This window comes from Bhargavaea sp. GQ12 (assembly GCF_059758705.1).
The window spans coordinates 56716-172058 of record NZ_JCAXEU010000005.1 but is presented as its reverse complement, the minus strand read 5'-3'; the positions used below and the strand labels follow the sequence as shown (position 1 = coordinate 172058).

General features: G+C 55.1%; 114 protein-coding genes and 1 other annotated feature (2 of these 115 only partly in view). Of the genes, 16 read left to right on the top strand and 98 right to left on the bottom strand.

What is annotated here, in order from left to right:
• The 15 genes from ffh to AC6CHQ_RS06765 form a co-directional block, all read right to left on the bottom strand.
• On the bottom strand, positions 1–149 hold the beginning of the coding sequence (gene ffh, locus AC6CHQ_RS06835; protein WP_251239156.1) for a signal recognition particle protein. The gene continues 1210 nt to the left of window position 1, outside the view; 149 of the gene's 1359 nt are visible here — the first part of the coding sequence; it begins with the start codon at positions 147–149; its stop codon lies off the left edge, out of view.
• 17 nt (positions 150–166) lie between these two features.
• Positions 167–502 carry a putative DNA-binding protein gene (locus AC6CHQ_RS06830; protein WP_177168216.1) on the bottom strand — a complete coding sequence of 112 codons (336 nt, stop codon included), beginning with the start codon at positions 500–502 and terminating at the stop codon, positions 167–169.
• Between the two features lie 78 nt (positions 503–580).
• Positions 581–1597 (bottom strand): signal recognition particle-docking protein FtsY, encoded by a 1017-nt coding sequence (gene ftsY / locus AC6CHQ_RS06825; protein ID WP_251239155.1) that lies wholly within the window; start codon positions 1595–1597, stop codon positions 581–583.
• Positions 1594–5199 (bottom strand): chromosome segregation protein SMC, encoded by a 3606-nt coding sequence (smc, locus tag AC6CHQ_RS06820; protein WP_092048992.1) that lies wholly within the window; start codon positions 5197–5199, stop codon positions 1594–1596. Before smc ends, ftsY begins: the two co-directional genes overlap by 4 nt.
• Position 5200: 1 nt before the next feature.
• Positions 5201–5962: a ribonuclease III gene (rnc, locus tag AC6CHQ_RS06815; RefSeq protein WP_092050687.1), complete on the bottom strand. Its 762-nt coding sequence runs from the start codon at positions 5960–5962 to the stop codon at positions 5201–5203.
• Positions 5963–6090: 128 nt separating this feature from the next.
• Complete coding sequence (gene acpP / locus AC6CHQ_RS06810; protein ID WP_008297236.1) at positions 6091–6327, bottom strand: acyl carrier protein; 237 nt, start codon at positions 6325–6327, stop codon at positions 6091–6093.
• A gap of 101 nt (positions 6328–6428) precedes the next feature.
• A complete protein-coding gene (gene fabG, locus AC6CHQ_RS06805) occupies positions 6429–7175 on the bottom strand; it encodes a 3-oxoacyl-[acyl-carrier-protein] reductase (RefSeq protein WP_092048994.1) in 747 nt (248 codons plus the stop codon).
• Positions 7176–8120, bottom strand: coding sequence for an ACP S-malonyltransferase (gene fabD, locus AC6CHQ_RS06800; RefSeq protein WP_251239154.1), 945 nt, complete (start codon positions 8118–8120; stop codon positions 7176–7178).
• Positions 8113–9108, bottom strand: a complete 996-nt coding sequence (plsX, locus tag AC6CHQ_RS06795; protein ID WP_251239153.1) for a phosphate acyltransferase PlsX — start codon at positions 9106–9108, stop codon at positions 8113–8115. The genes fabD and plsX overlap by 8 nt, the downstream gene beginning before the upstream one ends.
• Complete coding sequence (gene fapR, locus AC6CHQ_RS06790) at positions 9105–9683, bottom strand: transcription factor FapR (RefSeq protein WP_092049000.1); 579 nt, start codon at positions 9681–9683, stop codon at positions 9105–9107. Before fapR ends, plsX begins: the two co-directional genes overlap by 4 nt.
• A gap of 126 nt (positions 9684–9809) precedes the next feature.
• Complete coding sequence (recG, locus tag AC6CHQ_RS06785) at positions 9810–11846, bottom strand: ATP-dependent DNA helicase RecG (RefSeq protein WP_285858878.1); 2037 nt, start codon at positions 11844–11846, stop codon at positions 9810–9812.
• Entirely contained in the window at positions 11839–12741 is a 903-nt protein-coding gene (gene sdaAA, locus AC6CHQ_RS06780) for an L-serine ammonia-lyase, iron-sulfur-dependent, subunit alpha (protein WP_092049006.1), read from the bottom strand. The genes recG and sdaAA overlap by 8 nt, the downstream gene beginning before the upstream one ends.
• 16 nt (positions 12742–12757) lie before the next feature.
• Positions 12758–13420 carry an L-serine ammonia-lyase, iron-sulfur-dependent subunit beta gene (sdaAB, locus tag AC6CHQ_RS06775; protein ID WP_498081179.1) on the bottom strand — a complete coding sequence of 221 codons (663 nt, stop codon included), beginning with the start codon at positions 13418–13420 and terminating at the stop codon, positions 12758–12760.
• 136 nt (positions 13421–13556) lie between these two features.
• On the bottom strand, positions 13557–15218 hold the full coding sequence (locus tag AC6CHQ_RS06770; protein WP_498081178.1) for a DAK2 domain-containing protein: 1662 nt from the start codon (positions 15216–15218) through the stop codon (positions 13557–13559).
• A 19-nt stretch (positions 15219–15237) separates the two neighbouring features.
• A complete protein-coding gene (locus tag AC6CHQ_RS06765; protein ID WP_092049011.1) occupies positions 15238–15600 on the bottom strand; it encodes an Asp23/Gls24 family envelope stress response protein in 363 nt (120 codons plus the stop codon).
• A gap of 235 nt (positions 15601–15835) precedes the next feature.
• On the opposite strand from AC6CHQ_RS06765, the gene rpmB reads away from it, so the two are divergent.
• Complete coding sequence (gene rpmB / locus AC6CHQ_RS06760) at positions 15836–16024, top strand: 50S ribosomal protein L28 (protein WP_008297256.1); 189 nt, start codon at positions 15836–15838, stop codon at positions 16022–16024.
• A gap of 41 nt (positions 16025–16065) precedes the next feature.
• Here rpmB and spoVM read toward each other — a convergent pair whose 3' ends face one another.
• The 13 genes from spoVM to gmk form a co-directional block, all read right to left on the bottom strand.
• Positions 16066–16200 carry a stage V sporulation protein SpoVM gene (spoVM, locus tag AC6CHQ_RS06755; protein ID WP_498081177.1) on the bottom strand — a complete coding sequence of 45 codons (135 nt, stop codon included), beginning with the start codon at positions 16198–16200 and terminating at the stop codon, positions 16066–16068.
• 14 nt (positions 16201–16214) lie between these two features.
• Complete coding sequence (locus tag AC6CHQ_RS06750; protein WP_498081176.1) at positions 16215–16865, bottom strand: thiamine diphosphokinase; 651 nt, start codon at positions 16863–16865, stop codon at positions 16215–16217.
• A complete protein-coding gene (gene rpe / locus AC6CHQ_RS06745; protein ID WP_498081175.1) occupies positions 16862–17527 on the bottom strand; it encodes a ribulose-phosphate 3-epimerase in 666 nt (221 codons plus the stop codon). Before rpe ends, AC6CHQ_RS06750 begins: the two co-directional genes overlap by 4 nt.
• Positions 17524–18411 carry a ribosome small subunit-dependent GTPase A gene (gene rsgA / locus AC6CHQ_RS06740; protein ID WP_424236143.1) on the bottom strand — a complete coding sequence of 296 codons (888 nt, stop codon included), beginning with the start codon at positions 18409–18411 and terminating at the stop codon, positions 17524–17526. Before rsgA ends, rpe begins: the two co-directional genes overlap by 4 nt.
• Before the next feature lie 42 nt (positions 18412–18453).
• Positions 18454–20394 (bottom strand): Stk1 family PASTA domain-containing Ser/Thr kinase, encoded by a 1941-nt coding sequence (gene pknB, locus AC6CHQ_RS06735; protein ID WP_424236145.1) that lies wholly within the window; start codon positions 20392–20394, stop codon positions 18454–18456.
• Complete coding sequence (locus AC6CHQ_RS06730; RefSeq protein WP_498081174.1) at positions 20391–21152, bottom strand: Stp1/IreP family PP2C-type Ser/Thr phosphatase; 762 nt, start codon at positions 21150–21152, stop codon at positions 20391–20393. The genes pknB and AC6CHQ_RS06730 overlap by 4 nt, the downstream gene beginning before the upstream one ends.
• 62 nt (positions 21153–21214) lie before the next feature.
• Positions 21215–22564: a 16S rRNA (cytosine(967)-C(5))-methyltransferase RsmB gene (gene rsmB, locus AC6CHQ_RS06725; RefSeq protein WP_498081173.1), complete on the bottom strand. Its 1350-nt coding sequence runs from the start codon at positions 22562–22564 to the stop codon at positions 21215–21217.
• Positions 22561–23502, bottom strand: a complete 942-nt coding sequence (gene fmt, locus AC6CHQ_RS06720; RefSeq protein WP_251239143.1) for a methionyl-tRNA formyltransferase — start codon at positions 23500–23502, stop codon at positions 22561–22563. Before fmt ends, rsmB begins: the two co-directional genes overlap by 4 nt.
• The gene (gene def, locus AC6CHQ_RS06715) at positions 23499–23996 is read right to left on the bottom strand and encodes a peptide deformylase (protein WP_092049027.1); all 498 of its coding nucleotides are present in this window, start codon (positions 23994–23996) and stop codon (positions 23499–23501) included. The genes fmt and def overlap by 4 nt, the downstream gene beginning before the upstream one ends.
• A gap of 28 nt (positions 23997–24024) precedes the next feature.
• Positions 24025–26436 carry a primosomal protein N' gene (gene priA, locus AC6CHQ_RS06710; RefSeq protein ID WP_251239142.1) on the bottom strand — a complete coding sequence of 804 codons (2412 nt, stop codon included), beginning with the start codon at positions 26434–26436 and terminating at the stop codon, positions 24025–24027.
• Positions 26426–27643, bottom strand: a complete 1218-nt coding sequence (gene coaBC, locus AC6CHQ_RS06705) for a bifunctional phosphopantothenoylcysteine decarboxylase/phosphopantothenate--cysteine ligase CoaBC (protein ID WP_251239141.1) — start codon at positions 27641–27643, stop codon at positions 26426–26428. The genes priA and coaBC overlap by 11 nt, the downstream gene beginning before the upstream one ends.
• Positions 27644–27712: 69 nt before the next feature.
• Entirely contained in the window at positions 27713–27937 is a 225-nt protein-coding gene (gene rpoZ / locus AC6CHQ_RS06700) for a DNA-directed RNA polymerase subunit omega (RefSeq protein ID WP_092050692.1), read from the bottom strand.
• Entirely contained in the window at positions 27937–28563 is a 627-nt protein-coding gene (gmk, locus tag AC6CHQ_RS06695) for a guanylate kinase (protein WP_092049033.1), read from the bottom strand. Before gmk ends, rpoZ begins: the two co-directional genes overlap by 1 nt.
• A 145-nt stretch (positions 28564–28708) precedes the next feature.
• Between gmk and AC6CHQ_RS06690 the strand changes: the two genes are divergently transcribed.
• Both AC6CHQ_RS06690 and AC6CHQ_RS06685 read left to right on the top strand, forming a co-directional pair.
• Complete coding sequence (locus tag AC6CHQ_RS06690; RefSeq protein ID WP_251239140.1) at positions 28709–30403, top strand: Rqc2 family fibronectin-binding protein; 1695 nt, start codon at positions 28709–28711, stop codon at positions 30401–30403.
• Between the two features lie 180 nt (positions 30404–30583).
• Positions 30584–32512: a multicopper oxidase domain-containing protein gene (locus AC6CHQ_RS06685; RefSeq protein WP_251239184.1), complete on the top strand. Its 1929-nt coding sequence runs from the start codon at positions 30584–30586 to the stop codon at positions 32510–32512.
• Between the two features lie 69 nt (positions 32513–32581).
• Here the strand turns inward: AC6CHQ_RS06685 and pyrE are convergent, their stop codons facing one another.
• The 43 genes from pyrE to AC6CHQ_RS06470 form a co-directional block, all read right to left on the bottom strand.
• Entirely contained in the window at positions 32582–33211 is a 630-nt protein-coding gene (gene pyrE / locus AC6CHQ_RS06680) for an orotate phosphoribosyltransferase (RefSeq protein ID WP_285858863.1), read from the bottom strand.
• Between the two features lies 1 nt (position 33212).
• Positions 33213–33920: an orotidine-5'-phosphate decarboxylase gene (pyrF, locus tag AC6CHQ_RS06675; RefSeq protein WP_251239139.1), complete on the bottom strand. Its 708-nt coding sequence runs from the start codon at positions 33918–33920 to the stop codon at positions 33213–33215.
• On the bottom strand, positions 33917–34831 hold the full coding sequence (locus tag AC6CHQ_RS06670; protein WP_251239138.1) for a dihydroorotate dehydrogenase: 915 nt from the start codon (positions 34829–34831) through the stop codon (positions 33917–33919). Before AC6CHQ_RS06670 ends, pyrF begins: the two co-directional genes overlap by 4 nt.
• Positions 34828–35595, bottom strand: coding sequence for a dihydroorotate dehydrogenase electron transfer subunit (locus AC6CHQ_RS06665; RefSeq protein WP_251239137.1), 768 nt, complete (start codon positions 35593–35595; stop codon positions 34828–34830). Before AC6CHQ_RS06665 ends, AC6CHQ_RS06670 begins: the two co-directional genes overlap by 4 nt.
• Positions 35592–38807: a carbamoyl-phosphate synthase large subunit gene (carB, locus tag AC6CHQ_RS06660; RefSeq protein WP_498081172.1), complete on the bottom strand. Its 3216-nt coding sequence runs from the start codon at positions 38805–38807 to the stop codon at positions 35592–35594. The genes AC6CHQ_RS06665 and carB overlap by 4 nt, the downstream gene beginning before the upstream one ends.
• Entirely contained in the window at positions 38800–39906 is a 1107-nt protein-coding gene (locus AC6CHQ_RS06655; protein ID WP_092049050.1) for a carbamoyl phosphate synthase small subunit, read from the bottom strand. The genes carB and AC6CHQ_RS06655 overlap by 8 nt, the downstream gene beginning before the upstream one ends.
• A complete protein-coding gene (pyrC, locus tag AC6CHQ_RS06650) occupies positions 39903–41183 on the bottom strand; it encodes a dihydroorotase (protein ID WP_251239135.1) in 1281 nt (426 codons plus the stop codon). The genes AC6CHQ_RS06655 and pyrC overlap by 4 nt, the downstream gene beginning before the upstream one ends.
• 1 nt (position 41184) lies before the next feature.
• On the bottom strand, positions 41185–42060 hold the full coding sequence (locus tag AC6CHQ_RS06645) for an aspartate carbamoyltransferase catalytic subunit (RefSeq protein ID WP_498081171.1): 876 nt from the start codon (positions 42058–42060) through the stop codon (positions 41185–41187).
• Positions 42061–42191: 131 nt separating this feature from the next.
• Positions 42192–43478 carry a uracil-xanthine permease family protein gene (locus AC6CHQ_RS06640; RefSeq protein ID WP_498081170.1) on the bottom strand — a complete coding sequence of 429 codons (1287 nt, stop codon included), beginning with the start codon at positions 43476–43478 and terminating at the stop codon, positions 42192–42194.
• A 33-nt stretch (positions 43479–43511) separates the two neighbouring features.
• Entirely contained in the window at positions 43512–44054 is a 543-nt protein-coding gene (gene pyrR / locus AC6CHQ_RS06635; protein ID WP_251239132.1) for a bifunctional pyr operon transcriptional regulator/uracil phosphoribosyltransferase PyrR, read from the bottom strand.
• Positions 44055–44254: 200 nt separating this feature from the next.
• Entirely contained in the window at positions 44255–45166 is a 912-nt protein-coding gene (locus tag AC6CHQ_RS06630) for an RluA family pseudouridine synthase (protein WP_092049062.1), read from the bottom strand.
• Positions 45163–45651 (bottom strand): signal peptidase II, encoded by a 489-nt coding sequence (lspA, locus tag AC6CHQ_RS06625; protein WP_092049064.1) that lies wholly within the window; start codon positions 45649–45651, stop codon positions 45163–45165. Before lspA ends, AC6CHQ_RS06630 begins: the two co-directional genes overlap by 4 nt.
• Positions 45652–46087: 436 nt before the next feature.
• A complete protein-coding gene (gene ileS / locus AC6CHQ_RS06620) occupies positions 46088–48853 on the bottom strand; it encodes an isoleucine--tRNA ligase (protein ID WP_498081169.1) in 2766 nt (921 codons plus the stop codon).
• 70 nt (positions 48854–48923) lie between these two features.
• Positions 48924–49139, bottom strand: a binding site (T-box leader).
• A 64-nt stretch (positions 49140–49203) separates the two neighbouring features.
• Complete coding sequence (locus AC6CHQ_RS06615) at positions 49204–49719, bottom strand: DivIVA domain-containing protein (protein ID WP_092049068.1); 516 nt, start codon at positions 49717–49719, stop codon at positions 49204–49206.
• Between the two features lie 130 nt (positions 49720–49849).
• Positions 49850–50626, bottom strand: coding sequence for a YlmH family RNA-binding protein (locus AC6CHQ_RS06610; protein ID WP_251239130.1), 777 nt, complete (start codon positions 50624–50626; stop codon positions 49850–49852).
• A gap of 167 nt (positions 50627–50793) precedes the next feature.
• Complete coding sequence (locus AC6CHQ_RS06605) at positions 50794–51057, bottom strand: YggT family protein (RefSeq protein ID WP_092049073.1); 264 nt, start codon at positions 51055–51057, stop codon at positions 50794–50796.
• 19 nt (positions 51058–51076) lie between these two features.
• Complete coding sequence (locus AC6CHQ_RS06600) at positions 51077–51556, bottom strand: cell division protein SepF (protein WP_251239129.1); 480 nt, start codon at positions 51554–51556, stop codon at positions 51077–51079.
• Positions 51553–52245, bottom strand: coding sequence for a YggS family pyridoxal phosphate-dependent enzyme (locus AC6CHQ_RS06595; RefSeq protein ID WP_251239128.1), 693 nt, complete (start codon positions 52243–52245; stop codon positions 51553–51555). The genes AC6CHQ_RS06600 and AC6CHQ_RS06595 overlap by 4 nt, the downstream gene beginning before the upstream one ends.
• Before the next feature lie 76 nt (positions 52246–52321).
• Positions 52322–52561 carry a PRC-barrel domain-containing protein gene (locus AC6CHQ_RS06590; protein ID WP_092049081.1) on the bottom strand — a complete coding sequence of 80 codons (240 nt, stop codon included), beginning with the start codon at positions 52559–52561 and terminating at the stop codon, positions 52322–52324.
• 179 nt (positions 52562–52740) lie between these two features.
• Positions 52741–53538, bottom strand: coding sequence for an RNA polymerase sporulation sigma factor SigG (sigG, locus tag AC6CHQ_RS06585; RefSeq protein ID WP_251239127.1), 798 nt, complete (start codon positions 53536–53538; stop codon positions 52741–52743).
• 98 nt (positions 53539–53636) lie between these two features.
• On the bottom strand, positions 53637–54344 hold the full coding sequence (sigE, locus tag AC6CHQ_RS06580; RefSeq protein WP_251239126.1) for an RNA polymerase sporulation sigma factor SigE: 708 nt from the start codon (positions 54342–54344) through the stop codon (positions 53637–53639).
• A complete protein-coding gene (locus AC6CHQ_RS06575; protein ID WP_251239125.1) occupies positions 54328–55188 on the bottom strand; it encodes a sigma-E processing peptidase SpoIIGA in 861 nt (286 codons plus the stop codon). Before AC6CHQ_RS06575 ends, sigE begins: the two co-directional genes overlap by 17 nt.
• A 199-nt stretch (positions 55189–55387) precedes the next feature.
• Positions 55388–56575: a cell division protein FtsZ gene (gene ftsZ / locus AC6CHQ_RS06570; protein WP_092049088.1), complete on the bottom strand. Its 1188-nt coding sequence runs from the start codon at positions 56573–56575 to the stop codon at positions 55388–55390.
• Between the two features lie 36 nt (positions 56576–56611).
• A complete protein-coding gene (gene ftsA, locus AC6CHQ_RS06565) occupies positions 56612–57889 on the bottom strand; it encodes a cell division protein FtsA (protein WP_251239124.1) in 1278 nt (425 codons plus the stop codon).
• Positions 57890–58071: 182 nt separating this feature from the next.
• Entirely contained in the window at positions 58072–58860 is a 789-nt protein-coding gene (locus AC6CHQ_RS06560; protein ID WP_424237114.1) for a cell division protein FtsQ/DivIB, read from the bottom strand.
• A gap of 24 nt (positions 58861–58884) precedes the next feature.
• Positions 58885–59976 (bottom strand): FtsW/RodA/SpoVE family cell cycle protein, encoded by a 1092-nt coding sequence (locus AC6CHQ_RS06555; RefSeq protein WP_251239123.1) that lies wholly within the window; start codon positions 59974–59976, stop codon positions 58885–58887.
• A 37-nt stretch (positions 59977–60013) separates the two neighbouring features.
• Positions 60014–61357 carry a UDP-N-acetylmuramoyl-L-alanine--D-glutamate ligase gene (murD, locus tag AC6CHQ_RS06550; protein WP_498081168.1) on the bottom strand — a complete coding sequence of 448 codons (1344 nt, stop codon included), beginning with the start codon at positions 61355–61357 and terminating at the stop codon, positions 60014–60016.
• 1 nt (position 61358) lies between these two features.
• On the bottom strand, positions 61359–62330 hold the full coding sequence (mraY, locus tag AC6CHQ_RS06545; RefSeq protein ID WP_251239121.1) for a phospho-N-acetylmuramoyl-pentapeptide-transferase: 972 nt from the start codon (positions 62328–62330) through the stop codon (positions 61359–61361).
• Between the two features lie 53 nt (positions 62331–62383).
• Positions 62384–64318 (bottom strand): penicillin-binding transpeptidase domain-containing protein, encoded by a 1935-nt coding sequence (locus tag AC6CHQ_RS06540; protein WP_490715294.1) that lies wholly within the window; start codon positions 64316–64318, stop codon positions 62384–62386.
• Positions 64319–64380: 62 nt separating this feature from the next.
• Positions 64381–66558, bottom strand: a complete 2178-nt coding sequence (locus AC6CHQ_RS06535; RefSeq protein ID WP_251239120.1) for a penicillin-binding transpeptidase domain-containing protein — start codon at positions 66556–66558, stop codon at positions 64381–64383.
• A gap of 35 nt (positions 66559–66593) precedes the next feature.
• A complete protein-coding gene (ftsL, locus tag AC6CHQ_RS06530) occupies positions 66594–66977 on the bottom strand; it encodes a cell division protein FtsL (protein ID WP_092049103.1) in 384 nt (127 codons plus the stop codon).
• A 59-nt stretch (positions 66978–67036) separates the two neighbouring features.
• Positions 67037–67972, bottom strand: a complete 936-nt coding sequence (gene rsmH, locus AC6CHQ_RS06525; RefSeq protein WP_251239119.1) for a 16S rRNA (cytosine(1402)-N(4))-methyltransferase RsmH — start codon at positions 67970–67972, stop codon at positions 67037–67039.
• 27 nt (positions 67973–67999) lie between these two features.
• Complete coding sequence (gene mraZ, locus AC6CHQ_RS06520; protein ID WP_092049109.1) at positions 68000–68431, bottom strand: division/cell wall cluster transcriptional repressor MraZ; 432 nt, start codon at positions 68429–68431, stop codon at positions 68000–68002.
• 333 nt (positions 68432–68764) lie between these two features.
• Positions 68765–70381 carry a bacillithiol biosynthesis cysteine-adding enzyme BshC gene (bshC, locus tag AC6CHQ_RS06515; RefSeq protein WP_498081167.1) on the bottom strand — a complete coding sequence of 539 codons (1617 nt, stop codon included), beginning with the start codon at positions 70379–70381 and terminating at the stop codon, positions 68765–68767.
• Positions 70382–70455: 74 nt separating this feature from the next.
• Positions 70456–70848: a DUF3397 domain-containing protein gene (locus AC6CHQ_RS06510; RefSeq protein ID WP_251239117.1), complete on the bottom strand. Its 393-nt coding sequence runs from the start codon at positions 70846–70848 to the stop codon at positions 70456–70458.
• The gene (locus AC6CHQ_RS06505; protein ID WP_251239116.1) at positions 70841–71746 is read right to left on the bottom strand and encodes a ketopantoate reductase family protein; all 906 of its coding nucleotides are present in this window, start codon (positions 71744–71746) and stop codon (positions 70841–70843) included. The genes AC6CHQ_RS06510 and AC6CHQ_RS06505 overlap by 8 nt, the downstream gene beginning before the upstream one ends.
• Before the next feature lie 61 nt (positions 71747–71807).
• A complete protein-coding gene (locus tag AC6CHQ_RS06500; protein ID WP_251239115.1) occupies positions 71808–73349 on the bottom strand; it encodes an acyl-CoA carboxylase subunit beta in 1542 nt (513 codons plus the stop codon).
• 36 nt (positions 73350–73385) lie between these two features.
• Positions 73386–73598: a biotin/lipoyl-binding carrier protein gene (locus AC6CHQ_RS06495; RefSeq protein WP_251239114.1), complete on the bottom strand. Its 213-nt coding sequence runs from the start codon at positions 73596–73598 to the stop codon at positions 73386–73388.
• Between the two features lies 1 nt (position 73599).
• Positions 73600–74955: an acetyl-CoA carboxylase biotin carboxylase subunit gene (locus AC6CHQ_RS06490; protein ID WP_251239113.1), complete on the bottom strand. Its 1356-nt coding sequence runs from the start codon at positions 74953–74955 to the stop codon at positions 73600–73602.
• A gap of 129 nt (positions 74956–75084) precedes the next feature.
• A complete protein-coding gene (locus tag AC6CHQ_RS06485; protein WP_092049124.1) occupies positions 75085–75471 on the bottom strand; it encodes a transcriptional regulator in 387 nt (128 codons plus the stop codon).
• 52 nt (positions 75472–75523) lie between these two features.
• The gene (locus AC6CHQ_RS06480; RefSeq protein ID WP_251239112.1) at positions 75524–76285 is read right to left on the bottom strand and encodes an enoyl-CoA hydratase/isomerase family protein; all 762 of its coding nucleotides are present in this window, start codon (positions 76283–76285) and stop codon (positions 75524–75526) included.
• A gap of 172 nt (positions 76286–76457) precedes the next feature.
• Positions 76458–76631: a 50S ribosomal protein L32 gene (gene rpmF, locus AC6CHQ_RS06475; protein WP_092049129.1), complete on the bottom strand. Its 174-nt coding sequence runs from the start codon at positions 76629–76631 to the stop codon at positions 76458–76460.
• A gap of 21 nt (positions 76632–76652) precedes the next feature.
• Positions 76653–77192 (bottom strand): YceD family protein, encoded by a 540-nt coding sequence (locus AC6CHQ_RS06470; protein ID WP_092049132.1) that lies wholly within the window; start codon positions 77190–77192, stop codon positions 76653–76655.
• Positions 77193–77349: 157 nt separating this feature from the next.
• Between AC6CHQ_RS06470 and AC6CHQ_RS06465 the strand changes: the two genes are divergently transcribed.
• Positions 77350–78558, top strand: coding sequence for a nucleotidyltransferase (locus AC6CHQ_RS06465; RefSeq protein WP_251239111.1), 1209 nt, complete (start codon positions 77350–77352; stop codon positions 78556–78558).
• Between the two features lie 3 nt (positions 78559–78561).
• Here AC6CHQ_RS06465 and AC6CHQ_RS06460 read toward each other — a convergent pair whose 3' ends face one another.
• Positions 78562–79614: a SepM family pheromone-processing serine protease gene (locus tag AC6CHQ_RS06460; protein WP_251239110.1), complete on the bottom strand. Its 1053-nt coding sequence runs from the start codon at positions 79612–79614 to the stop codon at positions 78562–78564.
• Between the two features lie 94 nt (positions 79615–79708).
• Here AC6CHQ_RS06460 and AC6CHQ_RS06455 point away from each other — a divergent pair, with 94 nt between their 5' ends.
• The gene (locus AC6CHQ_RS06455; RefSeq protein ID WP_251239109.1) at positions 79709–80596 is read left to right on the top strand and encodes a hypothetical protein; all 888 of its coding nucleotides are present in this window, start codon (positions 79709–79711) and stop codon (positions 80594–80596) included.
• A gap of 73 nt (positions 80597–80669) precedes the next feature.
• Here AC6CHQ_RS06455 and coaD read toward each other — a convergent pair whose 3' ends face one another.
• Positions 80670–81167 (bottom strand): pantetheine-phosphate adenylyltransferase, encoded by a 498-nt coding sequence (gene coaD, locus AC6CHQ_RS06450; protein WP_251239108.1) that lies wholly within the window; start codon positions 81165–81167, stop codon positions 80670–80672.
• Positions 81160–81855 (bottom strand): 16S rRNA (guanine(966)-N(2))-methyltransferase RsmD, encoded by a 696-nt coding sequence (gene rsmD / locus AC6CHQ_RS06445; protein ID WP_285858855.1) that lies wholly within the window; start codon positions 81853–81855, stop codon positions 81160–81162. The genes coaD and rsmD overlap by 8 nt, the downstream gene beginning before the upstream one ends.
• On the opposite strand from rsmD, the gene AC6CHQ_RS06440 reads away from it, so the two are divergent.
• A complete protein-coding gene (locus AC6CHQ_RS06440; protein ID WP_251239106.1) occupies positions 81809–82192 on the top strand; it encodes a DUF7147 family protein in 384 nt (127 codons plus the stop codon). The two genes, rsmD and AC6CHQ_RS06440, sit on opposite strands and share 47 nt — an antisense overlap.
• Position 82193: 1 nt before the next feature.
• Here AC6CHQ_RS06440 and AC6CHQ_RS06435 read toward each other — a convergent pair whose 3' ends face one another.
• Entirely contained in the window at positions 82194–82466 is a 273-nt protein-coding gene (locus tag AC6CHQ_RS06435; RefSeq protein ID WP_251239105.1) for a YlbG family protein, read from the bottom strand.
• 129 nt (positions 82467–82595) lie between these two features.
• On the opposite strand from AC6CHQ_RS06435, the gene AC6CHQ_RS06430 reads away from it, so the two are divergent.
• Entirely contained in the window at positions 82596–83534 is a 939-nt protein-coding gene (locus tag AC6CHQ_RS06430; RefSeq protein ID WP_251239104.1) for a glycerophosphodiester phosphodiesterase family protein, read from the top strand.
• Between the two features lie 257 nt (positions 83535–83791).
• On the opposite strand, the gene AC6CHQ_RS06425 is transcribed toward AC6CHQ_RS06430, so the two are convergent.
• Both AC6CHQ_RS06425 and AC6CHQ_RS06420 read right to left on the bottom strand, forming a co-directional pair.
• Positions 83792–84238 carry a YlbF/YmcA family competence regulator gene (locus AC6CHQ_RS06425; RefSeq protein ID WP_251239180.1) on the bottom strand — a complete coding sequence of 149 codons (447 nt, stop codon included), beginning with the start codon at positions 84236–84238 and terminating at the stop codon, positions 83792–83794.
• A gap of 5 nt (positions 84239–84243) precedes the next feature.
• On the bottom strand, positions 84244–85776 hold the full coding sequence (locus AC6CHQ_RS06420) for a UDP-N-acetylmuramoyl-L-alanyl-D-glutamate--2,6-diaminopimelate ligase (RefSeq protein ID WP_251239103.1): 1533 nt from the start codon (positions 85774–85776) through the stop codon (positions 84244–84246).
• 114 nt (positions 85777–85890) lie between these two features.
• Between AC6CHQ_RS06420 and AC6CHQ_RS06415 the strand changes: the two genes are divergently transcribed.
• Positions 85891–86619, top strand: coding sequence for an amino acid kinase family protein (locus tag AC6CHQ_RS06415; RefSeq protein ID WP_251239102.1), 729 nt, complete (start codon positions 85891–85893; stop codon positions 86617–86619).
• A gap of 6 nt (positions 86620–86625) precedes the next feature.
• Here the strand turns inward: AC6CHQ_RS06415 and AC6CHQ_RS06410 are convergent, their stop codons facing one another.
• Complete coding sequence (locus tag AC6CHQ_RS06410; protein ID WP_251239101.1) at positions 86626–87687, bottom strand: CAP domain-containing protein; 1062 nt, start codon at positions 87685–87687, stop codon at positions 86626–86628.
• A gap of 150 nt (positions 87688–87837) precedes the next feature.
• Between AC6CHQ_RS06410 and AC6CHQ_RS06405 the strand changes: the two genes are divergently transcribed.
• Both AC6CHQ_RS06405 and ytvI read left to right on the top strand, forming a co-directional pair.
• On the top strand, positions 87838–88203 hold the full coding sequence (locus AC6CHQ_RS06405) for a YugN family protein (RefSeq protein WP_251239100.1): 366 nt from the start codon (positions 87838–87840) through the stop codon (positions 88201–88203).
• Between the two features lie 130 nt (positions 88204–88333).
• Positions 88334–89392, top strand: a complete 1059-nt coding sequence (ytvI, locus tag AC6CHQ_RS06400; protein WP_251239099.1) for a sporulation integral membrane protein YtvI — start codon at positions 88334–88336, stop codon at positions 89390–89392.
• A gap of 96 nt (positions 89393–89488) precedes the next feature.
• Here ytvI and AC6CHQ_RS06395 read toward each other — a convergent pair whose 3' ends face one another.
• The 7 genes from AC6CHQ_RS06395 to cyoE form a co-directional block, all read right to left on the bottom strand.
• On the bottom strand, positions 89489–89950 hold the full coding sequence (locus tag AC6CHQ_RS06395) for a DUF420 domain-containing protein (RefSeq protein ID WP_251239098.1): 462 nt from the start codon (positions 89948–89950) through the stop codon (positions 89489–89491).
• A 28-nt stretch (positions 89951–89978) separates the two neighbouring features.
• Entirely contained in the window at positions 89979–90905 is a 927-nt protein-coding gene (gene ctaG / locus AC6CHQ_RS06390) for a cytochrome c oxidase assembly factor CtaG (RefSeq protein WP_251239179.1), read from the bottom strand.
• Positions 90906–91089: 184 nt separating this feature from the next.
• Positions 91090–91422, bottom strand: coding sequence for a cytochrome c oxidase subunit IVB (ctaF, locus tag AC6CHQ_RS06385; protein WP_251239097.1), 333 nt, complete (start codon positions 91420–91422; stop codon positions 91090–91092).
• A gap of 1 nt (position 91423) precedes the next feature.
• On the bottom strand, positions 91424–92050 hold the full coding sequence (locus AC6CHQ_RS06380) for a cytochrome (ubi)quinol oxidase subunit III (RefSeq protein WP_092049161.1): 627 nt from the start codon (positions 92048–92050) through the stop codon (positions 91424–91426).
• Positions 92050–93924, bottom strand: coding sequence for a cytochrome c oxidase subunit I (ctaD, locus tag AC6CHQ_RS06375; protein ID WP_251239096.1), 1875 nt, complete (start codon positions 93922–93924; stop codon positions 92050–92052). The genes AC6CHQ_RS06380 and ctaD overlap by 1 nt, the downstream gene beginning before the upstream one ends.
• 26 nt (positions 93925–93950) lie before the next feature.
• Positions 93951–95018, bottom strand: coding sequence for a cytochrome c oxidase subunit II (coxB, locus tag AC6CHQ_RS06370; RefSeq protein WP_251239095.1), 1068 nt, complete (start codon positions 95016–95018; stop codon positions 93951–93953).
• A gap of 95 nt (positions 95019–95113) precedes the next feature.
• Entirely contained in the window at positions 95114–96028 is a 915-nt protein-coding gene (cyoE, locus tag AC6CHQ_RS06365; RefSeq protein ID WP_251239094.1) for a heme o synthase, read from the bottom strand.
• A 319-nt stretch (positions 96029–96347) separates the two neighbouring features.
• Between cyoE and AC6CHQ_RS06360 the strand changes: the two genes are divergently transcribed.
• Positions 96348–97274 carry a COX15/CtaA family protein gene (locus AC6CHQ_RS06360; RefSeq protein WP_251239093.1) on the top strand — a complete coding sequence of 309 codons (927 nt, stop codon included), beginning with the start codon at positions 96348–96350 and terminating at the stop codon, positions 97272–97274.
• Between the two features lie 105 nt (positions 97275–97379).
• On the opposite strand, the gene pyc is transcribed toward AC6CHQ_RS06360, so the two are convergent.
• The 3 genes from pyc to AC6CHQ_RS06345 form a co-directional block, all read right to left on the bottom strand.
• Complete coding sequence (gene pyc, locus AC6CHQ_RS06355; RefSeq protein WP_251239092.1) at positions 97380–100820, bottom strand: pyruvate carboxylase; 3441 nt, start codon at positions 100818–100820, stop codon at positions 97380–97382.
• Positions 100821–100839: 19 nt separating this feature from the next.
• Positions 100840–102003 (bottom strand): FtsW/RodA/SpoVE family cell cycle protein, encoded by a 1164-nt coding sequence (locus AC6CHQ_RS06350; RefSeq protein ID WP_251239091.1) that lies wholly within the window; start codon positions 102001–102003, stop codon positions 100840–100842.
• A 65-nt stretch (positions 102004–102068) separates the two neighbouring features.
• The gene (locus AC6CHQ_RS06345) at positions 102069–102350 is read right to left on the bottom strand and encodes an Fpa/YlaN family protein (RefSeq protein ID WP_251239090.1); all 282 of its coding nucleotides are present in this window, start codon (positions 102348–102350) and stop codon (positions 102069–102071) included.
• 173 nt (positions 102351–102523) lie between these two features.
• Here AC6CHQ_RS06345 and AC6CHQ_RS06340 point away from each other — a divergent pair, with 173 nt between their 5' ends.
• The gene (locus tag AC6CHQ_RS06340; RefSeq protein ID WP_251239089.1) at positions 102524–103027 is read left to right on the top strand and encodes a peptidyl-prolyl cis-trans isomerase; all 504 of its coding nucleotides are present in this window, start codon (positions 102524–102526) and stop codon (positions 103025–103027) included.
• Positions 103028–103039: 12 nt separating this feature from the next.
• Entirely contained in the window at positions 103040–103243 is a 204-nt protein-coding gene (locus tag AC6CHQ_RS06335; protein ID WP_092049180.1) for a YlaI family protein, read from the top strand.
• 76 nt (positions 103244–103319) lie between these two features.
• Here the strand turns inward: AC6CHQ_RS06335 and AC6CHQ_RS06330 are convergent, their stop codons facing one another.
• Together AC6CHQ_RS06330 and typA are read right to left on the bottom strand one after the other, a co-directional pair.
• Entirely contained in the window at positions 103320–103628 is a 309-nt protein-coding gene (locus tag AC6CHQ_RS06330; protein WP_092049182.1) for a YlaH-like family protein, read from the bottom strand.
• A gap of 51 nt (positions 103629–103679) precedes the next feature.
• The gene (gene typA, locus AC6CHQ_RS06325) at positions 103680–105530 is read right to left on the bottom strand and encodes a translational GTPase TypA (protein ID WP_251239088.1); all 1851 of its coding nucleotides are present in this window, start codon (positions 105528–105530) and stop codon (positions 103680–103682) included.
• 117 nt (positions 105531–105647) lie between these two features.
• On the opposite strand from typA, the gene AC6CHQ_RS06320 reads away from it, so the two are divergent.
• On the top strand, positions 105648–105833 hold the full coding sequence (locus tag AC6CHQ_RS06320) for a YlaF family protein (protein WP_092049187.1): 186 nt from the start codon (positions 105648–105650) through the stop codon (positions 105831–105833).
• A 64-nt stretch (positions 105834–105897) separates the two neighbouring features.
• Here AC6CHQ_RS06320 and AC6CHQ_RS06315 read toward each other — a convergent pair whose 3' ends face one another.
• Positions 105898–106698 carry an inositol monophosphatase family protein gene (locus tag AC6CHQ_RS06315; protein ID WP_251239087.1) on the bottom strand — a complete coding sequence of 267 codons (801 nt, stop codon included), beginning with the start codon at positions 106696–106698 and terminating at the stop codon, positions 105898–105900.
• Between the two features lie 130 nt (positions 106699–106828).
• Positions 106829–107032 (bottom strand): YkzI domain-containing protein, encoded by a 204-nt coding sequence (locus AC6CHQ_RS06310; RefSeq protein WP_092049193.1) that lies wholly within the window; start codon positions 107030–107032, stop codon positions 106829–106831.
• Between the two features lie 172 nt (positions 107033–107204).
• Here AC6CHQ_RS06310 and AC6CHQ_RS06305 point away from each other — a divergent pair, with 172 nt between their 5' ends.
• Positions 107205–107822, top strand: coding sequence for a DUF1054 domain-containing protein (locus AC6CHQ_RS06305; RefSeq protein WP_424236229.1), 618 nt, complete (start codon positions 107205–107207; stop codon positions 107820–107822).
• 37 nt (positions 107823–107859) lie between these two features.
• Here the strand turns inward: AC6CHQ_RS06305 and AC6CHQ_RS06300 are convergent, their stop codons facing one another.
• Positions 107860–108147, bottom strand: a complete 288-nt coding sequence (locus AC6CHQ_RS06300; protein WP_498081166.1) for a UPF0223 family protein — start codon at positions 108145–108147, stop codon at positions 107860–107862.
• 21 nt (positions 108148–108168) lie between these two features.
• Complete coding sequence (locus tag AC6CHQ_RS06295) at positions 108169–109128, bottom strand: NAD(P)H-dependent flavin oxidoreductase (RefSeq protein WP_498081165.1); 960 nt, start codon at positions 109126–109128, stop codon at positions 108169–108171.
• Positions 109129–109277: 149 nt separating this feature from the next.
• On the opposite strand from AC6CHQ_RS06295, the gene AC6CHQ_RS06290 reads away from it, so the two are divergent.
• Positions 109278–110750 (top strand): aminotransferase class I/II-fold pyridoxal phosphate-dependent enzyme, encoded by a 1473-nt coding sequence (locus tag AC6CHQ_RS06290; RefSeq protein ID WP_498081164.1) that lies wholly within the window; start codon positions 109278–109280, stop codon positions 110748–110750.
• A gap of 300 nt (positions 110751–111050) precedes the next feature.
• On the opposite strand, the gene AC6CHQ_RS06285 is transcribed toward AC6CHQ_RS06290, so the two are convergent.
• The 4 genes from AC6CHQ_RS06285 to AC6CHQ_RS06270 all read right to left on the bottom strand — a co-directional run.
• Positions 111051–111947 carry a polysaccharide deacetylase family protein gene (locus tag AC6CHQ_RS06285; RefSeq protein WP_498081163.1) on the bottom strand — a complete coding sequence of 299 codons (897 nt, stop codon included), beginning with the start codon at positions 111945–111947 and terminating at the stop codon, positions 111051–111053.
• 121 nt (positions 111948–112068) lie between these two features.
• Positions 112069–113478 (bottom strand): dihydrolipoyl dehydrogenase, encoded by a 1410-nt coding sequence (lpdA, locus tag AC6CHQ_RS06280; RefSeq protein ID WP_498081162.1) that lies wholly within the window; start codon positions 113476–113478, stop codon positions 112069–112071.
• Positions 113479–113481: 3 nt separating this feature from the next.
• A complete protein-coding gene (locus tag AC6CHQ_RS06275) occupies positions 113482–114834 on the bottom strand; it encodes a dihydrolipoamide acetyltransferase family protein (RefSeq protein ID WP_251239082.1) in 1353 nt (450 codons plus the stop codon).
• Between the two features lie 33 nt (positions 114835–114867).
• Positions 114868–115343 carry the 3' end of an alpha-ketoacid dehydrogenase subunit beta gene (locus AC6CHQ_RS06270; protein WP_251239081.1) on the bottom strand. The gene runs 502 nt beyond the window's last position, so only the last 476 of its 978 coding nucleotides appear in the window; the start codon falls outside the window, past its right edge; the stop codon is at positions 114868–114870.

The following is a 115343-nucleotide window of genomic DNA, read 5'->3' as shown; positions in this document are numbered from 1 at the left end:
TTGACGACCTTGAGGTTGACGTCTGCCTCGATCAGCGCGAAGCGGACTTCACGCATCATTTCTTTGACGTCGGCTTCGGTCACTTTCCCCTTGCCTTTGATTTTCTGAAGCGTTTGCTGAAGGCGCTCGCCCAATCCTTCAAATGCCATCGATTGCCCGCCTCCTATCAGTCGAATTCTTTTAGTTCATGCAGTCGCCGGATCAGATCACCGGCATCCGCCCCGCCGCGCCCGATATCCGCGGCAAGTGCGTCGACGGCTTCCCGCCGTTTCCGGAACTTGCCGAAAAGCTGGAGCTTTTCCTCGTACTCTTCAAGCATAGCCTCTGTGCGGCGGATATTGTCATAGACCGCCTGGCGGGAGATATCGTACTGTTCGGCTATTTCCCCCAGGGACAGGTCATTCAGGTAATACAGGTCCATGTAGCTCCGTTGCTTCTCAGTCAGGAGTGCCTGATAGAAGTCAAACAGGAAGTTCATCCGGGTCGTTTTTTCAAGCAGCACACAAACCCCTCCTTCCCGTCTCCATCAAAAGCATTTTATACAGGGAAGAACACACTGTCAAGTAAATCCCCTTGTCTTTCAATCTTCGCCTTTTTCCTGTCCGAGGATCTCCGCCTCTTGCTCAAGCCCTTCGGCGAAGAGGCCGTATACATACCGTTCCGCATCAAACGGCTGCAGGTCTTCCATGCCTTCCCCCAGGCCGACGAATTTCACAGGAATCCCGAGTTTGTTGCGGATCGCCAGTACGATGCCGCCTTTTGCCGTTCCGTCCAGCTTGGTCAGGACAATGCCCGTCACGTTTGTCGCTTCCTTGAACGTTTCTGCCTGGATGAGGGCGTTCTGGCCTGTGGTCGCGTCAAGAGCCAGGAGTGTTTCATGCGGTGCATCCGGCAGCTCACGGCCGATCACCCGGTGCACCTTTTCCAGCTCATTCATCAGGTTCACTTTGTTCTGGAGACGTCCTGCCGTGTCACAGATCAGGACATCCACTTTGCGGTTTTTCGCCGCCCGGACGGCATCATACATGACCGCGGCCGGGTCTGAGTTCTCCGCCTGGCGGATCACTTCCGCTCCGACCCGGTCCCCCCATACCTGGAGCTGATCGATCGCACCGGCACGGAATGTATCCCCCGCAGCCAGCATGACCGACTTGCCTTCACTGATGAACCGGTGGGCGAGCTTGCCGATGGTCGTCGTCTTTCCGACGCCGTTCACGCCGACGAACAAAATGACCGTCGGACCTTCCTCCTGCATGTTGAGGCTGCCTTCGCCGTCCTCACCCTTGCGGTAAATGTCAACCAGCTTCTCGGAGATGGCGGTCTGGATACCTTCCGTATCCTTGACGTTTCTGCGCTGCACTTCGAAGCGAAGATCATCCATCAGTTCCATAACCGTTTCAAATCCGACATCCGCCTGAAGAAGGAGTTCTTCCAGCTCCTCGAAAAAGTCCTCATCCACTTTCCGGTAACGGGCCACCAGGTCATTCACTTTCGAAGTAAACGATGTTCTCGTCTTTTCCAGCCCGTCTTTGTACTTTTCCGTCGTTTCATCCGGCTTACCGGAAATCTTTTCCTTCAGCTTTTTGAAGAAACTCATGTTCCCGCTCCTTTCGGGCCCGATCCTACTGTCGGTACGGGCTCCTCATATTCCACTTCGCTCTCTGTCAGCCTGACAGAGACCGGCTTCGATATGCCGGATTCCTGCATGGTGATGCCGTAAAGAACATCTGCACCTTCCATCGTTCCTTTTCGGTGGGTGATGACAATGAACTGTGTCTCGTTGCTGAATTTCTTGAGGTAATCACTGTAGCGGAGTACATTGGCCTCGTCCAGCGCAGCCTCGACCTCATCCAATACGCAGAATGGAACAGGACGGACTTTCAGGATGGCGAAAAGCAGAGCGATCGCGGTCAATGCGCGCTCCCCTCCCGAAAGCAGGCTCAGGTTCTGCAGCTTCTTGCCAGGCGGACAAGCGACTATATCAACACCAGTCCGGAGCATGTCTTCCGGATCGGTAAGAACAAGCTCCGTTTTGCCCCCGCCGAATAGTTCTTTAAAAACGACGCCGAACTGTCGGCTTACAGCATGGAATGTGCTGCTGAAACGCTCCGTCACTTCGGTGTCCATCTCATCGATCGCGCTCTCAAGCGTATCCTTTGCCTCAAGCAGGTCATTGCGCTGCTCCGTAAGGAATGCATGCCGCTCCGAGACCGCTTCGAATTCCCCGATTGATGCAGTGTTGACCGGTCCAAGCTCTTCGATCGACTGTTTCAGAAGCCGCACTTTCTTCCGGGCTTCCTCCGGACCGGTCTGGTCAGGGAACGGAATTCCGCCTTCAGGAAGCTCGGCGATCCCGTAATCATCTTCAAGTGCATTCCGGAGTGATTCAAGCTCATAGGTTATCCTGCCTGCCCGAAGTTCGGCCTCCCGCACTGCAGCCGAATGGCCCGACCTTGTTTCGGCCGCGCGCCGGAACCTGGCTTCGGCAGATGCGATGGATTGCTGAAGCGATTCGCGGCGTTCCAGCGCAGACGCGAGCTCATTTTCCAGAGCTTCTTTTCTCGCTTTCCACTCCTGCAGCTCCTTCTCGGCTTCTTCAGGACCTGCACCAGCATCACCGCCCGCCGTCCATTCCATCTCTTCGCGGAGCCGCTCGGCCCTCTGTAGGCGGCCGGCAAGCTCTTCTTCCACGGATTCAGCGGCCGCTTCGGCCTGGGCCAGCTGTTCCGCCAGTACGGCGGCGTTCTGCCGGAGTTCACCAAGCCGGTTGTTCATGCGGTCCCGCTCGGTGCGTCCCTGCTCGTAAAGGCCGGTCAGCTCTTTAATTTCCATCGATGTCCGGCTGAGTTCATTTTTAAGCTCAGCCTGTTGCTCTTCAGCTTCCCTGATCCGCTCGCGGATGCCTGAAGCCAGAACCGAAGTCCCTGATTCCTCATCTCCAAAAATGGCGAGGCGGTCAGCCAATCGGCGTTCTGCCGCTTTCAGCTCGGCGGTTCTGCCCACCAGTGCGACTTCCGTCTCCGACAGCATCTCACGCTGTTCACGAACCTGTTCAAGAGCCGCCGATTCATCGGCCAGGCGCTGCTTCAGGGAAGTTATGGCCTGTTCGGCATTGCCGATTGATTTATCGAGCCTGGCAGCATCTTCCGTCACTTGCTCAAGCTCGGCCTTTCGCATGAAAATCGGATTGCCGCGGTCCGATCCGCCTCCGGTCATCGATCCGCCGGGGTTTACCACGTCTCCATCAAGCGTCACGATCCGGTATCGGTGGCCGGTCATCCGTGCGATTTCATTTGCCCCTTTCAGGGTGCGTGAGATGAGGACATTGCCAAGCAGATTCTGCACGATCGGCATATATTTTTCATCTGCCGTGACAACTGAATCCCCCGTACCTGCAAAGTCCTTGTGTGAAGATGCCTGCGTCAGAGTGGAAGCATCCACCCTGCGGGGCTTCATCACCGCAAGCGGCAGGAATGTAGCGCGGCCCTTGCGGCTTTCCTTCAGGTAGCCGATTGCATGGCGGGCATCAGCCTCCGTGACAGTCACGATATTCTGAGCCGCGGCTCCAAGTGCGGTCTCCGCGGCCTTGGAAAATTCCTTTTTGACATGGACAAGAGAGGCAACCGCCCCTTCGATACCGGATAGGCGTTTTTTTTCGGCAGCGCGCAGCACTTCACGGACACCTGTATGGAAACCGGCGAATTCCGCCTCCATCGCAACCAGGGCCTCCCGCCGCCCCTTTAGTTTCTCGAGGAGGTTGTAGGCCTTGTACAGCTGTTCCTGTTTATCATTGAGTTCGGAAGAGATACGCTCCCTGGCGGATGCCTGCTCCGATTCCTCATTTCTGACGGCAGACAGCCGTTTTTTCAAGTCTTCCAGTTCGGCTTCCGCCTTTTTCAGGTTGGCAGAGGCCGTTTCCCATTCGGCACGGGCCTCTCCTGCCCGTGTCCGGTTGCGTTCGGCAGATTCGGCCTGAAAGGCCAGCTGCTGCTCCAGATGCTTAAGTTCATTCTTTACTGCCGCCTCGCTGTTCAGAAGCTCGATATAAGCCGATTTCAGCTCTTCAATCCGGCTGGCGGTCTCATCAAGCGGACGGTCCATAATGTCCTGGAGACGACGGATTTCTGACCGGGCTTCCTTCAGGGCTGTTTTCCTTCCTGAGGCGTCGTGCACAGCCTGCTTTTTCCTCAATCTGAGCCTGTCCGTCGCCTGTTCCGTTTCGGTCAGGTCTTCCCGCAGCCTTTCCAGCTGGCGCTCAGCGTTGGTTTTCCTCTCCGAAAGCACTTGTCTGCGGCCTTCCCACTTCTCGACATTCACCCCTGCATCCGCAAGGTCTGTGTGCAGGCCGTCCAGCTTCTCCGCAAGCTTTTCCGCTTCCCCGCGAAGCCGGCCGAGTTCGGCTTCATGCCGCCCGGCTTCTTCTGTGGCTGCCTGTTCCAGTCCGGCAGCCTTCTCCAGGCCTTGGCGGACTTCCTCAAGCTGATCTTCATTGTTCCTTATGTCATGCGCAAGCAGGGCCGTGCCGATCTCATTTAGCTCCCCTGACATCGCCAGATAATCTTTTGCTGCCGATGCCTGGATCCTGAGCGGGCCAAGGCGCCCATCAAGCTCATGGAGGATATCCAGTACCCGGTTCAGGTTGTCCGCTGTCTCGAACAGCTTATGCTCTGCTTTCCGGCGGCGCTGCTTGTACTTGAGAACGCCCGCCGCTTCTTCGAAGATCGCCCGGCGGTCTTCCGGCTTGCTGTTCAGGATCTCATCGACCCTCCCCTGTGAAATAACAGAGAACGCTTCCTTGCCGAGGCCGGAATCCATGAACAGATCGACGATGTCCCGGAGACGGCAATCCTGCCGGTTAATCTGGTATTCACTGTCGCCTGAGCGGAATACGCGCCGGGTAATGCTGATTTCGCTGAAATCGAGAGCAACACGCCCATCCGAGTTGTCGAGGACCAGGGTCACCTCTGCAAAGTTCAGTGCCTTTCTGGAGTCACTCCCGGAAAAGATGACGTCCTCCATTTTGCCGCCGCGGAGTGTTTTGGCCGACTGTTCGCCAAGCACCCATCGGATGGCGTCTGTGATATTGCTTTTTCCGCTTCCGTTCGGTCCGACAACTGCGGTCACTCCCGGCACAAAGTCCAATCCGATTCGCTCGCCGAACGACTTGAACCCCATGATTTCGAGCCGCTTCAGATACAAATCATTCCGCCTGCCCTTCGGTTTTCCTCAGCTCGCTGATGGCGTGGCGGGCAGCCAGCTGTTCCGCCTCTTTTTTCGACTTGCCTTCACCGCGCCCCAGTTCCTCGCCGCTGATTGTGACGGCCGAAACGAAGATGCGGTCATGCGCAGGCCCTTTCTCGTCGACAATCTGGTATTGGAGCTGTCCGCTGGATGATTGCTGCACCATTTCCTGGAGCTGGCTTTTATAATCCATCACATGGGAAAAAGCACCGACCTCCACTTTCGGGAAGACGATCCGTTCGAGAAATTCGACGACTTTGTCGAATCCATTATCGAGATAAAGCGCGCCGACAAAGGCTTCGAACACATCGGCCAGAAGCGACGGACGTGTCCTGCCGCCTGTCTGCTCTTCGCCTTTTCCGAGCAGAACATAGCGGCCGAAGCCCAGCTCGTCCGCAAATTGGACGAGAGAAGGTTCGCAGACAATCGCTGCGCGGAGCTTGGTCAGTTCGCCTTCGCTCATGGATGGATAGGTTTCAAATAAAAAACGGGATACGGACAGTTCCAGGACGGCATCCCCCAGGAATTCAAGCCGTTCATTGTCATCATGGATCCTTCTGCGATGCTCGTTCACATAGGAGGAATGTGTAAACGCGCGGTACAGAAGAGTCGGGTCACTGAATGTGAAGCCGATCGTTTCCTCGAAATCGGCAAATCGCTTATGGACAGATTCCGGGTAGGAACCTTTCTTATGGTGTCGCTCTTTTTTGTTCATAGTCATCAGATCTGCCTTTCCGTTATGGATAAGATATATGCTAAGTTTACCCCTTTCTGCAGGGTAACGCAAAATGGCAAAAGAGGCTGGCGGCCGCCCGTCCCCGGACTGCCCGCCTGCCTCTTCAAAACCGATCATGCGGTCTTTTCTTCGATATAAGAGACTGCGTCACCGACAGTCCCGATTTTTTCAGCATCTTCATCGGAGATCTCAAGATCGAATTCATCCTCAAGCTCCATAACGAGTTCAACGACGTCAAGGGAATCCGCACCGAGGTCCTCACGGAAGGATGCTTCAGGTTTCACTTCGCTTTCATCGACGCCGAGGCGGTCGACGATCACCTTTGTCACACGTTCCAGTACAGTTGCCAATATGTTCACCTCCTCTCGCGGGGGAGTCCGTTTACCGGTCCGCGTCGTGCTTTTCCGGCCACTCAATCAGTATGACAGGCGACCGGCCCGGGGACAAGGGGTTACATGACCATACCGCCATCCACATGCAGAGTCTGCCCCGTGATGTAGGCGGAATCCTCCGAAGCAAGGAAGACAACGGCACGCGCCACATGATCAGGGTCTCCAAGTTTGCCGAGTGGAATCTGGCCGAGCATGCCTTCTTTTACTTCGGCAGGCAATTTGTCCGTCATGTCCGTTGTGATAAACCCGGGCGCAACCGCGTTGACCCGGATGCCTCTCGCGGAAAGTTCCTTGGCCGCCGTCTTGGTCAGGCCGATGACGCCCGCTTTTGCGGCAACGTAGTTGGCCTGTCCCGCATTTCCGGCGACTCCGACGACGGATGCCAGATTGACGATCGTGCCGGACCTTTTTTTCATCATCGGCCTCGCGACAGCCTTTGTGCAAAGGAAGACACCTTTCAAGTTGGTCGACAGCACATCGTCCCATTCCTCTTCCTTCATGCGCATCAGGAGATTGTCCCTCGTAATGCCGGCATTGTTGACGAGGATGTCGACAGAACCGAATCGTTCCACCGTGCCGTCGACCAGCTGCTTGACGTCTTCCGCACTGCTTACCGAAGCGCGGATGGCAATTGCCTCCCCGCCTGCCTGCTCGATCATCCGGACCGTCTCAGCGGCCTTGTCTTCGCTGCCCGCGTAGTTCACGGTGACCTTCGCACCCTCTTTAGCAAGAGCGATGGCGATTGCACGGCCGATACCGCGGGAAGCGCCCGTCACAATTGCCGATTTGCCGGTGAGTTTACCCATTTAAGACCATCCTTTCGCCGTCTCGACGGCCTTGTTCAGTGAATCCATGTCTTCAACTCTGAGGACCTTCGCCGAACGGTCGATTTTCCGGATCAGGCCGGAAAGCACACCGCCAGGGCCGCACTCGATAAAGAGGGTAACGCCAAGGCTCAGCATGTTACGGACGGATTCCTCCCAGCGTACGGGTGAATACAATTGCTCAACGAGCATCTTTTTGATGTTCTCCGGATCCCGGACTGGTTCTGCGGTGACATTCGCAATGACCGGGAAGTCCGCATCCGCGAAACCGACTGAATCCAGCTGTGCCTGCAATTTTTGTGCGGCAGGCTTCATGAGTGAAGAGTGGAATGGACCGCTGACATCCAGCGGTATCGCCCGCTTGGCGCCTGCAGCTTTCGCCGACTCGCAAGCCAGTTCGACGCCGCGCTTGCTGCCGGAGATGACAATCTGGCCGGGGCAGTTCAAGTTTGCCGGCTGCACCGGATGCCCTTCTTCTGTCACATCATCCGTCACGCGCTTGAGCTCTTCAGCGCCAAGTCCCAGGATGGCGGCCATAGACCCTTCACCGGCCGGAACGGCTTCGTTCATGTACAAGCCTCTCCGGTGGACCGTCTCCACCGCATCTCCGAATGAAAGGACCCCGGCAGAGACAAGGGCCGTATATTCACCAAGGCTGTGCCCGGCGGAAAAGTCCGGGCGGATGCCCGCTTCTTTGAGAGCAGCATCAATCACTGCACCCGCAGTCAGAAGCGCAGGCTGCGCATGATAGGTGAGTGTCAGCTCTTCCTGAGGGCCTTCCTGCATGAGGCTGCTCAGGCCGATTCCGAGGCGGCTGTCCGCTTCTTTACCGAAGTTCTTGTACCCGGCGTCTTCGCTGATGAATTCCGAGGCCATGCCGACTTTCTGCGAACCTTGGCCGGGAAAGACAAATGCAATCTTACCCATGTTCCCCCATCCTTCCGATCGTCTCCCCGATCCGCTCCGTCACGCCGTGGCCGGCCATGGTCCTGGCCTGGCGGATGGCGTTCATGACGGCATTTGCATTCGAGGAGCCGTGTGCCTTGATCAGCGGCGCTTTCAGGCCGAAAAGGCCTGCGCCGCCGTACTCTGTATAATCCATCTTCTTTTTCAGGTCTCTGAGTCCGTCCTTGACGAGCAGGCCCGCGATCTTCCCTTTCCCGCTGGACATAAAGGCGTCTTTAATCATGGACATAAGCCCCTGGGCGGTCCCTTCGATGGTCTTCAGCACCATATTGCCGGTGAAGCCATCGGTTACGACAACATCAGCAACACCATTCAGCAGGTCCCTCGCTTCAACATTCCCCACAAAGTTGACCGGGGAAGCCGCTATCAGCCCGTAAGCCTCTTTCGTCAATTCGTTTCCTTTGTTTTCCTCGGTCCCGATATTGAGCAGTCCGACCCGGGGATTTTGGATGCCCCTGACCTGTTCCGCATAAATGCTTCCCATGATCGCATACTGTGCCAGATGCTGGGGCTTTGCATCCGCATTCGCCCCCATGTCGAGCATGACAAACCCGTTGCCGTCAAGTGTAGGAAGAGTTGGTGCCAACGCCGGCCGATCGACTCCATCCAGGCGGCCGACAACGAATAGGCCCGCAGCCATGAGTGCACCCGTATTGCCTGCGCTGACGCCGGCATCGGCCTCACCGTCGCGGACGGCCTGCGCCATACGGACCATGGAAGAATCCTTTTTCCGCCGGACGGCGCGGACAGGTTCGTCTTCACCTTCAATTTTTTCTGTGCAATGAATCATCTCAAGCCGTTCATGCGTCCCGATTATCGGCTCCATGCGGCTGGAGTCTCCGTACAGTTTTATCCGGATGTCCGGAAATGCCTCCAGTGCAAGCCGCACGCCTTCGACAACCGCCTGAGGGGCATGGTCGCCCCCCATACCGTCTACTGCTATGATCATGAATGTCCCTCTTTTCCGCTCTCGTGGGTCCGGTACATTTCAAACGTTCCGGTGAAAACAGGCTCGTCACCTACCGTGGAAATGACTTCGACGACCGTTCTGCGGGGCCGGTCACCAGGCCGGACCGCCGCTTTGGCAATAACCCGCTCTCCCGCCCTCACCGGTTTGATGAAGTTCAGAGATGATTGGGCAGTGAGCGCCAGTTCGTCATCGATAACCGCCACAGCCAGGGAATTGGCCTGAGCGAACAGGTGATGGCCCCTCGCGATACCGTTGCGCTGGAACACATGATCTTTGGTGACGTCAAACACTGACACCGCACGCTTGTCCAATTCGATATCGATGATGTCCCCGATCACCTCATCAATCGGCAGCGACTTCACATCATCGAGCGACCGGACCGCCACATCCTTCAGGCGCTCCCTAAGTTCGGGAATTCCCTTTTCCATCCGGTCGAGCCGGATGGTCTGGACACTGACGCCGAAATGTTCGGCAAGATCTCCGTCCGTGAGCAGCGGGTTCTCCTCCAGCAATGATGACAGGCGGGCCTGGCGCTCTCGTTTCTGTAATTTCATGTTTTCACCACCGGATTTAGCACTTGGTACTAATATGAGTATATAAAACAGCTAGGGCAGATTGCAACCATGCTTGTGAAGTTTGCCCCGCCGGCTGACGAAAAAAATCCGGCGGACGGATTCGATTCAGTCGATCCGTTCGTCGGACAGTACACCGGACTGCTCAATCACCGTCCGGAGAGTTTCGTATTCAGGGCCGTTCCAGAACGCCTCCGAAGCAATCAGCCGTTCGGCATCACGGCGTGCAGTTTCCAGCGCACGATAGTCATGAACGGGGTCCGCCACCTTAAAGTCCGGCATGCCGCTCTGTCGCTTCCCGAAGAAATCTCCGGGGCCCCGAAGCTCCAGGTCCTTTTCCGCAAGACGGAAACCGTCGGTCGTTTCTGTCATCGACTGCATCCGCTCTTTGCCGATTTCCGTCTTCGGATCGGCGAGGAGCACACAATAAGATTTGTGGGCACCCCGGCCGACACGCCCTCTTAACTGGTGAAGCTGCGCAAGGCCGAAACGTTCGGCATCGGAGATGACCATGAAGGTAGCGTTCGGGACGTTCACGCCGACTTCGACGACCGTCGTGGAGACGAGCGCATGAAGGCCGCCTTCGGAGAATTCGCGCATGACCGCTTCCTTGTCATCCGGGTGCAGGCGCCCATGCATGAGGCCGACATTGAACCTGCCGCCAAAGTACTGGCGGATCTGTTCGTACATGTCGACCGCATTCTGGACGTCCAGCTTGTCAGACTCTTCAATCAGCGGGCAGATGACGTATGCCTGGCGGCCCTCCTGCAGTTCCCTGCCCATCCGTTTCAGAACAGCGGGGAGCGCCTCGCGTTTTGTCCAGTAGGTTTCGATGGGCTGGCGGCCGGCAGGCATCTCATCGAGGATGGAGACATCCATTTCGCCGAACGCCGTGATCGCAAGCGTCCTTGGAATCGGTGTCGCCGTCATAAACAGGACATCCGGGTCTCCGCCCTTTTCCTTAAGGATGCGGCGCTGCTGCACGCCAAAGCGGTGCTGCTCATCAGTGATGACAAGCCCGAGCTTCTTGAAATTGACGTCAGGCTGGATCAGTGCATGTGTGCCGATGACGAGGTCAATTTCGCCTTCCGCGAGCTTCTCTAGGATGATGCGGCGCGCTTTCGCCTTGGTGGAACCCGAAAGCAGTGCGATCCGGACACCAAAGGGTTCCAGCCAATCGGCCAGAGTCTGCGCATGCTGTTCAGCAAGAATCTCGGTCGGCGCCATGAGCGCCCCCTGGGCACCGGCTGTGATGGCCGCGTATAGCGCGATCGCTGCCACAGCCGTCTTGCCCGATCCTACATCTCCCTGAAGAAGCCGGTTCATCCGCACCGGCTCTTTCAGCTCTGCGCACAATTCATTGACGACCCGCTTTTGTGCGCCAGTGAGCTCGAACGGCAGGGAATCGATAAACACCTTTAACCGGTCGAGGTCATAATGGAGTTCAGTCCCCTTGCCCGCTTCCTTCCTGACTTTCTTGATCGCCTGCATCTTCAGCTGGTAGCCGAGGAATTCTTCGTACACAAACCGCCGGCGTGCGTGCTTCACATGTTCTGCATCGCGCGGGAAATGCATGCCTTCCAGCGCTTCTGCAATACCGGGCAGTTTGTACTGTTCGAGAAGTTCAGCCGGCATCGGATCCGGCAGCTCGCCGCTCACCGCATCGAGGGCGGCCCGGATGTAGCGGCGGATCGTTTTCTGATGCATGCCGCCCTTCAGGCTGTAGACCGGCTCGAAATCCTCGCCGGTCTGCTTGGGCCCCTCCTTGAACGAACTCACGTTAATGGTCTGCCGTCCGCGATCCCATTTGCCGGTCACGGTTACCGTCATGCCGGGTGTAAGGCGATGCTTAAGGTAATGCTGATTGAAGAAAACCGCTTTTACGAGATGATGTCCCGCAAGAAGGCGGATCTGGAGCCTCGATCTGTTTTTTCCGGAAAAGAAAACGGAAGGCTCGCTTTCGACCCTTCCTTCAATCGTCACCCGTTCTTCATGGGGCGTTTCCGCTAAATCCTTGAGACGGTTATCCTCATGGCGGTAAGGGAACATCATGACGAGGTCACCAACCGTCCGGACACCGAGATTCTCAAGGGATTTCGCGGCTTCTTTTCCAATGCCTTTCAAAGAATTGACAGGCTCAGTCAACCACACTTTCTTCAGCCTTCTTTCCGAAGATCTCCGCTTCCAGGCGCTTGCCCGTCGGTGTCGCGGCAAGGCCTCCTTTTGCCGTTTCGCGCAGCGCGGACGGCATCGACTGGCCGATCCGGTGCATGGCCGCGATCACTTCATCGGTAGGAATGACGCTGGTGACGCCGGCGAGAGCCATATCGGCGCCGACAAGCGCTTTTGCGGCGCCCATGGCGTTCCGCTTCACGCAAGGGACCTCCACGAGGCCGGCTACAGGATCGCACACAAGTCCGAGCATATTCTTCATCACGATGGAGAACGCTTCGGCACTTTGCTGAGGCGTGCCGCCCGCCATCTCCACGATCGCAGCGGCGGCCATGGAAGCGGCAGAACCTGTCTCGGCCTGGCAGCCGCCGGCGGCCCCGGAGATTGATGCGTTGTTCGCCACGACGAATCCAAATGCCCCTGATGTGAACAGGAAGTTGATCATCTGCTCGCGGGTAGGGTTCAGCTTGTCCTTAACGGCAAACAGCGTGCCCGGAACGATTCCGGCAGCACCGGCCGTAGGCGTTGCACAGATCATGCCCATTGCGGCGTTGACCTCGTTGGTGGCGACCGCTTTGCTCACCGCGTCCAAAAGCAGGTTGCCCGAAAGCGACTTTCCGCTCTTGATGTAGTTCTGAATAAGCACCGCGTCGCCGCCGGTCAGTCCCGATGTCGAGCGGACGCCTTCCAGCCCTTTTTCAATCGCCTCTTCCATGACCTCCAGGTTGCGCTCCATCTGGGCGACCACTTCTTCACGCGAGCGCTTAGTGATACGCATTTCCTGATCGATCATTATCTCGGAAATCGGCCTGCCGGATTTTTCCGCAAGCCCGACCAGTTCTTTAACCGTAGAAAATAAAATATCCACTGGGGATGCCTCCTTATCAGTCTGCTAGTATCGAAACTTGCGTCACATTGTCAAGATCGGAGATAAGCCGGATCATGGAGTCGGTGATAACCTGGTCGACCTCGATGACCATCAGCGCCATTTCTCCCTTTTCTTTGCGTCCGCATTCCATATGGGCAATGTTGATACCGTCTGCCGCCAGGGAATTAGCCACGTTCGCGATGACACCCGGGCGGTCGTGGTGGACGATCAGCAGTGCCGGATAATGGCCTGTGAGCCTGAGTGTGAATCCGTTCAGCTCCGTCACTTCCATTTTTCCGCCGCCGATCGAGATACCGGTAAGCTCCATTTCGCCGTCGGCATCCCCGATGCGGACACGAGCCGTGTTCGGATGCTCCGGCTCCTCGTCTACCGTGATGAACTCGTATTTCAGCCCGAAGCGCCCGGCTTCCTGGAAAGCCGTGCGGATCCGCTCGTCGTCTGTATCGTAGTCGAGCAGGCCGCCGATGATGGCAACATCTGTGCCATGTCCCATATATGTTTCCGCAAACGATCCGTAAAGCCGGATTTCCGCCCAGGCCGGCTGGCGTCCGAACAGGGACCTTGCCACCCGTCCGATCCTTGCCGCTCCTGCGGTATGCGATGATGAAGGCCCGACCATGACCGGGCCGATAATATCAAAAACCGATCTGAATTTCATAAGCTCAAGTCCTCCTTCGGGACGTTTCCCCTATTTTACATGATTTCGTGACTTTTCTCAAAACACACGTTCGCTTTCCTGCAAACGCTTTCCTTTTCTCTGAAAAAAGCGCACCGGTGATCCCGGTGCGCATGGTTCACTCTGCTGAGATGATGTACGGGTATAGCGGCTGCTTTCCTTCGTGGATTTCCACTTCCACATCCGGATACTGTTCTTCGATATATCCGGCGAGGTCATCTGCACTCTGGCGTGTGGTCCCTTCACCGTAGAGGAGGGTCACAATCTCCGTGTCCTCGTCTACGATATCCGAAATAAGAGACTCGGTTACAGTGCTGAGGGAGGCATCGGAATTGATGATCTTGCCGTCAGCCATGCCCATGAACGATCCTTTTCGGATTTCCACACCGTCAATTGTAGTGTCCCGGACCGCCGTTGTCACTTGACCGGTCCGCACATGCGCGAATGCTTCCGTCATGGATTCCGCATTGTCCGCGACCGGCGCCTCCGGGTTGAAGGCGAGAATGGCCGCAAGTCCCTGCGGAACATTTTTCGTCGGGACCACTGCCGCTTCGATGCCGGCCACTTCCGCGGCCTGCTCTGCAGCCATGATGATGTTTTTGTTGTTCGGGAGAATCAGCGCGCGCTCCGCGCCCACTTCCCTGATTGCCTTGACGATGTCTTCTGTCGACGGATTCATCGTCTGGCCGCCTTCGATGACATAGGAAGCACCGATGCTGCGGAATAGTTCGGCAATCCCCGGCCCCATCGATACAGTGATGATGGCATACGGATGTTTGGCTGGTGCGGCAGATTTTTGCATAGGCTCGTCCTTTTCAAGAATCGCCGTGTGCTGCTCCCGCATGTTTTCGATTTTGATCTTGATCAGGCTGCCGTACTTTTTGCCGTAGGAAAGGACTTCACCGGGGTCTTCGGAATGGATATGTACCTTGGCGATCTCTTCGTCAGAAATCACAAGAAGCGAATCCCCGTAAGCGCTGAGGTCTTCACAGAACCTCGACTCGTCAAACGGATTGCCGGCAGTTTTTTCTTCCTCAAAACGCACCATGAACTCCGTGCAATATCCGAATTCAATCTCGGATGTATCCATGAAGCCCTGGATGCTTTTGTGATGCTCTGCGCTGACAAGGTCATCCATGGATGTCCGGTCGGTGACCGCCGGAAGTTCTTCTCCCTTGAGCACGGCGAGAAATCCTTCGTAGACAAATACAAGCCCCTGGCCGCCGCTGTCAACGACACCGACTTCCTTGAGGACCGGAAGCAGATCCGGTGTTCTCTTCAGGGAGGCTTTTGCCTCGTCGGTCAGCGCCTCCATCACTTTAACGATGTCTGATTCTGTTTCAGCGGACTCGACCGCTGCTTTAGCTGCGTCTTTCGCGACGGTAAGGATAGTGCCTTCCACCGGCTTCATGACGGCCTTATAGGCGGTGTCCACACCCGCCTGGAAAGCGCCTGCGAATTCTTTCGCATCCAGCGTCTCCTTTTCTTCGATCGCCTTGCCGAAACCGCGGAACAGCTGGGACAGGATCACGCCCGAATTCCCCCGTGCTCCCATGAGCAGGCCTTTGGAAAGGGCCTGGGCAGTTTTGCCGATATGGGCGTTGGCCGCCTGTTCCGCCTCTTTTGAACCCGATGTCATGGACAGATTCATATTCGTCCCCGTATCGCCGTCCGGCACGGGGAAGACGTTGAGCGAATCGACGAAATCCGCATTATTGGAAAGGTGATGGGAGCCCATCATCACCATTTCCGCAAATCGATGTCCATCTAATTCTTTCATAAACGTTCGCTTCCTCCTTTTACAGGTTCGTCACGCGGACTCCCTGGACAAAAATATTGACGGAGCTGACCGTCATTCCCAATTGTTTGCTTAATGTATATTTCACCTTGGATTGGACCTGGTATGCGACCTCCGAAATCTTCACACCATAGCCGACGATGACATACATGTCGATATGGAGATCTTCTCCGATAGACCGGACGATCACACCTCTTGTGAAGTTTTCTTTGCGGAGGATGTCGGTCAGGCCGTCCCGGATCTGGTGTCGGGATGCCATCCCGACAATTCCGTAGCACTCAACTGCTGCGCCCCCGGCCACCTGAGCGATCACATCATTCGAAATATCAATAGTGCCGAATTCATTTTTCAGTCCGATCGACATGGTAACGCCTCCCGTGAAGTCCATTTTGGCTACCGTCATTGTACACTACTGCCCGTGATTAGAAAAGATGCACCGGCTCCACTGAATAGCCCTGAGAAAGGCTGTAAAGTGTTTTTTCTTGATGGATGCTTTAAACCTGTTGCATCAGAGGCTGATCTGTGCTAAATTATTTTAGTATGTGAGATGACGAACAGACGGAATTCCGTCTCATCTTCACCGAAGAGGAGGGAAAAACATGCCTAAGAAATGTGTTATTACAGGCCGCAAAGCAAGCGCCGGCAACAACCGTTCCCACGCGATGAACGCGAACCGCCGCACTTGGGGTGCCAACCTTCAAAAAGTGCGCATCATGGTGGATGGCAAGCCGAAGCGCGTATGGGTTTCCGCACGCGCCCTGAAGTCCGGTAAAGTCCAGCGCGTCTGACCTGTTAAATATCGCAAAAAGAAATGCCGGGCTGACATAAGTCAGCCCGGCATTTTGCTTTTCCTCCGTTTTTTCTTCTTCGCAACCGGCTTCCGTTCCTCCCGCTGGAAAAGCTGAAGGCACTTGCGCGCAAAGCTGCTCACCATTTTTGGCAGCTGGAAGGTGTACACTCTCATTTTGTCCGCTCCTTTCAGGCATCGGTGCTTCTTACAACCAAACATATGCCTGTCTCGAACGAGATAGTACCTTCCCCGCTGCCGGGTTCGTTGCTGGTGAACATCGTCGTGCCCGGGAGGATCTTCGCCTGTTCCACTTCGTACTTGAACCCCTTCAGAGTCATCCCCGTTACCGGGCCTCCAAAAGAAAAGAATGAAATGTACCGATAAGCACTGCTTTTCTCCAGCACATGGGTACCAGGCAGCAGAAAGCGCAGTTCATTTTCAGGGTCCAGTATCCTGAAGCCGATTTCCGGATACTTTTTCTGCATGCGGTAAACCGCATGCAGCGCTGATTGGGAGTGGTCCAGCCGTCCGCCTGTCACGCCGGTGAGCGTGATCACTTCCGGATTCATCCGGACAGCGCCGGCAAGGGCCAATTCCGTATCCGTCTCGTCCTTTTCTTCCTCAACACGGATCACCCGGCGGGAAGATGCCGAAATCTCCCCGAACTCCTCTTTTGTGACGGAATCAAAGTCACCGACAGAAATGGCAGGACGGATGCCGAGACGAACGAGGCGGAGCGCTCCCCTGTCGGCCCCGATAAATACAGTATCGGATTCCGTGCCGGCCGCTGCGATGACGGGTGCCGGACCGCCTGCTACAACGACCGCTTCACGGATCACTGGAGTGCGGAAACTCCGGCTTCGCGAATCGCTGCGAGCGCCGCTGCACGGTCTTCCTTGTTATAGATTGCAGATCCGGCGACGAAGACATTTGCGCCTGCCTTTGCGCACTCCGCGATTGTTTCCGCTGTAATTCCGCCGTCCACTTCGATTTCGGTGGAGAGACCGCGGGCGCGGATCATGGCGCACACCTTAGAAATCTTCGGCACGACTTCCCCGATGAACGACTGTCCGCCAAACCCCGGATTGACAGTCATGAGCAACACCATATCGAGATCATCGATGACATACTCGAGCACCTCATGAGGCGTGTGCGGATTCAGGACAACACCGGCTTTCACGCCGTAGGAGCGGATCAGCTGAACGGTCCTGTGAAGGTGCGTGCACGCTTCCGCGTGTACGGTGATGATGTCTGCGCCGGCCTCCGCAAAGTCGCCGATAAAGCGGTCTGGATCCGCGATCATCAGATGGACATCCAGCGGAAGTGTGGTGACTGGACGCAGGGCCTTGACGATATTCGGGCCCATCGTGATGTTCGGGACAAACTGACCGTCCATCACATCAATATGGATATAGTCGGCCCCTGCTTTTTCCACTTCCCTGACTTCTTCGGCGAGCCGTGCAAAGTCCGCAGATAGGATGGAGGGTGCAATTTTAATCATGATGGATACCTCGGCTTTCGGTCTATGATTTCCTGCAGGAATTGAATGTAGTGGTCATATCGGAACTGTTCGGCTTCGCCTGATTCCACTGCCGACTTCACTGCGCATTTCGGCTCCTTCAGATGCAGGCATCCCCTGAACTTACAGTTCTCGGACAGTTCTGCAAACTCGGCGAAACAGCGCGCCAGATCCTCTTTCTCGATATGGTCGAAGTCGAGCGAGCTGAAGCCCGGGGTATCGGCTACCAGCCCACCCGCGAACTCGATCAGTTCAACATGGCGGGTCGTGTGCCGTCCTCTGCCGAGAGAGTCGGATATTTCATCCGTTTTCAGTTCCAGCTCCGGCATAAGTGTGTTCAAAAGCGTTGATTTGCCTACACCCGACTGTCCGGTCAGCACAGACGTTTTCCCCTCAATGATCGGGCCGAGTTCGAAAGCGACCGATCCGTCGCCGATACTGGTTTCAAGGACAGTATATCCGATGCTCCGGTAGTATTCTTTGTACCGCCGGATCTTCTCCCGCCCGCCATCATCCAGGAGATCGGTCTTGGTCATGATGATAACCGGCTCTACATCGTAAGACTCGATGACTGCCAGAAAACGGTCAAGGAGTTTTGGCGAGAAGTTCGGCTCCTTCACTGAGAAAACAAGGAGTGCCTGGTCGACGTTGGCGATCGGGGGCCGGACAAGCTCGTTTTTGCGGTCATGGACATTCACGATGACCGCATCATTCTCGCCGTCTTTTTCATAATCCACAAGGTCTCCGACAAGCGGCGTGACACCTCTTACCCTGAAGACCCCGCGGCCTTTGCTCCGTACTGTCTCCCCCTGGTCGTATAAATAGTAGAACCCGCTTAATGCCTTGCGGATCTGGCCATGTTTCAAACTTTCACCTTCTCTTTCCGAATCACTGCCATGCAACTGCGATTACTCATATGGAATTGTTGCTTCATCTATTGTTTCTCCGTCACGGACGATGCGGTAGGCCCCGGTCTGCCCTTCACTGATTTCCAGCCGGATGCGTCTCGTCTCGTCGGTAGTGATTGCAAAAGATTCGGCCGGCTTTTCCATTGTGCGCGAATTATCGCGGATGTAGATTTCTACAGCCTGTTCAGCGCCCTCTTCCACCGGCTCGTACGGAATGGTGATGGCCTGGATATACGTCTTCATCGGTTTTGCCTGAGGGCCTTTTGACAGGACGACTTCAATCGTGCCGCCCTTTTCGAGCTCGGTTCCTGCTGCCGGCTCCTGAGAGATCACCCGGCCTGCCTCGATGTTGCCGGATGCTTCTTCGGCAACAATACGGATGTTGAATCCGGACCGCTTTGCATAATCATTCAGCTGCTGCTCATCATACTCCGACAAATCTTCAGTCTTGATCATCTCTACACCCTTGCTGACTGTCAGCACAAGATCCGTTTGGGAAGGGGCGATCTCCTCGCCCGCTTCCGGATCCTGGCTGATGATCGTCCCCGACGCCTCTTCCGAGAACTCTTCACGGACCTCCACATCGCGGAAGCCGTAATCTTCGATGACACCGGAGATAGAATCATAATCCCTGCCGGTGAAGTCGGTCAGATCGACGGTCTCGGGACCGAGGCTGACCACCAAGCTGATGGTTTCACCCTCATCGCGGACACGTCCGGCCTGCGGGCTCGTCCGGATGACGGTCCCTTCCCCGATATCCTCTGAATTTTCTTCGCTCGTCTCTCCCGCGAGGAATCCGGCCTGTTCAAGCTCCGCGGATGCCTCTTCGACAGTCATGCCGCTGACATCTGGAACTTCGGCCTGCCTCGTGCCGATCACACCTGTCATATAAAGTACGATTCCGGTGATCAGGACGAGCAGGATGATTCCGCTCAATACATAAGGCCATTTTTTCCGCTTTTTCTTTGGCTTGGCCGGCGCCTCTTCGGGCGGTTCCGGAGGCGGAGAGACCGGTTTCGGCTCGATTGTCCGCTCGGATGATGGCATATCGGTGATGATCGGAATCGCCTTCGTGGCATCCTCGTCGATTGGCGGAGGCTCAAACGCCCCTTCGTCCGCACGTTCCGGGTCAAGGACTGTATGCAAATCCCGGAGCATGGATTCCGCCGACGGATAGCGGACCGCCGGGTCTTTGGACGTCGCCTTCAGAATGACATTTTCCAGGCTCTGGGGGATCTCCGGCCTGAACGCACGTACCGAAGGTGTCTCTTCCTGCAGGTGCTTCAGCGCAATGGAAACGGCTGACTCACCGGAGAACGGCAGTTTTCCAGCCAGCATCTCGAACAGGACGATGCCGAGTGAATAAATGTCGGTCCGCTTTGTGGCCATTCCGCCCCGCGCCTGTTCGGGCGAGAGATAGTGGACCGTTCCCATCACCGAGTTGGTCTGGGTCAGCGCGGTCGCCGAAAGCGCCATCGCAATCCCGAAATCTGTAAGCTTCACCTGGCCGGAGTGGTCCATCAGGATGTTCTGCGGCTTGACATCCCGGTGGATGATGCCGTGCAAATGGGCAGCCGAGATACCTGAACAAAGCTGCTTCATGATTTCCACAGCTTCCGCCGGAGCAAGCGGGGCCTGTTCCTTGATGTATTCCTTTAGTGTCTGGCCCTCCACGTACTCCATGACCAGATACTGTAAATTTCCATCCTCTCCCACGTCATAGATGTTGACAATATTCGGATGGACGAGTGAAGTGGCGGATAATGCTTCCCGCTGGAAACGTTTCCTCAACTCATCCTCATCGGAGAAATCCTGGCGGAGGACTTTGATCGCCACCGGGCGATCCAGGATGATGTCCTGCGCAAGGTAAACGGTGGACATGCCGCCTCCTCCGAGCAGGCCGAGCACTTCATAGCGTCCGCTGATCCGTTTTCCGATCATCCGGCATCACCTTCCCGGACACTGTTGTCGATCAGGATGACGGAAATGTTGTCTTCCCCGCCCCGCTGATTGGCCAGGTCGACGAGTGCGTCCGCACGATCGTCCGCTGTTCCGGCCCCGTTTACGGTTTCTGCAATTTCCTCTGCCCCCAGCTTATTGCTCAGGCCGTCGGAACAGAGCAGGAGCGCGCTCCCTTCCGGCAGCCGGATGGGGATGATGTCCGGCTCCACACGGTCGTCCGTGCCGAGCGCTTTCATGATGAAATTACGCTTCGGATGAACACGGGCTTCCTCTTCGGTGATCTCACCGGATTCGACTAGCAGATTGACCAGTGAGTGGTCCTTCGTCACTTGTTCAAAGCCATCCGGCGACAGCTGATATGTCCTGCTGTCCCCGATATGGCACAAAGTCACGTCAATCCCCGTTATAACCGCCGCTTCAAGCGTCGTTCCCATGCCCCGGCACTCCTCATTCGACTGTGCATGGTCCAGCAGGGCACGGTTCAGTCTTTCTGTGACTCCTGTGAGCCATTCGGCTCGCCCGTCGGCTGTACCGAGAACCGTCATGTCAGCTTTTCCGAACTCTTTCTCCAGTCCCTCGACTGCCATCCGGCTTGCCGTGTCCCCGCCGTTGTGGCCGCCCATTCCATCGGCGACGACCGCCAGCAGGAACCTGCCGCCTTCCCTCGTGAAGAGGCCGGTCCGGTCTTCATTGATGCGCCTTTTCATCCCGACATGTGTCCGGACTGCAACTTCCACATTGACTCCCCCGTTTCCGTATGAGGGAGGCCCGGATCCTATCCGGAGTCCCTCCCGCCGGATTATTCCGGCTTTCTGAATGCGGCAACGAAAAATCCGTCGCCGCCGAAATCCTGCGGCAACACCTGCAGCATGCCCTCCTCGTAGCGCAGGCCCTCCGGCATCATTTCGCTGAGGTCTTCGCGTAAAAGATCCGGGTGGGCTTCAAGAAAGGCCTCCGCAGTCAGAAGATTTTCTTCCCTGTCCACCGTGCAGGTGCTATAGACAAGCAGCCCGCCGGGCTTCAAAAGATGGTAGGCCTCTTCAAGAAGGCTTTTCTGGATATCCGGCAGTCTGCCGATCTCTTCTTCTGTCTTCGAGTATTTGATATCAGGCTTTCTCCGGATAACACCGAGCCCGCTGCAAGGAGCATCGACAAGAATACGGTCAAACGAAGCAGGTTCCAGGATTTCCGTCAGTCTGCGGCTGTCCGCTGAATCTGTCCGGATGTTTTCCAGACCGAGCCGAGCCGCATTCTGGTCGATCAATTTCACTTTGTGCGGATGGAGATCATATGCCCGCACTTCTCCGGTATTGTCCAACCGTTCCGCGATATGGGTCGTTTTGCCGCCCGGTGCCGCACACATGTCGAGCACCTTCATGCCCGGAGCCGGGTCCAGGGCCATGACGGGCAACATTGAACTTTCATCCTGGATGGTGACGAAGCCTTCCTTAAATGCGCGGCTTCTGGCAGCGTTGCCTCCACGGACGCGGATGGCGTCGAACAGGATCGGGCTGGGCTCGGCCAGGAAGCCTTCTTCCCCCAGCATTCCGAGCACTTCTTCCCGTTCCGTCTTTGTCCGGTTTACCCTGAGTGTCTGGATCGGCGGCTCGTTGTTGGCATGGGCCATTTCAAGAGCCGTCTCACGGCCGTACTGCTCTGCCCAGCGCCGGATCATCCACTCGGGATGGCTCGTTTCGATGGAGGTCTGCTTTTCCCATGTCAGTCCGCCGCCGATTTCCCTGGGGCCCTTCCTGAGGAAAGAGCGGAGGATGCCGTTGACCATCGACGCAATTCCCTTATGGCCGCGCCGCTTGGCGATCTCCACCGCTTCATTCACTGCCGCGTGGGCAGGAATTTTTGTCAGATAAACGATCTGATAAGCCGACAGTCTGAGAAGCTCCCGTACCCAATCTTCCAACTTGCCCCGGATAAACGGTTCAAGATGGTAATCCAGTGTCATCCTGTGCTGGAGTGTGCCGTAGGTCAACTCGGTCAAAAGCGCCCTGTCTTTATCTTCAAGCCCATATGTTTCAATGGTACGGTTCAACAGAAGATTGCTGTATGCCTGGTCGCGTTCGACAGAAAGCAGGATGCTGAGCGCGGCATCCCTGACATTGCCGTCCCATCGTTTTCCCTTGTGGCGGCTCATTCGAAACGGTCTCCCGGTTTGATGTGGGAGCCGGACCCGTTCAGATATCCTTGTGTCTCCATCCGTTTTTTTCCTGACGGCTGGAGTTCAAGGATCCTGACTGCCGTTTCGTCCCCTGCCTGCACGGTGATCGTGCCGCCTTCGGTCGAAATGATCTCGCCGTGGGAAGCTCCGGTTTTACCGGGTGCTTTCTCGGACCGCCAGATCTTCACGGTCTTCCCGTCAAGCTCGGTATAGGCGACCGGCCACGGGCTGAGTCCCCGGATCTGGTTATGCACTGCGCCTCCAGGCAGTGACCAGTCGATGCGCTCCTGTTCCCTTTTGATATTTCCGGCGAACGTGGCTTTTTCATGCTCCTGTGGAATGCGTTCGTTCGTGCCTTTGATCACGGAAGGCAGGGTTTCCTTCAGCAGTCGGGTACCTGCTTCCGAAAGACGGTCAAACAGCTCACCGGTGTTGTCGTTTTCACCGATCGGCACGCGCACCTGTGAAATGATATCGCCTGCATCCAGCTTTTCCGCCATATACATGATGGTCACACCCGTCTCGTCCCTGCCGTCTATGATTGCCTGGTGAATCGGCGCCCCGCCCCGATATTCGGGAAGCAGAGACGCATGGACGTTCAGGCAGCCGAGTGGAGGTGCGTCGAGAAGTTCTTTCGGCAGGATCTGTCCAAAGGCCGCGGTGACGATCAGGTCCGGGTTCAGTGATAGAATCTCATCCAGCTCCGCTGAGCCCTTCAGTCTGCCCGGCTGGATGACCGGAAGACCGAGCCGGAGCGCTTCTTCCTTGACCGGTGGAGGAGTGAGGACCCTCTTGCGGCCCACCGGCCGGTCCGGCTGGGTCACAGCAGCAAGAAGTTCATATCCTTCCTCGTGGAGCATGCGGAGGATCGGCACGGAAAAGTCCGGCGTCCCCATGAACACGATGCGCGTCATTCTTCCTCATCCTCCTCTTCCGCCGCCTGCAGTTCCTCCTCAGTTACGACACGGATGATTTTCGAGTCGAACAAAATACCGTTCAAATGGTCGATTTCATGCAGCACGGCCCTGGCCTCGTAATCTTCAGCCTCCAGCTCATACCACGATCCGTCACGATCCTGGGCATGCACTTTAATATGATAGGGACGCTCCACTTCACCGTACAGACCCGGGAAGCTCAAGCAGCCTTCCACCTCAGTTTCCTTGCCTCCTGTGGCAACCACTTCCGGGTTGATCAGCCAGATCGGATCCTGGCCTTCGCCGAGGTCGACAATCGCCGCGCGGATCGCCTCCCCCACCTGCGGGGCAGCAATTCCGATGCCGTCCGCATCGACCATCGTTTCATACATATCATCCAATAGGTTTTGAAGCGCGTCACCGAAATCGGTGACCGGCTTGCAGGATTCCGTCAGTATCGGGGACGGATGTTGCACGATTTCTAGGATTGCCATCTATAATTCCCCATTTCCGTCGCCGGGGTCAGCTGATGGTGGAAGGATTCATATCGATCGACATCGTAATGCCTTCCTTCATCCAGCTGCTCCTGTAGATCTTCACAAGATCGGTCAGAACCCCGGCCAGCTTCGGTTCTTTTTTGTATTTTATCAGACATTGATAGCGATATCTATTGTTCACACGGGCCACTTCGGCGGCGGTCGGACCGATGATTACCGTGTCCGGGCCAAGCTTTCCGGACAGATAGCGGGCAGCGTTGCCTGCGACCTCGGAAACCTTCATCAGGTCTTCGTGGGAAAACTGGATCAGCGTCACAAAATAAAACGGCGGATAGGCATACCGCTTCCGGTTGCCCATCTCAATGGCATAAAACGGTTCGTAGGCCTGATCTTTCGCCAGCTCGACAGCATAATGTTCGGGAGCATATGTCTGGACGACAACCTCCCCTTCCTTCTCATGGCGTCCTGCGCGGCCGCTGACTTGCGTGAGAAGCTGGAAGGTCTTTTCTGCCGCCCTGAAATCCGCCAGCCGGAGCATGGTATCCGCCGACAGCACCCCGACAAGCGTGATGTTCGGGAAATCGAGCCCCTTGGCGATCATCTGAGTGCCGAGCAGGATGTCCGCCTCCCCATCGCCGAATTGGCGTAGAAGCCGTTCATGTGCGCCCTTTTGGCGTGTCGTATCAACGTCCATCCGGAGCACACGCGCTTCCGGAAACAGGCGGTGCAGTTCCTCCTGCACCTTCTGTGTGCCTGTCCCGAAAAAGCGGATATGCTCGCTTTCGCACTCAGGGCAGGTTAGCGGAACCCGCTCCTCATGTCCGCAGTAATGGCACTGGAGACGTTCAGTTGCCCTGTGATAGGTGAGAGAGATGTCGCAGTTCGGACACTGTACCGACGTCCCGCAGTCCCGGCATAGCACAAACGACGAATAACCCCGCCGGTTAAGAAAGAGCACGGTCTGTTCGCCGCTGTCCAGCCGATGCCGGATCGCCTCGGCAAGCGCGACCGAAAACATCGAACGGTTGCCGTTTTTCAGTTCTTCTCTCATATCGACGACCTGCACTTCCGGAAGCGGTTGTTTTTTCGCCCTTTCAGCCAGCGTGAGGAGCTTATAGACCCCCTTTTTCGCCCGCGCGTACGACTCCAGCGAGGGAGTCGCACTTCCTAGGATGACCGGACAGCCATGTTCTTCCGCCCGTCGGATCGCCACATCCCTCGCATGGTATCGGGGACTGTCTTCCTGCTTATAGCTGGATTCATGCTCCTCATCGAGGATGATGACTCCGAGATTTCTGAAAGGAGCAAAAACAGCGGAACGGGCACCGACGACGACTTTCACTTCACCTCGCTGCACCTTCCGCCATTCATCATATTTTTCGCCGGCGGACAGGCCGCTGTGCATGACGGCGACCAGCGGGCCGAAACGTCTTTTGAAGCGTGACGTGATCTGCGGCGTCAATGAGATCTCAGGCACGAGCACGATTGCCTCCCTGCCCTGATCAAGCACCTGGCGGATCACCTGCATGTACACCTCGGTCTTTCCGCTGCCCGTCACCCCGTGCAAAAGGAACGTCTCGTCCCGTCTGTTATCCACTGCACCGCTGATTGTTCCGACTGCAGTCGCCTGCTCATCAGTAAGGGGGCCGGGGATGCCGCCGTTCTCCGGCATGAGGCCGGCTTCCGGCTTCCGGTACACTTCCTCCTCCGTCTCCATGGCGGCTCCCTTGCTGATCAGCGCATTTAAAGTGGCACGTGTCGTACCCGTCGCTTCCATGACATCTTTCGAAGGGACGGACATCCCGATATGCTCTTCCATCCAGTTGATGAGCTCCGCCTGCCGGCTCGCGATTTTCGGGAGTGATCCCCGGATCTCGTCCAATCTGCCGGCTTCCCCGATGATGTGAAGCACCCGTTCCTTTTTGATGTTGGTGCGCTGCCGTACCGCGGTCTCGATTGATACGGTTCCTTCCGATGCGAGCCGCTTGAGTACGGGAAGCAGCCCTTCTCCGAATTCCTTGACGGCCACCACCCTGCGGTCCCGTGTGATCTCAGCGAGTTCATGCGGCAGCTTTTCCGGATTGATGACATGCACGGTCTTCTCGTATTTCGCACGGAGCGCCGACGGCAGCATTACCTGTAGCGCATCGATCTCAAAACAAAGTGTCGTTTCCCTCATCCAGTCCGCCAGGCGCAGCATCTCTTCCGTCAGTACCGGTTCAGGATCGAGCAGCTCATCGACAGGCTTCAGCCTGGAAGCGGGCACATCACTTTCTTCCTTTAGGCCTGTGACGAAGCCGAGCACTTTCCGGTTCCCGAACGGTACCCTGACACGTGACCCAGGTTCAATGACTTCTGCTATCCCGTCCGGCACGGCGTAGTCAAATGGCCGATCGACCGGATGAGCCGAAACGTCCGTGATGACTTCAGCGATCATCCTGCTCACCCCCGAAGATCCGGCGGAGGAGCTTCATCGCGAGTTCTTTCTTTTCAGTTGCGGGGAATGACACTTCCGTCCCGTCCCTGCCAAACAGTGTCACGACATTGGTGTCGCTGCCGAAGACCCCTGTCGGCGCCGTCACATCATTGGCGATGATGTAATCAAGATTTTTGCGTTCCAGCTTACCCTTTGCATATTCGGAGACACGGTCGGTCTCTGCCGCAAATCCGATGAGGCATTGTCCCTCTTTTCGTTCTCCGAGGGTTTTCAGAATGTCCGTCGTCCGTTCCATTTCGATGACGGAGTCACCTTCCTGCTTTTTCATCTTGCCGGGATGGACGGTCTTCGGACGGTAGTCGGCAACCGCTGCAGCCTTGATCACAACATCCGCTGACCCGTATTCCTCAAGGACGGCTTCAAGCATATCAGCCGCACTTTCCACGGCAACCGCGCGGACCCCGTCCGGTACCCGCAGACCGACCGGACCGGTGACCAGGACGGTCTCCGCCCCGAGTGAGGAAGCGGCTTCAGCCATCGCATAGCCCATTTTCCCACTCGAGAAGTTCGAGACATAACGCACCGGGTCGATCCGTTCCCTTGTCGGCCCTGCCGTAACGACCACTTTTTTGCCGGCAAGAAGCGACGGAGCCTGCCCTGTTCCAGCTGAAAAATGCTTTGTCACCAGTTCAGTGATCCGTTCCGGCTCCTCCAGCCGGCCTTTGCCCACGTATCCGCATGCGAGGAACCCCTCCGACGGCTCGATGAACCGGTACCCGTCACGGTGAAGACGGTCAATGTTCCGGATAACAGCAGGATGCGCGTACATATGGACATTCATTGCGGGGGCGATCCACACGTCAGTGGTCGCGGCAAGCAATGTTGTCGTCACCATGTCATCAGCAATGCCATTGGCGAGCTTGCCGATTGTGTTCGCGGTCGCCGGGGCGACGATGATGAGGTCTGCCCAGTCCGCCAGATCGATATGGGCGATGACCGAAGAGTCCTTTTCGTCAAATGTGTCAGTGTAGACATCATTGCGTGACATGGCCTGGAAGGTGAGCGGCGTCACGAATTCCATGGCCGATTCAGTCATGATCACCTTGACGTTTGCCCCTGCCTGGGAAAGTTTGCTGACAAGAGCCACGGCTTTGTAGACAGCGATTCCCCCAGTGACACAAAGAAGGATATGTTTATTTTTCAGCATCCTTTTACTCCCTTTCGAATGAAAACTCCCAGGGAAAAGGATTCTCCGGGAGTTTTCATTGTACATATGTTACATTTCGTCTTCGTATTGGATGTTTGCATCGGACGCCTGCTTTTCTAGCACGCCTTCCGCAACTTCCTCAAGGGCCATGCCTACAAATTTCTCGGCATCGTATTTATCCAGAAGCAAGTTGTCCCTTGCCTGGAGTTCGCGGGCCCGTTTTGCAGCGAGGCTCACGAGGGTGTATTTGGAGTCGATCTGCTTTTTCAGCGAGTCGATGGATGGATAAAGCATCATTGCGGATCATTCCCTTCAAGCATCAATTTGTATCGTTCTTCCACTCGGGTGCGCCGGCAGTGCTCTGCTGTAATAATGGCATTGATCCGGTCACATGCACGGCCGACTTCATCGTTCTCGACGACATAGTCATAGAGATGCATCATCTCAAGCTCGTCCTTGGCCTTGTTAATGCGATTGCGGATCACCTCATCGGATTCCGTACCGCGGCCGATGAGCCGCTGTTCAAGCTCCGACAGGTTAGGAGGCGCCAGGAAAATAAAGACACCGTCAGGCATCTTCTCCCGGACTTTCGCCGCGCCGACCACCTCGATTTCGAGGAAGACGTCGCGCCCGGCATCCAGCGTTTCATTTACATAATCGAGCGGAGTGCCATAATAGTTCCCGACATATTCCGCATGTTCCAGCAGCCGGCCTTCACGGATCAGCTGCTCGAATTCTTCGCGTTTCTTGAAGAAGTAATCTTTCCCGTCCACTTCCCCTTCCCGCGGATTGCGGGTCGTCATGGAGATGGAGTATTCATAGTTCGTGTCAGGCTGTGAAAACAGCTCCTTGCGCACCGTGCCTTTTCCGACGCCGGATGGCCCCGAAAGGACGATGAGCAGGCCGCGTCCTTTTTTCATAAACGTTGATCCCTCTGCAGTCAGTTATTCCGCCGCCCGGCATACCGGCCGGGGGCGGAACCGTTTTTGGATGATGACGCAATTATACCATATCCCTCCTCATGAATGCTAAAATGGAAACAAACGCAATGAAAGAGGCAATCATATGGCTTTTGATGGATTATTCATGATGGCAATGACCAAGGAACTCGGGCAGCTCACAGGCGGCCGGATCTCAAAGATCCAGCAGCCTAACGCACAGGAGCTCCTTTTCACAATACGCGCCGGAAGGGCGAACCACCGGCTTCTCATCTCTATCCACCCTTCCTACTCTCGTGTCCACCTGACGGACGAACCCGTCGACACACCGTCGCAGCCGCCTTCGTTCTGCATGTTCCTCCGCAAGCATCTGGAAGGCGGCATCATCACCGGCATCCGCCAGTCGGGCGCAGACCGGATCATGACGATCACTGTGCGCGGCCGGGATGAAATCGGCGATGAAACCCAGCGTGAAATTCATGTTGAAGTGATGGGCAGGCACTCCAATCTCATCCTTACCGATCCTGAACGGAACCTGATCCTGGATAGCCTGAAGCACCTGCCTCCCTCGGTGAACAGCTACCGGACGGTGCTCCCGGGACAGCCGTACGTTCCCGCGCCGCCCCAGGACAAGCTGGATCCGGTTCAAGCAGGGGACGATGAGATCATGGAGGTCCTTGCAGAAGCGGACACAGCAGGCCCCGTCTTTCGCCGGATCGGAGGATTCTCTCCGCTTCACGCGGAAGAGCTGCTGTTCCGTACAGAAGGCATGGAAGAAAAGCCGCGGCTTGACGCCTACCGTAATTATATAGAAGATTTCCGGTCGGGCGGCGCCCTGCCGACACTCTGTGAGGCGGGCGGCAAGGTTTACTTTTCCGCCAATCCCCTCCACCATCTCGGCGGTGAAACCCGGGAATTTCCATCCCTCTCCGCCCTTCTTGACAAAGTGTTCCATACAAAGGCTGAACGGGACCGGGTCAAGCAGCAGGCAGGCGATCTTGAGCGGTGGCTGACGAACGAGATCCAGAAATTGAGAAATAAGCTGATCAAGCTACGCGATGAGCAGAAGCAGGCTGGGAAACTTGACCGCCATCAGCTGTTCGGTGAACTTGTCACAGCGAACCTTTACCAGATTCAAAAAGGCGACAGTTCCATAGAAGCGGTCAACTACTATGATGAGGACGGCGGGACAGTCACGATACCATTGGACCCAAGATTGGCCCCTGCAGAAAACGCCCAGCGTTATTACTCAAAATACAACAAAGCAAAGCACGCGCTTGTGAAAATAGCCGAGCAGCTGGAAAAAACGGAAGAGGACATCTTGTATTTCGAGGCCCTCCTCCAGCAGGTAATCCAGGGCTCGGCGGCGGACATCGAGGAGATCCGTGATGAACTCGCAGAACAGGGCTTCATGAAGGCGCGTCGCCTCAAAAAGAAGAAAAAGGAAACCCGTCCTGTTCCCGATTCATTCGTCTCGAGTGCAGGCGTTCCGATCTCTGTCGGCAAAAACAACAAACAAAACGACTACCTGACCTTTAAGCTGGCAAAGCGAAACGAAACATGGCTCCACACCAAGGATATCCCGGGCTCCCATGTTGTTATCCACTCGGATTCGCCTGACGACGAAACAATCCGTGAAGCCGCCGCCCTCGCGGCCTACTTCAGCAAGGCCCGCGAATCGGCATCTGTCCCGGTCGACTACACGGAAGTGCGGCATGTGAAAAAGCCGAACGGCTCAAAGCCCGGCTTTGTCATCTACTTTGAACAAAAAACAGTTTTCGCCGATCCGGACGAGGACCTGGTGAAAACATTGAGAAAATAATAGCATCCATACCGCCGGCGCATATGCCCGGCGGTTTATCCGGTTGGGGACAATTGAACGTTCTTCTGCCCGGTTACGGCAATCCGACCAGAGCGGCATGCAGTGTCTTTCATAGGATGGAGAGATGCATGTGCAGAATTTCCTGCCTGCTGACATCACTATGAAAAGGAAGTGACCAATATTGGCAAACGCGTCAATCCGTCCGCCCCTTCCACAATTCCTAAGTTCACCGACCCGCTGCCAAAGCCACCTTGTGCCAAACCGGTTTCACATCCGGATTATCCGGAGGGTTCCTACTACGAAATCCGGATGAAGGAAGAAAAGCACCGGTATCACAAGTATTTTCCCCGGACCCGCATCTGGGGATACAACGGCATCACCCCGGGACCTACGATCGAAGCGAGAAAGGACCGGACGACCTTTGTGAAATTCTTGAACTGCCTGCCTGATGAGCATTTTCTTCCGATAGACCGGACGCTCCATTCCTGCATCGATACGCCGGATGTCCGGACAGTCGTGCACCTTCATGGTGCCAAAGTCGATTGGGAAAGCGATGGACACCCAGAGGCTTGGTATACAAAGGATTATGGAGTTACTGGTCCGACGTTCAACAGGCAGGTACATGCATATACCAACCATCAGCCGGGTGCGACCCTCTGGTACCATGACCACGCGATGTCTCTGACCAGGCTGAATGTCTATTCGGGCCTTGCGGGTTTCTATCTTCTGCGGGACGCGCTGGAAGACAGGCTGAACCTGCCGTCGGGTGATTATGAGATTCCGCTTATGATTCAGGACCGCTCATTCAATGAGGATGGATCCCTCTTTTATCCTGATTCCCCGAATCCTCCCGTGGCCGTCCGGCCTTCCATCACACCAGGTGTGCTCGGCAATACGATTACTGTCAACGGCAAGGTCTGGCCATACCTGAGTGTAGAACCGCGGAAGTATCGGTTCCGCATCCTCAACGGCTCGAACCGCAGGGCCTATGTTCTCAGCCTGTCTGATGGAACCCGCTTCAACCAGATCGGGACAGACGGCGGCCTCCTGGAACACCCTGCAGAACTCACTTCCATTGAACTCCTCCCGGCGGAGCGGACTGACGTCATCATCGATTTTTCCGATCTGGCCGGAAAAACGCTGGTCCTGACAAACAGCGACACGGAATTCACTCCCGATGAACACACGGGAACCGTCATGCAGTTCCGGGTGGATCTGCCGCTCAACGGCAAGGATGAAAGCCGGATTCCGGAAACCATGTATCCGGATATGGGCCTCCATACCGGTCATGCACATATCGAGCGAAATCTTCCGCTGACAGCCACAACCGATCAATATGGCCGGCCGATGCTCATGCTCAATGAGCGGATGTATCATGACCCGGTCAGTGAGAAACCGTCACTCGACAGTGTCGAGATATGGAACTTCATCAACGCCACACCGATCCAGCACCCGATTCATGTCCACCTGATCCAATTCAAAATTCTTGAACGCAGACCATTCGATGCGGATATTTTCCGTGAGACAGGCAAAATCGTATGGACGGGACCGGCCGAAGAACCCCGGGATTACGAGCGTGGCTGGAAAGATGTTGTGAAGGCGGATGTCGGCAAAGTGACCAAAATTGCAATGCACTTCAAAAACCACGCCGGCAACTATATCTGGCATTGTCATTTCCTTGAACACGAAGACCACGACATGATGAGGCCGATCCGGATCATTGAAGACGCCCACCCGGTCCAGCTTCCGCATGCAGATGAGCCGGACAATCCGGAACCGCATCTACAGACGGAAGAACCGATGCCGGAAGGCAATCCGGTGGAATCCCCTGTAACCGATGAGGAATCACCAGTTACAACGGAGGAGCCTTCCGAAACAGCGGACGTACCGGGCCGCAAGGAATGCTCGTATGAAGAAATCTGCGAAAAAATGAAAATCGACTGTGCGGTTCCGACGGTGCCGGATAACGGCAGTACCGGGACATCGGATACCGAAGGCAAACCTGAAGACAAACCCGCAAGTAAACCAGAAGTCCGACGGAAGCCCGCCTCCAAGCGTTGCAACTGCCGCAATTGCCGCAACAGACGAAAGAGAAAAAAGCGGAACTAAATATAGAAACAGAAAAGCCGATGAAGGAAACATCCAATCATCGGCTTGTTTGTTTTTTCGAAACGGCAATCAGAGTTCGCCCTTTTTCAGTTTGCCATGCCAGTCGAGAAGCCCCGGCAGTGATGCGGCCGGTATGGCGCCCGAGTCTGTTGCGGCATGGGCAAGGGCGTCGAAATCGGTGAGGCTGTGATGCGGCAAGCCGGCTTCATCAAAATTCTTTTCCGACTTGTCCAGGCCGTATGTAAAGATTGAGACTACCCCAAGAACTTCGGCACCCGCTTCTTTTGCCGCAGCGGCTGCGGTCAGGCTGCTTCCTCCTGTGGAGATCAGGTCCTCGATGATCACTGTCCGGCTTCCTTCTCTCAGTTCCCCTTCGATCTGGTTGCCGCGGCCATGGCCTTTCGGCTTTGACCGGATATAGATCATCGGCTTGTCCAGCAGCTCGCTGACCCACGCCGCATGAGGAATGCCCGCTGTGGCCGTACCCGCGATCACTTCCGCTTCCGGATACTCCGTCCTGATGAGTTCGGCCAGCCCCTGAGCAATGCGCTTTCTCACTTCCGGATAAGACATCGTCAGACGGTTGTCGCAATAGATCGGCGACTTGATGCCGGATGCCCATGTAAATGGATCTTCAGGACTGAAGCGCACGGCCCCGATCGACAGGAGTGCTTCTGCTATTTCTCGTTTCAGTGTCATGTCATCTTTCCTCCCATAGCCGTTTCACTGTTTCATATGCGGCAGCCGGGTCGGCAGCCTGGGTGATGGCCCGTCCCACAACAATATGTGTCGATCCCGCCCGGGCAGCGTCTGCCGGGGTGGCGACCCGCTTCTGGTCGTGCAGATCGCCGTCTGCCATTCGGATGCCCGGTGTCACTTTCAGGAAGTTTTCCCCGCAGGCATCCCGGATGGCCGCGGCTTCAAGCACTGAACAGACGACACCGTCCAGCCCGGAATCATTTGCCAGCCTTGCATAGCGGACAACCGAATCCAGCAGTGTGCCGGGAATCCCCTGCTCGCTGTTCATTTGCCCTTCCCCGGTCGAGGTAAGCTGGGTGACCGCGATCAGCGCAGGACGTTTTTTTCCTGCCGGAGTCCCGGCTTCCAGGCCGTCAAGCGCCCGCTTCATCATGTCGGTTCCTCCGGCAGCATGAACGTTCACCATGTCCGCTCCGACACGGGCCAGGCCTTCCATCGCACGGCCGACCGTATTCGGGATATCATGCAGCTTCAAGTCGAGAAAAACTTCATGGCCCATATCCTTCAGCCTGCCTACAACATCGGGACCGTTCTGAAGGTACAGTTCCATGCCGACTTTGACCCACAGTCCGGACGGCATGTTGCTTAGAAATGCATAAGCGTCATCCGGCGCCGGAAAATCCAGCGCGATGATCGGGGAACGGTTCATAGTCTATGGCTCCTTCCGATAAGTTCCGTGATGTTCCCGATGCCCAGTTCATCCAGCCGTCCCGGAAGGGCATCGATCAGGTTCGGGCAGACAAAGTGGTCAACGAAGTTCGCCGTTCCGACGGCGACCGCGCTTGCGCCGGCCGACATGTAGTTGATGACGTCATCCACATCCGTGACGCCGCCCATCCCGATCACCGGGATGGAAACGCTCCTGGACACTTCATAGACCATGCGGAGTGCGACCGGCTTCACGGCAGGTCCTGACAGCCCCCCCGTCCCGTTGGCAATGACCGGACGCCCCGTACGTGGGTCGAATCTCATCCCGACGAGCGTGTTGATGAGCGTCAGCCCGTCCGCGCCGCCCTCTTCGGCTGCGCGCGCAATCTCCGTAATGTCGGTGACATTCGGTGAAAGCTTCACATAGACCGGCACCGACGAGACCGCCTTTACCGCACGGGTGAGTTCCATGGCGACCTTCGGATCGGTACCGAACGTGATGCCACCGCATTTCACATTCGGGCATGAGATGTTCAGCTCAAGCGCCTTGACATTCGGGGCTTTTGAGATCCGTTCGCTGACCGCCACATAGTCTTCCGTCTCGGAACCCGCAACGTTCGCGATGATCGGGACATCAAACTGCTCCAGCCAAGGCAATTCTTCCGTGACGACCTTTTCAAGGCCGGGATTCTGAAGACCGATTGCATTCAGCATACCTGAAGGTGTCTCCGCCACACGTGGTGTCGGGTTTCCGAACCTTGGTTCAAGAGTGGTCGCCTTCACCATGATGGCTCCAAGCTTTGACAGATCGTACAGTTGTGCATATTCCTTGCCGAATCCGAAGCAGCCGCTTGCCGGCATGATCGGGTTTTTCAGCGTGAGACCCGGCAGGTCCACTTGAAGACGGTTCATATCGTCACCACCCCCGCCTTGAATACAGGTCCGTCGGAGCAGACCTTTACATAGCCCCGGTCATTTGAATCCGTGTGGCAGACACATGCAAAGCACGCGCCGATGCCGCAGCCCATCCGCTCCTCGAAACTCAGATATCCCTCTGTTCCGGCCATCGTTTCCGCGACAGCTTTCAGCATCGGGAGCGGCCCACAGCTGTAGTAGACGCTGAATTCGTGGTCGAGGGAAGCCAAGACGTCAGTCACGAACCCTTTCGTCCCCCGCGTGCCGTCGACCGTTGCAATATGAGTCTCGCCGAGCCGGCTGAATTCCTCTTCATAGAAGACCACATCTTCCGACTGGAAGCCGAGCACATGGACCGGCTCGACACCCGCATTCTTCAACCTCTTGGACAGCCCGTATAAAGGCGGCACACCGATCCCCCCGCCGACGAGCAACGCCTTTGTACCGGGCGCTGCCGCCCCGACAGGGAATCCATTGCCGAGCGGGCCGAGGACGTCAGCTTCTTCTTGACGGCCCTTTTCCGAAATGACACGTGTGCCATAGCCCTCGGCACGGTAGATGAGCGTGATCTTGCCATCACTGAAGTCGGCGATGCTGATCGGCCGCCGGAGCAGCGGATCCATCGTTTCTCCGGCGCGGACATGGACGAACCTGCCGGGCTCACTGATCTGAGCGGCCAACTCCCCTTCAAGAACCAGTTCAAAGATGTTCCGGGCAATTTCCCTCTGCCCGGCTACTTTCATGCGTTCATTGCGGATCATGCATGGACCTCCCGGGCCGACATCGCTTCACGCTGAAGCATCGCCTCCGCAGAGAAGGTCATCGATTCAATCACCCGGAGCACGGCTTTTGCCGTATCCATCGAAGTCATGCATGGTATGCCGTTTTCAACTGATTCGCGACGGATGCGGAAACCGTCCCGCTCCGGCTGTTTGCCTTTCGTGAGCGTATTGATGATGAACTGGGCTTCGCCTGTCTGGATCACATCGATCAGTGTCTTGCCCTCTCCGCCAATTTTGCCGACCGTTCTGACCGGCAGTCCCGCTTCTCTGAATGTCTCCGCGGTTCCTTCGGTCGCCAACAGCTGGTAGCCGATGCCTGCAAACCGGGCGGCGATGGCTGCGGCTTCCGCTTTGTCCTTGTCGGAGACGGTGAAGAGCACAGTGCCATGATTTCGGATTTCCATCCCGGATGCAATGAATCCTTTGTAGAGCGCCTTCTCGAATGTGTCGTCCTTGCCCATTACCTCGCCCGTCGACTTCATTTCAGGCCCGAGTGTGATATCAACTCTAGCCAGCTTCGCGAAGCTGAACACCGGTACTTTGACGTACACACCGCTGACCTGGTCAAGCAGCCCGGTCGGATAGCCCTGGTCCGTGATCGTCTCTCCGAGGATCGCCTTTGTGGCGATATTCGCCATCGGGATGCCAGTGATCTTGCTGAGGAATGGAACCGTCCGGCTGGAGCGCGGATTGACCTCGATGACATACACCTCACCGTCGGCGATGACATATTGGATGTTCATGAGGCCGACGATATTGAGACCGCGGGCCAGCCGCTCCGTATAATCAGCCAGCGTCGCGATTTGTTTGTCTGTGAGGCTCTGCGGCGGATAGACTGCAATCGAGTCGCCCGAGTGGACGCCCGCACGCTCGACATGCTCCATGATGCCCGGAATAAGCACGTTCTCCCCGTCACAGATGGCATCTACCTCGATCTCCTTGCCCGTCAGGTAACGGTCGATCAGGACCGGATGTTCCGGACTTGCCTGGACTGCATGTTCCATGTAATGCAGAAGTTCTGCCTCGTTATAGACGATCTCCATCGCTCGCCCGCCAAGCACATAGGACGGGCGGACAAGGACCGGATATCCGATGTTGCGTGCAATCTCCGCCGCTTCCGGAGCGGAAACCGCAGTTTTGCCGAGCGGCTGTGGAATCCCGAGCTCCCGAAGGGTCTGTTCGAACTTGTCCCGGTTTTCCGCGCGGTCGAGGTCTTCAAGCGTCGTGCCGAGGATATTTACGCCGCGTGCCTCAAGGGCATCCGCCAGGTTGATGGCCGTCTGTCCGCCAAATTGTACGATGACGCCCTTTGGCTGCTCGAGATCGATGATCGCCATGACATCTTCGATCGTAAGCGGCTCAAAGTAGAGCTTGTCGGAAATGGAGAAGTCGGTCGATACCGTTTCCGGATTGTTGTTGATGATGATCGCCTCGTAACCGGCTTCCTGGATGGCCCAGACCGAGTGGACCGTGGCATAGTCGAACTCGACGCCCTGCCCGATGCGGATCGGACCGGAGCCAAGGACAATGACGCTTTCCTTGCCGGTTTTGAGCGACTCGTTTTCTTCTTCGTAGGTGCCATAGAAGTATGGCGTCTCGGACTCGAATTCTCCTGCACATGTATCGACCATCTTGTAGACAGGCACTAGCCCCTGCTCGGTGCGCCATTCGTAAACGTCGCGTTCATTCGTCCCCCACAGTGCGGCGATGGTCCGATCTGCGAAGCCCATGCGTTTCGCCTTGCGGGCAATAGCGCGGTCAAACGGATTTTCCTTGAGTGTGCTTTCATAGGAAACGATCTTTTCCAGCTTGTTCAGGAAGAAAAAGTCAATCTTGCTCCAGTCATGGATCTCTTCTACCGTGACTCCGCGGCGCAGCGCCTCGCCGATAAAGAATAGCCGTTCATCGCCTGCCCGGCGGATACGCTTCTCGATCCATTCCATGGAGAGGTCTTCCCCATTTTTCAGGTTCAGGTGATAAAGGCCCGTCTCTAGGGAACGGACGGCTTTCAGGATCGCTTCCTCGAATGTCCTGCCCATCGACATGACTTCCCCTGTCGCCTTCATCTGAGTGCCGAGGTTGCGCTTCGCGCTCTCGAATTTGTCAAACGGCCAACGCGGGATTTTCGCGACGATGTAGTCAATTGTCGGCTCGAAGCAGGCATAGGTCTGTCCTGTCACCGGGTTCATCATCTCGTCGAGTGTCAGGCCGACCGCGATTTTCGATGCAAGCTTCGCGATCGGGTAGCCCGTCGCCTTTGATGCGAGCGCGGAAGAGCGGCTGACTCGAGGGTTGACCTCGATGGCGTAGAAGTTGAAGCTGTCCGGATCAAGTGCCAGCTGGACGTTGCAGCCGCCCTCGATTCCGAGCGCCCGGATGATATTCAGGGAAACGTTCCGCAGCATCTGGACTTCGCGGTCGGACAGTGTCTGGACCGGCGCCACGACGATCGAGTCACCGGTGTGGATGCCGACCGGGTCGAAGTTTTCCATGCTGCAGACAACGATGGCATTGTCCGCCGAGTCACGCATGACTTCGAACTCGATCTCTTTAAAGCCCGCGATCGACTTCTCGAGCAGGCACTGTCTGACCGGGCTGTATTTCAGGCCGCTTGCGACAATCTCCTCAAGCTCCTTGTCGTCATGGCAGATGCCTCCGCCAGTTCCGCCGAGCGTGAATGCCGGTCGCACAATGACCGGATATCCGACCTGTGCGACAAATGCCTTTGCTTCCTCGAGGTTATGGATGATGTCACTTTCCGGAACAGGCACATCAAGTTCGTTCATAAGAGTACGGAACAGTTCCCGGTCTTCTGCTTTATTGATCGCGTCGAGCTTTGTGCCGAGCACTTCGATGCCGAGTTCATCAAGGATTCCCGAGTTATCGAGCTCGATGGCCATATTGAGGCCTGTCTGGCCGCCGAGTGTCGGCAGGATGGCATCAGGGCGCTCTTTACGGATGATCCGGGAAACGAACTCGAGGGAGATCGGTTCGATATATACCTTATCCGCGATCTCCGTGTCGGTCATGATCGTTGCCGGATTGGAGTTGACGAGAATGACGCGGTAGCCTTCCTCCTTCAGGGACAGGCAGGCCTGTGTTCCTGCATAGTCGAATTCCGCGGCCTGGCCGATGACAATCGGTCCGGACCCGATGACGAGGATCGTTTCGATATCTGTGCGTTTAGGCATTGGCGATGATCTCCTTTCCGTTGTGGCGCTCCATGAGTGTGATAAACCGGTCGAACAGGTGATTCGCATCTTCCGGTCCCGGTGAAGCTTCAGGATCAAACTGGACGGAAAATGCTGCATGGGTTTCATGTGCGAGCCCTTCGACCGTTCCGTCATTGAGGGCGACATGCGTGACGGTAAGCCCAGTGCCTTCAAGCGACTCCCTGTCCACTGCGTATTGGTGGTTCTGGGAAGTGATTTCTGTGCGGCCCGTGCTCAGGTCCTTTACAGGATGGTTCCCGCCGTGATGGCCGAAGCGCATTTTGAAAGTCTTTGCCCCGCAGCTGATGGCCAGAAGCTCATGACCGAGGTTGATGCCGAAGACCGGCACTTTCCCGAGCACTTCCCGGATAAAGCCGGGAGCTTCTTCGATATCTTCCGGGTTTCCCGGCCCGTTTGACAGCAGGATGCCGTCGGGATGCCAGGCGAGTACGTCTTCGGCTGACGTGTCATGAGGGACGACGAGAACATCGCACCCGCGGTTGTTCAGTTCACGGAGGATGCCGTGCTTCATGCCATAGTCCACGACTGCCACCCGCTTGCCGCGGCCGGGGCTCGGGTATGGGCGTTTGGTCGAGACGGCTTCCACGAGGCTCTGCGCCATTTCTGATGCCGCAAGCACCTGCAATGCAGTGTCCACGTCGACATCCGCTCCCGCTTCGGTGAGCATCCCTTTCATCGTCCCTTTGCTGCGGATGATGCGGGTCAGCTTTCGTGTATCAATTTCAGAGATGCCGGGAATGCTGCGCTTTTCCATGAAAGACGAAAGCGTTTCGTCGCAGCGGAAGTTCGACGGCTGTTCTTCGATTTCCCGGACGGCGAGCGCCCCGAGATGGAGGTCCACCGATTCCGAGTCGTCCCTGTTTACTCCGTAGTTGCCGATGAGCGGGTAGGTCATGACCAGGATGACGCCTGTATTTGAAGGATTGGTCAGCGACTCCTGATAGCCGCTCATGCTGGTCGTGAAAACGACCTCGCCAACCATGCCGCGTTCAGCACCGAACGCCTCTCCTTCGAATACGGTGCCGTCTTCCAGAATCAGATATCTCTTTTTTGTCATTGTTGTCCCTCCTGCCAAACGATTTCGCCGCCGTAGATGGTCATGACCGGCCAGCCTTTGCATACGCGGCCTCCGAACGGGGTGTTCTTGCCTTTTGATGCGAATGTTTCAGGTTCGATTGTTTTCTCTGTCTCCAGGTCGATGAGGACCAGATCTGCCGGATGCCCTTCCGCGATCCGGCCGTATCCGAGACCGAACACATCTGCCGGCTTTCGGGTAAGCCAGTCGGTCAGCTGCTTTAGTGTCCATCTGCCCGTCTCGACGAAGTTTGTATAAAGCAGCGGGAAAGCAGTCTCCAGACCTGTAATGCCGAATGGCGCCTTTTCCATCCCGCCCGATTTTTCATCCGCGGTATGAGGGGCGTGGTCGGTTGCGATCACATCGATCGTGCCGTCAAGAAGTCCCTCATGAAGGGCTTCCAAGTCTTCCTGCGCGCGCAGCGGCGGATTCATCTTCCAGTTTGCGTCGTTGCCCGGAATGTCGTCTTCAGTCAAGAGCAGATGGTGGGGCGTGACTTCCGCCGTCACCCGGATGCCTGCCGCCTTTGCATCCCGGATCGTCCTCACCGATTCCTTCGTGCTTACATGGCAGACATGATAGTGCGCACCGGCAGCCTCAGCGAGAAGGACGTCCCTTGAGATATGAACGGACTCGGCAATCGACGGGATGCCCGGGATGGCAAGCTCCCTGCTCCGCTTGCCATCGTGCATGGCACCGCCATAGATGAGCGTATTGTCTTCGCAATGGGCCACAACCGGCATGCCGATTTCTGCCGCGTCTTTCATTGCTTCGTACATCATGCCCGCAGACTGTACACCGACGCCGTCATCGGTAAAGGCGAAAGCACCGTTTTGTTTGAGTTCAGCCATATCCGTCCGCTCCTTGCCCGCTTCGCGGATCGTAATCGAAGCATATGGAAGGACGCGTACGAGCGCATTTTCTTCAATAAGCGCATTGACCTTGCCGATGTTTTCCGCCGAATCCGGAACCGGCCGTGTATTGGGCATCGCGCAGATCGTGGTGAATCCGCCGCGTGCCGCCGCTTCTGTTCCCGTCCGGATCGTTTCCTTATGTTCGCCACCCGGCTCGCGGAGATGGACATGCACATCAATCAGTCCCGGAGCGGCAAACCGGCCTCCGCCGTCCACGACCTCATGGCCTTCGTGCGGCAGTTCCTGCCCGATCTCCTTGAAGCGTCCGTCCTCCATGAGGATATCCGCATTCCCGAGTGTCCCGTTTTCATCCAGCATCCGGATGTTTCTGATCAATGTGCCCATCTCAATCTCTCCCCTTCAATATCGTTTCGAGTACTGCCATCCTTACATAGACTCCGTTCTCCACTTGCCGGAATATCCTTGACCGGCTGTGTTCCACCAGTTCGTCCGCAATCTCCACGCCGCGGTTGACCGGCGCCGGATGCATGATGATGGCGCCCTTTTTCATGCGCACCGCGCGGGCGGAAGTCAGACCGTAGCGACGGTGATAGCCTTCGGCAGAAAAGCTGCCTGCCCCGCCATGCCGTTCATGCTGGACGCGCAGCAGCATCACGACGTCACTGTCTGGAAGGACGTCGTCCCAGTCCCCCGCTGCGTCAAAATCGCCCTGCCATTCCGGCGGGCAGAGGATCCGCACCTCAGCGCCGAACATTCCGAGCGCGTCCCGGCAGGATTTTGCGACCCGGCTATGCGAGACGTCGCCGGCAATAGTGACTTTCAGCCCTTCCAGTGTGCCGAACTCTTCCCTCATCGTGAACAGGTCGAGAAGCGTCTGGGTCGGGTGCTGGCCCGAACCGTCCCCGGCATTGATGATGGACACTGACGTCCCTTCCAGCTGTTCGTAGAACCGGTCTTCCGGGTGCCTGACGACCAGCGCGTCCAGTCCGACAGCCTCGAGGGTCTTCACCGTATCGTAGAGGCTCTCCCCTTTCAGCGTGCTGGAGAACCCGGCTTCAAACGGAATCACTTCCAGTCCGAGCCGCCGCTCCGCCATCTCGAAGCTGGTCTTGGTGCGCGTGCTCGGTTCGAAGAACAGGTTGCTGACGTAACGGCTCCGGCCGGTCTCCGGCACTGCCCCGCCCTTTAAGTCGGCCGCCCTGTCGAGGATGCGGCTGATTCCAGCGGGCCCGAGCTGTTTCACCGATAGCAGATGGTCCATGTTGACAGTCCTCCTTATGTAAAAAAGCCTTTCCGGTTTTTCGGAAAGGCTCTTTGAGCTTCGGCGGATACACGGGTCCCGTCCTGGGCTAAAGGGCCTTTCCATATCTCCCGGATATGTTTAAAAGGCGGTTATTCGATTTCCCCTGCTTCGTTGCCTTCCGGCTTCCCGGGCAGCAGCAGGTTAAGCAGGACGCCGAGGATGGCGGCAAGCGCCATTCCTTCGATTTTAAATGTTTCACTGATTTCAATTGCCGCGCCGCCGATCCCCGTTACGAGAATGACAGAGGCGATCACAAGGTTCCGCTGTTTGTCGAAATTGACGCCGTGCTCGACGAGCATTCGCAGCCCCGAGGAGGCGATGATCCCGAACAGCAGGATCGAGATTCCACCAAGCACAGCCTGCGGGATCGTCGCGATCAGCGCCATGAGCTTGCCGAGGAACGAGAACAGGATCGCCAGAACCGCCGCGCCGAATATGACATGGATGCTGAATACCCTTGTCAGCGCCAGGACTCCGATGTTCTCGCCGTATGTTGTCTTCGGCGGGCCGCCGACCAGGCCGCTCAGGAACGTGCCGAGCCCGTCTCCGAGAAGTGAGCGGTGCAGGCCCGGGTCCTTGATGAAGTTCCGGTCTGTGATTCGTCCGAGCACGAGCTGATGCCCGATATGCTCAGAGATCGTCACGATCGCGATCGGCACCATGACGGCAAGCAGCGTGCCCGTAACCTGGAAGTCATAGTGGACGCCCGGGACGATAAAATCCGGAAGAGCGAACCACTCAGCCTTCGACACAGGGGAAAAGTCGATGATTCCGATTGCTGCCGAATAGAGGTATCCGGTAACGATTCCGATCAGGACCGGCATGAGGCTTACGAGGCCTTTAAAGAAGATGATGCAGATCACCGCTGCCGCGAGTGTCACGATTGCAGCCGAGAAGTGCAGGAAGCTGTAGGTGCTCTCCCCGTCCACACTGATCGTGCTCGCCATGCCGACTGCAGTCGGTGCGAGTGCCAGCCCGATCACCATGATGACCGGTCCGACGACAATTGGAGGAAGGAGGCGCATGACCCAGCGGTGACCCGTCTTCCAGATCAGCAGGGAGACGAGCGCATAGACCAGTGAAACGAACAGGCTTCCGATCATTGCGCTTCCGATGCCCCCGGCCTGTGTCGCAACCTGGATCGGGATAATGAAGGCGAATGAAGAGCCGAGGTATGCCGGAACCTTGAATCCGGTCACGAGGATAAACACAATTGTCGCGATCCCGCTTGTCAAAAGCGCGATTGCAGGGCTCAGACCAACCAGCTGAGGGACGAGGATCGTTGCCCCGAACATTGCAAACATATGCTGAAGGCTTAGAGTCACCAGTTTCCCATTGGAAGGTCTGTCTTGGATGTCGAGTACTGCGTTTGCCATGTCCTTGCTCTCCATTCTGTGGGGGTTTTGCTTTTACCGTTTTTCGAGCGTTACGCTGTCTGTGCCGTCCGTCTCCTTCAGGAGGACAGTAACCCTCTCATCTTTCGAGGTCGGGATGTTTTTCCCAACGTAGTCGGGCCGGATCGGAAGCTCCCGGTGCCCCCTGTCGACCAGCACCGCAAGCTGGATGCTTGCCGGGCGGCCCGTGTCCATTAGAGCATCCATTGCCGCGCGGACAGTCCGTCCCGTGTACAGGACGTCATCGATCAGGATGACTTTTCTTCCCGTCAGGTCCTGGTCGATATCGATCTGCTGTACGAGCGGCGCGTCCATTTGTTTTGTCTTGCCGATATCATCCCGGTAGAGGGTGATATCAAGCTCCCCCATGTCGATTGCCGCCCCTTCGATCGCCTCGATCTTGTCAGCCAGCCTCCCTGCCAGATCAACACCCCTTGTTTTGATGCCGACCAGAATACAATTGTCGATGCCTTTGTTGCGCTCGATGATTTCATGGGCGATCCGGGTGACAGCCCGGCCGATCGCCTTGTCATCCAGCAGATTCACTGTTTCTCCCAACGGATTCCCTCCTTATTTCTCCAAAAGAAATACCCTCCAGCCGGAAAGGCAGGAGGGTAGATGTGCAGAATTTATCCGCAGAGCCATGCACTCGGCATGGGTCCCCGGATTCCCGTACAACCTTCCCGGCCTCTCTGGACCGACTTAAAGGTTCGATATTTGATTCGTCTGAGTAACTATACACCTGCCCCCGGAAAGTGTCAATCCCGTTTGCGCAAATTCACGAGAAGCTCCGTGAAGTCATCCGGAAGCGGCGCTTCGAATTCCATGTATTCCCCTGTCCCTGGATGGGTGAACCCGAGGATGCCCGCATGAAGCACCTGTCCGCCGAAGGAAAGCGTCTTTTTCGGGCCGTATTTCGGATCCCCCGCAAGCGGGTGGCCGATATAGCGCATATGAACACGGATCTGATGCGTCCGGCCGGTTTCGAGGCGGCACTCCACGAGTGTGAAGTCCCCGAACCGCTCAGTAACGGTGAAATGGGTGACTGCCTCCCGCCCGCCGTCGATGACAGTCATCCGCTGGCGGTCTTTTGGGTCACGTCCGATCGGGGCATCGATGGTGCCTTCATCGTGCTCAATATTTCCGTGCACCAGTGCGGTATATTTCCGCGTCACGGTCTTTTGGGAAAGCTGTTCGGCAAGGGATGCATGGGCCCGGTCATTCTTGGCTACTGCAAGGAGGCCCGTAGTGTCCTTATCAATCCGATGCACGATGCCCGGCCTGAGCACGCCATTGATGCCCGACAAGTCGGTGCAATGATGCATCAGCCCGTTGACAAGCGTTCCGGTTGCATGGCCTGCTGCAGGATGGACGACCATGCCGCGGGGCTTGTTGACGACCAGCACGTCCCCGTCTTCATGGACGATATCGAGGCCGAGGTCCTCCGGCACGACTTCGAGCAGCTCCGGTTCAGGCTCGGATACTTCGACCCGGTCGCCCTCTTTCAGCTGGTAGTTCGGCTTCACTGTTTTGCCGCCGACGAGGATCATCCCCTCCTTGACCCAGGATTGGACCTTGGAGCGCGTCCATTCCGGATCAAATTCGGACAAGGCTTTGTCGATGCGGCTTCCGCCGTGTTCCGGCGTGATTTCAATAATCTTTTTTTTCATTCGGACACCTTTTTCTTTCGCTTTTCTCTGATTTCCTCAAGAAGCATATGCACAATCAGCAGGATGACCCCGATGGTCAGTGCGGCATCTGCCACGTTGAAAATCGGGAAATCGTAATTGATGACAGGGATCAGTACATCGGCAAAGTCGACGACCTCACCCATCCTCACACGATCGATAAAGTTGCCCAGAGCGCCGCCGAGCAGCATCATGAGGCTCACCCTGAAGCCGGCACCGCCTTCTTTTCCGTATTTGTGGAAATAATACAGGATTCCGGCTACAACGACCACCGTCACGATATAAAACAGCCACATCTGACCCTGGAGCATGCCCCAAGCCGCTCCGCGGTTACGGTGCGACAAAATGGCAAGATACGGCTCCAGTACGGCGATCCGTTCCCCGACTTCCATATGTTTCACGACCAGCCATTTCGTCCATTGGTCAATGATGACGAGGGCCGCCGCGATGGCGTAATAGAATAGCACGTCTTTTCCTCCATCCGATTGAATCCTGTTTATTTTACCATACGTTGCCCCAGCGATGCGTCCGAGATGAAGGGTTCAGGGGAAATGCTTGAGATATGTTTTTTCCCTGCAGGTGTCGTGCAGCGCCACATCGTCGGGGGTTCGTCTATCGCCCTTGTCTGTTCCATTTGGAGTAAGGCCGGCTCAATTGGAGTAACGGCTCCCCGTTTGGAGTATGGACGACCCAATTGGAGTAACGGCTCCTCATATGGAGTAAGGACGGTCTGCAATACAGAAAAACTCACTCGAGATGTCTCAAACCACCGGTAATGATTGGAGGGAAAGCCGTAGGTAACCACTCGGCTTAAGCGGGTAACCATCCACCCCAAGGATCAAAAAAAGAAATCGGACCCGGGCAGTTGCTTCCGGGTCCGATGTTTCTTCTGTTTTGGCTTGATTATGCTTCGTAATGGTTGACGACAACATCGGCACAGCGTGCGCAGAGTTCAGGGTGTTCGGGATTTTCCCCTACAGTGCCGGGCACCGACCAGCAGCGTGCACATTTCTCGCCTTCTGCTTTTTCCACGACGACGCGTACACGGGAGCCCGTTGCATCCGCCGGGGAATGTTCCAGATTACCGCCGATGCGGAAACCGGAGACGATAAAGAACTGCGCGAAGTCGATGTCATCAGAAGTCAGGAGTACCTTCAGGTCTTCCGGTACAAAGACGGTCACAGCCGCTTCGAGCGATTTGCCGATGACTTTTCCATTCCGTGCTTCCTCGAGCGCCTTCAGGACATCATCGCGGACCTCCATCAGTTCAGAGAAGCGTGCCATAAGCGCGAAGTCCTCATCGGATTCCTCGCGTGCATCCGGCATGTCGGTGAGCTGGACGCTTTCCGCTTCCTCGTGCCCGAGGTAGGCCCACATCTCATCTGCTGTGTGCGGGATGATCGGAGACATCAGCTTGAGAAGTGCAGTCAGTGTGTCATACATGACTGTCTGCATCGCGCGGCGGTGCGGATGTTCCGCCGACTCGATGTAGACAACGTCTTTTGCGATGTCCAGGTAGAACGAGCTCAGATCGACCGTGACAAAGTTGTTGACGGAAGTGTAAACCGTCATGAACTCGTACCGGTCGTATGCCTCACGGACTGTACGGATCAGGCGTTGGAGCTTTAGATCCATGTATTTGTCGACCGGACGGAGGTCTTCCGAAGCGACACGGTCCTTCGCAGGGTCGAAGTCCGACAGGTTTCCGTGCAGGAAGCGCAGTGTATTCCGGATCTTCCGGTACACTTCGGAAACCTGCTTGAAGATTGCATCGGAAACGTGGACATCCGCCGTATAGTCTGCAGACGATACCCACAGCCGGAGGATGTCTGCGCCCATCTGGTCCATGACCTTGGCAGGGACGATGACGTTGCCGAGCGACTTGCTCATTTTGCGTCCCTCGCCATCAAGCGTGAATCCATGGCTGAGGATGCCTTTGTATGGCGCATGGCCGTTCACGGCAACGGAAGTCGTCAGGGACGAGTTAAACCAGCCGCGGTACTGGTCAGACCCTTCAAGGTACAGGTCGGCCGGATAAACAAGATCGTCGCGTTCGACGAGGACGCCCTGATGAGTCGACCCGGAGTCGAACCAGACATCCATGATGTCCGTCTCTTTCGTGAACTGGCCGTTCGGGCTGCCCGGATGCGTGAAGCCTTCCGGAAGCAGGTCTGCGGCTTCACGCTCAAACCAGACATTCGATCCGTGCTCGCGGAACAGCTTCTGGACATGGGTGATCGTTTCATCGGTGATGATGGACTCTCCGTTTTCCGCGTAGAATACCGGGATCGGAACTCCCCAAGCGCGTTGCCTGGAGATACACCAGTCACCGCGGTCACGGACCATGTTGAAGAGGCGGGTTTCTCCCCATGCAGGCGTGAACGATGTGTCACGGATTGCCTGAAGCAATTCTTCCCGGAACTTATCAATCGATGCAAACCACTGCGAAGTGGCACGGAAGATGACCGGCTTTTTGGAACGCCAATCGTGCGGGTACGAGTGTGTGATGAACTCGAGATGCACAAGGGCTCCTTTTTCGCTAAGCGCTTCAGTGATCGGCTTGTTGGCATTGTCATAGAAGATGCCTTCAAAGCCCGGCGCCTCATCGGTCATGAAGCCGCGGTCATCCACAGGGCACAGAACGTCGAGACCGTTTGTGCGTCCGACGCGGAAATCGTCTTCCCCGTGGCCCGGTGCCGTATGGACACAACCGGTACCGGCGTCGATCGTCACGTGATCGCCCAGCATGATCAGGGAATCCCTGCCGTAAAGAGGATGTTCGGCAGTGAGATGCTCAAGCTCGCGGCCCTTCAGCTCACGCAGCGTCTCGACTTGTTCCCATCCGACCTTGGAAGATACGTCTTCCAGCAGATCCTTTGCCAGGATATATTTTTTGCCGTCCGCTGAGACGACAGAGTAGTCAAAGTCCGGATGTACGGAGATCCCCAGGTTGGCAGGGATGGTCCACGGAGTTGTCGTCCAGATCAGGAAGTTCACATCCGCTTCCAGAACCCCCTTGCCGTCTTTGACAGGGAAGGAGACATAGATGGAAGGAGACTTTTTGTCCTTGTATTCGATTTCCGCTTCGGCAAGTGCAGATTCACTCGAAGGCGACCAGTAAACAGGCTTTTTCCCCTTGTAGATGTAGCCTTTTTTCGCCATATCGCCAAAGACGCCAATCTGGCGTGCCTCGAACTCAGGCTTCAGGGTGATGTATGGGTTTTCCCAGTCGCCGCGGACACCGATCCGCTTGAACTGTGAACGCTGCCGGTCGATCTGCTCGAGCGCATAAGCTTCGCAGAGTTCACGGAACTCGGCAACCGACATTTCTTTCCGGTTAACACCCTTGTTGACCAGCGCCTGCTCGATAGGCAAGCCGTGAGTATCCCAGCCGGGCACATAAGGGGCGTGGTAGCCGGTCATGGAACGGTGCCGGACGATGATGTCCTTCAGCACCTTATTGAGTGCATGGCCCATGTGGAGGTCGCCGTTAGCATACGGTGGCCCGTCATGAAGCACAAAAAACGGACGGCCCTTTGTGCGATCCTGGACTTTTTGATAGATGTCCATCTCTTCCCATTTTTCCTGCATCCTCGGTTCATTTTTCGGCAGGTTGCCGCGCATCGGGAATTCCGTCTTCGGCATGAGCAGTGTGCTCTTGTAATCCATCCTAATTCCTCCTCTTATTGAAGCCTGCAGAAGCAGGCGGCCATCCAAAATAAAAAAAGCCCCGTCCCTAAAAAGGGACGGAGCCTCAGCCCGCGATACCACCCTCATTGCGGCACGCGTGCGCACCGCCTCTCGGACACCATAACGCGGTGTAACGGGACTGCTTACTCTGATTCCGCAGTCCGGCTCCGGAGCGATTTTCGGAGGCGGCTTCCGCACCGGGCTCCCACCGCCCCCGGCTCGCTTTGGCATCCGCTGCCCCTACTGTCTCCGTCTTCGCCTTTTAATTCGGATAGTTGCATTTCACTTGACGTCATTATAAAGAATCGCGGGACGGCGGTCAAGGCAGCTTACTCCTGCCCTGCCTCCGCTTCCATCTTTTCCAGTTCGGAAGTGTCGACTTCATAATCCATCAGCAGCTCCCAGTCGTCGGTGTTGATCATCTCAAGCTGCGCCTCGGCAAGCATGCGGAACCGGTTGCGGAAAACCTTGGACTGCTTTTTCAGCTCTTCGATTTCCACAGCGATCCGGCGGGCCTTTGACAGTGCGTCATTGACAATCCGGTCGGCATTCTTTTCCGCTTCCTTGACGATCAGCTTCGCTTCCTTCTGGGAGTTGCGGCGAACTTCTTCCGCCGCTTCCTGTGCGATCAGGATGGAAGACTGGAGCGTGTTTTCGATCGTGGTGAAGTGCGTGACCCTTTCGGTCGTCATGTTGAGCTGTTCTTCCAGGTGTTTGTTTTTCTGGAGAACAGATTCGTAATCTTTCATGATCTGTTCAAGGAACTCATTGACCTCGTCTTCATCAAATCCCCGGAACGAGCGTCCGAATTCCTTGTTATGTATATCAAGCGGTGTCAATGCCATTGTGTTGCATCTCCCCTTTTTCAAACTCCGTTGTGACCTATTATACATGTAGCCGGCTTCCCTGACACGGCAAATCCGAAATTTTTGGCGGTCACACGGGCATCCTGCCGATATGCGGCAGGGAGCGGACTTATATCAACTTGCCGATGACCAGGCGGATGCGCTCTTTTTTTGTGCGGCCGCCGATTTCCTCAATCCGGATCCGGCCGTGCCCCCGTACGGAAAGCAGGTCCGAATCGGACAGTTCGTATGAAACAGACTCACGGACGGCATGATTGACTTTCACCTTGCCGGATTGGATGAGCATTGCCGATTTCTGCCTGGACAGGTTCAGGGCTCCCGCGATGACCGTGTCCAGCCGGAGGGATGAAACCGTAAGCGATTCCTCCTGATACTGCTCTGCAAGGGGTAGAAACTCTTCCTGGGACCGGACTTCGGCAATGCGGACCTTTGCTTTCCCTACAGCCTGCAGATTGGCGATGAGGTAGTCGGTCAGGGAGGCATCTGCAGCAAATTGGACCACGCCGTCCCCTGTCCGGATATCCCCGAACCTGGACCGGTCTATGCCGAGGCCGGTAAGGGATCCGAGCACATCGCGATGGCCGATCTCGATGAACTTGGAGGGGTAGCGGATTTCCATCACAGAGATCTCCTCGTCCCCGGGCTGAGCCTCATAATAGGAGGGTGCGATGATCATACGCTGACGCTCCGCCCCCGGGAGCCCCCCAAACTCCAAAAGAATGAAGTCTCCTGAACCTGCAATTGCCCGAACGATATACCGCTGTCTCGGATCAAGGAAGCCGGTCAGCTTTGGCGTGTAGCGATCCTCCACTTCCGTCACCCATCCGTTCACCCGTTCGATGAACGGCTGCTCATCTTTTCTGAAATGCTGTAACATCCCTTCCATCCTCCGACTCCGTCCTTCCTGTTGAATTGACATCTTGTTGACTTTTTCATGGCCTGTGGAATCGGGCCGTTTAAAAAGCCTCCCCATATCCCAGCCGCTGTGCGGGTGGGGATGCGGGGAGGCTGCAGACTTGCCGGAATCGTCCGAAACGAGGACCATCGCAGCGGTTACGCGATCATACCGAACACGGTGTAGAGACCTCGGACAATCAGATTCAGTGCAATCAGGGCAACGATCGGAGAAATATCGATCATGCCGATCGGCGGGATGATCTTCCTGAAAATGTCCAGGTAAGGTTCGCAGATTTTGGCGAGGAGCCGGCCGATGGATGTCTCCCTCGTACTCGGCACCCATGACATCAGAACGTAAATGACCAGCAGGATCGAATAGATCTGTGCTGCGTTGGCCAGTAGATTAAACAATGCCCACATATGACTTTATCTCATCCCATCATTCAAATTCATCGTACAGAAACTCGGAGATCTCTCCGGACAATTCCACATTCTCCGGTACACATAGGAAAATGTCTTGCCCGATCCGTGTAATATCTCCTCCGAGAGCATAAACAGTGCCGCTCAGGAAGTCGATGATGCGCGTACCCGACCCATGGTCGATCCGCTGGAGATTCACGACAACCGTACGCTTATTCTTCAGGTGCTCCGCAATGTCCTGCGCTTCCGCGTAGACGCGGGGTTCTGACAGGATCATCTTGGAGGACTTCTTGATGCTTTGCAGGCTCACCACGTTCGCGCCTTCCTGCGGACGTGCCGGAGCCGGCTTGCGTCGTTCTTTCTGGCGCCAATCCTGGTCCGCCTGGCGCGGCGGCTCCGGTCGCGGCTGTTGTGCGGGAGCCGGCTGTCTTTTTTCCTGCATTTCCTCTTCCTCCTCTTCAAGATAGAAGAAGTTCTTGAACTTGTCCTTGAAGCTCATGAGCGTTCCCCGCTTTCATAGCCGACAATGGCGGTGCCGATCCGGACGAATGTCGCCCCTTCCTCGACCGCTATGCCGAAATCGTTTGACATGCCCATTGATAGTTCGGTGCAGGGCGCATTCGGCAGGCCGAGAGAAGAAATCTCATCGCGCAGCTCGCGAAGCCCGCGAAATGTGCGCCTGATCACTTCCTCATCATCCGTATTCGGCGCCATCGTCATCAGGCCGACGATCCGGATTTTGTCATATGCGCCGAGCATTCGGATAAAATCAGCCGTTGCTTCCGGAGCTACACCCGATTTGGATGCTTCGCCCGAAACATTAACCTGGACAAAGCAGTCCACAGGCTGATCTGCCCGTTTCTGGATCTCCTTTGCCAGGCTTCCGCGGTCCAGTGAATGCAGAAAGTCGATCCGGTCGACGATGTCCCTGACTTTCCGGCTCTGGAGGGAGCCGATAAAATGCCATCGGGCATCGGAACCGATGGCGGAATGCTTCTGATCGAGACCTTCGTTTCGGTTCTCACCCAGATCACCGATTCCTGCATTGATCACTTCCCGGGCGCGCTCGGGACCGACCGATTTAGTCACGGCTACAATGGTGACTTCTTCCGGGCTGCGTCCGGCACGCCTGCACGCCTCGTTTATCTGCTGCTGAATATCGTTCAAACGTTCTGCTACAGTCGACAATTCAATTCCCACTTTTCTCTACGTTGCTGAATTCATTGTAACAAGGCGGGAACGCTTTTTCAATGACTTCCCATTCCTATTCCTTGGCGGCATCATCGACGAGGACGACATCCTTTCCGATGACCATCACCCTGCGAAGCGGAACTTTCACAGGCGCCTCACCGTTTCCGAAAAGGCGGATCTTTTCCATCCCGCCCACGTGGAAATATTCGATAGTCCCGTCTTCCGTCGAGATCGTGGCATCAACCGCAAATCCGAGCTGACGGCCCCTTCCGGCTTCAATAAACTCCTTTTTCTGCAAATCGGAAAATTTCAAGACGGACCCCTCCCGTATAGCTTATGCACAACAGTCACTGAAAAGAGCCTGCGTTCCCCCGCTAAGTAACTTAGCGGTTACGAATGCAAATTTCCCGGGAAAGGATGCTTATCATGCACTTAATACGGAAAAAGAGCCCGCTTCCGTCCATACTGAACGGAAACAGGCAATTGCATTGATCACTTTTTCTTGTCTTTTTCCTGATCGAGCGTTTCCCGGATAATTCCGATGGCATGTTTTTCGAGTCTGGAAATCTGCGCCTGTGAAATACCGAGTTCCCTCGCGATCTCCGTCTGTGTCTCACCGTAATAAAAACGCTTGGATAGGATTTTCTGCTGACGGGCATCCATTTTTCCGACTGTGTCCTTGACCGAGACATACGTCAGCCAGCGATCCTCACTGACAAGCGTGTCCTGCAGCTGGTCCATCATTGTTACAGGATCCCCTCCGTCATGGTGGATCGGCTCATGCAGGGACAGAGGATCCTGTATGGCATCCAGCGCGAACAGGATATCTTCTGAAGTGATGCCGGTCAGCTTCGACAGATCGTCCAGGGTTGGCTCTCTTAGCTGCTCATGGACAAACTGCTCCTTCGCTTTCATCGCTTTGTAAGCGATATCACGCAACGAACGTGACACCCGGACCGCATGATGGTCCCGCAGATGTCTGCGGATCTCCCCGATGATCATCGGCACAGCGTAAGTAGAAAAACGGACATTATGCTTAAGGTCGAAATTATCGATGGATTTCAAGAGACCGATGCAGCCCACCTGGAACAGGTCATCCGCCTGCTCCCCCCTATAGGCGAACCGCTGAACAATACTCAGGACGAGCCGAAGATTGCAGATGACCAGCTCATCTTTGGCCGACTGATCACCCGACTGCATCCGCTTGAATGTTTCTCGCATGTCTTCATGGGACAGGAGCGGAAGTTTCGAAGTATCGATTCCGCAAATCTCCACTTTCATGTTGGACATCTCATCATCCTCCGGACATTATGACTTTTCTCTGTTTCCCTACAGTCTGTCCGGAGATTGTTGTCCTATTCCCGATGGAGCCCCGCCAATTTCATCCATCAGCTGACCGGATGGTTCAGCAATCCTCTCAGGTCACTGATAATTTTCTTTTCAAGCCTGGATATATAGGACTGTGAAATGCCCAGATGGTCTGCGACTTCCTTTTGCGTCATTTCTTCTTTGCCGGATAGTGCAAAGCGGCATTCCATAATGTATCGCTCCCGGTCGTTCAGCCTGGAGATCGCCTCTACGACATGCTGACGCTCGATTTTCTTCTCGACATCTTCCGTGATGATGTCCTCATCCGTTCCGAGTATGTCCGAGAGGAGCAGTTCATTACCATCGGCATCCGAGTTCAGCGGCTCATCAAACGACACTTCTGACTTCATGCGGCTTGTCTTTCTCAGATGCATGAGGATTTCGTTTTCAATGCAGCGGGACGCATAGGTGGCGAGTTTGATTTTTTTCTCCGTATCAAAAGTCTCGATCGCCTTGATCAGTCCGATGGCTCCGATGCTGATGAGATCTTCGATATTGGTCTTTGTATTCTCGAAACGGCGGGCGATATATACGACAAGCCGCAGGTTTTTCTCGATCAGCCGGTCACGCGCTTCCCGATCGCCATTCATAAATCGCCGGATCGTCTCTTCCTCTTCTTCCTTCGTAAGCGGGACCGGAAGGGATTCGTGTCCCCCGATATAGTATGTCCCGTCCTTCTTGATGGTCTGAAGCAGTACCGCAATCCATTTTTTAAGACCTGTCAGCATCTGTCGATCCCCTTTCTTTGAGATGGATGAGGGAGGAGCGGTGGAGGATGGCGTCTGCGCCCAGCGGATATTCGGCAGCGTTTTCAGTGAAGACGATATACCCGCCCAGCCGGACATTTTCCGGTCCACAGAAGCCCCAACTGCTGACCCGGAAACCGACAGCCCATGCGCTGCCGCCAACAGTCTGGAGGCGGATCGGCCGCAGTGCGCTCCGAAACTCAGCCGGGAATACGCTCAGGTCCGGAACGCCGTCCTTCGGCAAATTCTCAAGTGCTGCCCGGATTTCCCGCGGCAATTGTTCTTTTACTGCCCGGTAGGAAATAAAATGGACAGGAGCACCGGATAGAGGCTCCGTGCAGGCATTCCCTGAATCAGCGAATGCGGAAATTGGAATGTTCTTCCCGAATAATTCAATCTCGGTTTCCACCCGGAAGTCCGCGGCTGCTGCATCATCCTCCGCGCCTCTCCACCTGACCGCAAGCAGGTGAAGGCCGCCGGAGGCGAACAGACAGGATGTAAATACGGCCGCAGTGCCCCCGATACCGAAACCGGAAGGATTGACCACCGTCAAAAGGCCGCCGGCAAAAAGTGCCGCCGTCAATGTTGCTCCGGCCCCTTTCAGTGCCGCATTCCGGTGCAGGCCGAACGCAATCACCGTCATCGCCACGAATGCCGCTGCCGCAGGAACAATTGCACCACCGAACAGCACCACCGGAAACGCTCCGGCAACTGCGGCTGCAAGGAGTCTGCGCTTGCCCGCCGGGCGATGGCATACCTTGTCCGCAAATGAAAGAATCAGGTAATTGAACGCCGAATTCACTGCGATCGCCACTTCTCCGTACATGGCTCCCCCTCCCTTGTCCATACAGTATCACGCCCCGTTTGCAGGCCCTGTCGGAACCCGGTACGGACAGGCCTGAAAATTCGGACAGGAGACGACAGAATCAGGGACGTTTCAGCTGGCCTATACATCTCATCCTGAAAAGCAAAAAGCCCCATCTGCATCTATGCAGATGGGGCTTTCCGGTATTGTCGGATTCCACTTATCTTCTCCGGCGATTGCGGAGGAATGTCGGAACATCGAGTGCATCTTCCTGATGTTGCTGACTTTGCCGCTGCGGCGCTTCCTGCTGGTAGTGGCCGCCCTGCTGGTCGTCACGGTCCCGGTAGTCATTGCGGGATGGCGCAGGCTGCTGAGGACGTTCCGGACGGGCAGACTGTTGCTGGACGCGCCCTGCGCTGAAGCCTCCACCACGGGTGGTCCGCTGGGAAAGCTGTTCTTCGGTGAACCCGGTTGCAATGACAGTCACAACGATTTCATCCTTGAGGTTGTCGTTGATGACCGAGCCGAAGATCATGTTCACTTCTTCATCTGAAGCGCTGGCGACGATGTCGGCAGCTTCCTGAACTTCGAACAGGCTGAGATTCGAGCCGCCTGTGATATTCATCAGAACACCCTTGGCACCATCGATCGATGTTTCGAGAAGCGGACTTGAGATGGCCTTCTTGGCCGCCTCTGAAGCCCGGTTCTCGCCTGAAGAGACGCCGATACCCATAAGTGCAGAACCCTTATTCTGCATGATTGTCTTCACATCGGCAAAGTCGAGGTTGATGAGTCCCGGAACTGCGATAAGGTCGGAAATGCCCGACACGCCCTGACGAAGGACATTGTCCGCTTCACGGAACGCTTCAAGCATTGGTGTGTTCTTGTCGACAATCTCAAGAAGGCGATCGTTCGGGATGACGATCAGTGTATCGACCGACTCCTTCATGGCCGCGATGCCGCCGATTGCCTGTGTCGCACGCTTGCGTCCCTCGAAGGTGAACGGCCGTGTAACAACTCCGACTGTCAGAGCACCGAGATCCTTGGCGATCTGGGCGATAACAGGTGCCGCACCTGTTCCGGTGCCGCCGCCCATTCCGGCGGTAACAAAGACCATGTCAGCGCCGCGCAGCGCTTCCTCGATCTGTTCCTTGCTTTCTTCGGCCGCTTTTTTCCCTACTTCGGGATTTGCACCGGCGCCGAGGCCGCGTGTCAGCTTTTCCCCGATCTGGAGTGTTACCTCAGCCTGGGACAGCTTGAGAGCCTGGGCATCCGTATTGACTGCGATGAACTCCACGCCCTGTACCCCGTGTTCGATCATCCGATTTACTGCGTTATTGCCGCCGCCGCCAACGCCGATGACTTTGATGACAGCTAGCGCGTCGATATTAGTATCAAATTCCAGCATGGTTTCTCCTCCTATGGATGTACGGGTGACTTCCGATCAATCAAAGAATTTATCAAAGATTTTCTTCATCCGGTTGACGACCTTGTCCTGGCCATCCTTTTCCCGTGGTTCTTTTTTCTTTTTGGCGGGAGCCGGCGCTGCCGTCTCCATCTCTTCGCCAAATGGGGAGTCCCCGCGGTGACCAAAGAACTCGTCTTCAAGGCGGGCATAGCGGATAAGGCCGACAGAGGACGAGAACTTCGGTTCCCGGACACCGATGAATTCCGGGACATATGTCCGGACGCGGGTCTGCAGGACCTCCCTTGCAAGCTGCGGAAGCCCCTCGAGCTTCGCCGTACCCCCGGTCAGGACAATCCCCCCGGGCAGATCCCGGATATCCATCCGGTACAGCTCGTCCAGCACCATCTCGAAGAGTTCCTCAAGACGGACCCCGATGATTTCGGAAATATACTTCTGGCTGTACTGGTCTTTCGTCTCCATGCCGGCTACCGGCACTTCAAACAGTTCATCCTCGGAAGCATCATCGTAGTAGGCATGTCCGTACTGGTGCTTGATCTGTTCCGCCTGTTCGGTCGTCGTTTTCAGGACAATCGACAGGTCTTTCGTCACATGGTCGCCGCCCACCGGGATGACGCCCGCCGAAATGAGGCGGCCGTCTCCGAATACGGCGACAGTCGTGGAACCTCCACCGATATCCACATATGCGGTTCCATGGCTTTTCTCGTCCTCGGTAAGGGCGAAATATCCTGCCGCGAGCGGCTGCAGGTAGATTTCTCTGATCTGCAGGCCTGCTCGCTCCACACAGCGGAGAATATTGTGCAGAAGCGTCCGCGATGTTGTCACAAGCGTCGCATCCATCTCAAGGCGGACGCCGATCATGCCGCGCGGGTCCTTGATTTCATCGAGGTCATCGACGATGAACTGCTGCGGGATGATGTTGATGAGCTCCCGCTCCGCCGGAATCATCACTTCCGCGGATCTCATGACCCGGTCAAGGTCATCGTCCGTAATCTCGCGGTTTTCGCTGTTCACCGCCACGACGCCCTTTACCTGCTGGAGCATGACCTGATTGGCCGGGATGCCCAGCACGACCTCCCTGATCGACATTCCGATCATCCGCTCGGCCTGTTCAACTGCCTTCCGGATGGACTGGACAGTCGCATCTATATCTACAATGGCACCCTTCCGGATGCCTTCCGATTTAACATTTCCGACTCCGATTACGTGCAGCGAACGATCCGTCATTTCCCCGATCAGCACTTTTACGGAGGAGGAACCGATGTCGAGTGAAACATACATATCGGCTTGACTCACGGATGGCACCTCCTTCTGATCCTCTTAACAATCATTCTATTTCATTCTCAAGACAATGTTAAGTATATTCGTGAATTATGTTGAAAATCCTTCAATTCCCGATACAACTCTACTTTAAACGTTTTTACAAGGCCAGGGCAAATGATTGTATGCTGTCCCGGTCCCGAGCTTGCGATTCCTGATCATGGAATCTCGATCTCCTGCTGGTCGCCTTCTTCCTCTTCCTCGGCATTTCCGCTTTCACCATCTCCGTATACTTTCTCGTAGCTGCTGAAATAAACACCCGCTTCAAGGTCGATTACCCCTCTTCCCTCTTCGGTCAGTTGTGCGACAATCGAAGGATAATAGGCCATCTTTTCGGCGAATCCGCTGATAACGCCCCTGACTTCATACCCATCTGCCATGAACGCCGTGATGGAGCCTTCACCGGTATGCTTCAATTCCGAGATGAGGGAAGTGACGGAAGGCGGCAGTTCTTCGAGCTCGCGCACCATTTTCTCCATCTGGTCCCCTTCTTCGAATTCCGAAAGCACCGGTGCGGGAGGCGGCGTGTCGGAAGTACGGCTGAAAGTCGTCCCGTCCGCCAACACAGGATGAAACCCGGAGTCTGTCTGGATCAGCGCCACAGTCTCGAACTCGTCCACCCGTATGACGACGTCACGGAAGTCTTCCCTGATGACTTCTGCCTTTCCGACGCCCTCCAGGGAAGTGATCTTCTCCTCGATTTCACTGGCGCGAAAACCCCAGAGCGCATCACCCGCCCGCACACCGGAAAACTGGATATATTCTTCCCCTGCCCGGAGGCCCGCGCCTTCGACCCTGATATCCCTTACTTTACTGAGCGGTGACTGCAAATAAAGCAGCACGGCCAGCATGATCAGGAACAGGACCAGGAGAAACAGGAAATTCCGGTTGGTCCTTCTTTTTCTCCTCTCTTTAAGAGAAGGGATACGGTCTTCGATATCGATCACTTTATCCAAACGCAAGGCCTCCTTTCAGCCCTTTCCCCCACTGGCTCCAAATCTCAGGATGAGGGCTGCCGCAATCCAGGCGGCAAGCAATGATGATCCGCCGTAGCTGATAAACGGCAAGGTGACGCCTGTAACGGGAAGCAGTCCTGTTACGACCCCGATATTCAGAAAGGTCTGGAAACCGAGCATCGCCGCCATCCCTGATACCATCTGCAGTGAGAACGGATCCCGCTGTCGTGCAGCCAGACCGAAAGCTGCGGCTGTCAGCACGAAAAAGAGAAGAATCACCGCCGCGGAACCGATGAACCCGATTTCCTCAGCAATAATAGAAAAAATGAAATCATTCTGCGGTTCAGGCAGATAAAGATATTTTTGCCGGCTCTGTCCATAACCGTAGCCTAGAAGGCCGGCCGGGCCGACTGCAAGAAGTGACTGGATTCCCTGGAATCCGCTTCCCAGCGGGTCGCTCCACGGATCAAGAAATGCCTTGATCCGGTCGAGCCGGTAAGGGGCGGCTGCAATCAGCGCCGTAATACCGGCTGCCCCCGCCGCGCCAAGGCCAAAAAAGAACTTCAGCGGATAACCCGCGATCAAAAGCACACAAAACGCTGAAACGGTCATGATCATCATCGAGCCGAAGTCCGGCTGAAGCATGATCAGCCCCGCCGGAAGAAGGATCACAGCCAGATGAGAGAGTTTGAAAACCTTGCGGCCCTTTTGCTCTCCCAGCATGGATGCAAGCTTTCCGATCACGGCGATTTTCGTGAACTCCGCCGGCTGCAGACTAAATGGCCCGAGTGCAATCCAGCTCTGCGATCCGTTCCTGACTGCACCGATCCCCGGTATCAGAACCCCCACAAGCAGGATGATGGACAGGATGTAGACGGTGTTCCAGAACGTTTTGTTCCCGATGCCCCGGAAGCGGAGGACAAATGCCGCAGCTGCCAATGAAACGGCAAGATAAACACCCTGCTTTAATGCAAAGGGGAGGGAATCTTCGTAATGGACTTCTCCCCAGTAAGATCCGGCAGAATGGACAAATGCAACTCCCAGGAGGCTGAGTGCTGCTGCTGCAGCGGCAAATAGGATGAGGAGCTTTTTTTCCAGTGCATGCATCCTTCCTTGTTATGGATCGGCGGCCTGCCCGGGGACCTTAAAGTTTCCGGACCGCCTCGATAAAGCGGTCTCCCCGTACCTCGAAGCTTTCATACTGATCCCAGCTGGCGCAGGCCGGCGACAGCAGGACAGTATCCCCTTCCCTGGAGACACCGGCTGCGATTTCCGTCGCCTGCTCGATGTCATCCGCATCAAGGATACCGGTAATACCGCACGACTCTGCGAACTCACGGAGCCGTCCGGCAGTCTGCCCGAAGACGACAATCTCCCGGACACGGCCCATGAACGGCCGAAGCTCCTCGAATGAATGTCCACGGTCCAGCCCGCCCGCCAGCAGGACGACCGGGCCCGCGAATGCCTCGAGGGCACTTTTGGTTGCGAGGGTATTGGTAGCTTTGGAGTCGTTGTAAAACCTCCGTTTTTTCCATTCCCGGACGAATTGCGTCCTATGCCGGACACCCGAAAACGAAGAGAGGACGTCTTTCACTGCGTCCAGCGGGCAGCCGTATGTAAGGGCTGCAGCCGTCGCCGACAAGATGTTCTCCAGATTGTGGCGTCCCGGCAGCAGAATGGCGGACCGGTCAAGCAACTTCTCACCGTACCAATAGACCGATTCTTCGTCCGCACTGATCCCGTCTTCCGCGCGCCCGGACAGCGTGAACGGAATTTTCCTTGCGCGGGACCTTGCGGCATAATCCGCGACGGCCTTCTGATCAGCGTTGTAGATTAAGACGTCATCCGGCAACTGATTCCGGGTGATGTTAAATTTCGCTTCCCCGTATTCGTCGAAAGTCCCATGGTAATCGATATGTGCTTCATAAAGGTTCGTCCAGATGGCAATTTTCGGACGGAACTGCTCCGTACCCATCAGCTGGAACGAAGACAGCTCGATGACGATGGCCTGATCCGCCTCCGCGTCCGCTGCCACCAGGCATGACGGGGTGCCGATGTTGCCGGCGATCAGCGGATGCTTGCCCCCGATATTGAGCATATGGTAGAGGAGCGTGGTGGTCGTTGTCTTTCCGTTGGAACCCGTGACGCCGAGCAGCGGGGCCTCGCTGATCAGATATGCCAGCTCCACTTCAGTCCAGACAGGGATGCCGGCATCGACCGCTTGCGAGATGATCGGATGATCATAGCGGATTCCCGGATTTTTGACGATCAAGTCGAATCCGCGGTCAAGAAGTCCCTCCGGATGGCCGCCGAGAATTACCTCGACCCCCATCTTCCGGAGGGGGCCGGCTTCCGGATCTTCCGCGCGGGTATCATTCACTGTTACTTCAGCACCCATGCGCTTCAGGAGCCGGGCTGCTGCAGAGCCGCTTTTTGCGAGTCCCAGCACGAGAACCTGTCTTCCATCAAATTGATCGATCTGTTTCATTTCAGATCACCTCCGGTAAAACCGCGATGAGTGCAGCGGCAAGCGCTGCCGTCCAAAAAACGATGACCACTTTCCATTCTGACCATCCCGACAGTTCGAAATGGTGATGGATGGGACTCATCTTGAAAATACGCTTGCCTGTAGTCTTGAATGAGATCACCTGCAGGATGACAGACAGCGTCTCAATGACAAAGACAATTCCCACAAGCAGCAGGAGCAGCTCTTGCTTCATCAGGACGGACAGCATCGCCAAAACGCCTCCAAGCGCAAGTGAGCCGGTATCTCCCATGAAGATCTTTGCCGGATTCGCATTGAACAAAAGGAAGCCGAGCAGCGCCCCCGTCACGGAAAATGCGACAAGGGAAAGGTCTTCCTGTCCGTAGACAAGCCCAAGTACACCGAACGCGGCGAATGCGATCGACGAGGTGCCGGCGACAAGCCCATCCAGGCCATCCGTCAGGTTGACGGCATTCGAGAATCCGACCAGCCAGAAGATGAGGAACAGGACGTAGAACGGCCCCAGATCGATCTCGAATGATGTAAACGGCAGCCCGACGGTTGTCTCAAACGGCCCTAAACGAAGCAAAAGGTAAGAGATGACCGCAATGACAATCTGGCCAATCAGCTTCTGCAGGGATGTCAGCCCCAGATTGCGCTTCAGGACAACCTTGATAAAGTCATCCAGGAATCCGATCAGCCCGAAACCTGCAAGAACGAGCAGAAGTACGACCGTCTGAGTTGTCAGCAGGCCGTTCATCCAGCCAAAAACAAGCGCGGATACGACAATGGAAATGATGAAAATAATGCCCCCCATTGTAGGCGTCCCCGCCTTTTTCTGGTGTGCCTGTGGTCCCTCCTCCCGGATGCTCTGGCCGAATTTCAGCCTTCGCAGCATCGGGATAAGCGGAAGCGCAAGAAGCGCGGATATGATAAAAGCGATCGCAATGATCGTGATGGTCGTGGCGAGTGTCATGTATTCTCGTTCTCCTTTAAAGACAGCGGTACCCTTTCCGGCACCTTGCATCGTTAATCTTTTTGTTCAGGCTCCGCGTAAAGATGGAGCGTGCCCGATTCTTCCATAAGCACTCCCGGCTCCGGCAGCTGCCGGACGACGGTTCCGCCTTGTTTGCCGTGCCATTCCAGTTTCACAGTGTACAGCATCTGCCTGATTTCGTCATATGTTTTCCCGGTCAGGTCCGGAACCCGGATCTGGATGGGGTCTCCCCATCGGTATTCCCGCTCCAGCTGACCTTTTCTCGGTCCGATCTCCCTGACGGATGCAATATCGCCAAGAATTCTGCCGACAATCGGCGCGGAGATGGTACCGCCGAACTGAACTTCGTTTTTTGGACTGTCCACCGCAACGTAGACAAGCACATCGGGATCATCCGCAGGCGCAAAACCGATAAAGGATACGATGTAGTCGCCTTCCTTGTACCGTCCGTCCTCGACCTTCTGCGCGGTCCCGGTTTTGCCGGCGACTCGCAGTCCGTCGACAAATGCATTGCGTCCGGACCCGTTGGCAACAACCGATTCCAGCGATTCCCGCACTTTCTTGGACGTTTCCTCGCTGATGACCCTGCGCTTTTCCTCCGGGGTGTTTTCCTCAATCGGCCGGCCTGTTTCCGGATCCAGCACGCGGCGGACGACGTACGGCTTCATGATTCTGCCCCCATTGACGGCAGCCGCGACCGCCTGCACCTGCTGGATTGGCGTGACGGAAATTCCCTGCCCGAACGAAGTCGTCGCATGCTCCACAGGTCCGAACGCTTCTTCTGAAAACAGGATTCCGGACGCCTCGCCGGCAATGCCGGAACCGGTTGTCTGGCCAAATCCGAAGTCGCGGATGTACTGCATGAGCTTTTCTTTGCCGACGCGCTGGCCGAGTTCGATGAATCCTGGGTTGCAGGAATTCTCGACGACCTCCAGGAATGACTGGGAACCGTGCCCTTCACGCTTCCAGCAACGGAGCCTGGCCCCTTCAACCAGTGCATAGCCGGGATCGTGGAAGTGGTCTTCTTCCAGGTTGACCTTCCCTTCCTCAAGCGCCGCAGCCAGGGTGATGATCTTGAAAGTAGACCCCGGCTCAAAGGTCATCCATACCGGCAGATTCCGGTTGAAAATAGACGGGTCTACCGATGCATAATCAGCCGGGTCAAAATTCGGCGAGGAAGCGAGGGCAAGAATCTCACCTGTGTCCGGATCCATGACAATCGATAACGCCTGTGTGGCGTCATACTTGAGCATGGCCTGCTCAAGTTCACGTTCCACAATTTCCTGGATGCGTACATCAATCGTCAGCTCCACATCAGCACCGCCGCCTCCCTCCACCCAGCCATCTCCGACATGGGGCAGCGGATTGCCTTTTGCATCTGTAAACAGCCGGACTTTTTCCCCTTTCCCGGTAAGCTTTCCGTCATACGCAAACTCGATGCCTGCCAACCCCTGGTTGTCATAGCCAGTGAAGCCGACGAGCCGGGACAGCATCTGGCCATATGGGTAGTCCCTTACATAGTCAACACCGGTATAAAGCCCGGGGATTCCCATTTTCCCGATTCGGACGGCCGTCTCATACGGAATGTTCTTGCCTTCAGGCGCGAGTTTAATGATAGACGCTCTTTTGGACATTTGCTCTTCCAATTTTTTCGGATCTGCGTCGATCAGGGGTGCAAGCGTCTTTGCCGCAGCGGCAATGTCCCGATTCTGGGAAGGCATGAAATATAGGGTGGGTGCAATCCGGTTGCCGATGATGCGATTGCCGTTCCGGTCGAGGATCTCTCCCCGCTTCCCGGCAAACGGAAGCTCCCGGTCCCAGTTCTCCATCGCCTTCTCGGTCAGTTCCGCATTGCGGATGACCTGGACATGGAACAGTTTTGCGAGCAGTGCGGCAAACAGGACGGCGAGGACGAGAAAGGCCAGGCGCAGCCGTTTTCTCATCCGGGCTTCGATAAAGCGTCGCACATTTTTCCCACCTTACGTTTTTCTTTCAACGTATGACAGGCCTGCCGACGCTATTCTGCCGCTTAGTCCAGCGGCAATTGTTCTTCCTCCGGTATCTCTTCCTGTCCGGAGGTGATCACTTCCTGTTCCGGGGTCTCCAACTGGATGACCACCGGTGCCGCCGGATCACCCGCAGAGCCCGGGGAAACACTTTGCGAAACGGCGTATCCTTCCCCGCTCAGCTCGACCGTCAGTCCGGTCATGGAAGCGTAGGCCAGAATCGTGCGCTTCGGCCACCCGGTAAAGTCAGGAATGACCGGTTCCCCCTCGGTTTGCAGGAGAACCGTGGTTTCCGGAAGGACCTGCGTCTCCTTTTCCGGGAATTGGCCGATGACCTTCCCGCCGCCTCCTGTAGGGACCCCGCGGACTCCATGTTCCGCAAGGGTTTCGGCTGAGGTTTCGGCATCCTGTCCGGAGAAGTCAGGAAGCCGGTAAGTCTCCCCTGCCGCCTCTTCCACATCCGGACGGATGTTCAGGTGTTTCAGGCTGTTTTCCATGACCGGCTTGAAAATCTTCGCTACCGGCACGGACCCCCACTCTCCGGCAGGGATTTTTGGCCGGTGAACGTTCACATAGACAATCAGCTGAGGGTCATCAGCCGGCGCCATGCCGAGGAAGCCGTAAAGGAGATTGTTCGGCCCCCTGAGATAGCCGCCCTTGCCGTTCGGTATCTGGGCGGTGGCTGTTTTTCCGGCAACCGAATAGTCATTCAGCTTGAAGATTTTACCGGTCCCTTGTTCGGAGGTGACAGTGGATTCCATCAGCTCCAGAACGGTCTCCGCGGTTTCCTCAGAAATGGGGTTTCCTTTTTCCTCCATCTGGCCTTCGCGCAGTAATTTTCCGGTGTTTGGATCCTTGATTTCCCGGATCATATACGGCTGCATCATCTTTCCGCCGTTGGCGATCGCCGTAGCGGCCTGGACCATCTGAATAGGAGTAACTGTCGTACCCTGCCCGTATGATGTTGTCAGCCGTTCCACAGGCCCGACATCATTCAGTCTGCCTGCGGCTTCACCGGGAAGGTCGATTCCCGTTTTCTGGCCGAAACCGAAGTTCCGGAAATGGTTCATCATCGCTTCTCCGCCCATCCGTTCAAGCAGATTGGCCATCGAAACGTTTGAAGAGCGCTGGAAGCCTTCACGGAAAGAAATCCAGCCCCAGCCGTTTTTGTTGTGATCATAGATGGTTGTATCGTAGATCGAATAGCTTCCTGACTTAAAATAGTCATCCGGCTTCCAGACGCCTTCCTCGATGGCAGCGGCAAGTGTGAAGATTTTCATCGTAGACCCGGGTTCAATCGTGTATTGGACCGCCTCGTTCAGCCAGTTCGATGACAGACCCTCCCTCGTCTCCGGATCGAATGTCGGCCGCTGGCTCATTGCCAGGATTTCACCGGTTTTAGGATTGGCGACGATGACCGACATCCGTTCGGGAGAATACTCTTTCTCCACCTGCTTCATGGAATCTTCGACGAAGTTCTGAATTGTTTTGTCCAGGGTCAGCTTGATGTTTGCGCCATCTTCCGGCGGGGTCACCTGTTTCTCGGCACTTGGCAGCAGGAAGCCCCATGTATCGCTTTCATAGGCCATCTTCCCGTCCTCGCCGGAAAGCAGGTCGTTATAGGTTTGTTCAAGGCCCATCTGCCCGATTGTTTTCACAGATCCATCTTCCTGCTCCACCTTCTGCGCAAAGCCGATCAGGTGCGAAGCAAACGGTCCGTTCGGATAAAAGCGTTTCTTGTCTTTCACGAACTGGATGCCCGGCAGGTCCAGCTCTTCAATTTTCTTCATTTTATCATGGCTCAGATCGCGTCCCGCCGGACCGAACTCCACCTGGTAGATGTCCGGATCATCCTGGCGGTTGAGCCGCTCGAGAATGTCTTCCTCCGACATCTCGATATGCTCCGCAAGCGCATTGGCGGTTTTTTCCCGATCCGTCACATGCAGCATCTCGCCATCCTTGACATCCTTGCTCGCCTTTTCTGAAAGGACCGCGATCAGTTTGTAACTCACGGTGTCTTCCGCGATCGGATTCCCGGTCCGGTCGACTATCTTTCCGCGGTCCGCGCTAAGCACCTGTTCCCTTTCGTATTTCGCCTGAGCCATCGCGCGGAGCGGCTGGCCCTCGGCTTCACCCGTCACCTGGATATACAGGAATCTTGAGAATAAAAGGAAAAAGAGCCCTCCATAGACGCAAAACATCAGGAAGGCTCCCCATTGGAAACGAAACTTCTTTTTCATTGCCCAGGCACGACCTTCACATTTTTCTCATTGAGCGACAGGCCGAGCTCGCTGGCCTTGCCCCAGATGCGCTCGTAGGTCGATTTTTCGCTCACTTGTATGGACAAATCATGATTTTGCTTGGCCGTTTCCGTAATATCGGATTGGATCAGCTGGATCTCCTTGTTCACCGCGTTAAGGGATGACTGTGCCTGGAGAAGGATAACCGCGAACATGGCCACAGCGGCAACAAACGCCACGAACAGCGTTTTTTCGCCTTTTGTGAACAGTTTCTTCCTGCGTATCGGCTGTATCTCCGGCTCCGGCGCAGGCGCCGGTACACGGGTGATCTCGGGTTCCTGTATGTATGCATGGTCAAACTTGCGTGCTTCAAGCGCCATCGAAACTAGTCCCCCTTGGATTTGTTTTTTTCTTGTTCTTTATGTGTGTTCATGAGGAATCATCTCTGTTTTTCTGCGATTCTTAGTTTTGCGGAGTGGGAACGGTTGTTGTTCTCCAGCTCTTCTTCTGAAGGCAGGATCGGCTTGCGCGTGATTAGCTTGAGCTCGGGCTCCATACCTTCGGGGATGACCGGAAGGTTCGGCGGCAGGTCAGGCAGCGATGAGGCTTCCTTGAACATCGTCTTGACAAGCCGGTCCTCCAACGAATGGAATGTGATGACACTGATCCGTCCACCCGGGTTCAGAAGGCCGATTGCGTCCTGCAGCGATTCTTCCGCCGCCCCCAGCTCGTCATTGACGGCGATCCGGATAGCCTGGAAAATCCGCTTTGCGGGATGTCCGCCCTTTCTCCTGGCAGCCGCGGGGATACCGGCTTTGATCAGCTCCACAAGTTCGAAAGTCGTCCGTACCGGACGTTCCTTCCTTGCCTCCTCGATCTTCCGCGCGATCTGTTTGGAGAATTTTTCTTCGCCATAACGGTAGAAGATGCGGACCAGATCCCCGTATGCCCAGTCATTAACCACTTCATAGGCGCTTAGCGGAGCGCTCTGGTCCATCCTCATATCGAGCGGCGCATCATAGCGGTAGCTGAATCCCCGCTCCGGAGTGTCGAATTGCGGCGAAGAAACGCCCAGATCATAGAGCACTCCGTCCACGCCTGTAATGCCAAGCTGGCCGAGCTCTTCCTTCAGGTAACGGAAGTTCGATCTGACGAAAATGATCTTGTCCAGGTGATCGGCGAGGCGTTCCCGGGCGTGCCGGATGGCTGTTTCGTCCTGGTCGAAGCAGATGAGCCTGCCTTCCTCACCAAGCTGCTGCACAAGATATTCGCTATGGCCGCCGCCGCCTAGTGTGCAGTCGACATAGAGGCCGTCCGGCCGGACATTCAGTCCGTCGACCGTCTCTTTCAGCAGCACGGTCACATGATCGAACATGTCCGTCCCCTTCTTTCATCGGTAGGTTTAAATGTCAAAGTCAATAAGGTTTTCCGCGATTTCGTTGAAGGAGTCTTCTGATTCCTCGAAATAGCCTTCCCAGGCTTCCTTTGCCCAGATCTCAATCCGGCTGGAAACCCCGAGAACGACGCAATCCTTTTCAACACCGGCGTAACTCAAAAGGTTTGCAGGTAAATTGACGCGTCCCTGCTTATCAAGTTCCACCTCGGTAGCGCCAGAGAAGAAAAAGCGGGTGAATGCACGTGCATCTTTTTTCGTGACTGGCAGGGCTTTCAGTTTTTCCTCAAGCCTGTGCCACTCGTCCATGGTATAGGCGAACAGGCATTTATCCAATCCGCGGGTGACGACAAATCCACCGTCCAGATCATCGCGGAACTTCGCCGGAATGATCAGCCGGCCCTTTGTATCAACCGTATGCTGATATTCGCCCATGAACATGTGTCTTCACCCCACATCGTAAACTTAATGTACCACATCCCCCCACTTTCCTCCACCTGTTTTATGAAATCTCTTATATTACAATTTGGTAACGAAAAATGTGAATCCGGCGACGCCGAATTCCTGCATCCGGTCCTTTACCGGAGCCTATCGTACTGGGCTGAAGCGGACCTTCTGCACGCCTTATATATCCACTCAGGAAAATCGCACGATATAATCCTTCTTGGTTCCCGTTAGCTGCAAAAACAGTCTGTGCACATCGGCTCCCGTTCTATACGCAAAAACAAACACCGCCCTTAGTGAAGGCGGTGTTGGTCAAATCATATTGGCTGATCAGAGGCGGACCAGGAAATGGTCACCCGGCTCCCCGCTCATGCGTGCGGCAAGGTCGGAGATAAAGCCCGGACCGTACTCATTCATGTATTGGAACGGCGTATACTTCCGCTCCTGGTAACCGCCTTCCGGCAACAGTTCCGATTCAAGCCGGGTAAAACGGCGGATCGCCGTTTCGTGTTCCAGCAGGACCGACTCACGGATCTTATCCTTCAGATAGTCGAATTGGCGGCTGTGAAACCCGATGTTGCGGCTGATCAGCTCCTGGATGTTGCGGCCGCGGGACTCAAGTGAAACAGCAAGTTCCCTGTAACCTGCCTCAAGCTGTTCTTCCATGCGGGAGATCTGTTCCGATGCGGCGCGGTCGCTGACCTGTTCAATAAATTGCTGTTTCTCCTCTTCCGCCCTGCCCGCAAGCACATCCTCCGCCTCGAGGCCGGTTTCCTCCAGGAGGCATTCCGTCTGGCGTGTAATGAATGTCAGGGACTGCCTCGGAACCACGACGGGCATGCGGATTCCCATTTCCCTGAATGCAGGCTTCAGCAGTGACCAGTAGGCGATTTCTCCCGGCCCGCCGACAAAGCTCAGCACCGGAAGAACCAGGTCCTGCATGACCGGTCTCGTGACGACATTATTGCTGAGGCATTCGGGATGATTGCGGGCAATCCCGGTGAGGTCTTCCTCTGAGAACGAGAGGCCGGCCTGCGGATTTACAAAACGCCCGTCTTCCCGCCTGAGCAAAAACCGCTCGCCTGAATCTACGTAAAAGAGGTGGGCGTCTTCCCTTTCGGCCCCGATCGGATTCCCGTAACCTTCATTGCCGTATTGCTCCTCTGTTTCTGCCACGCCTGCTGCGATTTCTGAGGAACGCTTGACCATCAGCTCAAAATGTTTGGCTTCAATCCGTCTGAGGGCAGGGTCGGCAGCATCAAGAAGCAGGAGACCCTCCTCGGTGAACAGCCGGTTCATGAGGGCGGCGAAAAATGACGTGTATGTGCCATTTCCATCCAGACAGCCCAGGGCAATCTCAAGAAGGCTTTCGGTATGGAAAGTTTCACCGTAGTCACGGAAAATCCCGCGGATGAACAATTCCATCTCTGCGGGGTCGAAGCCACTTTCAGTCGCCATTGTCTTGGCGCCGTACGGGACCGGAAATTGCCGCTTCACCGGGCGGTCATCACTGATCGCATAAACATGGTTGATCTCCAGCAGATCATGGTCCTCGCCGGCAATCCAGAAAATCGGCACGACGGGCGTTCCAAGCATCCCGCGCAGCCTGCGCGCCTCTGCAACGACAGACAGCGCTTTGTTCACCGAGTAAAGCGGACCCGTCAGCAGGCCGGCCTGCTGACCGCCTACAACCGCGGGCGCTCCGGACTCCAGTTCATGCAGATGGGCTTCGGCCCTTTCCGAGATACCGGTTTTCGCCATGAAGTTCCGGACGGTCCGGGCAAGCCCTTCACGGTCGAAGCGCCGGCTGTCCAATTCTTTCAGCCGTGCTGTATAGCCTTCTGTATCGGGAGTGTAATCAAAATATGTACGTATAAAATCCGGGTTATTCAGATAGGCGTCCATGATATTGCCCGCCGGCCGGATGTCCAGTCGTTTAAATTCCAAGTCGAAAACCCCATTTATTTTCAATAATCGAATCCGATTATAGCATTCCCTTCCGGCCGAATGAAAAATTCCGCTCAGCCTCCCGTATAATCGGCAATCATCACACCGGTTCCGACGATGAACGCGACGAAATATGCGGCAGACAGGATCAGGAAGAGCATCCGCCATATTTTCCTCATGAGCGGCCTTATTTCAAAGTCATGCCCTTTCCTCCGCTCCCTGTAGGTCATATAAAGCGCGAATAAAATAACTGCGACAGCCAGATAAAAGCCGGTACTTACACCGGTGTATGCCGCCAGGACAGCCGGCACCGCGGGAAGCAGCAGGAATGTCGTCAGATCGGCCGCCCTGCCGGCTCCCTTTGCGGGGTCTTTATACAGCCGTGTAAAGATGATGAACAGGACCAGGTACGCCACTGCAGGGAATGCGACCAGGAATCCTGCCGCCGAATATAGAAATTCAGCCATGCCGGCCCTTCCTCCTTTCCATAGACCCAACCAGGGCCGTAAGTGATTCCAGCGCCGGAAGAGAGACTCCGCGTGTGCGGGCAAGACCAATCACGCCGCCCATGATCGCCCCGGCCTCTGTTTTCCTGCCGGCAAGCAGATCCGCCAGCATCGAAGATGTGTTGTCAGCTGTCTTCCTGCAGAGATCCAGCACTCCGTCCAGCGTCACTTCATCCGCCATTTCAGGAAAAGCGTTGGCCAATTCCGCATGCAACCGTCCGAGAAGTGCCCGGAGGTGGGGATCTTCCGCAAGCTCACCATTCCTGACACCGGATACTGCGGTAACCGGATTGATCATGCAATTCTTTAGTGCTTTCTTTAGAAGGAGAGACTCCGGCCCTTCATCTGTCCGAAGCACCGGAAATGCAGAGGAATGTGCTTTAAACACCGGGAGGAACGGGGTAAGGTCACCGGACACCGCCGAAATCCGGATCGGCCCGATCCCGGTATGTTCAACAGAGCAGGGGCCAGTCCTTTCGGCGCCGTGCTCCACTGTCCCGAAAGCCACCGGCCGATGCCGGAAACGCGATGCGAGAGACAGGTGGCCAACACCATTCTGGATAAACAAAAGCGGCGCGCCCCCCGGAACGTCCCCGATGGCCCCGACAAATTCCCCGAGGTCGTACGACTTCATCGCCAAGATGGTGAGACTGCCATCCGCAGCCGCTTCCCGCCGTTCCGTCGCCCCGACTGAAATCCGCTTTTCCTTATCTTCCACTGAAAGGAGAATACCGCCGCTCCTGATCACCGCGGCCTGTTCTGCCGTCCTCGTGATCATTCTGACCTCTTGACCCGCTTCGGCAAGCCGGGCACCGACCAACAGCCCGATCGCCCCGGCTCCAGCTACATTGATCCTCATTGCCAATCTCCTTCCCCCAATGAAAAGGCCCGCCGGAAGGGCAGGCCTTGATGCAGTACTATTATACCGGATTGACCGGGTGCTTGCGAAGAGGCAGTGCGACTTCTTTCGTGGAATAGATCCTGAAACGGGATGCCAGCTCAGAACGCAGGTCGTCTGGTGAAACGATATCATCGATGATCATTTCAGAAGCCAGTTTGTAGATATCGATCTGCTCACGGTATTCCTCGCGCTTTTCCTGGATAAATTGGATTCTTTCTTTCGGATCTTCGATCGCCTGAATCTTGTTTGAATAAACGGCGTTGACCGCGGCTTCCGGTCCCATCACAGCGATCTGTGCCGATGGCAGCGCGATGCATGCATCCGGCTCGAATGCAGGGCCAGCCATTGCATACAGCCCGGCTCCGTATGCCTTGCGGACAATGACCGAGATCTTCGGAACTGTCGCTGAACTCATTGCCGAGATGAGCTTGGCACCATGGCGGATGATCCCCGCGCGCTCGACCTTCGTCCCGATCATGAAGCCCGGGACATCTGCAAGGAACAGAAGCGGGATTGAGAATGCATCACAAAGCGAGATGAACTTTGCGCCCTTGTCGGCAGAGTCTACAAAAAGGACGCCACCCTTTACTTTCGGCTGGTTGGCGATGATGCCGACCGGGCGGCCCTCGATGCGGGCGAGACCTGTGATCAGCTCGGGTGCGAACAATTTCTTGATCTCAAAAAAGCTGTTTTCGTCAATCAGTCTGTCTATGGCCTCATACATATCAAAAGGTGCGTTCTGATTTTTTGGGATGATCTCCCCGAGAGGCCTGCCTTCGGATACCGGGACAGGTGATTTGATTTCCGGTTTTTCCGCAAAGTTGGACGGGAAAAATTCCAGGTAGGCTTTTGCAGCTTCGATCGCTTCCTGCTCATCTGCGGCAAGCCAGTCCCCGCATCCGCTCACTGTGCAGTGCATGCGTGCCCCGCCCATCTCTTCAAGCGACACTTTTTCCCCGATGACTTCCGCAGCCATCCGGGGAGATCCGAGGTACATCGATGCATTGCCGTCGACCATAATGACGATATCACAGAATGCCGGGATATAAGCCCCGCCTGCAGCGGATGGACCGAACAAAAGGCAGATTTGCGGAATGACACCTGACAGGCGAACCTGGTTGTGGAAGATCCGTCCCGCCCCCCTGCGGTTCGGAAACATATCCAGCTGGTCGGTGATCCTTGCACCTGCCGAGTCGACGAGGTACAGGAGAGGCACCTTCAGCTGTTCGGCGGTTTCCTGGATACGGATGATTTTCTCGACGGTGCGCGCCCCCCAGGAACCGGCCTTCACGGTCGAGTCATTGGCCATGACACAAACGGTCTTCCCCCCGACCTTGCCGGTCGCTGTCACCACTCCATCCGCCGGCAGATCCCCGGCTTCGACATTGGCGAAGCGGGCATCCTCCGTGTATTCCCCGTTGTCGAACAGAAGCTCCAGACGTTCCCTGACAAACAGTTTCCCCTGTTCCTTCAATTTTTCATGATACTTCGGCTGTCCCCCTGCAAATATCTGCTCCAATGCTTTTTCGAGACGTTCATTTTCGTTCGTCTTTACTGACATGCCATTTCCCCCTCCCTGAGTGTTGCAAATTCCGTCTTATTCGAATGTCAGGATCGTGTCGCCCTCATTGATGAAGTCTCCGATATTGACGCGGACTTCCTTGACCTTGCCGCCCTTTTCGGCTTCGACCGGAATTTCCATTTTCATCGATTCGAGGACGACGACCGTTTGTCCTGCAGATACTTCATCGCCTGCGCTTACATCAACTGTAAATACCGTACCTGCCATTGTCGATTTCAATTCATTCATCTTAAACTTCCTCCTTTTTCTTTGCCTTCCATCCGGCCAGAACATCAGTTGTATAGTTGCCCGAAGAAAATTCTTCGGATCCGGCAAAAGTCTCGAACAGCGGGAGATTTGTCCGGACTCCCGCCGCACGCGCTTCACTGAAAAATTGTACCGATCGGCTTATCGCTTCTTTTCGCGTGTTACCGCTGATGACCACCTTTGCGATCATCGGATCATAGAACGGTGTGACTGTATCACCTTCCGCGTATCCGCTGTCGATGCGGACCCACTCACGTTCCGGAAAACTGAGTTCCGTAATCCTGCCCGGTGACGGGAGGAATTTCTCAGGATCTTCCGCATAAATTCGGTATTCGATCGAGTGTCCGGAGGCAGTGATTCCATCCTGCTCCTTCACCGGAAGCTCTTTCCCGGATGCCACTGCAATTTGCCACTCCACCAGATCAAATCCTGTTACGGCTTCTGTCACCGGATGTTCCACCTGGAGCCGGGTGTTCATCTCAAGAAAGTAAAACTCATGGTCTGGCCCGACGATGAATTCGACGGTTCCTGCATTCGTGTAGCCAACTGCCTTCCCGGCTTCAACCGCCGCCTGAAGCATGCGGACTTTCGCTTCTTCCGGGAATCCCGGTGACGGGGATTCCTCGATCACTTTCTGGTTTCGGCGCTGTACCGAACAGTTCCGCTCAAACAGATGGACGACATTGCCTTGGGTGTCACCGAAAATCTGCACTTCGATATGGCGGGCATCATCGATAAACTTTTCGATGAATACCCGGTCGTCCCCAAAGTAGGACATGGCGCGTTTTTTTACGCCGTCGAAATTTCGACTGAGCGCTTGCTCATTTTCACAGCGCACCATGCCGATTCCGCCGCCTCCGGCACTCGCTTTCATCATGACCGGATAACCGACCCCTTCCGCCGCGCTAACCGCATCTTCCAATGTAGCCACGCCTTCTTCCGTGCCCGGCACAACCGGGACACCCGCCTCCATCATGACTCTGCGGGCCTCGATCTTATCCCCCATTTTTTCGATCACGTCTGCATCCGGTCCGATAAAGACCATCCCGGCTTCTTTTACATCACGGGCAAATGCCGCGTTCTCAGATAGCAGTCCGTATCCCGGATGGATGGCATCAGCGCCCTCCTTTTTGGCGAGCTCAATGATGTCGGCACCCTTCAGATACGATTGCGGAACCGGACCCGGGCCGATTGGAAACGCTTCGTCCGCCTCTTTTGTAAAAGGCAGTCCGGCGTCAGCTTCGGAATAAACTGCGATGGTGCGGATACCGAGCTTCCGGCAAGTCCTGATAATGCGTGACGCGATTTCCCCCCGGTTCGCGATCAGAATCTTTTCCATGCGGATCCCCCCTGAATTGACAAACTATTTGAAACCCCTTCATTATCAGTCTATATGATATGTGAAACCGTTTTCAAGTCCTATCGGAGAAATAAAGGAAAAGAGCAGAACCGGCATGCGGTCCTGCTCTCAGCTGTCGCCTTTTTCGATGAAAGCCACACCTTTGGAAAGCCAGGCAAGCAGCCTGTGATGCTCACGCGCAAGTGCTTCATGCTCCTTTTTCAGGCGCATATAGGAATCGGACAATTCGTCAAATCCGCTCATCGCCTGTTTCAGGTGGGACTTCAGATGATGCTCGGGCTTTTTCTGCGCGGCCTCCAGCTCGGCGGAATGAATTTTCCGGAGTGTCTTGTTCCAGCGGAAGCCGCAGGCCTGTTTGGTCCGTCCAAGCTTTTCTGCCGCTTCTTCAAACGCGCCGAGCTGGGTCCCCCCGTTTTTTACCGCTCCGATCACGGTTTCAACCAAAATACGGTCATCCTCAGGTGTCCAACGATCTTTTCTTGTGTTTTCCTTCATCTCTACCACCCCCATTTGGGAAACTATATGCGGCGGAAGGATGAAATAGACTTTATTTTTTCTTGTTGAGAAATCCGTCGACCGCTTCATGATGAACGTCTGCAGCCCATAGTTTCGCACATGCGGAAACCTCTTCGCGCACCTGTTCCGGGAGACCCGCCGCGATGTATCTTCGCACGGCCGCCTTCTTGTACGCGCGGTGGACGGACGGATGCACGCCCTCCAACGGTTCTGTGAAACGGCTGAGTGCTGCAAATTTATCCCCCGTGTACAATTCTGTGGCCCACCCCGCTTCAAGCAGTTCCGGTGCCTGTTTTGGCCTGGCCTCCATGAGCATCCTGAGAGCCGTGTCCTGCCGGCCCGATTTATGCAGCAGATGCGCTGCGCCGCCCCAGCCGGTGGTGATGGCAAGCGTTCCCTGGATGAATCCGCATCTGACATCTTCACGGACGATCCTGAAATCGCATGCGGTCGCAATCTCGCAGCCTCCGCCTACGGCATGGCCGTCAATAAGGGCAATGACGGGGACAGGAAGCAAAGCCATCCGCAGAAGGATGTCCGCCATTTTGCCGAGCATGGGCGCAGCATCCTCCTCTGTACGCAATTTGTGGAACTCTGAAAGATCCCCTCCCGAACAAAAGGCCGACCGGCCCTCTCCGGTGATTACGAAATAACGCAGCGATTCATCATCACCTGCGGACTTTATGGCATCAGACAGAGCGTCCATCACCTCATCATTGATCGCATTGCGCTTTTCCGGGCGGTCAATCGTGAACACCGCACCGCTCCCCCACTTCTCAAACCGGTAAACCATTCCCGCATCCTCCTCAAACAGCTTAACTGCTTATACCTTATCATTCCGCCGGCAGCACCGGTACCGGATTTTGACGGCCAAGCAGATTTCCGGACCGGATAACCGTCGGTGGTGGCCTTTTGGGCACAAAAAAAGACCGGAATCGGCTTCCGGCCCTGGTGTCGGCCCCTGATTACTCGGAGACGACTTTTTTACCTTTGTATTCACCGCAACTTTTGCAAACACGGTGAGCGAGTTTCATCTCGCCGCAGTTATCGCAAGCAACCATGCCTGGCACTTGGAGCTTGTAGTGCGTACGGCGTTGACGCTTTGCAGTTTTGGAAGTTCTTCTCTTAGGTACTGCCATGCGGGGCACCTCCTTACGGTTCTATTCGTCCTTCGAATCCTCGCCCTGCTGATCAAAAAAATTGGCCAGCCCGGCGAGTCTTGGATCCACTTTCGGCTTTTCTTCTTCACGCTTGGCGGCGAATTCCTCTTCGGATGAGAACTCCCATCCTTTCCCTTCCCGTGAAGGTGCCGCTTCTTCCCCGATCACCTGGATTGGGACTTCGAGCAGGACCAGCTCTTCGAAGACCGGCGTCGGGTCCACCACTTCCCCGGTCACCTCGTGAACGGCATCATCGCCCGGGTCGGCATAGCCTTCCCAGACAAATTGTTCATCCGTCTCGATCGTGAACGGATATTCGATATCTTCCCAGGTCCTTGCCTCAGGGAGCGTCATCGTTCCCTCAAGCTTGAAGCGACAGGTCATCTGGCCGGTCCCGACGGAGCAAGTGCCCGTAACACGGACCGGTCCGATCGCCCGGATTTCCGGGTCGCGCTTCATGACGCCGGAAAGATCGGCGGTGCCGTCAACCGGCATGGAATCCTGCCGGAATTGATTTAATTGCCGGATGGTCCATTTCATCAGGAATCACCTCAAGACAACAGAATTGATTATAGTATGTCCAAAACGTGATGTCAAGATTATTTCTTGTCACCCGGGGATGCCCATGCGTCCTATATTTTTCATCCCGGCCACGCTATAATGTCGTTATTCCGATTGTATCAGAGGAGTGAGCAGGATGAAAGCCGCAGGCGTCGTCGTCGAATATAACCCGCTGCATAACGGGCATGTCCATCACCTTAAGGAAACCCGCCGTCTTACCGGAGCCGAAGTGGTCGTCGCGGTCATGAGCGGAAACTTCCTCCAGCGGGGGGAACCCGCCTTTATCGACAAATGGTCCCGCACGGAACTGGCCCTCCGCTCCGGTGCCGACATCGTGTTCGAGCTCCCTTACCGTTTTGCGGTGGCACAGGCATCCGAATTTGCCGAAGGTGCCATCGGCATATTGGCCGCAGCCCGCTGCAGTGCATTCTGCTTCGGGTCGGAAGACGGGCGGATCGGGCCTTTCATGAACACCCTCCGTCTCCTGGAGGACCAGAAAGCGGTCTACGAGGCTGAAGTGCGCCGGCTTGTCAAAACAGGCATCAGCTACCCTTCCGCGCTGAGCCGGGCCTACCTGTCCGTCGCGGATGCAGAAACGCATCAAAAACCGCTTGCCGACCTTACGAAACCGAACAATATACTCGGCTTTCAATATATAAAAGCTGCCAGGTCTTCTGGCACCGGCATGACAGCGTTCACGGTCGGCCGGACGGGAACCGGCTATCATGAGCTTGGGTCTGATCCCGACAGCGGCATCATGAGCGCCACCGCGATCCGGGAAGTTGTGCGGGAGGCGGGAATCACCGATGAAGTCCTGCGTGCCGTCCCTGGCCACACAGTCCGTGCCATGGAACGGTTCCGGGAAGAACATGGCCGATTCGGAGGATGGGATGTGTTCTGGCCGATTCTCCGCACGCTCATCATCCGTGACGGGGCCCATCGGCTGAGAGATGTCGCAGAAATGACCGAAGGGCTTGAGCACAGGATTGTCAGAGCCGCGCTGGCTGCCCCGACTTTCACAGAATTCATGGAAGCGGTCAAGACAAAGCGCTACACATGGACCCGGATCCAGAGGATACTCACTCATGTTCTTTGCGGGATCGATAGCGGCGAATTCAGCCGGTTCCGCGAACCCAGGTATCTCCGGCTTCTCGGAATGACACAAGCCGGCCGCTCGTATCTGAACCTTTATAAGGATGACTTCGGGCTCCCCCTTGTTTCAAGGGCCGCCTCATCCGACGATCCGATGCTGTCTACGGATATCCGGGCATCAGATCTGTACGCGCTTGGCACGGGCGAAAAGCCGGGGAAAGATTTCCGGACACCGCCCATCATGACCGGCTGATCGTCATTCCGCTTTTGCTTCCAGCGCCTCCAGGTAGTCCAAAGCATCATCAATAGTCTTTACCGGCACGATTTTCATATCCGTGCCGATTTTTTCTGCCGTCTCGGCGGCTGTGTCGTAATTGGACCGGATATCAGTCACCCGTTCTCGCATCTCTTCAGTAATCTCGTCATCGGGCGCGAAAAAGATTTCAATCCCTTCCCGATCGGCTGCCATCACCTTGAAGTCGACTCCGCCGATCCTGCCGACCGTTCCGTCTTCACTCATCTCGCCTGTCCCGGCCACACGATACCCCTTTGTCAGGTCTTTTTCCATCAGCTGGTTCATGATCTCGAGTGTGAACATAAGCCCGGCTGATGGCCCCCCGATTTCCTCCGTATCGATTTCAACTGCAGGTTCGGTTTCAATGATGCGCTTGGCCGTGAAACTTACACCCAGCCCTTTCCTTCCCCCGGTACCCGGAATCGTGCCGGGGGTTATTTCTTTTTCGGTTTTTCCGTCTTCACGGACCACTTCCAGGTGTACCGCATTCCCTTCGGGTACCGACGCGACAGCATCCGCGAACGCATCCGCCGAATCTACCGGTACATCCCCAACAGAAGTGATCAGGTCTCCCGCTTCCAATATACCGTCGGCAGCGCTGCCTTCCACCACATCCAGAACAAGGACACCCTCGGTTTCCAGACTGACTGTCTTGCCTGCCCGGCTATAGGCCACGAAGATCGCATTGATCTGCGAGTCCTCCATCAGCTGCTTCTGGCGCAGGTTATACTCCTTTTCGCTTTCTCCATCCCTCCGTACCTGTCCGGCCTTCATGATCTTACGGCTGTCCATGAACCCGGCAACGGCATAGGTCAGCGGGGTTGCCTTCGAGAGGGCGATGGTCATCAGGCTTAAGTTTCCATCATCGTCTTTGTCACCGCCCTGAACGTCAACAAGCGGGGCAAGATCATATGCGCCACCCGGCTTTTGGATGTACATGTCCAGCGGTAACAAAGCCGCTGCCGCGAAAACCAGCATCACTGCAGTTAGCGCAATCCTCTTTACATTGTTCAAAACCGATCCCTCCAAAATAGCCCCGTACCTGCCGGCATATACATAGTTTAGCACCGGCGATGGGCGCATTCAAAACGAGGGAGTCGATATTTCTATGTATACCGTCATTATCTGGTGCCTCATCGCACTGTTTCTCCTTCAGCCCGGCCTTGCGCGGGAAGGGGCCATGTTCGGCATCGACCTGTTCACTGAAGCGCTCCTCCCCTATCTGCTTCCTTATCTGATCCTCACACAGTGGCTGCTGCGGCTGCCCGGGAAGGAACCGAAGGGCAGGACAGGGACCTACTGGAAAACTTACCTGCTGGGGGCTTTCGGCGGATTTCCTGTCGGTGCGGTCTCCGTATCCCATCAGGTAAAAGACGGCCGGCTAACGAAGCGTGAAGGAGCGCTTCTGATCGCAATCTGTCACGCCCCCAGTTCGATGCTGCTGATTGGCTACGTCGGGAATGAACTGTTCGGCAGCGCACCTGTCGGCTGGCTGCTCATGGCAGTCATCCATGGGCTTAATCTCGTCTTCCTGCTGATCCTATCCTTACGCGCATCACTTGTCAGGGAGCAGCATCATGTTTCTTCGGACAGCCCAAAAAGGAGGAAGGGATCGCCCCTTACCGAGAGCCTGAAGGAGAGCTCCCAGACGATCGTACTTGTAGCTACTACTGTCGTCTTTTTTTCGGCCGTCGGGACTGTAGCCGCCGATCTGCTGGCCAGGCTGAGCCCGCTCGACATGAACACCGCCGGGATGGCTGTGTTTCCGCTGTTTGAAATGACTGCCGGTCTCCAGACTGCCCATGATCTGTTTGCCGGCATGAATCTTCATGCCGCACTGACTGCTCTGATCCTCTCGATGAACGGGCTGAGCATCCATCTCCAGGTCGCGGTCATTGCACGGGGTGCAGGAATTTCCATGAGATGGTACGCTGCTGCCCGCCTTGCGCATATGCTGATCGTCCCGCCCGTGTTCATGCTGTTTTTGTTGCTTTGAACAGGGCCCGGACAAAAAAACGCCCGGAACAGCCTCTGTGGCTCTGCCGGGCACTTTCAATTGTCGGAAACGGTCATTGCCGGATTTCCCTGATGTTGTATTTCTCCCTCAGCGCCTGTTCGACAACCGGCGGAACAAGGTCTGCAGTGTCGGCTCCGTACTTCGCCACTTCCTTGACGATGCTTGAACTGAGAAACGAATACTGGTTGTTAGTCATCATGAAAAAGGTCTCGATCTCCTCTTCAAGCACCCTGTTCATCGAGGTGATCTGCATCTCATACTCAAAGTCCGATACCGCCCGCAGACCCCGGACGATTGCAGTTGCGCCGACGCCTTTGGCATAGTCGACGAGCAATCCGGAATACGACTCGACTTTCACATTGGCGATATCAGCCGTCGCCTCCCGGATAAGTCCGATCCGCTCATCCACTGTGAACAGCGGATTTTTGGATGAGTTGTTCAGTACGCAAACCCGGATTTCACCAAAGACGCGCGAAGCGCGCCTGATGATGTCCAGATGGCCATTTGTCACCGGATCGAAACTTCCCGGCACTACCCCCATTTTACCCATTAGTCTCCCCCTCGCCGGCAGCATTCCGATAGATCGTGATTACGGTGCCGCCATATACAGATTCTTTCTCTTTGATGGATTCTCCGAAGCTGTCCGGCAGCGATACCGAGCGGTCATGTTCGCAGACGATGGTGCCCCCGCGGGCAATGAGGCCTGCTTCCGCGAGCTCCCCGGCCAGCTTATAATATGTATCCCGCGCGTATGGCGGATCCAGGAAGAGCAGGTCGAACGGCTCCCCTTTGGCTATAATCCGGCGGACAGCCTGCCGGGCATCCGCCCGGATCAGTTCCACCCGGTCATCATATCGGCATTTTGCCACATTCTCAAGGATGGCCGCCTGTGCGCGGCGGTCTTTTTCGATCAGCACCGCCCGGTCCATCCCCCGGCTTAGCGCCTCGAGTGCAAGCCCCCCGCTGCCCCCGAACAAATCCAGTACGCGGCCCCCGTCAAAATAAGGCCCGATCATATTGAATACGGATTCCTTGACCTTGTCGGATGTCGGCCGGGTATCTGTACCGGATGCAGATTTAAGCTGCAGCCCCCTCCGTTCACCGGATATGATCCTCATCTTTTCACCTTCCTGTTTTACGCTTTTCCCCGCTCTGCCGTATGATAGGATAAGCAGAGAAAGGAGGACCCGTATGAATACACAACGATTTATCGAACTGGGCGAAGGGCTTGGTGACATCTTTGAACTTTGTGAGCTGATCCGCACTAATACCGGACGCCTGCACCGCGCCTTCATCTTCACGACCGGCGACGGCGGCGTCCTTTCTCCGGCCGCCGCCTTTGATCCGGCTGGTGAAGGCAACTACATGCCCATCTACATCTGCCGCGAAGGCATCCGGGGAAGCGGCGGGGAAAGCGCCCGCATCACCCGTTTCCGTGAAGCCGCTGCCGCTGCCGGCGCAACTCCTGTCACCGTTGAAGTGCGCCGTTCGACGGACTTCTCCGACCGCGACCAATATTACCGGCATATCACCGGTATTCTTCGGCTCAACCATCTGATTCCGCCGCTCGGCTGATTCAGAGGCCGCCCTTGTAATCATACTCCTTTGCCTTATCGGGCTTGGCATTCTCGAATTCCGTTTTGATGAACGGTTTCATCGAGAGCTGTACCGACCTGACGTACTGGAGTTTTTCGAGTTTTTTGGCCGTTGCATCTGCATCGTCAAGATCACAGTACAATACGGCATACTTCATCCGCTTGGAGATATACTGGACATGCCCGTATTTTCTGAGCGCCTTCACCTGTTTCAGATGATGAAGGTGGACGACGATTCCGCGCCGTTCAATCATGATCATCCCTACTTTCCTAACATACAGAATACCACACGCCGGAAAAAAGGGGCAACCGGCCGGAGGCTGACATTGAAATCGGTTTCTTTTATACTGGAGATAGTTTTTTGGGAAACAGGGAGGGTCAGCATGACAAAGAAAAGAAAAGTAGCCATGACGGTTGCGGCGGCTGGTGCCGCTGCATGGGCCGGTTCAAAATTCTTATCGAAGCCTGAAGGCCGGTCACCCGTTCCCGCGTTGGATTATGACGTACCAATCATCCTCGCCCACCGCGGAGGCGCCGGTCTGGCACCCGAAAACACGATGGCCGCTTTTGAACATGCCGCTGAACTCGGTGTCCACGGATTTGAGATAGATGTCCGCCTTACTAAAGATGAGGAAGTGATCGTTTTCCACGATGAGACCCTCGGAAGAACATCCGACCTGGACGGCCATCCGGGCGACTATGTGCTGTCGGAACTTGAAGAAGCCGACCTTGGCTACCATCATGCAGGCAAAGACGGTACTTATCCTTTCAGGGGAAAAGCTGGCGGTGCCGTCCCGCTCCGGAAGCTCCTGGAAGCCTTTCCGCATATGTTGGTCAACATCGATATGAAAGATGCGCCGGATACCTATGAAGGCGGGCTTCTTCCGTCGAAACTCTGGCGTGTCATCGAAGAAGCGGATGCGCGGCACAGAGTGGTTGTCACGAGTTTCCATGACAGCCAGATCGACCGTTTCAACCTGTATGCCAGAAATCAGATTGCATTGGGTGCCGGAGAGCAGGAAGTGCGCCGTGCCTATCTGGCATTCGCGAGCGGTTTCGGCCACCTCTATCAGCCAAAGGCGGATGTTTTCCAGATTCCGGTCCGTTCGGGAATGTTCCCGCTCGATCTTCCGCCTTTTATCCGTTTTCTCGGGAGGCTCAATATCCCGGTCCATTACTGGACGATCAACGACCGCTCCACTATGGAACGGCTGATTGCAGCCGGCGCCAAGGGAATCATCACGGACCGCCCGGATCTTGCGGCAGGACTTGCAGGCGGACCGGAAGAAGAACCCGGGGACCCGGCTGACGGCTTGGGGTAGATCCCGGATCATCATATTCCTGAAAAAAAGGAGATGCCGCAAGGCTCTCCTTTTTCTATTGGCTAGTAAATAATGATAATAAAAGAAAGCCTGTTTTTAAGATAAAGTGCTGTTGATTTCCGTTACGGATGGAGGCTTTCCGCGGGGAAGGCTCAGGCAACGCCCGCGGACAAAAGAAAAAACTGCAGACAAAGGAGCCATACACTCACTTTGTCTGCAGTCTGAGGAGATGCCGGCCGGCATCTCCTTTTCTTTATTCAAGCACTGCAGGAGCAGCCGCCGCCCGTTCCGCAGCTGCCGCCGCAAGCTGAGTCGGACTCAAAGAACGGATTGCTCACAGGAACCTTGACCGATTCGGAAACGGTTTTCCCGATCAGCAGGCTCACTTCGTCCAGAAGGTCCTGCAGATCATTCTCGGCAACTTTAAGCGCGGCCACCTTGTCATTCAGGTCGAGATCGCGCTTTTTCACACGGACTTCCTTCATGACAGTGGTGTAGTCGGGGTGATAGCGGCCAAACCGCTGGACCTCTTCATACTGCTCCTTCAGTCTTGCAAAATCAGCGATCTCCTGCACAAGGCCGGGATCGGAATAAACTCTATGATGGGCAAGCCGGTAAATCTCCGCCTCTTCGGAAGAGACGATCATCCGGCTGAGCAGTTCGGACTCTTCGATGACACGGAGCCATTCGTCGGTCATCATCATGGTCATCACTCCATTCCACCCCCATCATACCAGAATCTGTCGCTCATTTGTACTCTGTCATCCTGATCCGTCCTGTCCGGAGATGCTTCTCTTTCCCCGAGAAAACGGAGCGCTGTCCTGAAGTCGGAAAATGGCCTTGTGGAAGAGCCTGATATCTGAATTGCCTCATGCCCCTTCCCTGCAATCAGAACAATATCACCCGGTTCGGCTTCGCTGATAGCGCCGCAGATCGCCTTTTCCCGGTCGGCCTCCTCCCTTATTACGGCAGAAGAGTTCTTTGTGCCTTCCAAGATATCCGCAATGATCTTATGCGGATCCTCGCTTCTCGGGTTATCCGACGTTACCCATACAGAACTGGAGTACTCCCCCGCCACCCTGCCCATCTCGGGGCGCTTTTCTCTGTCCCGGTCGCCCCCGCAGCCAAATACTGTGATCATTCTGCCCGTGCATACGGAGGATAATGCCCCGAGGACCGCTTCAAGCGCATCCGGCGTGTGGGCATAATCGACAAATACGCGTATGCCGGCCCGCGCAGCTTCCTGCATTCTTCCCTCGGGCAGTGCCAGGCGGCAGGCATGCCTGCACAAGTCATCCAACCCGAATCCTGCGGAACATAGTGCAGCAAAAGCGGCAGCGGCGTTTTGACGGTTGTGCCTGCCTTCCACCGGTGCAGGGACATCAACCCGAATCCTGTCTTTCCAGACTGTCCAAAAACCTGATTCTTCTTCGAGAATGCATATATGCCCTTCACCGCCGGGCTTCTCTCCGAACGTCAACAAAGGCTCCATGTCCCCCGAGGCACCGAGGACCAGCGGATCATCAGAGTTGATGATCATCTGCCCGGCCAGTCTGCACAATCTGCCTTTTGCCCGGATATAAGATTCTTCTCCCCCATGTTCCGCGTGATGATCCCTTCCGATATTAAGGAAGATTCCATAATCGATGCTGCAATGGTCGAGACGCTTACCCGACAGTCCCAGAGAGGAGGCTTCCAAGGCTACATGAGTGACTCCTTCATCCACGCAGTGCCTGAGCACTTTGTGGAGGGTTGCCGGCGGCAGGGTCGTCATCGGCGGAATCTTTAGTGGAGCTTTTGTTCCGTCAATCCAAACGCCGAGCGTGCCGATCACCGCGGCACGGACCCCGCAGGCTTTCAGCATCTGACCGATAAAACGCGTGGTCGTTGTTTTCCCGTTGGTTCCGGTAACTGCAAAGATCGTCAGTTCTCTGGACGGATGACGATGGAATGCCGAGCAGGCATAAGCCAGGAAATCAGCGGCATCCGCAACCGAGATGGCTGTCACACCCTGGGGTAGCGCAGGCGGGCGGATCCTGTCCGTGACAATTGCAGCAGCCCCGTTCCGTAAAGCTTCAGGAATATGATCCAGCCCGTTTTCCTTGCGGCCGACTCTTGCCACAAACACCGATCCCGGGATAACCTCGGAAGAATGATCCGTCACGCCGCTGATTATTGCCCGGAGGTCCCCGCCCTTTGCCGTGCACGGCCAGTTTTTCAGCAGCTCGCATAATTCAATCATGCCTGACCCCTTCCCGAACATTTTTGTTCCGAGCGAATACATTATGTTGGAGTACCCTCCATCGTATGTAGGACGGTGGTTGAATGACACGAGGAAAGATGGTGGCGTAGTTCGATGATCATTCAGAAATTCGGCGGAATCGCCATGAGGGACAGCTGCACAAGAAAAGCATGCATCCGTCATATCAGAAGGGCGATCAGGGAAAATGGCAAGGTCGTCATTGTCGTCTCCGCCATGGGGAGGGCCGGGGATCCCTACTCCACGGACAGCCTGCTTTCCATCAGCGGCGCTCTCGGGATTTCGCCGCATGCGCAGGACGTCGCAGCAGGTTGCGGAGAGCTTCTTGCTTCGGCGATCATGTCCGCGGAGCTTGAAAAGGAAGGCATTGAAAACGAGCTGATCTATGGCAGCCGATCAGGAATCCTCACAGAAGGCCCATTTGGCAGTGCTGATTTGAAAATGGAATTGGAACCGTTCTACCGCATATGGGGAGAACGCAATGTCGCCGTCGTTCCCGGCTTTCAGGGAACCGGCCTCGACGGTCGGATCCGGACAACCGGAAGGGGCGGCAGTGACCTCACTGCAGTCGTTCTCGGGGAAATGCTCGGAGCAGAACTTGTCGAGTTTTTCAAAGATGTACCAGGTGTCCTTGAAACAGACCCCGCAATAAACCCGGATGCGAAAAAGTTTGAATCGCTTACTTATGCGGAACTGCTCCCCCTTCTCGGGACTGAACGTCCCGTCATCCAGAAAAAAGCGGCACTGTATGCCGCGAAGGCATCCGTGCCGCTTCATATCCGCAACTTCGCCGATGAACTTCCGGGTACATTTGTTTCCGGATAATCGGCATCACTCAGATGAGCCGGCCGGTTCCTTCCGGTTCAGGAAAAGATGCGAATAGACTTTATTGGATACACCGGCTCCCTGCCGGTTGTATTTGCGATTGTAGATGAGGTCGCGGTGTTCCGGTGAATTGATCCAACCGTGGACCGTCTCTGCAGCATCCAGGTAATCGGCTGCCAGATTTTCACCCGCCTCGGTGTAATCGATGCCGGCAAGCTTAAGCTGATCGGACAACGGGCCGTTACCTTCTTCGGAGCGGCTGCCCCTCGACGCATACACGGCGCGTTCACGGGCGATTCCCGAGGCGCTGCCATCCTCCTGCAGCGGAGGAAGCCCGTCATGTTGCCTGAATACATTGGTCAGTTCCATAATCTGTTGCTCGGCCGCCCGATCCGCTGCGATCTGCACCGCAGATGACAGCGGCTCCGGCGCGATCAGACGCCCTTCGTATGTCATCTCGTAGGGCTGATGCAGGACAAGCACCCGGGGGGACAGAAAACGCACCGCCATGACTTCCCCTTTTTCCCGATCGGCATAGACCTGGGCGAAGATTCCGTCATATGCGACAAGCAGCCGTTCCTCCAGATCATCGCCGTTCATGGAGAACAGGTAGCGGTCAGTTCCAATCTCGATGCTGACCTCAGGCTCGATAATTGTATATCGGAAGATGTCCTCCACCGGTTCCCCGATGCTGTACGGACTCACATCGAGTTCAAGGCCTGCTGCATATATCTGATTGACCGTACCGTCACGTACGCCTGCCATCATATACGTTTCCGGTTTATTGCCGTATACCCACCATTCATAGCCATACATGGACGGCTCGATCCTGTCGGGGGGACCAAAGCGTTTTGTCAGATTCCCTGTAGGCTCCCCCACCAGAACAGAAATTCCGGAGTCCGGCCGGCTTATCGATTCTTTCCCGGGAGAAGGCGCCCCTTCTCCCGGCATGGCCGTATTCGGCACAGGCGAGATCAGCGGATCATTTTCCTTTGTGCCCTGCGTCGTAAACAGGATGACGACCGTTATTGCGGCGAGAACCAGCAAAAGCCTCAATACGAATTTCAATCAAAAAACTCCTTGGTCTCTGTATATTGGGACCATTATAACAGTGCGGCGACTTTGGACACAATGTTGTCATTGCAACTGTTTTCCCGTTGTTCTATCATAGATGGGTATACGATGGAGACAGACTGCACCAAAGGAGGCGTACAGAACATGTATTTTGAAAACACAGGCATCGAAGGCGTTGCCGCCGATCTTCAACTACTTGATGACATTATGAACAAGCACGGCCTCATCCGTGCCGAGCAGTGGGACTATGAGCGGGTGAGCTATGATAAAAAGATCGTCATTAAGGAAGGCACTTACTATCTCCGCATCTTTGGGTTCACAACCGACGGTGATGTCGGCGCACGCGAAGCCATCATTAACCTGAAAAAGCCGGTGATCGGCAAGCACTACTACCCTCACGGTGTTGAATACGGAGAAGATGAACACTTCCCAGACTATCTTCTCGAAAGCTGCACGCAAACACTGCTCGCACTTAAAGAAGATCTGAAACCGCACGAACTCCAGGCCTGACCGGCCGGCCCCGCCAAGAAAGCGGGGCTTTTTTTGTTGAATCTCTGAAAAGACCTCAATTTCACTGCTATTCAAACATCTTTTTGTTGTCTATAATAAATGTACTAACAATCTGGGAGAGACCTCATTCATGGGAAAATGGCTGAACCGCCGCACCGTCACAATCTTCTTTCTCACAATCATCACTTTACTGATTGCCTTCATCATTTTGCCGATCTCTCTGCCGCTCATTTTCGCTCTGATCACGGCTATTCTTCTCGAGCCGCTCGTCAGAATGACGATGAACCGTTTTAAATGGAGGAGAAAAACAACCGTCATATCGGTATTTATCTTCTTTCTTCTGCTGCTGGCCCTATTGTTCTACTTTACCGTGACCCAGCTTGTCGGCAGGCTGATCAACTTTACAAAGTCCGCACCAGATACATTCAATGCCATCGCCGGAGCCTGGATCGATATGCAGGACAAGATGTTCAACTACACGGAAGGCATGCCGCTTGAAGTGGTGGAGTCCATCCAGAACGGCATGAACCAGCTGATCGAATCGGCACGTGATTTTCTTCTTGCCTTTGTCAACTATGATGTAATCACCGGCCTCCTCACCGGCATCCCAAACTTCCTGGTCAGCCTCCTGTTCTATGCAATCGCACTTTTCCTGTTCATGCTCGATCTTCCGGGCCTCAAGAAAAAAGTTTTCAATCTGCTGACGGATGAAACATCGCAGAAAGTGAAGCTGATGACAGACCGCCTCAACCGGACCGTATTCGGATTCATCAAGGCGCAATTTCTCGTCAGCCTGATTATCCTGGCGGCTACGTTTGTAGGGCTGCTGATCATCAAGCCGGAGTATGCGATCCTGATGTCCATCATTATCTGGATCGTTGATCTGATCCCGATTCTCGGTTCGATCATCATCCTCGCGCCATGGTCCATTTACCAGTTCGCCATCGGTGATGCGGCCGAGGGTACAAAACTCGCCATCCTTGCTCTCATCCTCCTCGTCATCCGGCGTACTGTCGAGCCGAAAGTGATGGGCGAGCAGATCGGGCTCTCCCCTCTCGCCACTTTGATTTCCATGTTCATCGGCCTGAAACTTTTCGGTTTTCTTGGGCTTTTCATCGGGCCACTGTTCGTCATTCTCCTTACTACGGCCCGTGATGCCGGCATCATCAAAATGGAATTCAAGATTTGACTCAGGAAAAAAGACCATGTGGAATGAGAATAGAAAAAAGCCATCATCCTTCAAAAGGGTGATGGCTTTTTCTCTGGACCGGCAGCATGTTTCGCTTCAGGATCCGAGAATTGCTTTGAACATGGAAGTCGTCTCTCCGCCTTCATAAAATACGTACAGAAGAAGATAGACGGCAACGCCGGTGATGGCGGTGAAAAACCAGATGATGCTCGTAATGGGCCCGATCTTGCGGTGCCGCGGAAGGATTTCCTTCAGCCCTGTGTAGATCGACACAATCCCGAACACGGCACCTGTCGTCGCCAGGAAGATGTGGAAGACAAGGAAGACCGTATAGTAGATTTTCAGGTCATCCGGGCCGCCAAACGCTGTATTTCCGACAAACAGCGTCCTGGATACATAGATGATAAAGAACAGGAGTGCAGAGACTCCTGCAGCCAGCATCGTCTTTTTATGGGCTTCCACTTTCCGCTTGCTGATGAGCGACCATCCGATGGCAACAAGAATCGCGCTCAGGACGATGAAGAAAGTGCTGATGGTCGGTAGGAACGGCAGTGACATATGATGTTATCCCCCTATTGTCTGCGGCTCAGCTATACATGGAAAGCCGCTTGCGTTCAAGCAGTTGTTTTTGTGTGAGTTCGTCCGCGTTGTCACGCTCGTGACGGAACCAGCTCAAGAAAATCTTCCCGAGAACCACCCCATAGATGATCTCCTGAAGAATCTTCATGATGACTCCGCCCATCTGCTGATCGTACAGGATCGGCATGTTCGTGAACACTTCCGGACCCGACAGGCCGGTTCCGGACAATGCGCTGAGGGTGGAGGCCGGAACACAAAGGGCCATCGACATCAGCCAGGCTTCCCCGCTCTGGTAAGTCTCGTAGACGGGTGTGTCGACGAAGATGATCAGTGCACACGCGGGAGTGATCAGAATGGCGCTGGAGATGATGTAGGCGATCTTGTGAAGGCCTTGTTTCAGCCTTGGTGCAAAGTCACTGTCATTGAGGAGCGGCCACCATAGGCAGAGCGCTGAAATGAACAGCGTTATCGAGAAGAGCGCATGAAGCGGGATGCTGAGCTTGATCGTATCCAGGATCATCGGAAGGTGATACACCGAGAACATTGCACTAAACACGATGACACTGATCAGCGGTTTCGTGATCACACGGAGAATGTGGCCAAGAACCGGCAATGCGAAGACCTTTCTCCAGATCCATACCGGGATCCCCTTAATGAGGAAGGGAGCCGCAATCAGGAGGAGCACGGCCATCTGCACCATGTGCATGCTGAACAGAATATGTCCGAGAAGATCAATCGGCGATCCTTTGGTCACATAGACGAGCAGCATACCCGCAGAGAAGTAGATCAGTTCACTGCGCGAAAGCGACTCGCTTCCTTCAAAGCGATCACGCCATTTGACAGTGATGGCCAGGTACACGAGAAACAGGACGACAAGCGTCAGGAAGAAGTATGGGCTCCAGAGTGCCCGGAAACCGAATATGCTAATTGGCACCATTGCCATCGCTCCTTTTAAAGGTCTCTTATCATTATAAGCCCGCAGGGAAGGCATATCAATGAACGAACTATGACACCTGCCGTCGGGCAGCTGATACAGCCGACAATCCTAAAAGAAGCATAGACCTATTTCCAATAAAAAAACATCCCGGAAGCCTCTTTGCTTCCGGGATGTTTCAGCATTACCACCAGATGATTGTTACAAACGTCAAGACGGTCAGGAATGCAATGAGAACTCCGCCGTACATGAAGAATGCTACCAACCCGTGGCCTTTTTCGCTCATGTGCATGAAATAATACAGTTGCAGTCCGACCTGCACCGCTGCAAGGAGCAGTACGACCGGGATGACGAAGTAAGCAGAGAAGCCTGCCTGGACAGCCGCGAAGGAAATCAGCGTCATGAAAATCATGAGCGCGAACATCATCAGCTGGCTGCGCATCAATCGGTCGGAACGGCGCTTCTTGTATTCGAACTCGGCCGGCGTCTTTTCAATAATCTCGATATCGTGTGCCATCTTAACCGACCACTCCCATCAAGTAGACTACCGTGAAGATGAATACCCAGACGACGTCAATAAAGTGCCAGTACAGTGAGAATGTGTAGTACTTGGTCGCATTATACAGGTTGAGGCCGCGTTTCGCGTTCCGCAGGATCAGAAGCGTCAGCCAGACAAGGCCGATCGCAACGTGAAGTCCGTGCGTACCGACAAGCGTGTAGAATGCCGAACTGAAAGCACTGTTGCCGTAAGTGAATCCAAGGTGGATGTAGTGATAGAATTCGTACACTTCAAGCGCGAGGAAGCCGAGACCAAGGAATCCGGTGATTGCCAGCCAAAGCTGCATAGCCTTGAAGTTATAGTTTTTCATATGGTACATCGCATAGACACTTGTCAGGGACGAAGTCAGGAGCAGCATGGTCATGACAAAGACAAGCGGAAGCTCGAACAGTGTTTCTGTGCGGAACTCGTTCCCATCAGGAACAGAGTTCTTAAGTGCCAGATACGTCGCAAAGAGCGTGGCGAACAGAACCGTCTCTCCTCCGAGGAAGAGCCAGAAGCCAACAAACTTGTTCTTGGCTTCCATCGTGGCCGTCTCTGGGTGATCCGGCCAGGATTGAGGTGTGAATTTAGTATTCAGGTCCATCAGTCACGCCCCCTTTCGATGCGGCGGATTTGATCTTTTGTTACATAGTAGCCGAGGTCATCCTTGATCGAACGGATACCCATCGTCAGGAATGTGAACGCAAGTCCGAAGATCAGGACCGGGAGACCCCAATCGTGCTCAAGGCGGTACATTGCACCGAATCCGGCGATGAACAGTCCGAGCGTCATGAAGAACGGAATGATTGAACCGTTCGGCATGTGAATATCCGTGACCGGTTCCGCTGCAGTATAGCCGTTGTGGCCTTCCTGCTTTTCAATCCAGTACGAGTCCAGACCGCGGACAAGCGGTGTCTGGGCAAAGTTATAGAACGGCGGCGGCGAAGGAATCGCCCACTCGAGCGTACGGCCGTCTTCCCAAGGGTCGTTGCCGACACGTTCGTTTTTCGCAGTCGTGATGATGACGTTGATGATCAGGACGATCACACCGATCGCCATCAGTACCGCACCGATCGTGCTGATCAGGTTGAACAGGTTCCAGCCCTGGCCGTCCATATACGTCCATACGCGGCGCGGCATCCCCATCAGACCGAGGAAGTGCTGCAGGAAGAACGTCATGTGGAAGCCGATAAAGAAGAACCAGAATGTAATCTTGCCGAGCTTTTCGCTGAGCATCGTACCGAACATCTTCGGCCACCAGTAGTGTGTCGCTGCAAGGATCGCGAGGACAACACCACCGACGATGACGTAGTGGAAGTGGGCAACGATGAAGTACGAATCATGGAGCTGGTAGTCAAGCGGCGCAGCACCCTGCTGGACGCCGGTGACCCCGCCCATGACGAACGACGGGATGAATCCGAGTGCATAAAGCATCGGTGTCGTGATTTTGATGCTTCCGCCCCAGATGGTCAGAAGCCAGTTGAAGATCTTGACCCCTGTAGGAACGGCAATTGCCATGGTGGCAACAGCGAAAATTGCGTTCGCTGTCGGCCCGAGACCGACCGTGAACATGTGGTGGGCCCAAACCATGAATCCGAGGAACCCGATGAGGACGGTCGCGAAGACCATCGCCGAGTAACCGAACAGACGCTTCCGTGCGAAGACCGAGAAGATTTCGGAGAAGATCCCGAACGCCGGAAGAATCAGGATGTAAACTTCAGGGTGGCCGAAGATCCAGAAGATATGCTCCCAGATGATCGTGTTTCCGCCCATCGTGTGGTCAAAGAAGTTCGCACCGAACATCCGGTCGAATGTCAGGAAGAAGATCCCGACTGTGAGCGGCGGGAATGCGAACAGGATCAGCGCAGATGCCACGAAGGTTGTCCATGTAAACAGTGGCATACGCATGTAGGTCATACCCGGGGCACGCATGTTAATGATCGTGACGAGGAAGTTGATCCCCGCCATGAGCGTACCCGCACCTGCGATCTGCAGGCCGATCGCATAGAAGTCGATCCCGTGACCGGCCGAAGCGATCGACAGGGATGCGTAGGATGTCCAGCCTGCATCAGGTGCAGCGTCCAGGAACCAGCTGAGGTTCAGGAACAGTCCCCCGAAGAAGAACATCCAGAATCCAAGGGAGTTGATGAATGGAAACGCAACATCACGCGCCCCTATCTGAAGGGGGACGATGGCGTTCATAAATCCGAACAAAAGCGGCATCGCGGCCAGGAAGATCATCGTCGTTCCGTGCATCGTGATCAGTTCGTTAAAGAACCCCGCACTGACGAAATCGTTGTTCGGTATGAGAAGCTGAAAACGGATCAGCATGGCTTCAATACCGCCAAGGACGAAGAAGAACCCGCCGCCGATGAGGTAAAGGATACCGATCTTCTTATGGTCGACTGTGGTCAGCCAATCCCACAGCGTCGCGCCGAACCCTTTCTTTTGTTCGACTGAATTCGAAACAGTTGTCACTGATATTACCCTCCTTTACCGGTACCTTATTCTTCTACTTTCAGATCAAGCAGATAATCTGCGATGGCATCAAGATCCTCATCCGACAGTTGGTCGAAGGCAGGCATCAGGTTGCCAGGCTTGTATTTTTGGGGATCCTTGATCCAGTCGATCGTGTTTTGCTTGTCGTGCTCGAGGAAGCCTGCAACACGGTTACGGTCACCGAAGGTAGCAAGGTTCGGAGCCGCCGCACCGCTTGTGCCGACACCGGAAACCGCGTGGCAATAGAGACAGCTGTTTGCAAATGCAGCCTCGCCCGCATCTGCGGAATCAGGGTTTGCTGTTGCGCCTTCAGTTTCCTGCATGGCTGCGACCCAGCCGTCGAAATCATCAGGACTCAATGTCTTGACCTTGAAGTCCATAAGTGCGTGGGAAGGTCCGCAGAGTTCCGCACACTTCCCGTAGAAGACTCCGTCTTCAAGCCCTTCGGATTCCTTGTCGAATGTCAGGTAGAACTTGTTGACGTTCTCGACGTTCGTATCAAGCTTTCCGCCGATGGCAGGAATCCAGAAGGAGTGTTTGACGTCAGAGGAAATCAGGTTAAAGTAAACTTTTTCACCTGTAGGGACGACGAGTTCCTGAGCAGTGACGATGCCCTGTTCAGGGTATTCGAATTCCCACCAGTACAGCTTTGCCGTGACGTTGACAACGAGGTTTTCCGCATTGCCTTCATCGTCCGTGACTTCCATCGCCGATACATCACCCAGTTTGTAGGTGTAGTAAACGGTCGGGACCGCCATGATGATGACGAGAAGAATCGGGATCGCTGTCCAGATGAGCTCGAGCTTGTGGCTTCCTTCCACGTCTTTCGGCATGTGGTCGTCACCCAGCTTCTTGCGGCGGAACTTAGCAAGAGCGATGAAGTAGATGGTGAAGACAACGATCATGACAAGAATCATGATTCCGGTCGTCAGGAGCAGGAGATTAAACTGATCCTGTCCGACTTCTCCTGCCGGAAGAAGCGTCGAGAGGTATTCTTCGCCGCAACCCGACAGGATGATGGTGAGGGCTGCCAGCAGCGTTACAAGGCGCCATTTCTTGAGTCCTTTCATCATCGATTAACCAAACCTCTCTTTCATAGATGTTTTCAAATATGAGGACGGAATGCCCAATTATATGATGAATTCTTGTCAAAGAAAGAATTCCGTAATCAGATGATGACCGCGAAGATGATCATCGAGACGAACAGGATCGTCATGTAGTTCAGGGAGTACACGAACATGCTTGTTGCCCACTTGATGTCGTCTGCCGCCCTGAAGCCTTTCAGGGCGATAAAGAGCCAGCCTGCATTCAGTGCCGTGGCGAGGACGATGAACGGCCAGCCAAGCTGAGGAAGCAGGAATGGGAGCGGGAATAGTACGAGGACCCAGGCGAGCATCGATTTCTTCGTCCGGGCGAATCCCTTTACAACCGGAAGCATCGGGATGCCAGCCGCCCGGTATTCCTCTGTTCTTCTCATTGCGATCGCATAGAAATGAGGCGGCTGCCAGGCAAACATGATCAGAAATAGTGCCCATGCGCCGGGTCCCAGAGCGGGCTCGACGGCGGCCCACCCGATCAGTGGAGGAATGGCGCCGGAAATACTTCCGACAATCGTGTTGCTGACATGTTTTCTCTTGGACCACATCGAGTAGAGGACGACATAGCTGAAGATGCCTGCGATTCCCCATATCCCGGCTGTAGTGCTCGCGGAAAACAGGAGAATTTCCCCGATCAGCAAGAAGCTGACCGACATGGCGAATACTGTCGGAGCCTTGAACCGTCCTGTGACGGTAGGACGCGATTTCGTCCGGGACATGACAGGATCGATATCCCTGTCGATCAGGTTGTTCATCGCCGCGGAACCCGCAACGATAAGGCTGGAGCCGATTACGACATAAAACAGCAAGTCCAACTCGTCCAGAAAGTGCCGGCGGGCAAACTGGATTGCCAGGAAGAAACCGGTAAACGCCGTGATGACATTTGAATTGACGATGCCGATCTTGATGAGCGCCAAAAAGTCCTTCATAAAGGAAGCGGATTCAGCTTCCGCCGCTGCTGCATGCGCGGTGCGACTGTTTGTCATGAAACCCCTCCTTTCGAACTGCCGGCAAGTTCCGCTACCCCTTAACTATAGCTGAATTACGGGGTGAATTCTATACATATCCCTAATTTGTCGAATGATAGCGGACTGCCCGTATAATAAGTTGACAGCATATCTATAGTAAAGCATTTGCGAATTTCATTTGTGAAGCCTTTGAGCCTTTTTTATGAACAAATTGTGAAATGGAGTGCCCCCGGGTGTTCCATCCTAGGCTGGTCGTTGTTTTTGCCTTTCGTTTCCGATATCATCAGTTAAGCGACACCGTCATCAAACGGTCCAGAATTCTTAAAGAGGTGTCATTATGCAGCACAATCGAACACTGAAATGGATCGCCGTTGCTTCGACGATCGGGATGCTCGCCATCCTTCTCGGCGGCGCGCTCGTTACGAAGACGGAAAGCGGAATGGGCTGCGGCAGGCACTGGCCTGGATGCAACGGCGAACTGATCCCCACTGAGATCAACGCAGAAGTCCTGATTGAATTCTCCCATAGGCTCGTCACCGGAGCGGTCGGGATTCTCATCGTCATCTTGTCCGTCTGGGCCTGGCGCGCACTCGGACATATTCGCGAAACGAAGTTTTTGTCGTTCATGGCCATCTTTTTCCTCGTCCTGCAGGCACTGATCGGTGCGGCGCAGGTTCTCTGGGGACAGGGTGACTTCATACTCGCGCTCCACTTCGGCATTTCTCTCATCTCCTTCGCTGCCGTCTTCCTGCTGACGCTCCTGATCTTCGAGGTCGACAGGAAGTTCGACGCAGAGAATGTGAGGATCGGCAATAAACTGAAATGGCATACGATCGGTGTGACACTTTATTCATATCTTGTTGTCTATACCGGAGCGCTTGTGCGCCACACCGATTCCGGACTGGTGTGCCGGGACTGGCCGTTTTGCCGGAACGACGATATAGGCCTCCCTACGAACATGCATGAATGGGTGCAGATGGGCCACCGGCTGGCCGCCCTTTTCATCGTCATCTGGATCGCCTACATCTTCTTCCACGCGTGGAAACATTACCAGAACCAGAAAGTTGTCAGCCGCGGCTGGATGATTGCGTTCATCCTCGTACTGACACAGGCGTCTACGGGCATGCTTGTTGTGCTTACACGCCTTAACCTGGCCGCAGCGCTGGTCCACTCACTGGTCATCTCGCTGCTGTTCGGTCTCCTCTGCTACATGATCCTGCTCGTCTCAAGAAGCCGTCATTACGAGAGCCGGCCAAAATCATAAGCGAATAGCTTCAAGTTCCGGGCCGCAGACAAATCCGTCTGCGGCTTTTTTTCACGAAAAAACTGCAGCAATTGCCGAAAACGGCATTTGCTGCAGTTTTTGATATTAGTCTTCGTCCATCTCGATCAGGAGATCACCCGTAGAAATGGCATCCCCTGCCGAGACGTGAATTTCCTTGATGGTGCCGTCGAATGGTGCCTGGACGGTCGTTTCCATCTTCATCGCCTCTGTAATGAGCAAGTGCTCGCCGCGTTTGACCCGGCTGCCCCGGTCGATTGCGACTTTCAGGACGGTGCCCGGCATCGTGGCACCGATGTGTTTGCTGTTGCCCTTTTCCGCCTTTTTCCGCTGAACGTGATCGGTTTCGGCAGAAGCATCGTCGATGCAGACCTCACGCGGCTGGCCATTGAGTTCAAAGTAGAGGTTCCGGGTTCCGTCCGGCTGGACTTCACCGATCGAGACAAGCTTGATGATCAGCGTCTTCCCTTTCTCGATTTCCACTTCCACTTCTTCGCCCAGCTTCAGCCCGTAGAAGAACGTCGGCGTGTCCAGTACGGATACATCGCCGAATTTTTCCGCCTGGACCGTGTAATCTTCGAACACTTTCGGATAAAGCGCATGAGCCAGGAGGTCATGCGAGGAAACCGGACGATTCAGGTTCTCGAAAAGCTGGTTTCGTGCACCCTCGAAGTCGAACGGTTCAAGCAGTTCTCCCGGACGGACCGTGAGCGGTTCCCTCCCTTTCAGGATGACTTCCTGAAGTTCTTCCGGGAAGCCGCCGTATGGCTGGCCGATTTCTCCACGGAAGAATTCAATGACCGAATCCGGGAAGTCGATCGAACGCCCGCGCTCGATCACCGTTTGTTCGTCCAGGTTGTTCTGGACCATGAAGAGCGCCATATCCCCGACTACCTTGGAAGACGGTGTCACTTTGACGACATCGCCGAACAGCATGTTGACGCGGCCGTACATTTCCTTTACTTCTTCCCAACGCTCGCCGAGACCGACGCCTTTTGCCTGCTGCTGCAGGTTGCTGTACTGGCCACCCGGCATCTCATGGACGTAGATTTCCGAATGAGGGCTCTTCATTCCGCTTTCGAAGCGGCCGTACAGTTTCCGTACGTCTTCCCAGTAATGGGACAGTTCTTCAAGCGAACCCACATCTGCACGGACACTGCGTTCCCTTCCGGAAAGGGCATAGGAGAGTGACGAAGCGCTCGGCTGGGAAGTCAGCCCGGCCATGGAACCGAGAGCCGTATCGACGATATCCACTCCGGCGTCAATCGCACGGGAGTACATGAAGACCCCGTTGCCGCTCGTGTCATGCGTATGAAGATGGATTGGAAGGGACACTGTGTCTTTCAGCTCGGAAACCAGGCGGTATGCCGCTTCCGGCTTCAAGAGGCCAGCCATATCTTTGATCGCGAGAATATGCGCGCCGGCATCTTCCAGTGCCTTTGCCATCTCTTTATAATAAGCGACTGTATATTTTGCCCGGTTATCGTCCAAGATGTCCCCGGCATAGCAGATGGCCGCTTCCGCAACCTTGCCGGACAAGCGGGTTTCATCGATGGCGACTTCCATCTGCTTGATCCAGTTCAGACTGTCGAAAATGCGGAATACGTCGATGCCTGCATCCGCAGATTTCCTCACGAATTCACGGATGACATTGTCCGGATAGTTTTTGTAGCCGACCGCATTCGAGCCGCGGAACAGCATCTGGAACAGGACATTCGGGATTTTCTCGCGAAGTTTGAGCAGCCTGTCCCACGGGCTTTCTCCGAGAAAACGGTAGCTGACGTCGAAGGTCGCGCCGCCCCACATCTCGAGCGAGAATGCATCAGGCATGAGACGTGCGGTCTCGTCAGCGATATCAAGCAGGTCATGCGTCCGCACTCGGGTGGCAAGTAGTGATTGATGTGCATCACGGAATGTCGTGTCGGTCAGCAAAACATCATTTTGCTCCAGAATCCACTTGGCAAGCCCGTCAGCACCACGCTCGTCTAGGATCTGTTTTGTACCCGGCTTTGGAGGAGCCGCCAGGTCCAAGGATGGTTTGCGGGCAGGATGGAACACCGGCTTCGCTTCCTTCCCGATGCCCGGGAAGCCGTTTACCGTGACATTCCCGATATAGGTAAGAAGCTTGGTTCCGCGGTCTTTGCGTGTCGGGAAGATAAAGAGGTCCGGCGTCTCATCGATAAAGGCGGTGTTGTAATTGCCTGTCAGGAAATCGGGATGCTTGACGACGTTTTCCAGGAACGGAATGTTCGTCTTGATCCCCCGGATCCTGAATTCCTGGAGGTTCCGCTCCATTTTCGCGGCTGCTTCCCTGAACGTCATGCCCCAGGTGGAGACTTTGACCAGCAATGAATCGTAATGCGGTGTAATGACCGCACCCTGGAAACCGTTTCCTGCATCCAGGCGTACGCCGAAACCGCCCCCTGACCGGTAAACCATCAGCTTCCCGGTATCAGGCATGAATTGGTTTAGCGGATCTTCTGTCGTGACCCTTGACTGGATCGCATAGCCGAACAGGGGAACCTTGTCCTGCGCAGGAATCCCGGTTTCCGGATCATCCAGGCTCCTGCCTTCGGCAATATGGATCTGGGAGTGGACGATATCGATGCCCGTCACCATCTCGGTGATGGTGTGCTCGACCTGAATGCGCGGGTTCACCTCGATAAAGTAGAAGTTGTCCCCGTCAACGAGGAACTCCACCGTGCCGGCATTGATATAGCCCGCATTTTCCATGAGCCGGACCGCCGACTCGCATATTTCTGCCCGAAGTTCGTCCGAGATGGTGATGGACGGCGCGATTTCAACGACTTTCTGGTGGCGTCGCTGGACCGAGCAGTCGCGTTCATACAGATGGACGACATTGCCGTATGTATCTGCGAGTATCTGGACTTCGATATGCTTCGGCTTGTCGAGAAACTTCTCGACATACACATCGGCCGACCCGAATGCCGCTTTTGCTTCGGATTTGGCACGTTCGAACGCTTCAGCTGTTTCATCCGCAGAGCGGACAACCCGCATTCCGCGTCCTCCCCCGCCAAGCGCCGCCTTGATGATGATCGGGTAACCGTTCTGTTCCCCGAATGTTTGGACATCTTCAAGTAAAGAAACAGGGCCGCCGCTTCCCGGAATGACCGGCAATCCGGCCTTGACCGCCTGATCGCGGGCTTTGACCTTGTCGCCGAACATATCCAAATGGGATGAGCGGGGCCCGATGAAGACAATGCCTTCTTCTTCACAACGCCGTGCAAACTCCACATTCTCCGACAGGAAGCCGTATCCCGGATGGATGGCGTCTGCCCCTGAGTCTTTCGCGATTGCGATGATCCCCTCGATATCCAGATAAGCATCGATCGGCTTTTTCCCTTTTCCGACCAGATATGCTTCATCCGCTTTGTAACGGTGGAACGACCCGCTATCCTCCGCCGAATAAATGCCGACAGTGCGGATTTTCAGTTCCGTGCATGCCCGGAAAATCCGGATCGCAATTTCCCCCCGGTTCGCAACCAGGATCTTCTGGATTTTCCCCATTACCCCATCTCCTTCATCATCATTGTTTCGATTCGGTTTTAACGAACATGGATACATTCAGCAGTATCCCTATACAAAATGATAACAGGATTAAAGAGGTTCCGCCATAGCTTATAAACGGAAGCGGAACGCCGGTCAGCGGCATAAGCCCGGTCATCCCCCCCAAGTTTACGAATGTCTGGAAGCCGATCAGGCTCCCGATCCCTGCTGCAATCATGCGCGCTTGCGGGTTGCTCGTCTTTAGCGCGATGCTGATAGCCCTCATCACGATGAAGCCCAGGCCGCCCACGACAATCAGGACGCCGAGGAGACCCAACTCCTCGGAAATGATGGCCATGATGAAATCTGTCTGCGGCTCGGGAAGATAGCCCATTTTCTGGACGGACTGTCCGAGGCCGAGCCCTTTCAGGCCCCCTGCCCCGATCGCCAGGTATCCGTTGATAATCTGGAAACCTGAACCGAGCGGATCCTCGAACGGATCCATGAAGGTACTCAGCCTTGCCAGCCTGCCTTCCGTCAGCAGCTGCTTTCCGCTCACGACTGCAACCAGTACAAAGAGGAATGCCGCCGCGATGGCGAGTCCTGAAAACTTAAAGAACGTCTTCGGCCGCATGCCGCTTGCCGCCATGACGGAGACTGCGGTGACGAGAAGGATCATTGTTGCGCCAATGTCCGTTTCCATCATGATCGAAAGGACGGCAACCGCCAGCAGGATGACCGGCGGGAAAACAGAATTATTCAGGTCATCGATCGTATTCTGCTGCAACTTCTTGGCAAAGAAGCCCGAGAAGTAAAGGATAAAAGCAATTTTCGCCACTTCCGAAGGCTGGAGGTTGATCGGGCCCAGATTAATCCAGCTTCTTGCCCCCGCCTCATCTCCGAATCCGATAAAGTGAACGGCTAGAAGCAAACCGAAAGTCACGAACAGCATCATCGCCATAAACCCTTTTCGCTTATAGTGCTTGAACGGTATAAATGCCCCCACTGCCAGCGCGGGCAACGCGACACAGACGTTGATCAGCTGCCTCTTATAGAAATGATCCGCATCGAATCCGTAGCGGTTGACCGCCCAGACCATACTCGCGCTATAGATCATCACAAGCCCGAACAGGCAAAGGGCCAGATAAACGAAAAAAAGTGGAAAATCAAAATTCCTTATATACCGTTTTAAGTAAGCTTTCATCAAAATTCCCTCAATCTTTCCTAAACAAAAAACTCAAACCGGCAACCGTGTTTGAGTTTTTTGGGTTATTTCTTCGTATATGCATCATGCAAAATCGAAAGTTCACGCTCCAGGGAAGTGAGAATCTCTTTCCCCTGTTCACGATCAATCAGGCCCAATTTTGCTGCGAACTCGATTTCTCGGGAAAGCCCGAACATCTGTGTATCAAGCACTTCTTCATAAAGAGGGCATTGCGGCATCGTCAAATGATCCATCTGGACTTTGATCAGCTGGGCGATTTTTTCCGCATCCGCCTGAAGAAGTTCCAATGCCTTTTCATGATACGCAGATTGAACATTTGTATCCATGAAGCCGCCCCCATCAGCAGGTTTTCTGCTACAGTATATCTATTAGAGTTTATCTTTTGGGAGCAGAAATTGCAAGCACCCTTCATAGGAACGCTTCCGGACGCGAAGGGTTCCCTCTTTTGCCGGAAGCTGCTTTGCTGTAAACTGAACATGCGACTGACTGGAGGAGATACATGATGATCATCATTCCAATACAGGGAAATTGCAAGTACCGCATCTCTCTGGATCCGACGACCTGGATCTTTGATGACCGGAAACTTGACCTGAAGACATATTTTGTCGAGGAAAAAGCTGAGAAAGACACAATGGGCGATTATATCAAGGCGACTTCGAAACATTGGTCGCGTGAGCTCATGGAAGGCGCAAAAACCGAAGAGGAGCTGGGGAAGCCAAAAAAGAAATTCAAAAAACAAGAGCTTCTCAACGGCACGTTCGGCATTGTCCTGGAACCTTTTTTGAAAAACGCCGAGCCTGAAGCCGATGCCGAAACCGTGGTTTTCACAGACCGCGAGGGAGGCGAACACCGCTTCCCGATCAAAGACGCCTACGAAATGATTTTCCAATTCAGCAAGGAAGGCAAGCCGCTCGGCGAGGAAGGTCCCGCTTTCCTGATCATGCCGGACGGTTCCAATATGGAGGATCCGATCAAGGGAATCCGCTCCATCGCGTTTGTGTAAGGAGGTGGAGTGATGCTTGTACGCTGTGTCATGTGTGACCGGGAAGAAGAGATTCCGGAAATCTCTCCGGAGGCGAAACGACTCCGTAACCGGCCGATCCATACGTATATGTGCCGCGAGTGCCATGACCGCATTTCAGAAAAAACCGCTGAAAGGATCGCCACAGGCCGATTCACCTTCCGGCGTACTTCCGAATCTTCGGAAGAGCAGTTCTGACCAATAACAGAAGAAACCTGCTGCTGGCTGGATTTCAGATGATTTCCTTCCAGGCATAATAAAAAAGATTCCACGCTCATACGGGCGTGGAATCTTTTTGTTCGTTTTTATCATCACTCATCCGGCGCATCTTATAAATGATCAGGATCAGTGCCGCGACAATCAGCCCTTCCACGATCGGAAGGAAAAATGCGAGGAATGTGAGCACCAGGCAGCCGAGCAGTAGAAACAGATAGATAACTGCGTTCTGCCATAGCTTCAGCTTTTTCGCAAATCCAAGATAATACACGAGGGCCGACAAGGCGAATATGATGAAGAACAGGACATAGCCCGCGGAGTTGAAGGATGGCATCACTTCATAGATATAGCGGGAGATGGCCGACATTCTTCCGAAAACTTGCTCCTCTTGCAAAACGGACCTTCCTTTCGGATGCGGTTACGCGTCCTGCTCCGCCAGCTTTTTCTTTTTCGCTGCCCGCTCCCGTTCGTTTTTGTCGAGGAGCTTTTTGCGGAGGCGGATGGACTTCGGCGTGACCTCACAATATTCATCATCACTGAGGTATTCGAGCGCTTCCTCAAGCGACATGATTCGGGGTTTTTTCAGAGTTGTCGTCTGGTCTTTAGTCGCAGAGCGGACGTTTGTCGCCTGCTTGACTTTCGTGACGTTCACGGTCAGGTCATTTTCGCGGCTGTGCTCGCCGACGATCATGCCTGCATACACTTCCGTGCCCGGCTCGACAAAAATCGTGCCCCGATCTTCCACCTGAAGTATACCATATGGCGACGCCGTACCGTTATCCATAGAGACGAGGACACCCTGGTGACGTCCGCCGATCCGGCCTTTCTGCAGCGGCTGGTAGCTGTCGAATGTATGATTCAGGATACCGTAGCCGTGTGTCATGGTCATGAACTCGGTCGTATAGCCAATCAGGCCGCGCGCAGGCACGTTGAATACAAGCCGTACCTGGCCGTTGCCGTTATTGACCATGTCGAGCATCTCGCCTTTGCGTTCGCCGAGCGATTCGATGACCGAACCGGTGTACTCTTCAGGCGTATCAATCTGCACGCGCTCCACAGGTTCGCAGCGGACTCCGTCAATTTCACGGACGATGACTTCAGGCTTGGAAACCTGCAGTTCATACCCTTCCCGACGCATGTTCTCGATCAGGATGGAAAGGTGAAGCTCACCACGGCCCGATACGATCCAGGCATCAGGAGAATCTGTCGGATCAACACGCAGGGAAACATCTGTCTGAAGCTGCTGCTCAAGTCGTTCTTCAATCTTGCGCGCAGTAACCCACTTGCCGTCCCGCCCGGCGAACGGGCTGTTGTTGACGAGGAACGTCATCTGGAGCGTCGGCTCATCGACGAAGAGAGCAGGCAGCGCATCCGGATGATCGACCGGGCAGACAGTCTCCCCGACATCGATGTCTTCAAAACCGGAAATGGCCACAAGGTCCCCTGCATAGGCTTCTTCGATTTCTATCCGCTTAAGGCCCATGAACCCGGACATTTTGGTGATCCGGAAGTTCTTTAGCGTTCCGTCGTTCTTCATGAGGACGACCTGCTGTCCGACATGCATCCTTCCGCGGAACACCCGGCCGATTCCGATCCGGCCGACGTAGTCGTTGTAATCAAGCAGCGACACCTGGAACTGAAGGGGTTCGTCCCGGTTGTCGACAGGGGCTGGAATATTTTCCAGAATTGATTCGAACAGCACCTGCATATTTTCTCCCTGATCTGCAGGATCGGGCGAAAGGCTTGCGGTTCCGTTGATGCCGGATGCATAGATGACCGGGAACTCCAGCTGTTCGTCGTTAGCATCCAGTTCGATGAAGAGTTCAAGCACTTCATCGACCACTTCTTCGGGGCGGGCAGCGTCTTTGTCAATTTTGTTTACGACAACGATTGGCTTCAGATTCTGTTCTAGTGCTTTTTTCAGTACAAAACGGGTCTGGGGCATAGTGCCCTCATAAGAGTCAACGACAAGCAGTACGCCGTCGACCATTTTCAGGATCCGCTCGACCTCGCCCCCGAAATCGGCGTGGCCGGGCGTATCCAGAATATTGATTTTGATGTCGTGGTATTGGACAGCGGTGTTTTTCGCGAGGATCGTGATGCCCCGCTCCCGCTCGATGTCATTGGAGTCCATTGCGCGCTCATCGACATGTTCATTAGAACGGAAAATGCCTGATTGCTGCAGCAGCTGGTCGACAAGTGTCGTTTTTCCGTGGTCAACGTGGGCAATGATGGCGATATTACGTAGATCTTGACGAATGTTTGTCATAGTTTCACTCACTTTTCTGTTGCCGGATTCATAACTGTGCTATTATATCACAGGAAAGCCATTTGTCATCTAATAACTGCCAAGTGGAGAATATAGCCGTGTCCGGAGGAATCATTCATGAAGAACGTACAATGGGTATTCGTCTTTTACGCCCTCGCCGCACTTTGCTCGATGCTTGCGATCGGCGTTGCCATCGGCTTGAAAAGCATCCTTGGAATCTTCGGCGCCATTATCCTTCTGATCGTCATCATGGGGATGGGCTTCAAGACAAAAAAATCCATGCGGGATAAAGGGTTACTGTAATAGGTGATTACCCTTTTTCACCCTGACCCAACCAAAAGCGGAACCCGGAAAACGGGCTCCGCTTTTATTTTGTCCGTTTCAGCCGGATATATTGATCGAGTACCGTTTGGTGGAGCCCCGGCCGCGCGGCAATAAATGTATCTTTTGATACCATGTCCAATTGTTCGCCCCGAAGATTGGTCGCAACCGCGCCGACTTCACTTATGATCACGGAACCGCCGGCTACATCCCATGGCGCGAGCCTCATGGAAATGTAAGCATCGAGCCTCCCAGCGGCAACATGTGCCAGCTCAATTGCAGCAGACCCATACGAACGGGTTCCCCGGCAATCTGAGACAAGCTGCCCGATCGCTTCATGTTCGATGTACCGGTTTGGCGTCACCCAGCTGGCATTCACTCCGATAATCGCCTTTTCAACCGGCACCGGTGCCAGTCTTGGCAACCGCTCGTCGTTCCGATAAGCGCCTTCTCCGCGATAAGCGTGATAAAAATCATCCGCCATCACATCATAGATATAGCCGAGCATTCCAACTCCGTCAGCGTAGATGCCCAGCGAAATGGCAAAATTCCGTTGCTGATGAATAAAGTTCATCGTCCCGTCAATCGGATCCAAGATCCAGACCACGCCTTCACCGGATCTGACGTCATCGCCGAACCCTTCCTCGCCGAGAATACGGTGTCCCGGAAAATCCCTGCGGATCCTCGAGATGAAAAACTGCTCGATGTCCCGGTCGATATCGGTCACCAGGTCATTGGCGTCGGCTTTGGTCTCAATCTGTATTTTTCCGGCAAAGCTGACCCTGATCCGGTGGCCGGCTTCCTTGATCAATGACTTTGCATATCGGTCTATGGCTCCCCAGTCCATATACGGCTCCCCCTTCCCGCCTGCCGGCAGCAGGCCGTCTTCTCATTATAACCGAAAGAGGATCCGCATCATTCAATGAAGCTTGAATGACTCCGGATCCCCTCGGTCCCTGCCCGCCCGGCTCCGACGGTCAGTTCGCTTTGAATGCTTCATATTTCTCCAGTTCGGCGTGAATCTCCTTTAATCGCTGCTTGCTTTTCTTCTTCTGGTCGTTATCCGATTGGGACATGGCATCGTACAGGGTTGCGAGTTCATAGTCCAGCTCCAGGTTCAGCATGCTAATATACTGTTTTTCAACTTCAGCTTTCCGGATCACATGGATGACTTGTTTCATGTGGATGCACCCTTTCACGGATTTTTTTGGTCATCTCCACTCTGAGTTCGTCGCTTGCCCGCGCTGTTCGTTGAGATGTCCTGTTGCAAAGATTGTTCCCCGTTTTTTGTTACAATAAACGTTGCGGACCAAAAACGAATTGAACAGTATTCAATCGAAAGAAGGGATTCAAATGGAGTTTAACGGTTTCAGACAGGAAGACTTTGACACATTCCAAATTGACGGGCTCGCCGAGCGCATGGAAGCGATAGAAGCCCGCATCAGGCCGAAATTCCGGGAACTTGGCCGCGAGCTCACGGATGACCTCTCAGCCATGCTAGGCCAGGAGATGCATCTCCACATCGCCAAACATGCCCGCCGCACAGTGAATCCTCCGAAGGACACCTGGCTCGCCATTGCCGGAGATAAGCGCGGCTACAAGAAACATCCGCATTTCCAGGTCGGACTGTTCGATGACAGGGTGTTTATCTGGCTGGCATTCATTTATGAGCTTCCCGATAAAGCGAATATCGCCCAGCGCTTCCTGGACAGGATCGATACGGTCGAAGCGACGATCCCGGACAGCTATGTGATCTCCCAGGACCATATGCAAAAAGGGGCAGAACAGGTTTCAGACATCGATCTGGCCGGTACCCTGGAACGTTTCAGGACGGTCAAGAAAGCCGAACTCCTCATCGGCCGCAACATTCCTGCCGGCGATCCGCTTTTGGAAGACGGTGAAGCGTTTTACCGGGCTGCGAAAGAGACGTTTGATACGCTTGTTCCGCTTTATAAGATGGCATACAGCTGATATGCAATGCGGGAATCAGACAAAAAGGAGCGGCGGCTTATCGCCCCGCTCCTTTTATGATCGCTTCATCCGGAAGGTCTTTCAGTTTCTTGATAACCGGATAAGCCGCATAGCCGCTTGCATCTTCAAACTCCGTAAAGAGCTTTTTTTCACCTGACTTTGATGGCTCGATTTCTTTGAATTTACGATAGGCAGCCATCAGTTCCCCCCGCCGGATCCCGCTTTCATATGCTTTTTCCACGGCTTCGAAAAACTTGACTGCGTTAATGATCTCATCTGTTGTCCAGTCCGTCCGGAGCGGATACGAGTAGCCTTCACTTGCCATTGTTCATCCCTCCCTGTTTGATCAGTTGCCCCACTTTGCACGGATCTGGCCGGCTTCATGAACCATGCGTCCGAACAGTTCTTCCACGGTCGGAACGTCCTCGACGAGACCGGCCACCTGACCGGCCCAGCCGAACCCTTGATCGGACATCCCGTCATGGATAAAACGCCGGTTCGCTTCCCCGCTGATATAGGTTTTCAACGCTTCGTAAGTCGGGTCCTGACGCTCAATTTCCAGAATTTTGTCCGTCCAGTCTCCCGTCAGCACACGGGCAGGTGCGCCGATCGATCGTTTGATGACGTTGGTGCCCGTTTCGGAAGCGGAAATAAGCGCTTCCTGGTAGGCTGCGGATGCATCCACGCACTCTTTGGTCGCGATAAACCGCGTTCCCATTTCGATGCCTTCGGCGCCGAGTGCATGTGCCGCCATCCAGCCCCTGCCATCTCCGATACCGCCCGAAGCGATTACAGGGATGGAGACACTGTCTGCGACGCGCGGGACGAGGACCATGGTGCCTACATCGTCCCGGCCGAGGTGGCCTCCGCCCTCCTGGCCGACCACCATGACGGCATCAGCCCCCAGGCTTTCCGCTTTCTGGGCTTGCCGAACCGCTGCGACCAGCACCAGTTTTTTGATGCCGGTACCATCCAGCTGTTCCAGAAGAGGTGCCGGGTTGCCTCCCGTCATCGTAACTACCGGGACCCCTTCGTCTATCGCAACATCCAGCATGTGGTCAAACGCTCGGCCATGCTGCCCGATTGCATAGTTGACCCCGTATGGCTTGTCCGTCATTTCTTTTACCTTGCGGATCTCACGCCGCAGCTCGTCCGGTCCCGGCAGGCTCATCGCCGTGATTTGGCCGAGCCCACCCGCATTTGATACAGCTGCCGCCAGATCGGCATAGGCGAGATACGCCAGTCCCCCCTGGATGATCGGATACTTTATCCCCAGCAATTCGGTTACCCTTGTGTTCCATTCCATGCAAATCCCCCCCTTGACTCCATCTTATCTTATGGGGAGAAGAAGTTGAACCCAGTCTGCCCGGTCCGAACATTTCAATGACATCCGACCGCAGCGGTGCTATAATATGCCCTTGAAATCCTGAATCATGAGAACGAGGGGGATCCCGATTGTCACAGCTCGAAACACCATTGTTCGACACGCTCCTGAAACACCGGAACCGTCACCCGATCCAATTCCATATACCCGGCCACAAAAAGGGGCGCGGAATGGATCCCGCATTCCGTGAATTCGCCGGAGACAATATCCTGTCGGTCGATCTGATCAACATCGCCCCCCTGGATGATCTCCATTCACCGAGAGGACCGATACACCGGGCACAGGAACTTGCCGCCCAGGCGTTTGGAGCCGATTATACCTTTTTCTCCGTACAGGGGACGAGCGGTGCAATCATGACAATGATCCTCAGCGTCTGCGAACCCGGCGACAAAATCATCATTCCCCGGAATGTCCATAAATCCATCATGTCTGCCATTGTCTTTGCGGGGGCCGTACCGGTCTTTATCCATCCGGAAGTTGACCCGGAACTCGGAATCTCGCACGGCATCTCTGCGGAAGCCGCCGAGACGGCGCTCGCCGCCCATCCGGATGCCAAAGGGCTGCTCGTCATCAACCCGACCTACTTCGGAGTATGCGCCGACCTGGAACGGATTGTCGACATCACGCACTCTTACGGCATCCCGGTGCTGGTCGATGAGGCACACGGCGTCCATATTCATTTCAACAACAGTCTTCCTGTTTCCGCCATGCAGGCAGGCGCAGACATGGCTGCCACCTCCGTACACAAGCTGGGCGGCGCGATGACCCAAGGCTCTGTCCTGAATGTGCGGGAAGGGCTTGTGTCGACCAAGCGGGTCCAATCCATCCTGTCGATGCTGACGACCACGTCCACATCCTATCCGATCCTGGCATCGATCGACTGCGCCCGCAGGCAGCTCGCCGTCCATGGGAGCGACCTGCTGGACGAAACGCTCCTGCTTGCCAAGGACGCCAGAAAAAGAATCAATAAGATTCCGGGACTTTGGTGTCCGGGGAGGGAACTGATCCGCAGCTCGGCCACCTTCGATATGGATCCGACAAAACTTCTGATCAGCGTCAAGGATCTGTCAATCACCGGCAACCAGGCGGAAGTGTGGTTGCGGGAAAATGCCAATATCGAAGTCGAGTTGTCTGATTTATATAATATCCTGTGCATCCTGACGATCGGAGATACCGGAAAAGAGGTCACTCTTCTGATCAACGCACTCAAGAGAATGGCCGCTACGTTCGCGCCGGATGGATCGGAACGTCCGCCATTCGTGGCTCTGCCGGAAATTCCGGCACTCGCGCTTACTCCGCGGGACGCATTCTACGCACAGACTGAAGCCATCCCTCTTGATGAAGCGGAAGGGCGGATTTCCGCCGAATTCATCATGGTCTACCCGCCGGGAATCCCGATCATCATCCCCGGTGAAATTGTCACACGGGACAACATCGACTATATCCGGATGAACATGGAAGCCGGCCTTCCTGTCCAGGGTCCCGAAGACGACACCATGCAGAATCTTCTCGTCATCAAAGAGAGGATGCCGATCATTTCGTGAGAGTACAAGCCCAGGCGCCCGTTCAGCAGCTTACAAAATCACTTAGGAATGATATAAAGAAAACACGCACAAGCGAGGCGTTGGGCAGCAAAGTCCTTCCTGCGCCCTTAACGTAGTGGTGGGCGGTACATATTTGCAGGGTCTCTCCGCTCTTCCTTTTCCGCAGGAGTCCGCGCCTCCACTACAAGCAATATTGCCATTATGTTCGATTCAATTGTTCAAGCTTCCGCCTAGAGCGTAAATCCCGATTATATGGGTTATAAAAAAATGGAGAGCGCGGAAATCTGCGCTCTCCATTTTTTATTGGGCCGTTTCCGGCATTTTGATGGTGACCGGGTCGATCAGCGTATAGCCTTTGTCCCGCAGCCCCTGAACGATCTTCGGAAGCGCCGCGGCCGTCCATTCACGATCATGCATCAGGAGGTTCGCGCCGTTGTTCAGGAATTCCGTGTTCACCATGATATCGGCAAGGGCTTCCCCGTTCTGATATTCCGGCTCCCAATCATAGCCGTATGTCCAGTTCATGAGGAGCATTCCTTCCTCCGCTGCCAGCTGGCGGGTGAAATCCGTGTTCACTCCAAACGGCGCGCGGAAGAACTTCGGCTTTTCCCCCGTCACCTGTGCAACGATTTCGTTTACACCAAGGATCTCCTCACGCTGAGCCTCCTGTGGAATCTGCTTCAGATTCGGATGCGACATTGTATGATTGCCGATCGGGAATCCCATTTCATGGATTTCCTTCAGCACCGCCTTTTCTTCATCGGTATCGATAAAGTGTCCGTTGACGAAAAAGATGGCTGGCGCATCCAGCTCCTTCAAGGTCTTCGCCATCTCAAGTGCATGCTTGTCCGGAGCATCGTCGATCGTCAGCAGAGCAGCCTTCGGTTCTGCGTTTCCGATCGGCTCAAACGACCAGGTGGCTTCATTCAGCTCATAAAGCGGTTCTGCAGGTTCTGCCGAAGCCGGTTCCTGCTTCTCCCCACTTTCTTCCCCTTTATCAGATTCATCAGCTACATCAGCTGATTCAGTTGAATTTCCCTCTGAACCGCCGCTGTCTTCCTGCTCCTCAATCTGTTCATCCTGTTGATTAGCCGCATCATTTGTTCCGCTGTCTTCAGCATCCTCCTGGCCCATGCATCCACCAAGCAGGATAGCCGCCAGTGCGGCGCACAACATCCAATTCCGTCCGATTTTCATAGCTGCAGTCACACCCCTTCTCTTCTATCAGTCTATCATCGCCAAGGGATACCGCACAATGCGACAAAGGGAGTTTCAGGAAATGAAAAAGAGAGCGGAAAGTCCGCTCTCTTGTGTGGAATTATTTAAGGATATGGATCGGGTTGCCGAGAACGACTTCCGCTGCTTCCATCGAAATCTCCCCGAGTGTCGGGTGAGCGTGGATGGTCATGGCAATGTCTTCGACTGTCATGCCTGCTTCGATGGCAAGGCCAAGTTCCGCGATCATATCGGATGCGCCTGCACCGACGATCTGTGCACCGAGGAGCAGTCCGTCTTCTTTGCGGGATACAAGTTTGACGAAACCGTCGGAAGCGTCAAGCGCAAGCGCGCGGCCGTTTGCTCCGAACGGGAATTTGCCCGCCGTCACTTCGTAGCCTTCTGCTTTAGCCTGCTCTTCGTTCAGGCCGACTGTCGCCAATTCGGGATCTGTGAAGCACACAGCCGGGATTGCCAGGTAATCGACTTCCGACTTTTCACCTGCAATGGCTTCAGCCGCGATCTTGCCTTCATACGAAGCCTTGTGCGCCAGCTGTGGTCCAGGGACGATGTCGCCGATTGCAAAGATGTTGGACACGCTTGTGCGGCCCTGGCGGTCGACTTCGATCAGGCCGCGCTCGCCGAATTTCACGCCGGCTTCTTCGAGGCCCATTTCGTCTGTGTTCGGACGGCGTCCGACTGTAACGAGAACGTAGTCCGCCTCGATTGTCTGTTCTTCACCTTTGGCTTCATAAGTGACCTTGACGCCGTTTTCTGTTTCCTCAGCGCCTTTCGCCATTGCTTGTGTGACGATTTCAACGCCCTTTTTCTTGAGGCCTTTTTTGACGATTTGTGTCATCTGCTTTTCGAAGCCTGCGAGGATGTCTTTCGCGCCTTCGAGGATTGTCACTTCGGAACCGAGATTGGCATATGCAGAGCCGAGTTCTGTGCCAATATAGCCGCCACCGATGACAACCAGCTTGCCAGGCACTTCCTCAAGGTTCAGTGCGCCGGTCGAATCGATGATGCGCTTCGAGAACTTGAACGAAGGAATCTCGACCGGACGGGACCCGGTAGCGATGATCGCATTTTTGAATTTATAAGTCTGTGCGGATTTATCATCCATGACACGGACTGTGTTGGCGTCAACAAAGTAAGCTTCGCCTTGTACGATTTCTACTTTATTGCCTTTCAGGAGGCCTTCGACTCCACCGGTCAATTTCTTGACGACGCTGTTTTTGAATTCCTGCGCCTTGGAGAAGTCGAGTTTCACATCGGAGGTGCTGATGCCCATATTGTCAGCACCTTTTGCTTCGACGAAGCGGTGTCCGACACTGATGAGCGCTTTGGATGGGATGCAGCCTACGTTCAGGCACACGCCGCCAAGATTTTCACGTTCTACAATCGTAACCTTCTGGCCGGTCTGTGCTGCGCGGATCGCTGCAACATATCCCCCCGGGCCGGAACCGATGACGATTGTATCCGTTTCAATTGGAAAATCACCTACTACCATTATTTACGCCTCCATTAGTAAAAGTTCCGGATTCGACAATAGTCGCTTAATATGGTTCAGCGCCTGCTGCGCAGTGACGCCGTCGATCATCCGGTGATCATAGCTCAATGACAATGCTAACATAGGAGCCGCCACAATTTCACCATTTTTGACAACCGGTTTTTCTGCAATGCGCCCGATTCCGAGGATTGCGACTTCCGGGTGGTTGATAATCGGAGTGAACCATTGTCCGCTTGCGGAACCAAGGTTCGAGATAGACATCGAGCCGCCCTTCATCTCGTTTGGCGACAGTTTGCCATCGCGGGCTTTAGCCGCGAGCTGGTTGATTTCATCAGAAATTGAGAAGACCGATTTCCGGTCGGCATTTTTAATGACCGGTACAAGCAGGCCGCGGTCGGTGTCCGCCGCAATGCCGACATTATAGTAATGCTTCTGGATGACTTCTTCTGTCGACTCATCGTAGGACACGTTCAGTTGCGGATATTCACGGAGCGTGCTGACCAGCGCCTTAACGACATACGGGAGGTACGTCAGCTTGATTTCCTTCTCCGCTGCGATTTCCTTGAACTTCCGGCGGTGCTCCACAAGTGCCGTCACATCGACTTCATCAAGGTGCGTAACATGCGGTGCTGTATGCTTCGAGTTGACCATCGCCTTGGCGATTGCCTTTCGGATGGAGGAGATTTTCTCCCGGGTTTCCGGGAATTCCCCTTCCGGAAGCTGTGTTGCCGCTGCCGGACGTGCCGCTTCTTCTGCTTCGGACGCAGTATCCTGGGCCGCCGCCTCAGGGGACTGTTCTGCCGCAGGTTTTTGTCCGCCGCTCAGGAACGCATCCACATCCTCTTTCAGGATACGGCCATTTTTGCCGCTGCCTTCAACTTCATGGATGTCGATGTCATTGTCACGGGCGTATTTGCGCACAGACGGCATGGCGATCACGCGGCCGCCTGATGGCTTGTCCGATTTTTTCGCGGCCGCAGGTGCCGTGCCTTGCTCTTTTTCGGTTTTAGGAGCTTCTTCCTTATCCAGGTCCTGCCCGGACTCCATTACAGACTGAACCTGGTCGTCGGTCTTGTCCGTGCCACTTTCAGGTGCGTCACTTTCATCTCCCTGATGATCCGGCGAATCGATCTTGATAAGGAGATCGCCGACAACAGCGACCTCCCCTTCCCCAACCAGGATATCTTCGACCGTACCGTCTACGGGAGAAGGGATTTCAACGACTGCTTTGTCGTTCTGCACTTCGCACAGAAGGTCGTCTTCCTTGATGGTGTCGCCTTTGTTGACGAACCACTTTACGATTTCTCCTTCATGGATACCTTCACCGATATCCGGCATACGAAATTCAAATGCCACGCCTCTCACCCTTTCTTTTTTCAAAATCGTTTATCAGAATTCGAGAACCTTCTTAGCGGTTTCCACAATATCCTTTACACCTGGCAGCCAAGTGTTCTCACCTTGTGCGTATGGATAGATCGTATCAGGGGCTGCTACCCGCAGCACAGGCGCTTCAAGGCTCAGGATTGCGCGTTCCGTGATTTCGGCAACGACGTTTGCCGCAACACCCGCCTGACGCTGTGCTTCTTGGACCACGATTGCGCGGTTAGTCTTTTCAACCGACGAGATAATGGTTTCTACATCGAGCGGCTGGACTGTGCGGAGGTCGATGACTTCAACCGAATGACCTTCTTTCTCCAGTTCTTCAGCTGCCTTCAGGCTCTCACGGACCATGGCGCCGTATGTGATGATCGACAGGTCCGTTCCTTCTTTTTTCACATCGGCCTTGCCGAGTGGAATCGTGTATTCTTCCTCCGGAACTTCTTCGCGGAACGAGCGGTAAAGTTTCATATGCTCCAGGAAGATGA

What these genes read in the sequence shown, in the direction of transcription:
- AC6CHQ_RS06765 (WP_092049011.1), bottom strand. Translation starts at nt 15,600, where the DNA reads ATGTCGATCGGACTGAAAAATGAATTCGGCACTATTGATATTTCGAAT.
- AC6CHQ_RS06665 (WP_251239137.1), bottom strand. Translation starts at nt 35,595, where the DNA reads ATGATCCGCAATGAACGCATGAAAGTAGCCGGGCAGAGGGAAATTGCC.
- AC6CHQ_RS06335 (WP_092049180.1), top strand. Translation starts at nt 103,040, where the DNA reads ATGCTTGTACGCTGTGTCATGTGTGACCGGGAAGAAGAGATTCCGGAA.
- spoVM (WP_498081177.1), bottom strand. Translation starts at nt 16,200, where the DNA reads ATGAGAGTGTACACCTTCCAGCTGCCAAAAATGGTGAGCAGCTTTGCG.
- AC6CHQ_RS06770 (WP_498081178.1), bottom strand. Translation starts at nt 15,218, where the DNA reads ATGAAAGAATTAGATGGACATCGATTTGCGGAAATGGTGATGATGGGC.
- AC6CHQ_RS06470 (WP_092049132.1), bottom strand. Translation starts at nt 77,192, where the DNA reads ATGAAATGGACCATCCGGCAATTAAATCAATTCCGGCAGGATTCCATG.
- rpmF (WP_092049129.1), bottom strand. Translation starts at nt 76,631, where the DNA reads ATGGCAGTACCTAAGAGAAGAACTTCCAAAACTGCAAAGCGTCAACGC.
- pyrC (WP_251239135.1), bottom strand. Translation starts at nt 41,183, where the DNA reads ATGGGCACATTGATCAGAAACATCCGGATGCTGGATGAAAACGGGACA.
- AC6CHQ_RS06645 (WP_498081171.1), bottom strand. Translation starts at nt 42,060, where the DNA reads ATGGACCATCTGCTATCGGTGAAACAGCTCGGGCCCGCTGGAATCAGC.
- AC6CHQ_RS06430 (WP_251239104.1), top strand. Translation starts at nt 82,596, where the DNA reads ATGACAAAGAAAAGAAAAGTAGCCATGACGGTTGCGGCGGCTGGTGCC.
- plsX (WP_251239153.1), bottom strand. Translation starts at nt 9,108, where the DNA reads ATGATCATAGCAGTAGACGGTATGGGGGGCGACCATGCCCCTCAGGCG.
- AC6CHQ_RS06350 (WP_251239091.1), bottom strand. Translation starts at nt 102,003, where the DNA reads ATGAAAGCTTACTTAAAACGGTATATAAGGAATTTTGATTTTCCACTT.
- pyrF (WP_251239139.1), bottom strand. Translation starts at nt 33,920, where the DNA reads ATGAACCGTTCCCCGATCATCGCGCTGGATTTTCCGGCGCCGGATGAC.
- coaD (WP_251239108.1), bottom strand. Translation starts at nt 81,167, where the DNA reads ATGGGTAAAATGGGGGTAGTGCCGGGAAGTTTCGATCCGGTGACAAAT.
- rsmB (WP_498081173.1), bottom strand. Translation starts at nt 22,564, where the DNA reads ATGAGCCGCCACAAGGGAAAACGATGGGACGGCAATGTCAGGGATGCC.
- AC6CHQ_RS06575 (WP_251239125.1), bottom strand. Translation starts at nt 55,188, where the DNA reads ATGTACGGAGAAGTGGCGATCGCAGTGAATTCGGCGTTCAATTACCTG.
- AC6CHQ_RS06610 (WP_251239130.1), bottom strand. Translation starts at nt 50,626, where the DNA reads ATGGAAGGGATGTTACAGCATTTCAGAAAAGATGAGCAGCCGTTCATC.
- AC6CHQ_RS06305 (WP_424236229.1), top strand. Translation starts at nt 107,205, where the DNA reads ATGGAGTTTAACGGTTTCAGACAGGAAGACTTTGACACATTCCAAATT.
- sigG (WP_251239127.1), bottom strand. Translation starts at nt 53,538, where the DNA reads ATGTCCAACATGAAAGTGGAGATTTGCGGAATCGATACTTCGAAACTT.
- ytvI (WP_251239099.1), top strand. Translation starts at nt 88,334, where the DNA reads ATGGGAAAATGGCTGAACCGCCGCACCGTCACAATCTTCTTTCTCACA.
- AC6CHQ_RS06340 (WP_251239089.1), top strand. Translation starts at nt 102,524, where the DNA reads ATGATGATCATCATTCCAATACAGGGAAATTGCAAGTACCGCATCTCT.
- carB (WP_498081172.1), bottom strand. Translation starts at nt 38,807, where the DNA reads ATGCCTAAACGCACAGATATCGAAACGATCCTCGTCATCGGGTCCGGA.
- gmk (WP_092049033.1), bottom strand. Translation starts at nt 28,563, where the DNA reads ATGAAAAAAGGACGCGGCCTGCTCATCGTCCTTTCGGGGCCATCCGGC.
- ftsZ (WP_092049088.1), bottom strand. Translation starts at nt 56,575, where the DNA reads ATGCTGGAATTTGATACTAATATCGACGCGCTAGCTGTCATCAAAGTC.
- AC6CHQ_RS06640 (WP_498081170.1), bottom strand. Translation starts at nt 43,478, where the DNA reads ATGGCAAACGCAGTACTCGACATCCAAGACAGACCTTCCAATGGGAAA.
- AC6CHQ_RS06415 (WP_251239102.1), top strand. Translation starts at nt 85,891, where the DNA reads ATGATCATTCAGAAATTCGGCGGAATCGCCATGAGGGACAGCTGCACA.
- AC6CHQ_RS06600 (WP_251239129.1), bottom strand. Translation starts at nt 51,556, where the DNA reads ATGAGCTTCAAGGACAAGTTCAAGAACTTCTTCTATCTTGAAGAGGAG.
- AC6CHQ_RS06555 (WP_251239123.1), bottom strand. Translation starts at nt 59,976, where the DNA reads ATGCATGCACTGGAAAAAAAGCTCCTCATCCTATTTGCCGCTGCAGCA.
- AC6CHQ_RS06490 (WP_251239113.1), bottom strand. Translation starts at nt 74,955, where the DNA reads ATGGAAAAGATTCTGATCGCGAACCGGGGGGAAATCGCGTCACGCATT.
- typA (WP_251239088.1), bottom strand. Translation starts at nt 105,530, where the DNA reads ATGACAAACATTCGTCAAGATCTACGTAATATCGCCATCATTGCCCAC.
- rsmD (WP_285858855.1), bottom strand. Translation starts at nt 81,855, where the DNA reads ATGTCACCAAGCCCTTCGCCCAGTTCGATAAATCGTTGTGTATTCATA.
- AC6CHQ_RS06425 (WP_251239180.1), bottom strand. Translation starts at nt 84,238, where the DNA reads ATGATGATGACCGACGAATGGCTCCGTGTCATCGAAGAGTCCGAACTG.
- AC6CHQ_RS06345 (WP_251239090.1), bottom strand. Translation starts at nt 102,350, where the DNA reads ATGGATACAAATGTTCAATCTGCGTATCATGAAAAGGCATTGGAACTT.
- AC6CHQ_RS06300 (WP_498081166.1), bottom strand. Translation starts at nt 108,147, where the DNA reads ATGGCAAGTGAAGGCTACTCGTATCCGCTCCGGACGGACTGGACAACA.
- AC6CHQ_RS06480 (WP_251239112.1), bottom strand. Translation starts at nt 76,285, where the DNA reads ATGGTTTACCGGTTTGAGAAGTGGGGGAGCGGTGCGGTGTTCACGATT.
- murD (WP_498081168.1), bottom strand. Translation starts at nt 61,357, where the DNA reads ATGAAACAGATCGATCAATTTGATGGAAGACAGGTTCTCGTGCTGGGA.
- rpoZ (WP_092050692.1), bottom strand. Translation starts at nt 27,937, where the DNA reads ATGCTTTATCCATCCATCGACTCGCTGAAAAAGCAGATCGACTCCAAA.
- fabD (WP_251239154.1), bottom strand. Translation starts at nt 8,120, where the DNA reads ATGGGTAAGATTGCATTTGTCTTTCCCGGCCAAGGTTCGCAGAAAGTC.
- ileS (WP_498081169.1), bottom strand. Translation starts at nt 48,853, where the DNA reads ATGGATTACAAGAGCACACTGCTCATGCCGAAGACGGAATTCCCGATG.
- AC6CHQ_RS06510 (WP_251239117.1), bottom strand. Translation starts at nt 70,848, where the DNA reads ATGGCTGAATTTCTATATTCGGCGGCAGGATTCCTGGTCGCATTCCCT.
- mraY (WP_251239121.1), bottom strand. Translation starts at nt 62,330, where the DNA reads ATGACACTCGCCACGACCATCACGATCATTGCGATCGCTTTTATCATA.
- pyc (WP_251239092.1), bottom strand. Translation starts at nt 100,820, where the DNA reads ATGGGGAAAATCCAGAAGATCCTGGTTGCGAACCGGGGGGAAATTGCG.
- AC6CHQ_RS06395 (WP_251239098.1), bottom strand. Translation starts at nt 89,950, where the DNA reads ATGTCACTGCCGTTCCTACCGACCATCAGCACTTTCTTCATCGTCCTG.
- AC6CHQ_RS06630 (WP_092049062.1), bottom strand. Translation starts at nt 45,166, where the DNA reads ATGAAAAAAAAGATTATTGAAATCACGCCGGAACACGGCGGAAGCCGC.
- AC6CHQ_RS06420 (WP_251239103.1), bottom strand. Translation starts at nt 85,776, where the DNA reads ATGATTGAATTATGCGAGCTGCTGAAAAACTGGCCGTGCACGGCAAAG.
- rpe (WP_498081175.1), bottom strand. Translation starts at nt 17,527, where the DNA reads ATGATTAAAATTGCACCCTCCATCCTATCTGCGGACTTTGCACGGCTC.
- sigE (WP_251239126.1), bottom strand. Translation starts at nt 54,344, where the DNA reads ATGCTGACAGGTCTTAAAAAATGGATTGCGGTACTGCTTCAGACCATC.
- AC6CHQ_RS06440 (WP_251239106.1), top strand. Translation starts at nt 81,809, where the DNA reads ATGAATACACAACGATTTATCGAACTGGGCGAAGGGCTTGGTGACATC.
- AC6CHQ_RS06605 (WP_092049073.1), bottom strand. Translation starts at nt 51,057, where the DNA reads ATGTGGGCATTGTTTAATCTACTGGCCAACGCAGCACAGATCTATTCG.
- fapR (WP_092049000.1), bottom strand. Translation starts at nt 9,683, where the DNA reads ATGAAATTACAGAAACGAGAGCGCCAGGCCCGCCTGTCATCATTGCTG.
- cyoE (WP_251239094.1), bottom strand. Translation starts at nt 96,028, where the DNA reads ATGACAAACAGTCGCACCGCGCATGCAGCAGCGGCGGAAGCTGAATCC.
- AC6CHQ_RS06295 (WP_498081165.1), bottom strand. Translation starts at nt 109,128, where the DNA reads ATGGAATGGAACACAAGGGTAACCGAATTGCTGGGGATAAAGTATCCG.
- def (WP_092049027.1), bottom strand. Translation starts at nt 23,996, where the DNA reads ATGGCAATCCTAGAAATCGTGCAACATCCGTCCCCGATACTGACGGAA.
- coxB (WP_251239095.1), bottom strand. Translation starts at nt 95,018, where the DNA reads ATGATGAAAGGACTCAAGAAATGGCGCCTTGTAACGCTGCTGGCAGCC.
- priA (WP_251239142.1), bottom strand. Translation starts at nt 26,436, where the DNA reads ATGATCGCTGAAGTCATCACGGACGTTTCGGCTCATCCGGTCGATCGG.
- pknB (WP_424236145.1), bottom strand. Translation starts at nt 20,394, where the DNA reads ATGATCGGAAAACGGATCAGCGGACGCTATGAAGTGCTCGGCCTGCTC.
- rpmB (WP_008297256.1), top strand. Translation starts at nt 15,836, where the DNA reads ATGCCTAAGAAATGTGTTATTACAGGCCGCAAAGCAAGCGCCGGCAAC.
- AC6CHQ_RS06670 (WP_251239138.1), bottom strand. Translation starts at nt 34,831, where the DNA reads ATGAACCGTCTTCAAGTGGACCTGCCGGGTCTCACGCTGAAAAACCCG.
- ftsY (WP_251239155.1), bottom strand. Translation starts at nt 1,597, where the DNA reads ATGAGTTTCTTCAAAAAGCTGAAGGAAAAGATTTCCGGTAAGCCGGAT.
- AC6CHQ_RS06380 (WP_092049161.1), bottom strand. Translation starts at nt 92,050, where the DNA reads ATGGACCTGAATACTAAATTCACACCTCAATCCTGGCCGGATCACCCA.
- AC6CHQ_RS06500 (WP_251239115.1), bottom strand. Translation starts at nt 73,349, where the DNA reads ATGTCAGTAAAGACGAACGAAAATGAACGTCTCGAAAAAGCATTGGAG.
- rsmH (WP_251239119.1), bottom strand. Translation starts at nt 67,972, where the DNA reads ATGTTCGATCATGTGACCGTGCTGCTGAAAGAGACGGTCGACGGACTG.
- AC6CHQ_RS06315 (WP_251239087.1), bottom strand. Translation starts at nt 106,698, where the DNA reads ATGGACTGGGGAGCCATAGACCGATATGCAAAGTCATTGATCAAGGAA.
- AC6CHQ_RS06310 (WP_092049193.1), bottom strand. Translation starts at nt 107,032, where the DNA reads ATGAAACAAGTCATCCATGTGATCCGGAAAGCTGAAGTTGAAAAACAG.
- rnc (WP_092050687.1), bottom strand. Translation starts at nt 5,962, where the DNA reads ATGACTATGAACAAAAAAGAGCGACACCATAAGAAAGGTTCCTACCCG.
- AC6CHQ_RS06405 (WP_251239100.1), top strand. Translation starts at nt 87,838, where the DNA reads ATGTATTTTGAAAACACAGGCATCGAAGGCGTTGCCGCCGATCTTCAA.
- AC6CHQ_RS06690 (WP_251239140.1), top strand. Translation starts at nt 28,709, where the DNA reads ATGGCTTTTGATGGATTATTCATGATGGCAATGACCAAGGAACTCGGG.
- AC6CHQ_RS06320 (WP_092049187.1), top strand. Translation starts at nt 105,648, where the DNA reads ATGAAGAACGTACAATGGGTATTCGTCTTTTACGCCCTCGCCGCACTT.
- coaBC (WP_251239141.1), bottom strand. Translation starts at nt 27,643, where the DNA reads ATGCTGAAAAATAAACATATCCTTCTTTGTGTCACTGGGGGAATCGCT.
- AC6CHQ_RS06505 (WP_251239116.1), bottom strand. Translation starts at nt 71,746, where the DNA reads ATGAGGATCAATGTAGCTGGAGCCGGGGCGATCGGGCTGTTGGTCGGT.
- fabG (WP_092048994.1), bottom strand. Translation starts at nt 7,175, where the DNA reads ATGGGTAAACTCACCGGCAAATCGGCAATTGTGACGGGCGCTTCCCGC.
- AC6CHQ_RS06615 (WP_092049068.1), bottom strand. Translation starts at nt 49,719, where the DNA reads ATGGCATTGACACCGCTTGATATACATAACAAGGAATTCGGACGCTCG.
- AC6CHQ_RS06535 (WP_251239120.1), bottom strand. Translation starts at nt 66,558, where the DNA reads ATGTTTTGCGTCTATGGAGGGCTCTTTTTCCTTTTATTCTCAAGATTC.
- AC6CHQ_RS06455 (WP_251239109.1), top strand. Translation starts at nt 79,709, where the DNA reads ATGTATACCGTCATTATCTGGTGCCTCATCGCACTGTTTCTCCTTCAG.
- AC6CHQ_RS06495 (WP_251239114.1), bottom strand. Translation starts at nt 73,598, where the DNA reads ATGAATGAATTGAAATCGACAATGGCAGGTACGGTATTTACAGTTGAT.
- mraZ (WP_092049109.1), bottom strand. Translation starts at nt 68,431, where the DNA reads ATGTTCATGGGCGAATATCAGCATACGGTTGATACAAAGGGCCGGCTG.
- fmt (WP_251239143.1), bottom strand. Translation starts at nt 23,502, where the DNA reads ATGACGCGCATCGTGTTCATGGGGACGCCGGACTTTTCCGTGCCGATC.
- AC6CHQ_RS06655 (WP_092049050.1), bottom strand. Translation starts at nt 39,906, where the DNA reads ATGACAAAAAAGAGATATCTGATTCTGGAAGACGGCACCGTATTCGAA.
- AC6CHQ_RS06285 (WP_498081163.1), bottom strand. Translation starts at nt 111,947, where the DNA reads ATGAAAATCGGACGGAATTGGATGTTGTGCGCCGCACTGGCGGCTATC.
- AC6CHQ_RS06465 (WP_251239111.1), top strand. Translation starts at nt 77,350, where the DNA reads ATGAAAGCCGCAGGCGTCGTCGTCGAATATAACCCGCTGCATAACGGG.
- AC6CHQ_RS06435 (WP_251239105.1), bottom strand. Translation starts at nt 82,466, where the DNA reads ATGATTGAACGGCGCGGAATCGTCGTCCACCTTCATCATCTGAAACAG.
- pyrE (WP_285858863.1), bottom strand. Translation starts at nt 33,211, where the DNA reads ATGACACTGAAACGAGAAATAGCAGAAGCACTCCTGTCGATCGGGGCC.
- lpdA (WP_498081162.1), bottom strand. Translation starts at nt 113,478, where the DNA reads ATGGTAGTAGGTGATTTTCCAATTGAAACGGATACAATCGTCATCGGT.
- AC6CHQ_RS06360 (WP_251239093.1), top strand. Translation starts at nt 96,348, where the DNA reads ATGCAGCACAATCGAACACTGAAATGGATCGCCGTTGCTTCGACGATC.
- ftsL (WP_092049103.1), bottom strand. Translation starts at nt 66,977, where the DNA reads ATGGCGCTTGAAGCACGCAAGTTTGACCATGCATACATACAGGAACCC.
- ctaF (WP_251239097.1), bottom strand. Translation starts at nt 91,422, where the DNA reads ATGGCACACGATATCGAGATTATTGAAAAGACGCCGGCCGAGTTCGAA.
- sdaAB (WP_498081179.1), bottom strand. Translation starts at nt 13,420, where the DNA reads ATGAAATTCAGATCGGTTTTTGATATTATCGGCCCGGTCATGGTCGGG.
- AC6CHQ_RS06485 (WP_092049124.1), bottom strand. Translation starts at nt 75,471, where the DNA reads ATGAAGGAAAACACAAGAAAAGATCGTTGGACACCTGAGGATGACCGT.
- AC6CHQ_RS06330 (WP_092049182.1), bottom strand. Translation starts at nt 103,628, where the DNA reads ATGTCGGCCATCTCCCGCTATATCTATGAAGTGATGCCATCCTTCAAC.